The sequence below is a fragment of the Streptomyces sp. NPDC040610 genome (assembly GCF_055594065.1).
The window spans coordinates 58,761-171,353 of the sequence record NZ_JBVIXA010000003.1 but is presented as its reverse complement, the minus strand read 5'-3'; the positions used below and the strand labels follow the sequence as shown (position 1 = coordinate 171,353).

Sequence of the window (112,593 nt, the reverse complement as noted above, 5' to 3'; positions counted from 1 at the left end):
AGAAGACGGGGTCGTTGACGGAGCCGCCGCCGAGCATGTGCCCACCGACCCAGCGGTGCACCCGGTTGTGGTTGCGCCAGCGCGCGCTGCCGCTGTCCTCCGTCCAGCCCTCCAGGCGGTTGCGGAAGCCCCGCCGTGACGTGGAGTCCCAGGGCTCGACGTCGTACACCGTCTCCGCCATCGCCCACGTCACGTCCCGGTGGGTCGGCAGTTCCATCGGGTCGGCGCGGCGCCCGAGGTCGCGGGTGAGGAAGTCCCCGTCGGTGACGGACTCCTTGACGACCCAGCCGTTGCGGCGGGCGAAGGGACCGGTCATGACCCGCCGGTCGCTGCGCCGCCCGTTGCCGCCCATCAGGTCCTCGCCCCACAGGGACGCGGCCGGGCTGCGGTCCTCCGTCCAGTCCCAGTACGGCACGGTGACGCCGTCGTCCATGCGGCGCAGGGCCCGCTCGAAGTCGAGCAGGAACCGGCGGTGCCAGGGCAGGAAGGTGGGCGTCATATGGGCGACGCGCAGCCGGTCGTCGCCGTCGGAGACGTAGAAGTCGATGTGCGTGCGGACGAACTCGTCGTACTCGCCGCGGCGTTTGAGGCGTAACACGGCGTCGACGAACCGGCGTCGCTCGGCCCGGCTGAGGCTGTTCTGGTTCCTGCGCGTATAGACCATGGCAGTCGGTATCCGTCCGTTCTCCGGTCCCGGTGCGAGCGGGACTCAGTGGAGTCGGCCGCTCAGGGTCTGGTGCACGCCGAGTTCGTCGACCGCGCCGCGGGCGGCCGCCAGCGGGGTCGCGTACGACTGGTAGTGGTCCAGCATGCTCAGATAGCTGCCGTCGGCGCGGCGCATCAGGCCGAGCGGCTGCCCGTCGACGGTGACCCGCCAGCCGCCGGGGCCGTGCTCGCGCTCGCCCGTCGTGGGCTCGCCCTGGATACGACGGCCGCGGTACGTCTCGTCGAACCCGGGCCCTCCCGGCGCCCCCGGCAGCCCCTCCTGCCCGTCCTCCTTCGCGCGCAACCCGCGAAAGGCGCCGACGGCTCCGAGGGCCGCCGCGGCCGCGACGGCGATGAGATGACGGCGCGTCAACCGGTGGACTCTGCGTACGGACGACACCGCGGCATTCTCCTCCCGCGCCGGGGACGGATTCGACGAAACGCGGTCAGCTCATCCAGAAATCCCACCAACGGGTGAGAATCAGCATTCCGATGACGCCCGCGTGCAACACCGGGAACACCCAGGTGAAGTCATTCATGAACGTACGCAGGAACGCGGGCGCGGGCAGAAGTCCCCGGCGCACATTGTGCGAGGTCACGTACCAGAACATGAGGATCGTGGCGGCCCACGCCAGACAGCACCACAGGCACAGCGCGTTGACGCGGTAGAGCGACTGGAATTGCAGCCAGGTGCAGAATCCGACGCCGAAGAGCGTGCCCGCGTCGAGCGTCAGCCAGTACCAGCGGGGAAAGCGGGCCCCGGCGAGGAGGCTCGCGCCGACGCAGAGGACGACGGCGTACGCGGCGAGGCCGAGCAGCGGGTTGGGGAACCCGAACACCGCGGCCTGCTCGCTCTTCATGACGCCGCCGCAGGACACCACCGGGTTCATGCTGCACCCGGGGACGTAGTCCGGGTCCTTCAGGAGCTCGATCTTGTCGAGGGTGATGACCCAGGAGGCGAGCAGCCCCGCCGCCGCCGTGAGCACGAGGAGCAGGGCGAGGCCGCGCCCGCCCCCGGCCGTCCGGGAGTTCTCCGGCCGGGGGGCGGCGGCGGGCCGGGCTCCGGGGGCCTGCGCCGGCACCCGTCCCGTGGTCGCGACGGCACGCATCAGCCGCGCAGCCTGCGCACGGGCAGCAGGCAGTGGGCCGCGTTCAGCATGGTGTCCTCGGACCCGGCGAAGTCGCGCAGCGCCTCCTCGGAGACGGGGCTGCCGGGCTTGCCCTCGGGCCAGGCCACGGTGGTGATCATGAAGTAGGCGTGGCCGCGCTGTTCGACGGCGGCGAGCCACTCGGGCGGGACGACGCACTGCGCCTTGACGTGGGGCATGTTCACGACGGCCTGCTCGGCCTCGACGAGGAGGCTCACCGGCAGGGAGGGGGTGCGGGCGCCGTCGAGGACGGGGCCGCCGATGGGCAGTTGCTCGTTGCGCAGGAGGGTGCGCATGGCCTCGGCCGTGGCTTCGGGGCCGCCTTCGGCGTCGCCCAGGGAGTAGGCCAGGAGGAAGGCCATGTCCTGCTCGTCCTCCGGGTGTTCGCCGCTCCAGGCGAGGACGGCGAGGGTGCCGAGGTCGGTCACCCGGAAGGTGCGCTGTTCGTTGGAGGTTGAGGTCATGGGCTGCACGCTATAGACGCGTGGGGGCCGCCCGAATGCCTTTGTCACCTGTCTGGCGGAGCACGGGAACGGCATCACACGATGGGGTCAGCGGGCCCTCGGGCTTGACGCGGTCGGGTCCACCGGCGCGGAAGGGCGGTCCATCGACGTCGAAGGGCCGGTCCCGGCGGTGTTTCGCCGGACCGGCCCTTTCGCCTCCGGACGCGGAGGCGTCCCCGAGGGGTGCTCAGTCGTTGACGCCCGAGTTGCCGAACGTCGGGTTGAGCGCGCCGATCAGGTTGGCGGTGTTGCCGACCACGTTGACCGGGACGCTGACCGGGACCTGGCCGAGGTTGCCGGAGACGACGCCCGGGGAGCCGACCGCCGCACCCTCGGCGCTGGCGCCGTCGTCGCTGGCGAAGGCGCTGCCGGACGCGGCGCCCGCGGCGAGGCCGGCAGCGGCGATGACGAGGGCGGCCTTCTTGACATTCTTCATGATCAAAACCTTTCCGTGGATTTGCTTCAGCCTATGGACACGAATGCGGAAAGCTCCGCAATAACACGCCCATACGTTCCCGCCCCTCATTCCCCCATTGGCTTGGTCACTTCCCGAGCGGAAGGCCACCGAGAATCTGCGTCGGGCCGCCGGGCGTGTTCAAGCCCTCCGCGGCGCCCGACACGGTGTTGACGACGGAGTCCTTGTTCTCGGTGTCCAGCATGTTCGTGCTGAGCGGCTTGGCGTCCAGCATCGACTGGCCGAGAACCGTCTCCAGGCCACCGTTCAGGCTGGTGGGCGTCAGGTCGCTGGCGAACGCGGGCGCGGCGACACCGGCGACGGCCATCGACCCGGCCAGGACAGCGGCAGCCTTGAGGGACTTCATCGTGTTCCTTTCTGCGGCGACTTCGATCGCCTATGGGGGCACCGTTCAGGCAGCGAATGCCTGCCTCTTGATTTCACTACGCCTAACGAGCGCAGGACGGTACGGAAACCCCTGAGAGGAAACTTCCCCCCGGCCCGCACGGATGAAAAGGGCCGCTATTTCTCATATCAACAGGCGTATTTTCGGACGGGGTTGACGACGCCACCCGCCGCCCCGGACAGGGGAGCGGCGGGTGGCGAGGGTGCGGGGAGCGGCCTCAGACCGGCAGCTTGGGCAGCGGCAGGGCGTCGGTCGGCAGCTTCGGGAGCGCGGGCAGGCCCGGCAGGTTCGGCACCGGCAGGCCGCCGCCGAGGACGGTGGCGACGACGACGTTGACCAGACCCGTGACGACCGCCGTCGCCGCCGGGACGACGCCCGCGGGGTCACCCGAGGTGACGGCCTTGAGGAGGGTGTCGACCGCCTTCTGCAGCGCGGTCAGGGCGTCGCCCTTGATGTCCATCGGCGCCTGGGCGGCCGGCGCGCCGCCCAGCGGGAGCTGCGGCGTCGCCGGGAGCTGCGGGGTCGCGGGGAGCTCGGCGCCCTTGGGGACAGGGGCAGCCGCCGTGACCTTCGCGATCGCTTCCTTGACGGCGTCCCCGAGCTTCGTGGCGTCCGCCGCCGGAAGCTGGCCGTTGTCCGCCTTCAGGGCGGCGTCGAGCAGGTCGGTGACCGGCTTGAGGACGCCGCCGATGTCGCCCAGCGTCTTCACCTGCGCCTGGAGCGCATCGACGCCGGGAAGAGGCGCCTGCGGCGCGGTGGCCGCCGCCTCGCGCGCCGTGTCGTCGTGGGTCGCGGCGTAGACAGGGCCCGCGGTGCCGAGCAGGAGGGCGGTGCACAGGAAGGAGGTCGCGATGCGCCGTACAGGCAGAGCTCGCATAGGTCTTTTCCCTTTCGGTGATACGTCGGATCCTGTGATCACCGTCTAAACGGCCGCCACGGTCCGCAACCGAGCGACCACGCACTGTGGCGGTCTGCATCCGGTGGAAACGGCATCGGCGCAGGTGAGAAGGAAGTGCGGCGAGCCCCCGACGAGCCGGCGGGCGACGTCCATCCGGGGTACCGGCGTACTCCACCCGGAAGCGCGCGACACGCGAAGCGGCGGCCGCCCCCGAACCGGGGACGACCGCCGCTGTGCCGACTCTGCGTCAGGCGCTGTACGCCGAACGGCTGTACGTCAGTCGTTGGCGCAGGTGTTGCCGAACGCCGGGTTCAGCAGGCCGATGACGTTGATGCTGTTGCCGCACACGTTGACGGGAACGTGCACCGGCACCTGGATGGCGTTGCCCGAGACGACGCCGGGGGACTGGGTGGCCGCACCCTGCGCGCTGCTGTCGGCGGCGGCGACACCGGCGCCACCGGCCACGGCGGCGGCGGCGACGGCGGACAGGGCAAGAGCCTTGGTGGTACGCGACATGGAGTACTGCTCCTCGTTCTGATGATGCGGAAGCCGTGCGTGATGCCCGGTGTGGGGATCAACTGAGTTCCCCTGCGCTGGGTTGTGCGCCCAGATGAGTGATGTGTTCCACGCACTTCGGCCACACGCTTCACCAATCCGACACACGGCAACAAGTCGTCAGAAACTCTCGGAATAAACGCTACAGTTGCGCTTCCTTCTGAGTCTATTTCCGTCATACACACTCAGATCCACACATTTATGCGATTAACCGCACTGTGGAAGGCCAGCGCCGTCATGCGTCATCTTCTGGGCCCGCGTCGTGTGTTCGCCGTCCTGCTCGCCCTCACCGGATGCCTCTCACTGACCGGTACCGGCACCGGCGCCGCCGCCCCGGGCAAGGACGCCGCCGCCCCCGACGCCGAGAAGCCCCGCATCGCCTTCGCGCAGCGCTACCACGCGGTCCAGCACGGCGGAATCGTCCGGGCCGCCAACTCGGCGATCACCTGCCGCCGTCCGGTGTCCCGCGCGGCGGCCCCGTGCGCGGACGTGCGGCGCGGCGGGCCGGGCGCGAACCACGACTTCGAGATGTTCTACACGGACATCGACCGCGACCCGAACACGTACAACTCCAGCGCGGGCGAGCTCCGGCTGCCCGCCGGGTCCCGGGTCTCGTACGCCCGGCTCTACTGGGGCGGCAACCTCCGCGTCGGGGAGCAGAAGCCGCCCAAGGACAACGGCCGGGTGTTGATCGCCGAGCCCGGCGGCAGCTACCGGGCCGTCCTCGCCGACACCCTGACGGGCCACCGGGTCGCGGGCGGCGCGGACGCGTTCCAGGCGTCCGCCGACGTCACGTCGCTGGTCCGCGGCTCCGGCTCGGGGCTCTACACGGTCGCGCAGGTCAACGTCGCGATGGGGCACTCCAAGGCCGGGGCGTGGGGCGGCTGGACGCTGGTGGTGGCGTACGAGAACGCGGCGCTGCCGAAGCGGTCAATCGCGCTGTGGGACGGGTTTGACTCATTCGGAGTAACGGGGCGGCGGCACACGGTGCGGATGAAGGGTGTCCCCGTGGCGCCCGGTGTGCCAGGTGTGCCAGGTGGCGGCGGAGTCGTCGGGCTCGTCGCGTACGACGGCGACCGTGGGGTGCGCGGTGACGCGGTGCACGTGTCCGCCGGGCGCGGCGGGGCCGTGCCACTCTCGGACCGCGCCAACCCCGCCGACGACGTACTGAACTCGACCGTCAGCGAGCCCGGCCGACCGGCCCTCAGGAACCCCGCGTACGCCAACACCCTGGGATACGACTCCGATGTGCTGCGCCTGCCCGACCGGCTGCGCGGACAGCGCGGCGACCTGACGGTGCGGATGTCCGCGCGGCGCGACGCGGCCTGGACGGGTGTGCTGTTCGCCGCGGTCGACGTGAAGCGGTAGCGCGTATTCCGTCGTCCTGACCCAAGGAACCCAAGGAGTCGTGCATGCAACTGCCGTCGAACTCCTCTCCCGCGCCGCGCGTCCTGCACGTCAGCCAGCCCGTCGACGGCGGCGTCGCCCGCGTCGTCACCGACCTGGTCAGGGCGCAGCGCGCGGCGGGCATGGACGTGCACCTGGCCTGCCCGGACGGCGGCACCCTCGCCCGCTCCGCGGGGCCCGTCCCCGTGCACCCCTGGGCGGCGGCCCGCTCCCCCGGCCCCGGCCTGCGCGCCGAGGTGCGCGACCTCGCCCGGATCGTGGACGCCGTCCGGCCCACCCTGGTGCACGCGCACAGCGCCAAGGCGGGGCTCGCCGCCCGGGTCGCCGTGCGCGGGCGCGTGCCCACCGTCTTCCAGCCGCACGCCTGGTCGTTCGAGGCCGTCGACGGCGGCGTCGCGCTGCTCGCCCGCACCTGGGAGCGGCACGCGGCACGCTGGACGGCCCGCACCCTGTGCGTCAGCGCGGCGGAACGGGACACCGGCCGTCGCGCGGGCATCACGGGCCCCTGCTCCCTCGTGCCGAACGGCATCGACCCACAGCGGTTCGCCCCGGCCGACCGCCGCGCGGCACGCGACGAGCTGCTCGCGGCGGGCGAGGGCGGGTGGGGCGTGGACGCTTCCCGGGTGGTGGGTGCCCCCCGGTTGGACTCCCCCTGGTTGGACGCCCCCTGGGTGGTGTGCGTCGGACGGCTGTGCCGCCAGAAGGGGCAGGACGTGCTGCTGCGCGCCTGGCCGACGGTGGCGGCGCGCGTGCCGGGGGCCCGGCTCGTGCTGGTCGGCGACGGGCCGGACGCGGAGGAGCTGCGGGCGGGGCTGGGTGAGGCTGCGGGGCTGAGTGAGGGGGCGGGGGCGGGGGCGGCTGCGGGGCTGCGGGGTGCGGAGGCGCTGCGGACGGGGTTGCCCGACGCGGGCGTGCTGCGGACGGACTCGCCGGACCCGGGCGTGCTGCGGCCGGGCTCGCCGGACCCGGCGGGGCTGCGGGCAGGGTCGGTCGGCGCGGCTGTGCTGTCCGGTGCCGTCGACTCCTCCGTGACGGCCGTCGGCTCCTCCGTGACGGCCATCGGCTCCTCCGTGACAGCCGTCGGCTCCTCCGTGACCTTCGTGGGCGCTGCCGAGGACACCGCCCCCTGGTACCGGGCCGCCGACGTGGTCGTCCAGCCGTCGCGCTGGGAAGGCATGGCACTCGCTCCCCTGGAGGCCATGTCCTGCGCCCGGCCCGTCGTCCTCACCGATGTGGACGGGGCCCGCGAGAGCCTGCCGCCCGCGCACCACGCCCACGCACTGGTCCCGCCCGAGGACCCGGACGCGCTGGCCGACGCCCTGACGGCCCTGCTGCGCGACCCGGCCCTGCGCGAGTCCCTGGGCGCACAGGGGCGCGCGCACGTCCTCAGCCACCACGACGTGCGCCGTACGGCGGCCGCGGTCGAAGCGGTGTACCGCGAACTTCTGGGCCCGGCGCCCACCGAGCACAGGGAGTGCAGCACCACGTGAGCGCGGAACGCACCGTCACCTCGTCGTCCGGACACCCACGGCAGGACGAGCGGCACCGGACCGGGCCCCTCGTCGTCGCTCCCCGGGGAGCACCGGCCGGGCGCGCCGGTGGCCGCGGCGGGCAGCCCGTCCACCGCGGCCACCGGGCCTTCGCCCTGCTCTCCGCCGACGCGCTCGCCGCCGTGACCGCGGCCCTGCTGCTCCCGGACCCGTACCGCTCCCCGGCCCTGCTCGCCCTGCTCCTCACCGGCGTCCTCGCCCTCAACACCCAGGGCAGGCTGTACGAGGACACGCTCGCGCCGGCCCTCCTCGACGAACTGCCCGCGCTGGCCTGGCGGATCGCCCTCGCCTGGTGCGCCGCCGCGGTCCTCGCCCCGGCCCTGACCTCGGCGCTCGCGCCCGTCGTGTCCCCGTCCGCCCCGCTGCCCCCGGCCACCCTGCTCACCGCGGCCGCGCTGCACGGCGTGCTCGGCGCGGGCGGCCGTGCCCTCGCCCACTGGCACCGCAGGGCGGCGGCCGCGCGCAGGCCCCGCCCGGTCCTGGTGCTCGGCCACGGCGGCCAGGCCCGGAGCGTGGCGGCGGCACTGCTGCGGCGCCCGCGGTGCGGAGTGCGGCCGGTGGGGGTCGTGGGGGAGGCGGGGGCGTCTGGGGTGTCTGGGGTGTCTGGGGAAGCAGCAGGGGTGTCAGGGGCTTCGGGGGACGCCGAGTACGCGTACGGGGCCGACGGTGGGCCGGGGGCCGGGCTCGGCGGCGGATCAAGTGCGGGGCAGGACAGCGGAGTCGGCGGCGGTCCCGAGCAGCACCTGGGCGCCGCGCCCGAACTCCCCCTGCTGTCCTCCGAGGACGAACTGCACCGCGCCGTCATCCAGAACGACGTCCGCGCCGTCCTGCTCCTGTCCGGCCGCGCCCCCGCCGACGACGCCCGCGCCGCCGCCCTGCGCGGACTCGGCTGCGAGCTGTGGGAGGTCGACCCGCGCGGTCCGGCCGTCCCCGCGCCGCGCGACCGCGCCCGCCCCCTGTTCGTGGCCGGATTCCGCTGCCGCCCGCTGGTGGCCGCGTACCGGCCGCGGCCGAGCGCGGGCAAACGGGCGCTCGACATCGTCGTGTCCGGCACCCTGCTCCTGCTCACCGGGCCGCTGCTGCTCGCCTGCGCGCTGGTCCTCCGTGCCACGGAGGGCCCGGGTGTGGTGTTCCGCCAGGAGCGCGTCGGCAAGGACGGACGGCTGTTCACGCTCCTGAAGTTCCGCACCCACCGCCCCGCCGACCCTCAGGAGTCGGCCACCCGGTGGAGCGTCGCGGACGAGCACCGCATGAGCCCCTTCTGCCGGTTCCTGCGCGCCACCTCCCTGGACGAGCTGCCGCAGCTGTGGAACGTGCTGCGCGGCGACATGAGCCTGGTCGGCCCGCGCCCCGAACGGCCCTTCTTCGTCGACCGGTTCAGCCTGCGCCACCCGCAGTACGCCTACCGCCACCGGATGCAGACCGGCATCACCGGCCTCGCCCAGATCCACGGCCTGCGCGGGGACACCTCCATCGAGGACCGGTGCCGCTACGACAACGCGTACATCGACAGCTGGTCGCTCTGGCAGGACCTGTGCATCCTGCTGCGCACGGTCGGGTGCCTGCTGCGCCGCACGGGGAGCTGATCGCGTGGACCACGCCCTGCCGCACCCGCCCCCGCACGCCCCGCCGCCCCCCTCGGACTCCCCGGCGGCGTCGGCCCTCCGCCACGCGGCCACCGTCCTGCCCGTCCTGCCCGTCGTCGTACTCCTGGCCCTGCTCGCGCTGCCCGTCCCGGCGGGCGACGGCTCCGGGGGCACCCCCGCCGACGCGTTCTCCGCGGTGGTCGTCGGCTGCGCCCTCGTCCACGTCGTCCGCTCCGCGCGCCGCCCCCTGAGCCGGAGCGCCGCCGTGGTCCTCGGCCTGCCCGTGGTCGGCATCGCCGCGGCCGCGTGCGCGTCCTCGTCGGCGGCGACCGGCGTCACCGGGGCCGCGCGCTACCTCCAGGTCTTCGTCCTCGTACCCGCTGCCGTCCTCGTCCTGATCCGGGACGCCCGCCAATTCCGGGTGCTGGCCTGGGCGTTCGTCGGGCTCGCGCTCTTCCAGGGCGCGCTCGGGGTGCACCAGAACCTCACCGGGACCGGGGCGTCGTACATGGGCGCGGACATCCGGGCGGTGGGCACGTTCGGACCGACGGACGTCATGGGGATGGCGACGGTGGTGTCGTACGGGCTCATCGCCGCGCTCGCGCTCGCCTTCCGCCCGCGCGCGCCCCGGCAGCGGGCCGCCGCGCTGACCTGCGCGGGGCTCCTGACCGTGCCGCTCGCGCTGTCGTTCAGCCGGGGCGCGTGGATCGCGACGGTGGCGGCCTGCGGGGTGGTCCTGCTGCTCGCCGGGGTGCGGCACGCGGTGCGCGCCGCGCTCGTGGGGGCGGCGGCGGGCGTCGTCCTGGTGGCAGGGCTCGGCCTCGGGTCGCAGCTGCTCCAGGACCGGCTCAGCAGCATCACCGACGTCACGGACGCCCCCGACCAGTCCGTCACCGACCGGTACGCGATGTGGGCGGCTTCCGTCGACATGTGGCGGGACCACCCGGTGACCGGCGTCGGCCTCAAGGGCTTCCCCGAACACCGCGACAGCCACGCCTCCCTCGCCCTGTCCTCGGGCAGCGACACGGCGGGCGCGGGCGCCGAGTTCCGCCGCCAGCCGCTGCTGTCCCCGCACAACATGTACCTCCTCGTCCTCGGCGAACAGGGCCTCCTCGGCCTGCTCACCCTGGCGGGCAGCTGGCTCGCGCTGCTGGTGTGCGCGGTCCTGGGGTGGGCGCGGGTACGGCCCAGGCGCGGCCGGGCGGGGGCCGGGGGAGAGCGTCTCGACTGCGCCCTCGCGGCCTGCGGCCTGCTGGTCTGGCAGCTCGTCGACTTCATGTACGCCGACATCGGCGGCCCGTCCACGGTGCTCACGGCGGTGGCGCTCGGGGGGTGCGCCTGGTGGGCGCTGCGGGGGCGCGGGGAGCGCGAGGGGGGCGCGGAGGGCTCTGCGTACCTCTCCGGCGTGGGGCATGAGGTGGGGGCAGGGAGCGGGGCTTCGGCGTGCGGGGCCGAATCGGCGTACGGGAGCGGGAGTTCGTACGAGACGGGCGTGCCGCAGGCCGTGGCGGGGGTGCGATGACGACGCTGCCCGGCACGGAGGCGGGGGCGGGGGAGGCCGCAGCGGCGAAGGGGGCTCCGGGGCAGCCCGGGGCCACCGAAGCTGCCGGGGCCGCCGAAGCCGTCGAGCCGGACCCCGTCCCCCGTACGGACACACCCCCCGCCTCCGACCCGCCCCCCGGCGCCGACCCCGGCAACTCCTTCCTCGCCAAGGCCGCCGCCGTCACCGCCGTCCTGACCGTCGCCGGGTCCCTTCTCGGGCTCGTGCGCGATCAGGTGCTCGCGCACTTCTTCGGGGCCGGGAGCGACACCGACGCGTTCCTGGTGGCCTGGACCGTGCCGGAGATGGCGGCGACGCTGCTCATCGAGGACGGGCTCGCCTTCTTCCTGGTGCCCGCGTTCAGCCTGGCGCTCACGCGGCGCGCGGCGGCCGACGGGGGCGGGCCCGATCCGGTACGCGCCCTGGTCGCCGCCTCCCTGCCGAGGATGACCCTGTGGTTCGTGGGCGCCTGCCTCGCCCTCATCGCCGCGGCCCCGCTCCTGGTGGCCGCGCTCGCGCCGGGCCTGCCGGACCCCGGGCTCGCCGTGGACTGCACCCGGCTGACCGCGACCTGTGCCCTGAGCTTCGGGCTCGCCGGTTACTGCAGCGCGGCCCTCCGCGCCCACCAGCGCTTCGCCGCGCCCGCCGCCGTGTACGTCGTCTACAACACCGCCATCATCGCCGCCCTGTTCCTGCTCGCCGTGCCGCTCGGCGTGCGCGCGGCCGCGGTGGGAGTGGCGCTGGGCGGGGTGCTGATGGTCGTCGTACAGGCGCCTTTCCTGTGGCGGCAGTTGCGGGTGAGGAGCGCGGCCGGGGCGGCGGCGCGGGGGGAGCAGGCCGTACGCCTGGAGACGGCCGTCATCTGGACCGTGCTGCTCTTCGCGCTGTGCCGCCAGTCGCAGGTGCTCATCGAGCGGTTCCTCGCGTCCTCGCTGCCCGCCGGGGCGATCTCGCATCTGAACTACGCGCAGAAGGTCGCGCAGATGCCGATGGTCCTGTCGCTGATGCTGTGCACGGTCACCTTCCCCGTGGTCGCGCGGGCCCTGGCCGCGGGCGAGACCGAGCGGGCGCGGGACCGGGTCGAGCGGGACCTGGTGCTCGCCGGGTGCGTGGTGCTCTACGGCGCCGCGGCGATCGTCGCCGTCGCGCCCGACCTGGTCCATCTGCTCTTCCAGCGCGGCGCGTTCACGTCGGCGGACACCTCCGCGACGGCCGCCGTCATGCGGGTGTACGCCCTCGGGCTGCTCGGCCACACGCTGGTGGGCGCCCTCGCCCGCGCCCACTTCTCCGTCGGCCGGGCCACCTGGGCGCCGCTGGCCGCGATGGGCGTCGGCATCCTCACGACGGCGGGGACCGGCTTCCTGACCGTGGGCACCTGGGGCGTGTACGGCATCGCGGGCGCCAACGCGGCCGGGATCTGCGTCACGGCGGTGCTCCTGCTGCACGCCCTCGGGCCGCGCGCCGTCCCCCTGCGCACGCGTGCCGTCGCCGGGCAGCTGGGCCGCCTCGTCCTCGCGGCCGCGTGCGCGGCGGGCCTGGGCGCCTGGTGCGCCCACCACGTCGGCCCGCCGGTCGCCGCGGTGGTGACGGGCGGCCTGGTGGTGGGGGTGTCGTTCCTGGCGGCCGGGTGGGGGCTCGGCGTACCGGCCCTGCGCGCCGCGACCGCACGCCTGAGCGCCGCGGCACGCCTCCGCGCCCCTGACACCGCCAGACGAAAGGGACGCCATGACAGCTGACTTCACGCGGTCCGAGGGGCAGACGGGACCGGGCGACCGGATGCTGCCCGAGGGGACGCCGGACGACTCCACCGCCCCGCAAGCCCCCGGCCCGCACCCCACGGCCGACAGCGACGGGTGGACGGGTGGGAGCGACCGCCGCGCGCAGCGCGGCGCACCCCCCACAAACCCGCACCCGGACAACGACCCCACCCCACGCCCGGAGCCCCCCGCACGCCGCCCAACGCGCCCCGCGAGCGAAAGGCGCACCGCGAGCTGGATCGCCATGTACCACTCCATCGCCGACCCCACAGACGACCCGTACAACATCACCGTCTCCCCCGACCGCCTCGACGCCCAGCTGGCCTGGCTGGGCCGCCGCGGCCTGCGCGGGGTGTCCATGGAGCGGCTCCTGGAGGCGTGCCGCCGGGGACGGGGGCGCGGCCTCGTGGGGCTCACCTTCGACGACGGGTACGCCGACTTCCTCGACCACGCCGTGCCCCTGCTGCGCCGCCACGACTGCACTGCCACCGTCTTCGTACTGCCGGGGCGCCTCGGCGGTGACAACGCCTGGGACCCGCTGGGCCCGCGCAAGCCCCTCCTCGACGCCGACGGCGTCCGGGGCGCGGCCGAGCAGGGCATGGAGGTCGCCTCGCACGGCCTGACGCACGTCGACCTCACACAGGCCGACGACGACACCCTGCGCCGCGAGGTCGCGGACAGCCGGTCCGCCGTGGCCGACCTGACGGGCCGTGACGTACACGGATTCTGCTATCCGTACGGCCACGCGGACCCCCGCGTCCTGGCCGCCGTGCGCGCCGCCGGGTACGCGTACGCCTGCGCCATCGCCCCCGGCGACCTCACAGGACCGCTCGCCCTGCCCCGTATCCACATCGGGCAGCGCGACACCTCCCTGCGGCTGCGCCTGAAGCGGGCCACCGGCGGGCCGCGCGGCCGCACCCTGCGCCCGGACCACACCCCGCTCCCGGCGGCGGTGACCGCGTGAGGGTCCTGCACATCATCACCGGGCTCGGCATGGGCGGCGCCGAGCAGCAACTGCGCCTGCTGCTCCGCCATCTGCCGGCCACCTGCGACGTCCTCACCCTCACCAACGCGGGCAGCGTCGCCCGCGGCATCACCGCCGACGGCACCCGCGTCACCGACCTCGGCATGGCGGGCAACCGGGACGTCGCCGCCCTGCCCCGCCTGGTCCGGCTGATCCGCGCGGGCCGCTACGACGTCGTCCACACCCACCTCTACCGCGCCTGCCTGTACGGGCGGATCGCGGCCCGCGTCGCCGGGGTGCGGGCGGTCGTGGCCACCGAACACTCCCTGGGCGACTCGCAGATGGAGGGGCGCCCGCTGACGTCCGGCGTGCGCGCGCTGTACCTCGCCGGGGAGCGGCTCGGCCGGATGACGGTCGCCGTGTCCCCGGCCGTCGGCACCCGCCTGCACCGGTGGGGCGTGCCCTGGGGGCGCATCCGGGTGGTGCCCAACGGCATCGACGCCGAGCGCTTCCGCTTCGACCCGGCCGCCCGCGCGGCCGTGCGGGAGCGCCTCGGCCTGCCCGCGGACGCGTTCGTCGTCGGCGGCGTCGGCCGTCTCACCGAGGGCAAGCGCTTCGACGTCCTGCTGCGCGCCGCCGCCCAACTCCCCGCCGACGTACGGGTCCTCCTGGTCGGCTCGGGCCCGCAGGAGCCGGAGCTGCGCCGTCTGGCCGGGCGGCTCGGGCTCGCCGACCGGGTGCGGTTCGCGGGCGAGACCGCGCACGAGGACGGCGGCGCGGAGCGCGCCGTCACGCATCTGCCGTCGCTGCTCTCGGCCATGGACACGCTGGCCTCCCCGTCCCCGGAGGAGGCGTTCGGGCTCGCCCTCGTGGAGGGCCTGGCCGGCGGCCTTCCCGTGCTCTACGCGTCCTGCCCCGCCGTCGAGGGGCTGCCCGCGCACGAGCGCACCAACTCCGCGTACTGCGCGAGCGACCCGGACTCCTTCGCGCAGGTCCTGTACGGCCTGCGCAGGTCAGGACCACCGCCGCAGCGCACGGCACCCGCCGCGGTGCGGCACTACGACATCACCCGCAGCGCCGGTCGGCTGATGGACGTCTACGCGTCCGTGCTCACCGGCCCGAACCAGGAGGTGAACGCTCCATGAGCGCCCCTTCGAGCGCCCCCTCGGGGACGACCACGTCCAGCGCCACGTCCAGCGCCAAGTCCAGCACCACGTCCGGCGGTACGACAGGCGGCACCGGCGGCACGCAGGCCACCCAGGCCACCCAGACCCCATCCACCCCGCCTCGCACCCGCCTCGCCCCTCTCACCCGCCTCACGCGCCTCCCCCGCTGGACCGTCCTGCCGGTCTGCGCGGCCCTCGGCGCCCTCGCTGGCGGCACGTACGGGCTGCTCCAGACCCCGGAGTACACCGCCACCAGCTATGTCGTCGCCGTGCCCGGCGCCAAGGCCGACCCGGCCACCGCCCTGGGCTTCGCGCAGGCCTACGGCAGGGTCGCCACCCAGCTCGCCGTCCTCGGGGACGCCCAGATCGCCGCGGGCATCTCGCCCACCGAGCTGCAGGACCGGGTCAAGGTGGCGACCTCCCCCGACGCCCCCATGATCTCGGTGTCCGCGTCGGCCGACCGGCCCGACGCCGCCGCCACCCTCGCGAACGCGGTGTCCCGCGCGCTCACCACCAGCGCCGGCCACACCAAGGACAGCACCCGCGTCAAGCTCCTGCCGTTCTCCCGCGCCGTCGCGCCCACCGCCCCCTCCTCGCTCTCCGCCCCGGTGACCGCCCTGGTCGGCCTGTGCGCGGGCGGCCTGCTCGGCGGCCTCGGGCTCCTGGTGCGCCCCCGCGCCACCGCCAGGACGCTGCCCGGCGGTGCCGTGCCGGGGCCCGCGTCCGCCGAGGTCCGGGGCGGCGCGTGACGACGGCGACCCGGTCCGGGCTCAGCACCGGACTCTGCGTGGACGAGGCCGAGTTCGCGTCCCTCGCCGGTCCCTGGCGTCGGCTGTACGAGGACTGCGAGGAGGCGACGCCGTTCCAGAGCCACGCGTGGCTGACGTCGTGGTGGCGGTCGTACGGCCGTCGCGGGCGGCTGCGGGTGCTGCTGGTCCGCGACGGCGGCGACCTGGTGGCGGCGGCGCCGCTGATGCGGACGTACCGGCCGGTCCCGGCGCTGCGGCCGCTCGGCGGCGCCATCTCGGACTTCGCGGACGTGCTGCTCGCCGCCGACCGCCGCGAGCGCGCGGCGGACGCCCTCACCGAGGGCTTGCGCGATCTCGCCCGGGGCGCGCTGATCGACTTCCGCGAGGCCCGCCCGGGTGCCTGCGTCGAGAGCGTGTACGAGCGGTGGCGCGGCCCGCGCCGCGCGCTCACCGACTCCCCGTGCCTCGAACTGCCCCCGCTGCCCGTCGACGAGCTCCTGAAGCGGCTGCCCACGACGACGGCCCAGCGCGCCCGCGCCAAACTGCGCAAGCTGACGGCGGTCGGCGTGCGGCCCCGCGTCGTACCCGCCGACGAGGTGGAGACGTCCCTGGCCACCCTCCTGCGGCTGCACCAACTCCAGTGGCAGGGGCGCAGGGTGACGACCGAACACCTCCGCCCGCGCTTCCGCGAGCACCTGCTGCGCTCCGTGCGCCCCATGGTGGCGGCGGGCGACGCGGTGGTCACGGAGTTCCACGTGGACGGGGAGGTCCTGGCCGCCGACGTCACCCTGCTGTCCGCGCGGCTCGCGGGCGGCTACCTCTACGGCGCCCATCCGCGCCTGCGCGAACGCAAGGTCGACGTGGCCACGATGCTGCTCGACGCCTGCACCCAGTACACCGCGGGCGCCCACCCGCGCACCCTGTCCCTGCTGCGCGGCGACGAACCGTACAAACACCACTGGCGCCCCGACCCCGCCCCCAACCGCCGCTATCTGCTGGCCCGCACCGGCACGGCCCCGCTGCTCGCGGCGGCCGCGGGGGAGGCGGCGGCGCGGGAGTGGGCGCGGGGAGTGCGCCGGGAACGGCAACTGCGGCAGCAGGGGCGGGAACGTGCTGCGGGGCGCGGGGGTGAAAGCCGTGCGGGTGAGGCCCGTACAGGTGAGGTCCGTGCAGGTCAGGGGCGTGCAGGTGAGGGGCGGCCCGGTGGCGGAACTTCCCCGTGAAGGTTCCGCCACCGCGCCGGGCCCAACCGCCCCCGCGCCCCGCGCGCCCCCTCAGGCGCGCGGCCGCTCCTTGCGCTCCCACCAGTCGAACCGCAGGCACAGCTTCCCGCCCAGCCAGTACTCGACCCAGTCGCCCAGGTCCAGCGGCGCGCAGTGCGGCGGCCGTACCGGAGCGGTCGGTTCGGTCGGCTTCGGCGTCGGGTTCACCGGCAGGCCGGAGAGCGCCTCGCGGTACACCTTCGTGGCCTTGGGGTTGTCCTTGCACTGCCACACGCCGTGCGGGCAGTAGTCCGTGACCGTGTTGTACAGCGGCTTGTGCTCGGCCATCCACTTCAGCATCCGGCGCATGTACTCGTCGTTGTCGCCGTTGCGGAAGAGCCCCCATTCGGGATACGAGATGGGCTTCTTGTGGGCCTTCGCGAAATCCACGTGGTGCTGGAGCCCGTACTCCTCCGTCACCTGCTGGTCGAACGTCACGCCGCTGGGCTGGTCGTACGAATCGAGACCGATGATGTCGACCAGATCGTCACCGGGATAGCAATCGGTCCACGGAATGGCGTCCCGACCGCGATTCGGGGTGAAATCGAACTTGAATTTCTGCCCCGGCACCGAACGCATCGTGGTGACGATTCGTTTCCAGTACGTCTTCCAGGATTCCGGATCCGGACCGCAACGATGGGTGTACGTGGTGCCGTTCATCTCCCAGCCGAGCACGATCACCGTGTCCGGCACCCCGAGGTCGACAAGCCGCTTCGCGAGGACGCGGAAGTGCTCGTCGAAGAGCCCGGACGCGCCCTGCCGCAGCATCGCGCGCACCTGCCAGTCGCCGACGCGGTCCTCGTTGCGCTCCAGCATCGGCACGTTCAGGACGAACATCCGGTCGTCCTTGGCCTTGCGCCAGGCCGCCCAGCTCTCCAGGAAGCGCGGCGCGCCCTCGATATTGCTCCACCGGTCACCCGGGAGGTATGTGTGCCCGACCCGCAGCTCGGTCCCGTCCAGCCACTTGCTCAGCTCGGTCATGCGGTCGACGCCGAGGGGGCCGTAGTCGAGGTAGGCGCCGATGGCGGGGAGATCGGGGTCGGCGGGCGCGGGGCTCTGCGCGGGCGACGGGCTTCCGGCGGGCGCGGGGCTCTCGGCCGGAGCGGGGACCGGGCTCTGCGCGGGCGTCGGCTCCGCCCCGGGCGCCTTCCCCGCGGTGTGTCCGGGCACGGCGACCACAGCCGTCGACGCGATGATCCCGGCAGCGATGACGGCCAGCCGTTTTCCGCGCCGGCCCGTTCTTTTACTGCGTCGGCTACGCCGTGGGTTCATGACTGCTCCTCGTGGACCGGTCACACACATATCTGACGCCATGGATTTCTGTCGCTACTGACGTTCCGTCATATGTATTTCTTTTACGCCAATCGAGTCCTTAATCCTCCGTGACCGCACATCGCCCCATTGGGCGAGCGATCAGTAAGGCCGACCTTGCACTCTCTGGACACTCGCGTTCCCGCGGTCCTGCTGCGGATCGACCGGAACCCCTTCCACCACGGCACGCTCGGCGCGGTGCGTTCCCTGGGCCGGGAGGGGGTGGAGGTGCACCTGGTGGCCGACGACGAGCACAGCCCGGTCGCCCGCTCCCGCCACCTCCACCGCATGCACCCACCGCCCGCCCCCGCGGCCACACCCCAGGACGTCCGCGCGGTCCTGCTGCGCGTCGCCGCCCGCGTCGGCCGCCCCGCCGTCCTGATCCCCCTGGACGACGCGGGCGCCCTCGCCGTCGACGCCGTCCGCGAGGCCCTCGCCGACCGCTATCTGCTGCCCCGGCCCGCGCCCGGCCTGCCCGGCCGCCTCGCCGACAAGGGCGCCCTGGCGGCGCTGTGCGCACGCGTCGGCGTGGCGCACCCGCCGACGCTCGCGCCCACGACCCCCGCCGACGCGGCCGACGCGGTGACGGCCCTGGGCTCCCCGGTGGTGGCGAAGTGGAGCCGCCCCTGGCTGCTGCCCCGCGGCAGCGGCCTGCGCAGCGCCGTCCTGGTCCGCTCCCCGCGCGAGGCGGCGGCGCTGCACGAGCGCACGGCGGCCGCGGGCAGCCGCCTGCTGCTCCAGGCGTACGTCCCCGGCGGCCCCGACGCCGACTGGTTCGTGCACGGGTACGTCGGCCGCGACGGCGAGGTGTTCGGCGGCGGCACGGGCCGCAAGCGCCGGGCCCGGCCCCGCGCGGCCGGGCTCACCGCGGTCGGCGAGTGGGCGGACGACGCGGGCCTGTGGGCGCTGACCCGGCGGCTGCTCGCGGGCCTCGGCTACCGGGGCGTGTTCGACCTGGACTTCCGCAGGGACGCCCGCACCGGCACGTACCACCTGCTCGACTTCAACCCGCGCCCCGGCGCCCAGTTCCGCCTCTTCGCGGACGGCACCGGGACCGACGTGGTGCGCGCCGCCCACCTCGACCTCACGCACCGCCCGGTCCCGGCACCGGCCCCGCTGCCGGGCCGCGCCTTCGTCGTGGAGAACTACGCGCCGCTGACGGCGCTGCGCACCAGGCTCGCTCCGCGCCGCACCCGCCGGTCCCCTCAGCGAAGGCCGCCCGCCGCGGAGTTCGCCTGGTCCGGCGCCGACGCCGCCGACGACCCGGCCCCGGCGGCCGACCTGTGGCGCCGCTGGCGCCGCCATGTCCTGCGCCACGCGCGCGGACGGCTCGCGGGCGGCACCCAGAACATCCTGCTGACGCTGTCCACCAGGGCGCGGGAGTCCTCCCCCGCCGTCCTGTCCGGCACGACGAACCGAGAGCGAGCCGTCACCGATGCATGACCTGCTGATCGTGGGAGCGGGCCCCTACGGCCTGTCGATCGCCGCGCACGCCGCGGCGGCGGGCCTGGACGTACGCGTCTTCGGCAGGCCCATGGCCTCCTGGCGCGACCACATGCCGCGCGGCATGTTCCTGAAGTCGGAGCCCTGGGCGTCCGACCTCTCCGCCCCCGGCGCCCGCTACGGCCTGGCCGCGTACTGCGCCCGCGAGGGCCTGCGCGCGGAGCACGGAGTGCCGCTGCCGGTCGAGCACTTCGCCGCGTACGGCCTCTGGTTCGCCGAGCAGGCCGCGCCACCGGTCGACGAGCGCCTGATCCGGTCCGTCCGCCCGCTGACCGACGGCTTCGCCGTCACGACCGCCGACGGCGAGACCTGCCACGGCCGCACGGTGGCACTCGCCGTCGGCGTGCTGCCGTTCGTCGAAATCCCCTCCCTGGTACGGGACCTGGGCCCCGCCCACGTCTCGCACAGCAGCCACCACGCGGACCTGAGCCCCCTGCGCGACAAGGACGTCACGGTGCTCGGCGCGGGCCAGGCCGCCCTGGAGACGGCCGCGCTCCTCGCCGAACAGGGCACCCGCGTACGCGTCCTGGCCCGCGCCCCCCACGTGCGCTGGAACACCCTGCCGCCCGCCCTGCACCGCCCCTGGTGGCAGTCGGCACGCGCCCCGCACAGCGGCCTCGGCTGCGGCTGGCGCAACTGGTTCTACGCCGAACGCCCCGGCCTCTTCCGGCTGCTCCCCGAACCCACCCGCGCCCGCGTCTGCGCCACCGCCCTCGGCCCGGCGGGCGCCTGGTGGGTGCGGGACCGCGTGGAGGCGGGCCCCGGCGCCGCGACGACGGCCGGGGCGGCGCGCTCCGGCGCCGCGATCGAGATCGTCACCGGACACCGGCTCACCGGGGCCCGCCACCACGACGGGCAGGTGCTCCTGTCCACCCACGGCCCGGACGGCCCCGCGGTCTTCGAGACCGACCACGTCCTCGCGGCCACCGGCTTCCGCGCCCTGACCCACCGCATCGACGTGCTCGACCTCGGCGTCCGGGACACCCTGCGCCAACTCGCCGACGGCTCCCCGTACGTGGACAGCGGGTTCGAGACCTCCCTGCCCGGCCTGTTCGTCGCCGGTCTGCCGACCGCGTCGAGCTTCGGCCCCGCGATGCGCTTCGTCCAGGGCGCGGGCTTCACGGCGGCGCGCCTGGTGGCGGGGGTACGACGGCGGGTGCGGCGGCCGGGCGCCGTGCCGGTGGCCCGGAGTGCCGAGGGCACGGCGGTGACGCCGTACGAGAGCGGGGCGCACCGGCGCTGAGGGGGCGCCCGGTCAGTGTCGGGGCGCCCGGGCGCTGACGGGCGCCCCACGCAGGAAGCGGACGGGCCGCCGTCGACCCGTCCGCTCCACCGTCACCGCTCTTCTTGCTACTGCTTCTTCCTGCTTGCTTCCTACTGCTGTTGCTCCCGCTTCGCTCCCGGCGCGCTTCAGGACGTGCTGCGTCCGCGCCGGTAGAGGAGGGCCCCGCCGACCAGCAGTCCGGCGCTGGCCGCGGCGGCCGCGAGGGCGTTCTGGTCCATGCCGGTCGCGGCGAGCTGGGCGACGTGCTCCGGTGCCTCGGCGGGTCGCGGCTGCCGGGCGGTCGCGGAGGCCTTGATGAACTCCGGTGCCCGGGGCACGGTCCGCGGCGCCCGGGGCGGCTCGGGCGGCGTGACCCGCTCGACGGGACGCTCGGGCTTGACCGGCGGCACGTGCGGCTTCGGCTCCGGGGGCGTCTGCTCGGGGGCCTCGCCGCACTTGTTGCCGGTGGTCCCGGAGAGTGCCGCGACGACCTCGACGGCGTTGCCGCACGCGTTGATCGGCACGTCGAGCGGGGCCTGGAGAAGGTTGCCCGACAGCAGACCGGGCGAGTGGGACGCCTCGCCGTGGGCGCTCGCGCCGCCGTCGTCGTGCGCGGGTTCGTCGTGCGCGGGTTCCGGGGTCCGAGGCTCGGTCGCGGGCTTCGGGGCGGGAGCGTGGGCGGGAGCCGGGGCGGGTGCGGGGGCCGCGCGCTCCGGGACGGGCGCGGGGTTGGGTGCGGGCCTGGGCGCGGGCGCGGGCTTCGGCGCGGCCTCGCGCTGCGGCGGCGCCGCACGTTCCGGTGCCCGCTCGGCGCTCGGGGACGAGGTGTGCGCGCAGGAGTTGCCCATGGCCGGGTTTCCCGCGCCCACGCCGTTCACCGAGTTGCCGCAGACGTTCAGCGGCACCTCCAGCGGGGCCTGCACATTGTTGCCCGACAAGAAGCCGGGCGATCCCGTGGCCTGTCCGTGCGCATCGGCTGCGGCGAACGCGGCCTGGCCGGGCAGGGACAGGATGCTCGTGGCGGCCGCCGCCGAGAGCACCCCTTTGGTGAGGGCCTGTCGCAATCTAGTGGTCTTCCTCTGAGCGAAAAGGAGCCGGCCTTGGGGCCGTTGAGCGAAGGGGAGCCGGCCTTGGGGCCCTGAGGCCTGCCAAGGCCGGCGGTGACACGGCCTGGACGGCCGGGTCGTTACGTCAATACGTCAGTCGTTGACGCAGGTGTTGCCGAACGCCGGGTTCAGCAGCGCGAGGAGGTCGACGCTGTTGCCGCACACGTTGACGGGAACGTGGACGGGAACCTGCACGACGTTGCCGGAGAGGAAACCCGGGGAGTGGGCGGCCACGCCGTCGGCGCCCGCGTCGGCGAATGCCGGGGCACCGAAGCTCAGTGCCAGGACAGCACCAGCGATGACGGTTGCGCTCTTCTTCAGCTTCACAGATCTTCCCTTCTGACCGGTCGCGCCTTAACGGCGGTGAGAGCCGGGCGGGCAGTATCTTCACCCGCACCGCGACCTGAGTCCTGACCAACGAGCACCAAGAGCAGAGGAAACCGGCAACACCCCGGAATTCCCAGGTTCACTCGACTGCTCTCGGCCAGCTATTGCACATCGGATACGGAAAGCCGTACGCGAAGAAGTCGACGACGGAATTTCCGCCGCAGCCGCCCGAATTACCGGCATTACAGGGCCGGGCATGCAAAAGCCGCCCGGGCCGCCCCGCTCGAAGGAGTCGGGGCGGCCCGGGCGGTCGCTGCGGCGTGAGGGTCAGCCGTTGTGCTCGCCGTTGCCCGAGAGCACCGGGATGTCGCTGAGGATGTGCGACAGCGGCTCGTCGCCCTTGGCCTGCGTGGAGTTCTCCGTGCACTGCTGGTTCTGCGGCGCCGACAGGATCGGGATGTCCTGGACCGCGACCGGCACGAGACCGACGAGGGCGCCGACGTTGCCCTTGACCGGCAGGCCGACACAGGGCTTGTTCAGAGATCCCTGGACGAGGGACAGCTGCGGGCTCATGTCGCCCTTGGTGGCGGAGTTGCCGAACGCCTGCTTGGCGCCGTTGCCGCTCGCCGACTGGGTGCCGCCGTCGTCACCGATGGCCATCGCGGCAGGGGCTGCGGTGGCTGAGATACCGACGACGGAGACTGCGACCGCAGCCGCTGCCATTGCCTTCTTGAGCATTTGCTGTTCCTTTTCTGGGCAGAAGCACAGGTTACTGCGGGCTGCTCAACTCACCGTCGGACGTTTGGTTCCGCTCATTCACTCCATCGGATCTTTTCCGCGCATCGGCGGCGCCCGGCGCATTCACATAAACGCGCACCACCATGCGCGGCGCCGTACCGAACCATCGGATTATCCGCACAACGCCACCCGCACCCATGCCCGAAAAGGGCGCGCATTTGGGCCATTGGTGGGCCATAAGAGTGAACAGCAGCAACCCCGCACCGCCGCGGCAGTTGCTCAGGGTGCTCCACGGACGGGGTTCATATCCAGAAGGGAAATGCTGTGCTCAAGAAGGTTATGACTGCGGCCGCGGTCACGGCTTCCGTCGTCGGTGCGTCGGCTGCCACTGCTTCCACGGCGTCCGCCATCGGTGACGACAGCGGCACCCAGACGATGAGCGGCAACCACGCCTCCCAGACGTTCGGCAACTCCGCCACGTACGGGAACATGAGCCCGCAGATGGCGCTCATTCAGGGCTCCTTCAACAAGCCCTGTATCGCGCTGCCCGCCAAGGCCAATGTCGGCTCCCTCGTCGGCCTGGTGCCGGTCGCGGTCCAGGACATCCCGATCCTGTCGGCGCCGCAGAACCAGCAGTGCACGGAGAACTCCACGCAGGCCAAGGGCGACGAGCCGCTGTCGCACCTGCTCAACGACATCCCGGTGCTCTCGGGCAACGGCGTCAACAACCACTGACACCGGCACCAAGTCCAGCGGGCCGCCACCTCTCCTCGGCGGCCCGCTGTTTGGGCTTCCCGACCGGTCGACGGCTGTCGCCGCATCCGCCCTCTTCTCCGCTCAGCACACTATTCGGCCGACCGGGCTAATCGCCGAAACCACGGTTCCATCGGCCAGTTGACCACCATGCGGCTCCGCAACGGAGCCTGTCTCCGAAGGGAATTCCTCACCATGAAGAAGATCTTGGCAACCGCCGCGATCGCCGCATCCGCCGCCGGCATGACGGCCGTCACCGCCCCCTCCGCCATGGCCATCGGCAACGACACGGGCACCACGTCGATCAGCGGCAACGGCGCCGAGCAGACCTTCGGCAACTCCGCCACGCACGGCAACATGAGCCCGCAGATGTCCCTGGTCCAGGGCTCCCTCAACAAGCCCTGCATCGGCCTGCCCGCCAAGCTCAACGTCGGATCCATCGTCGGCGTCGTGCCGGTCGCGGTCCAGGACATCAACGTCCTGTCGGCCCCGCAGAACCAGCAGTGCACGGAGAACTCCACGCAGGCCAAGGGCGACGAGCCGCTGTCGCACATCCTCAGCGACATCCCGATCCTCTCGGGCAACGGCGCCGGCAACCACTGACGCACCGGGGCCGAGCGTGGCCCCGACGTCCGCAGCGCCGCACCGGGTGGCCGCCACGATCTCCGTGGCGGCCATCGCGCGTTGAGGCGACCGCCCAGGGGTGACCGAAGGCCTCAGTAGCTGCCGCCCTGTGGCTACGGCTTCAGTAGCCGATGGTGAAGCGGCGCTGGACGAAGCGCGGCAGTTCCACCTCGTCGACCAGGGCGACGGCGGCGTCCTCGGCGGAGATGCGGCTGCGGCCCTCGGCGTCCAGGACGGGCTGGTCGCCGCCGACCCGGAAGCGGCCGGTGCGCTCGCCGGGGGCGATGTCCTCGGCCGGGCTGAAGTAGGTCCACAGCCGGTTCGAGGTCCGCAGGACGTTCAGGGCGTCCCGGTGGCCGCGCACCGCCGCCGCGTAGTCGCGGGGCAGTCCGACCTCGTCGAGGGTGGCGTGCAGCAGCTCGTCGGAGTCGGCGCGGACCACACCCGGCGCGATCTCCAGGCTGCCCGCGCCGCCGATCACGATGAGCCGGGTGCGGGGGTGGCTCTCCAGGGCCTTCAGGAGGGCCCGCGCCACGGTGGCGTACACCGTGGGATCGGCGATCGAGCGCCGCAGCGTGTCCGCCATGTCCTTGGCGGCGTTGCCGGGCTGGAAGGCGCTGATCAGGACGTCGAGTCCAGGCAGCACGGCCGCTATGGACGCCGGGTCCAGGGCGTCGACCCCGGCCCAGGTGACGTTCTCCCGCCGCTCCTCGCGCGCCGCCCGCTCCGGGTTCCGGCTGTACGCCTCGACGTGGTGGCCCCGGCCGAGGGCCTCGGTGACGACTCGGCTGCCGATGGTCCCCGAGGCTCCGATGACTCCGATGCGCATGGCTCTCCCCTGTTGGTGTGTTCCTGCTCCGCACGTGGACATCCCCGCGCGGAGATCCGGACGTGGACATCCGCACGTGGGCATGGGGCACCACCCGGAAGGTGACGCCGCGCAGAAACTATACGCCGTGAAGTTATCGCACCCCGTCAACTAAACAAACGCTGTAGAGTTGCCGCGTGACAGCGACAGGTGAGGGGAACGGCCGGGAGCCGAAGGGCAGGCACGGCGGTCGGGGCGGGCAGAGCGGCCAGGGCAGGCGTGCACGGCTGCGGGCCGAGACGACGGCCGAGATCAAGAGCGTGGCGCTGGCCCTGATGGCCTCGGGCGGGCCCGACGCCATCACCCTGCGTGCCATCGCCCGCGAGATGGGCATGACCGCCAACGCCATCTACGGCTACTTCGCCACCCGCGACGACCTGGTCACCACGCTGATCAACGACGTGTACACCGCCCTGGCCGACGCCGTGGACACCGCTTGGGAAACCGGCGCGCCGCTGGATCCGGCCGCCCGGATCCAGTCCTGGGCGACCGCCTTCCGCGACTGGTCCCTCGCCCACCCCGAGGGCTTCCGGCTGATCTACGGCGACCCCGTCCCCGGCTACCAGGCCCCCGAAGGCGGCGCCGCCCCCGACGCCGCCCGCCGCGTCTGCACCGGCCTCGCCGGACTCGCCGCCGCCGCCTGGCCGCACGCCCGACACCTCTACGCGACCAGCGAGTTCGAGTGGTCCGACTTCGACCCCGGACTGCTCGACAAGGTCCGCCCGGCCTTCCCGGAACTGCCGCCCGCGGCCGTCGCGCTCGCCCTGCGCATCTGGGGCCGCCTGCACGGCCTGGTGTCCCTGGAGGTCTACGGCCACCTGCGCACCCAGACGGTCAGCCCGCGGAAACTCTTCCAGGAGGAGCTGACCCAGCTCGTCCGCACCCTGGACATCCCGCAGGACCGCTGACCACCCCGGCACGCATTGCCGTCGGCGGCGACGTCACCAGGTCATGGCCGTGGGGTCGTTGGCGAGGGCGGCGGCGAGGAGGGCGCGGAGGTGGTCGGCCTCCGGCAGGAGCGTGGCCTCGATCTCGTCGTCGGTACGGCCGGCCAGGGTGAGTTCCTGGATGCGCCGGAACAGCAGCCGGTCCGCCGCGGCGATCAGGGCGGCGCCGGACACGGGCGCGATGGCCGGGGCGGAGTCGGGGGCGGCGGCGGTCAGCGCCGCGGCGAGCGCCGCCTCCCGCTGGTCGTGCAGTTCGCGCAGCCGGGCGGTGAGGGTGGGGCTGTCGGCGATCATGCGGGCGAACGCGATGCCGGTGAAGCCGACGACGGGGCTGTGGTCGAGGAGCGCGGCGCGGAAGGTCCGGCCCACGGCGGCGAGCGGCTCCACGCCGGGCTCGCGCTCTGTGACGGCCTTGGCCAGGCCCCCTGTGAACGCCTCGTGGTGGTCGAGGGCCAGGTCCTCCTTGCGCGGGAAGTAGTTGGTGACCGTCTTCTTGGCCACGCGGGCCGCGGCGGCGATCTCGGTGATGGTGGTCTGCTCGAAGCCCTGCTTGATGAAGAGCCTGGTGGCGCAGTCGGAGATCAGCTGCCTGGTCTCCTGCTTCTTGGACTCACGGAGCCCCATCTCGGTAGTCATGAGGGAATCTTACATCCAACCTAAAAATATGCTTGACGAACCGAGGGGCCCGACCTAAAGTTACGTCCGTTGCAAAAATCCCCTCAGTGAACGGACCTGCATTTGCGCAAGTTCTCGTACTTCGTCGGCGCCACCATCACCACCGAGTTCGCGGACGCCCTTCCCGCGCCGGACCGCACGGCCCTCGGCCTCGCGGACACGCTCACCACAACGCTTCGGCACGGTCAGGACGGGGCGGGGCACGGACGCCCCGGGCCGCAGCAGCCCGTACGTCCCGCTGCGGCGAATCGCTCCGTCCCGCTCGCTCACCACATGCGCGGACCCGGCCGTCGAGGCAACCGGTGAGGACCCACTCACCCGCCTGAGACGTCCGGCAGGGGCTGCACCGCCAGCACCTGCCGCACCAGCACCTGCCACACCCCGCACTTGCCGCACCCCGCACTTGCCTCGCCCGCACCTGTCACACCCACAGCTGCCACACCCCCTTCTGCCAGGAGTTGCCCTGAACGTCACCGCCTCCACCGTGTCCCTGACCGTCGCCGACGTCGCCGCCTCACGTGAGTTCTTCCACGCCCACCTCGGCTACCAGGTCGCCATGGCCGCCGACGGCTTCGCGTCCCTGACGCGCGGGGATGCCGCCGCCGACATCGTGCTGCTCCAGCGCGGCAGCGAGGTGCTCCCGCCCGAGCAGCGCGACCAGCAGGCCACGGGCCTGATCTTCGCGCTCACCGTCACCGGCATCGAGGCCGAGGAGCGGCGCCTGCGCGAGGCCGGCGCCCCGATCACGATGCCGCTGCGCGAGGAGCCCTGGGGCGAGCGGCTGTTCCAGCTGACCGACCCGAACGGCGTGGTGGTCCAGTTCGTCGAGTGGGCCGCGCAGGAAGAGCCCGCGCAGGCCGACTAGCCCGCCCGTCACCGAGCCCCCGAACGCCCGCATGGCAGGCCTGCCAGCCCACAGCCCTACGCTGCCCCTCCCTCTCCTTCTCCCCTTCTTCTCCCCCTTCTTCTCTGACGGAGACGACTTGCCCCTGCGCATCACCGCCCTGACCGACCCCGAAGCAACCTCCGCGGCCCGCCGCCTGGCGTGGCTGGCCACGGGCCCCGACGGCAGCCCCGCCGGTCACGCCTTCCTGCGCCTGTTCACGAAGGAGGGCCAGCGCCACCTCGCCGAACTGGACGTCCATGTCCACGCCGCCGAACGGCGCGCGGGGGCGGGCACCCTGCTGCTCGAAGCGGCCGTCGAAGCCGCCCGCGAGGACGACCGGAGGACGGTCGTGGCCCAGGCCCCGGCCGAATCCCCGGGTGCCGCCTTCCTCACCGCCCGAGGCTTCCGCGTGGCGCTGACCCTCACGTACGCCCGGCTCCCGCTGGCCGACGCGGACCTGCCCGCACTCACCGCCGTCGCCGAGAAGCCGCACCCCGGCTACCGGCTGACGGCGTGGGAGGGCATGGTGCCCGACGAACTCGCCGATACGTACGCGGCGTCACGCCGGGCCATGGACGACATGCCCATGGGGGCGGTCGACTACGGCACGGTGGCCTGGGACGTCGACCGGATACGGGCCGCGGCGGACGCCGTCTCCGCGCGCGGGGACATCCTCCACACCGTGGCGGCCGTCGACGCCTCGGACGGCACCATCACCGGCTTCACCGAACTGGTCGTCCCCGGCGACGGCACGGGCGACGCCCAGCACTACGGCACGGCCGTCCTGCCCGAACACCGCGGCCACGGCCTCGCCCGCTGGATGAAGGCCGCCTCGATCATCGGGGCCCGCGAACGCCACCCCCACCTCGGCGGCCTCCTGACCGACACTGCCGACAACAACCCGCACATGCGCCGCGTCAACGACGAACTCGGCTACCTGCCGACCCACACGGCCCACGAGTACCAGCTCGGCTTGTAGACGGTCCTTCCTGACAGGGGCGCGCCACTTGCGGTGAGGGATCCCGGTGTAAAGGAGGGCCATGAAGGGCACTCGCACATCATGAAGATCCTTTTTCTCCTGGCGCTCGTAGGCATCGCGGTGACGCTCTGGTCCATGCGATCCCGCAGGCGCAAGTAGCACGGCAGTCGGACCCCGGTGCGTACACGGTGCGTGCCCCAGGGTCCAAAAAAGCCCCTCTGACCTGTGTTTCCACAGGCCAGAGGGGCTTTTGGGATGTGGAGCCTAGGGGAGTCGAACCCCTGACATCTGCCATGCAAAGACAGCGCTCTACCAACTGAGCTAAGGCCCCGCGTGCGCCGATGCCGTGGCGAAAAAATCGCGCCTCGGCGGGCGTCGGGGACCAGAGTACCGGGTCACCCCCCAGATCTCGCAAAAGGATTGGGGCTCCCCGTGCGCGACCACTCTCCGTAAGATGCTCGACGTGGTTCGCGGCAGCGAACCACGTCTTAGGGGAAGCGATGGGGAGACGCAAGATGGACGCTGCACAACAAGAATCAACCGCGAGAGCACGGGAGCTCCAGCGGAATTGGTACGGGGAGCCGCTGGGGGCACTGTTCCGTCGCCTCATCGACGATCTGGGCCTGAACCAGGCACGGCTCGCCGGGGTGCTCGGCCTCTCCGCACCCATGCTGTCGCAGCTGATGAGCGGCCAGCGCGCCAAGATCGGCAATCCGGCCGTGGTCCAGCGGGTGCAGCTCCTCCAGGAGCTGTCGGGGCAGGTCGCGGACGGCAGTGTGAGTGCCGCCGAGGCGACGGACCGCATGGACGAGATCAAGAAGTCCCAGGGGGGTTCCGTACTGACCAACACCACCCAGTCGACCACGAGTTCAGGCGCACCCACGGTGAAGCGCGTGGTGCGTGAGATCCAGTCGCTGCTGCGCTCCGTCGCGGCGGCGGGCGACATCATCGATGCCGCGGACACGCTCGCCCCGACCCACCCGGAACTGGCAGAGTTCCTTCGGGTATACGGAGCGGGCCGCACCGCGGACGCCGTCGCCCACTACGAGGCGCACCAGAGCTGAGCCGCCGGCCGGGCCGCTGCCGGGCGGCCCGGAAGGGGAGCGGGCACGACCATGGGTGAGGTCTTCGCCGGGCGGTACGAACTCGTCGACCCGGTCGGACGCGGGGGAGTGGGCGCCGTATGGCGTGCCTGGGACCATCGCCGCCGCAGATATGTGGCGGCCAAGGTGCTTCAGCAGCGCAACGCTCACACTCTGTTGCGTTTCGTGCGGGAGCAGGCACTGCGGATCGACCATCCGCATGTGCTCGCTCCCGCCAGCTGGGCCGCCGACGACGACCAGGTCCTGTTCACCATGGAGCTGGTCACCGGCGGCTCGCTCGCCCACGTCATCGGTGACTACGGACCGCTCCCCGCCCACTTCACCTGCACCCTCCTCGACCAGCTCCTCTCCGGCCTCGCCGCCGTGCACGCGGAGGGCGTCGTGCACCGCGACATCAAGCCCGCCAACATCCTCCTGGAGGCCACCGGCACGGGGCGGCCGCATCTGCGCCTGTCGGACTTCGGCATCTCCATGCGCAAGGGCGAGCCACGGCTGACCGAAACCGACTATGTGGTGGGCACCCCCGGATACTTCGCACCCGAGCAAATGATGGGCGCCGAACCGGACTTCACCGCCGACCTCTTCGCCGTCGGCCTCGTCGCCCTGTACCTCCTGCAGGGCGCCAAGCCCGACGCCAAGGCCCTGATCGAGCACTTCGCGGCCCACGGCACCCCCGGAGCGCCGCAGGGCGTGCCCGAACCGCTGTGGCAGGTCATCGCCACCCTCCTGCAACCCGACCCGCAGGCGCGGTTCCGCACCGCCACCGGTGCCCGCAAGGCGCTCACCTCCGCCGCCGAGATGCTGCCCGAGCCCGGGCCCGACGACGAGCTCGTCGAGATCTTCGACCAACTCGCCCCGCTGCCCACGGGTTTCGGCCCCGACGGCCCCCTCACCCGCGCCCCTCAACCACCCCCGTCCCAGCCACCACCCCCCACGCTGTCTCCCACCTCGTCCTCAGCCTCCGCCACGCCACTCCCACCCGCGACCCAGCCCTCCGTGGGCCAGCCGTCGACGGGCCAACCCTCCTCCACTGGCCAACCACCCCTGGCCCAGCCCTCCTTGGGGCAGTCCTCCTTGGGCCAGCCCTCGTCGGGGCAACCCTCGTCCGTCGGCTCGGCGCCCCACCATCCCGTACAACCGCCATCACCCCCCGCGCACCCCCCGATGTCGGAGACCGGCAGCTTCCACCTCCCCCCACCGATTCCGCCCCACCAGGCGCCACCCCCACAACCCGCGCAACCACCCACTCCCCCCACACCGACCCCGCTTCCGCTCCCGACCGAGCTCCCAACCACACCCCCCACACCCACTCCGACCCCGATCCCCACTCCGCCCCCGACCCCGGCTCCACCCCCAATCCCGGCACCGCCCCAGACCCAGACCCCAGCCCCGACCCCCTTACCCGCAGCCACCCCAGAGCCCGTTCACGCCTCGGCCGCATCCCCCGCCCCACAGCGCGCTTACGCTCCTACTTCTCCATACACCGCTCAGCCCCATCAGGTTCCATCCCTCGGCACACCAATTCCGGCCCCGCTCCCGGAACTTCAGCCAAGGGGCCGAGCGCAGCGCCGCCACGCTGCGGCCGCCGTGCGCGCGGCGCGCCCCGGGCCGCCCGTGAAGGTGGCCCTGCCGATGCTGCTGGCCGCGCTGGCCTGCTTCGCGGTGGGTTTCTGGGCCCTCACCCGCATCTGACGGACCGTACGAAACCCCCTGCGGCCGGACCGAGCGAACCGGCCAAGCCGACGGGACCGACCGAGCCGGACACTGCAGGCCGGATACAGATCAGGTCGGACACAGATCAGGTGGGACGCCGATCAAGCCCGCCCTGCACGGATCAAGCCGAGACCCGGCCGAGCCGCCGCCGAGCCACAGCGCGCCACACCCCAAGAACGGCGAGCAGTACCGTCCCCGTGCCGAACCCCGCTGCCGCGAGCACCTTCATGGCCGTATCGCCCTCGGAAGCGGCCGCCGAGCCGCCAGGGCCGGGCTCGCGCCGGGCGGAGCCACCCCCTCCGGCACCGTTCCGCGCCGCGTCCTCGTCGCGCTCCGTGACGCCGAAGCCGTCCGCGGGACGCGGCACCCCGGCGTACGCGGGCGCCGGCCGCCGCTCACCGGCGACACCCACCCGCAGGGTCAGCCCCGTCTCGGCCGCGCCGAACCGCCGGGCGACGTCCGGGTCGAGGTGCACCACGAGGTAGTACCACCCCGCGATCCGCACCCCGGAGGTCCGGTCGAAGGGCGCGTAGCGGTTCTCGTACGCGACGGGCGGCAACGGGGACAGGGCCATCGACTTCTGTCGGCCGTCGTACGGGACGTCGGAGTCCGCGACGGGCCCGCGCACCGGGTTGAACAGCTCCATGATCAGCGCGGGCGCCACGAAGTCGCCGCTCCGGGTGCCGCTGCCGAGTTCCAGGGTGACCGAGAGGCGCTGTCCCCAGTCGACGGGCACCCGGTAGAACCGCGTCTGCCCGGCCCGGACACGGTCACCCCACACGCCCCTGCCCAGCGCCCTGGCCGTACCGAAGCTGCTGCCGCCCGCGCGGGGCAGCGGGGCCCCGGCGGGGGGCTGCTGCTGCGGGGCGGAGTCCGTGTCCTGCGGCGGGGTGGTCGACCCCGCCTTGGCCAGAGCGGGCTCGGAGGCGACGTACAGCTCCAGATCCCAGTCCTCCGGAGAGGACGGTTTCTCCGGGGTGGACGACACCGGCGACCTGGAGTTGGTGGTCCGCTCGACCACTACGTAGTACGTCCCTGCCGTCTGGCACTTCTTCTGGTCCGCGCCGAGCTGCCGCTTCGCCGATGCGGTGAGCGGCCGCGGGCTCTGCGAGGAGCCGATCCGCGCGGACCCCAGGTCACAGGTGAAGCCGTCGGCGTCCTGCACGGACAGCTTGATGCCGTCGGCGAACACGACCCGGCCGCGCGGGCCCGGCAGCGCGGTCACGGAGACGTAGGCGCTGTCCTTGGCGTTGAGCTCGAGCCGGTAGTAGAGCTCGCTGCCGGTGGAGCCGGTACCGGCGGAAGACCCCGATGAGCCGCTCCTGGGGGACGCGGACGCCCCGGACGACTCCGACGCCCCAGACCCCCCTGAGGCTCCGCCCTCCGAAGCCCCGGGATGCCCGATGGCGCTCCTGTAGGTCGCCCCCGGCACCAGCATCCGGCTCCCTGCCGTACTCGTAGCACCGTCGACGTCCTTCACGTCACTGTCGAAGGCGTACGGATCGGGGCTCTCGTCGACGGCCGTGTGCGCGGGCCGAGCGAAGGCCACGCCGCTCCCGGCCCAGCCGCCCGGCAGCGTCACCGCACACAGCACGGCGCCCAGGACCGCACCGACCGCAGACCGACCGCCCCGGCCTCGCCACATCACGCCGCTCTGCACCTCACCCTCCACCGATTTGCTCAAGCAAGGAATGAAATTGCGCAAGTGAACCAAAGAGGTGACGCCGTCGAGGTCACGCCGGGGGCAACCGGCCCGCCCGGGACCGCACGGTCCTCGTACACGCGTGGGAGAACCCTCGCCACCCGGCAGAACAAGCGGGACAAAAGACTCCCGGGACAGCACAGGGCCCCGACCGCTCAAGCGACCGGGGCCCTGTGGCGAGACTGCTGTCGATACTCACGAACCCGTGGGCACGGAGTCAGTCGCCTCCGTCCACAGATCCTGCTCGGCGCGATCCGCCTGGATCTGGCGGTACACGAGGAGCCCGCCGATGGCGGCCAGTGCGACCAGGAGAAGCTTCTTCACCGCGCGACCTCGTCTTTCCTTGACGTAGGGGACTTCTGGCGCCCGACTATACACACCGCCCGATACCGATCGGTGACCTGGATCCCGCCCCGTTCACGGCCCCAACTCCCGGCCCGATCACCGCAGTAGAAGCGGATCGCCGAGCTCCGCCCGCGCTCCGGCCACTGTGATTTTCGCCGCCCTTGCCCCATTTCCCGGCCTCTCCCTGGCCTCCTCGGGCCGCTTGCACCCATCCGAGTGGTGTTCATCAGAACATCGACGCGGCGCGGGCGTCGGTCCCGCACTTCCGGCCCGGCATACACATCATGAGGAAAGTACGCAAATCGCCCAACCTGAATGTGAGGGGCCATGACCGCCACCAAGGCCATGAAGCTGTGGACCGCACTCGTCACCGCGGTGCTCGCACTGTTCGCCACGCTGGGACTCACTTCGACCGCCACGGCGGCCGCCCCGGCACACCGGGCCACGACCACGTGCGAAAGCACCACGAGCCCGACGGCTCCCTTCGCGGCCCTCTGGCAGGCGGCATACGAACGCTCCTTGCCCCCCACCATGAAGCAACGCATCCGCGCCGAGGCCCACGGCTCCACACCGAGCTGCCGCCACCTGCCGACGACGGACGCGGAAGACCAGAACGACCCCCAGACCCCACCGGCAGACCACCTCGCCGCGGAGCCGTAACCACCACGGCGCCCTAGCCGCAGGCACCCCGTACAGACGAGCAGACCCCCAGCCCACGCCGGCTGGGGGTCTTCTCGTGCGGGCTGCGAAGCACCCGTGCTGTGGACATGCGAAGAGGGCGCCTCCCGCTCGGGGGAGACGCCCTCTCAGTGGTCGTGGCTCTCGTCAGGAGGACGCCGAGGGGATCCCTACGTCCTCTACGGCAGGTACGACAGCCTTGCCGTCTGCAAGGAAGAAGGACTCCGGGGAGAACTCCACGGCCGGTGGCGGGCCTGGCAGTGCTACGACAACAGGCCCTTCGACGTACAGCTCTGGGTGAAGTACCGGTGACCATCCGAGCGATGCCTGGGGCTCGCCGGCGCTGAAGGGTTACGGGACAGTAGCGGGACAACAGGATCATCAAATGCAGAAAGCCGGTAGATCGTGGAGATCTACCGGCCTTCTCACTTGGCCTTAGGCCGCTGTGGGGCTAACAGGATTTGAACCTGTGGCCTCATCCTTATCAGGGATGCGCTCTAACCAACTGAGCTATAGCCCCGCCGCGCTCTTCGGGTTCGCCCCGCGCGCTGACCACTGAAGATTAGCGCACGTCCGGGCCAGTCCCAAAATCGATAGATGCCGAGGGGCCGAGCGCACCGCCGGCGCGCCCCGGGCACGGACCAGGAAGGCCCGGGAACGGCCCCCCTGCCGCCCCCCGAACGTCCCCCAAGGCCCAGGGGCCCGCCTACTCGTCCTCGGCCAGCGTCAGCTCGATCCCGCCCACGAAGCCCGCCGACAGGTTGTAGATGAACGCGCCGAGGGTCGCGAGGGCCGTCGCGAGGACGACGTCGATGACCGCGATGATCGACGTGAAGATCAGTACGCGCGGGAGCGAGAGGAAGGCCTGGAGGTCGAAGCCGTTGGACTCGTTCGAGCCGGTGGCCTCGGAGATCGTGCCGCCGACCGTGGAGAAGACGCCCATCGCGTCCATGACCATCCACAGGACGGCCGCCGCGACGATCGTGCAGATGCCGAGGGCGATGGAGAGCAGGAAGCTGACCTTCATCACCGACCACGGGTCGGCCTTGGCCACCCGCAGCCTTGCCTTGCGCGTGCGCGGGGTGGTGCGCGCCCCGGTGCGGGGACGCCGCACGGCGCCCGCGGGTGCGGCCTGGTAGGCCTGCGGCGGGTGGTACGGCTGGTTGTTCTGCTGCGGCTGCCGCTCGCCGGGAAGCGCCCCGGAGGCGCCGTCCCCGGCGCGCTTGCCGGCGGCCCGGCTTCCGGACGCACCGTCCCCGGCCTGCCCCCCAGCAGCCCGCGTACCGGCGCCCCCACCCTCGGTGTCCGTGCCCGTCCGGCCTCGGGTGTCCGTCACAGTCCCCCCCTGGGATCCATGAGACTCATGCGAGTCGGGTGCGTCAGTGGCGGAGCCACGGGCACCTTCCGTGCCGGTTCCACTCGTCCCGGCGGATCCGGCGCCCGTGGCTCCACTCACGATGACTTCACTCCTCGCGCTACTCGGCCGGGGACTCGGTGCCCTCGTCCGTGCCGACCACCGGCTCGCCGTCGGACGACTCGTCGACGTCGCCGTCGACTTCCTCGGCCTCGCGCCCGGCCTCGGCATTACGTGCGATGCCGACCACGGCATCGCGCTTGCCCAGGTTGATCAGTTGGACGCCCATGGTGTCACGGCCCGTCTCCCTGACCTCGTTGACTCGCGTACGAATCACACCGCCGGACAGGGTGATGGCGAGGATCTCATCGGTCTCCTCCGTCACCAGCGCGCCGACGAGCTCACCGCGGTCCTCCACGATCTTGGCGGCCTTGATGCCGAGGCCACCGCGGCCCTGGACGCGGTATTCGTCGACGGCGGTCCGCTTCGCGTACCCACCATCGGTGGCGGTGAAGACGAACGTACCGGGCCGGACCACATTCATCGAGAGCAGTTGATCGCCGTCGCGGAAGCTCATGCCCTTGACGCCGGAGGTCGCGCGGCCCATCGGGCGCAGCGCGTCGTCGGTCGCCGTGAAGCGGATCGACTGTGCCTTCTTGCTGATCAGAAGCAGATCGTCCTCGGCCGAAACCAGTTCGGCACCGATCAGTTCGTCGTCCGAACCGTCGTCCGTCTCGCGCAGATTGATGGCGATGACGCCGCCGGAGCGGGGCGAATCGTAATCCTTCAGAGGCGTCTTCTTGACCAGACCTGCCTTCGTGGCGAGGACCAGGTAGGGCACCGCCTCGTAGTCGCGGATCGCGAGGATCTCGGCGATCTGCTCGTCCGGCTGGAAGGCGAGCAGGTTCGCCACGTGCTGGCCGCGGGCGTCGCGTCCGGCGTCGGGCAGCTCGTAGGCCTTCGCGCGGTAGACGCGGCCCTTGTTGGTGAAGAACAGCAGCCAGTGGTGCGTCGTCGACACGAAGAAGTGGTCGACGATGTCGTCTTCCTTGAGCTTCGTGCCGCGCACGCCCTTGCCGCCGCGCTTCTGCGAGCGGTAGTCGTGCGTCTTGGTGCGCTTGACGTAGCCACCACGGGTGATCGTGACGACGATGTCCTCTTCGGCGATCAGGTCCTCGATGGACATGTCACCGTCGAACGGCACGAGCGCGGAGCGGCGGTCCTCGCCGTACTTGTCGACGATCGCGGCGAGTTCCTCGCTGACGATCGAGCGCTGCTTCTCGGGCGAGGCCAGGATCGCGTTGTACTGGTTGATCTTCTGCTGGAGCTCGTCGTGCTCCTGGACGATCTTCTGGCGCTCCAGGGCGGCGAGCCGGCGCAGCTGCATCTCGAGGATGGCGTTCGCCTGGATCTCGTCGATCTGCAGCAGGCCCATCAGGCCCTCGCGCGCGACGTCGACGGTGTCGCTGCGCCGGATCAGCGCGATGACCTCGTCGATGGCGTCGAGCGCCTTCAGCAGACCGCGCAGGATGTGCGCGCGCTCCTCGGCCTTGCGCAGCCGGAACTTCGTGCGCCGGACGATGACTTCGATCTGGTGCGAGACCCAGTGGCGGATGAACGCGTCGAGCGAGAGCGTGCGCGGCACCCCGTCGACGAGCGCCAGCATGTTGGCGCCGAAGTTCGTCTGCAGGTCCGTGTGCTTGTAGAGGTTGTTCAGTACGACCTTGGCGACGGCGTCGCGCTTGAGCACGATGACGAGTCGCTGGCCGGTACGGGACGACGTCTCGTCGCGGACGTCGGCGATGCCGCCGACGCGGCCGTCCTTGACCAGGTCGGCGATCTTCTGCGCGAGGTTGTCCGGGTTCGTCTGGTACGGGAGTTCGGTGACCACCAGGCACTGGCGGTTCTGGATCTCCTCGACCTCGACGACCGCGCGCATCGTGATGGAGCCACGGCCCGTGCGGTACGCCTCCTCGATGCCCTTGCGGCCGACGACGAGGGCGCCGGTCGGGAAGTCGGGGCCCTTGATGCGCTCGACGAGGGCGTCGAGCAGCTCCTCGTGCGAGGCCTCGGGGTGCTCGAGCGCCCACTGCGCGCCCGCGGCGACCTCGCGCAGGTTGTGCGGCGGGATGTTGGTCGCCATGCCGACCGCGATGCCCGCCGAGCCGTTGATCAGCAGGTTCGGGAAGCGGGACGGCAGGACGGTGGGCTCCTGGGAGCGGCCGTCGTAGTTGTCCGTGAAGTCGACGGTCTCCTCGTCGATGTCCCGGACCATCTCCATGGACAGCGGCGCCATCTTGCACTCGGTGTAGCGCATGGCGGCGGCGGGGTCGTTGCCCGGGGAGCCGAAGTTGCCGTTGGAGTCCACCAGCGGCATCCGCATCGACCACGGCTGCGCGAGGCGGACCAGCGCGTCGTAGATCGAGGAGTCGCCGTGCGGGTGGTAGTTGCCCATGACGTCGCCGACGACGCGGGCGCACTTGTAGAAGCCCTTCTCGGGCCGGTAGCCGCCGTCGTACATCGCGTACAGGACGCGGCGGTGGACGGGCTTGAGGCCGTCGCGGACGTCGGGCAGCGCGCGGGACACGATGACGGACATCGCGTAGTCGAGGTACGAGCGCTGCATCTCGGTCTCGAGCCCGACGGGCTCGATCCGCAGCGTCTGGCCTTCGTCGTCCTCGGGCGTGGTGGGGTTGTTCTCGTCGGCCATGGCCGGTCAAGATCCTTTCGGTGCGGTCAGCAGTCAGTAGTCGGCAGTCGGCGACTTCGAGTGCCTGACCGGCTCAGATGTCGAGGAAGCGGACGTCCTTGGCGTTGCGCTGGATGAACGAGCGGCGCGCCTCGACGTCCTCGCCCATGAGGACCGAGAACAGGTCGTCGGCCTGCGCGGCGTCGTCGAGCGTGACCAGGCCGAGCACCCGGTGCTCCTGGTCCATGGTCGTGATGCGCAGCTCCTCGGCGTTCATCTCACCGAGACCCTTGAAGCGCTGGACCGAGTCCTCGCGGATGCGCTTGCCGTTCTGGCGGCCGAGCTCGATGAGCGCGTCGCGCTCGCGGTCCGAGTACGCGTACTGGAAGTCGTCCCGGGACCACTTGATCTTGTACAGGGGCGGGCGGGACAGGTAGACGTGCCCGGCCTCGACGAGCGGCCGCATGAAGCGGAACAGGAACGTCAGGAGCAGGGTGTTGATGTGCTGGCCGTCGACGTCGGCGTCCGCCATCAGGATGATCTTGTGATAGCGGAGCTTCTCGATGTCGAAGTCCTCGTGGACTCCGGTGCCGAAGGCCGAGATCAGCGCCTGGATCTCCTGGTTCTGCAGGATCTTGTCGACGCGGGCCTTCTCGACGTTCAGGATCTTGCCGCGGATGGGCAGGATGGCCTGGTACTGCGGGTTACGGCCGGACTTGGCGGAGCCACCGGCGGAGTCACCCTCGACGATGAAGATCTCGCACTTCGTCGGGTCGTTCGACTGGCAGTCGGAGAGCTTGCCCGGCAGGGACGCGGTCTCCAGGAGGCCCTTGCGGCGCGTGAGGTCGCGCGCCTTGCGGGCGGCCACGCGCGCGGTGGCGGCCTGGATGCCCTTGCGGATGATGTCCGCGGCCTCGTTCGGGTTGCGGTCGAACCAGTCCGTCAGGTGCTCGTGCACGACCTTCTGGACGAAGGTCTTCGCCTCGGTGTTGCCGAGCTTCGTCTTGGTCTGGCCCTCGAACTGCGGCTCGCCGAGCTTCACCGAGATGATCGCGGTCAGACCCTCGCGGATGTCCTCACCCGTGAGGTTGTCGTCCTTCTCGCGGAGCAGCTTCTTGTCGCGCGCGTACCGGTTGACGAGGCCGGTCAGCGCGGCGCGGAAGCCCTCTTCGTGGGTGCCGCCCTCGTGCGTGTGGATGGTGTTGGCAAAGGAGTAAACGCCTTCGCTGTACTGAGAGTTCCACTGCATCGCGATCTCGACCGAGAGCATGCGCTCCTTGTCCTCGGCCTCGACGTCGATGACGGTCGGGTGGACGACCTCGCCCTTGCGGGAGTTGAGGTACGTCACGAAGTCGACGATGCCGCCCTCGTAGTGGTACGTGACCGTGCGGACCTCTTCGACGGTGTCGTCGCTGGCCTCGGCGGAGTCGGCGCCCGCCGTGGCCTTCGCGGACTCCCGCTCGTCGGTCAGCTTGATCGTCAGGCCCTTGTTGAGGAAGGCCATCTCCTGGAAGCGCCGCGCGAGCGTCTCGAAGGAGTACTCGGTGGTCTCGAAGATGTCGCCGTCGGCCCAGAAGGTGACGGTCGTGCCCGTCTCCTCGGTGGCCTCGTGCCGCTCCAGGGGGGCCGTGGGGGCACCGCCCTTGTAGTCCTGCGTCCAGCGATAGCCGTCGGTCCTGATCTCGACGGACAGCTTCGTGGAGAGGGCGTTCACCACGGAGACACCCACGCCGTGCAGACCACCGGAGACGGCGTACCCGCCGCCGCCGAACTTGCCGCCCGCGTGCAGCACGGTGAGCACGACCTCGACGGCCGGCTTCTTCTCCACGGGGTGGATGCCCACCGGGATGCCGCGGCCGTTGTCGATCACGCGTACGCCGCCGTCGGCGAGGATCGTGACGTCGATGGTGTCGGCGTGGCCGGCCAGGGCCTCGTCCACGGAGTTGTCGACGACTTCCTGGACCAAGTGATGCAGACCACGCTCACCGGTCGAGCCGATGTACATGCCGGGCCGCTTGCGGACCGCGTCCAGACCCTCGAGGACGGTGATGGCGCTGGCGTCGTACGACGAGGCGCCCTCTCCGGAGGTCGCGGCGGCTGCCTGCGTCTCCGGGGGGACCTCGCCGGCGGCGCCGGCGGCAGTGGACGGGATGTTCTCGTTGGGGTTGCCGGAATCGGCCACGAAGCGCCCTTTCTGGCACAGCACAAGCCAAGCTCCCGGCGCTCGCCGGAGCGGCTGCGGCGTGTTGCGTTGGTAAGCCTGGTTCAGCTCTTGCTCAGCTTCTCCCGTCGCTCCCCACGCTTGGGGCGGGATTAGCTTCCAGTCTACCGGTAGCGCTGACAGTGATGGGGGTTTGCCGGTGCCTGAGTCCGCATGTGCCGCCCTGAACCGGCATCAGCCGACTCCCCATATGCGGCCCCGGGGTCCCAGAGGCTCACAGCGGCACTCAGCGCTTCGGGAGGTCAACCACCAGCTACGGTCCGGATCACGTCATCCGTAGGTGTCGCCGGGACCCGTGCTGCCGGGGGCGCGCAGGGGTCCGAAGCGGTGCGCGGGGCCCCCGGGACCGAGCACCTTGATGATGCGTACGGTGCCGTGGCCCAGGTCCTCGTTGAGGCGCGCGACCAGCTGCGGAGCCAGCAGGCGCAGGTTCGTCGCCCAGGCCGTGGAGTCGCACTGCACGGTCAGGACCCGCTCGTTCTCGTCGTACCGCTGCGGTACGCAGTGCTTGGCCAGGTCGTCGCCGACGATCTGCGGCCAGCGGCCCATCACACCGCCCACGGCGGCCGGGGTCTCCCAGCCGCGCTCGGTGATGAGGCGGTTGATGGCGGAGCCGAGGGGCAGCGGGTCGCGCCCGTCCGCCCGCGCGCCGGAGCGCAGTCCGCCGCGGCGGGCCTGCTTCTTCTGCTGCGTCGCGTCCCCTCGCGCGCGTGCCTGCTCCTTGGCGGCGCGCAGGGCGACGCGGGCGAGGTCCACGCCGGAGGGCTCGGGGGTCTTGGGGGCGTCCGGGGCGGCGGGCGCGTGCGCGGTCTCGCCCGTCTTCGGGGCGTCGCGTTCCGGCTCCTTGCCGGTCATACGCGCTCCACCGCGCCCTCGGCCACGGAGTACCGCACGCCCGTCAGGACGCCCGGCACGTCGTCGTCCACGGCCGCCGTCACAAGGACCTGCTCGCCGGGCGCCACCAGCTCCGCGAGCCGTTCCCTGCGGCGCGCGTCCAGCTCGGCGAAGACGTCGTCGAGGACGAGCACCGGCTCGTTGCCCTCGGCCCGGAGCAGGTCGTACGAGGCGAGGCGCAGCGCGAGGGCGTACGACCAGGACTCGCCGTGGCTCGCGTAACCCTTCGCGGGAAGCTGGCCAAGTTTGAGCAGTAGTTCGTCGCGGTGCGGCCCGACCAGCGTCACGCCCCGCTCGATCTCCTGCTTGCGGGCCTCCACGAGGGCGGCGGTCAGCTGCTCGTACAGCTCCTCGCGCGCGTGGCCGACGATTTCAGGCGAGGAGGGTTTGTAGTCGAGCGCCACGGGGCCGCCGCCGGGCGCCAGCTGCTCGTACGCCTTGTCGGCCAGCGGCTGGAGCGCGGAGATCAGGTCGAGGCGCTGGGCGAGCAGCTCGGCGCCCGCGCGGGCGAGGTGCTGGTCCCACACGTCGAGTGTGGACAGGTCCATGGAGCGGCCGCCGTGGCGGCGGGCGAGGGCGGCCGACTTCAGGAGGGTGTTGCGCTGCTTGAGCACGCGGTCGTAGTCGGAGCGGACGCCCGCCATGCGCGGGGAGCGCGCGGTGATCAGCTCGTCGAGGAACCGCCGCCGCTCCCCGGGATCGCCCTTGATCAGCGCCAGGTCCTCGGGCGCGAACAGGACGGTGCGCACGATGCCGAGCACGTCACGGGGCCTGACCTGCGAGGACCTGTTGATGCGGGCGCGGTTGGCCTTGCCGGGGTTCAGTTCGAGCTCGATGAGCTGCTGGCGCTCGCCCTGCCGGACGGCGGCCCGGATGACGGCGCGGTCGGCGCCCATGCGGACCAGGGGGGCGTCCGAGGAGACCCGGTGGCTGCCGAGGGTGGCGAGGTAGCCGACGGCCTCGACGAGGTTGGTCTTGCCCTGGCCGTTCGGGCCCACGAACGCGGTGACGCCCGGGTCGAGCGGGACCTCGACCCGGGCGTACGAGCGGAAGTCGGCCAGCGACAGATGCGTGACGTGCATGGTGTGCGCCGACCTCCCCCGGCCTACTTCACTTGCTGTCGGTCCCTCGCCGCTCCACACAGGCTGTGGACAAGGAACCGTACGGGCTGTGGATCAGTGCTCGCTCTTGGACTCGACCGCGTGGCCGCCGAACTGGTTGCGCAGCGCGGCGATCATCTTCATCTGCGGGGAGTCCTCCTGGCGCGAGGCGAACCGGGCGAACAGGGACGCGGTGATCGCGGGCAGCGGCACGGCGTTGTCGATCGCCGCCTCCACCGTCCAGCGGCCCTCTCCGGAGTCCTGCGCGAAGCCGCGCAGCTTGTCCAGGTGCTCGTCGTCGTCGAGGGCGTTGACCGCGAGGTCGAGCAGCCAGGACCGGATGACCGTGCCCTCCTGCCAGGAGCGGAAGACCTCACGGACGTCGGTGACCGAGTCCACGGCCTCCAGGAGCTCCCAGCCCTCGGCGTAGGCCTGCATCATCGCGTACTCGATGCCGTTGTGGACCATCTTCGCGAAGTGGCCCGCGCCGACCTTGCCCGCGTGCACGGAGCCGAAGTCGCCCTCCGGCTTGAGCGCGTCGAAGACCGGCTGCACCTTGGCGACGTTCTCCTTGTCGCCGCCGTACATCAGCGCGTAGCCGTTCTGCAGGCCCCAGACGCCGCCGGAGACGCCGCAGTCGACGAAGCCGATGCCCTTGGCCGCCAGCTCCTCGGCGTGCTTCTCGTCGTCCGTCCAGCGCGAGTTGCCGCCGTCCACGACGACGTCGCCGGGCTGCAGGAGCTCGCCGAGCTCGTCGATGGTGGACTGCGTCGCGGCTCCGGCCGGGACCATCACCCACACGACGCGCGGGCCCTTGAGCCTGCCCACAAGCTCTTCGAGGCTGTGGACATCCGCGAGGTCCGGGTTGCGGTCGAATCCGATGACGGTGTGGCCTGCGCGGCGGATGCGCTCGCGCATGTTGCCGCCCATCTTGCCGAGACCGACGAGACCGAGCTCCATCAGTGCGTTCCTAACTAGCGATGTGGCGTGAAGGCACGTCGCCGCCGCTCGTCGTCGAGCGGCATACGTACCCGCGGCACTTTCGTACCCGCGTCCGAGCCTACGCCCGGACGCGGCCACACACCTGTGGGCTCAGCCGCTCAGACGTACGGGCATGATCAGGTACTTGTACGCGTCGTCGGACTCGGCGTCGAGGGCGGGCTTGCCGCTCAGGAGCGCGGGCTTCGTGGACGTCGTGAACGAGAGCTGGGCGACCGGGGAGTCGATCGCGCTCAGGCCGTCGAGCAGGAACGTCGGGTTGAAGGCGATCGAGACGTCGTCACCCTCCAACTGGGCGTCGACCCTCTCCACAGCCTGTGCGTCGTCGCTGGAACCGGCCTCCAGGATGAGCACGCCCTGCTCGAAGCTGAGCCGCACCGGCGTGTTCCGCTCGGCGACGAGGGCCACACGCTTGACGGCCTCCACGAAGGGGGCCGTTTCGATGACGGCGACCGAGTTGAACTCGGTCGGGAACAGCGAGCGGTACTTCGGCAGGTCGCCTTCCAGCAGACGCGTGGTCGTGCGACGGCCCGCGCCCTCGAAGCCGATCAGGCCCTCGCCCGCGCCGGAGCCGGAGAGCGCCAGGGTGACCGTGTCGCCGCTCGTGAGGGCCTTGGCGGTGTCCTGGAGCGTCTTGGCGGGCACAAGGGCGACCGCGGAGGCCTCCGGGTCCTCCGGCTTCCACAGGAACTCGCGGACCGCGAAGCGGTAGCGGTCAGTGGACGCCAGGGTGACCTTGTCGCCCTCGATCTCGATGCGCACACCCGTGAGCACCGGGAGGGTGTCGTCGCGGCCCGCGGCGATCGCCACCTGGTTCGCGGCGGCGGCGAAGACCTCACCGGGGACCGTGCCGGTCGCCGTGGGCATCTGCGGCAGCGCCGGGTACTCCTCCACAGGGAGGGTGTGGAGTGTGAATCGCGAGGAGCCGCAGACCACCGTCGCCCGTACACCGTCTGTGGAGATCTCCACCGGGCGGTTGGGCAGGGCGCGGCAGATGTCGGCGAGCAGACGGCCGGAGACGAGGACCGTGCCCTCCTCGTCGACCTCGGCGTCCACGGAGACACGGGCCGAGACCTCGTAGTCGAAGCTGGACAGGGAGAGGGCGCCCTCCTCGGCCTTCAGCAGCAGGCCCGCGAGGACGGGCGCTGGCGGCCGAGCCGGGAGGCTGCGTGCCGCCCACGCCACCGCCTCCGCGAGTACGTCGCGTTCCACCCGGATCTTCACTTAGCCGCCCTCCTGCTGTTGCTGGCACTGGGGACCAGTCTGACGCACCGCACTGACAGCTGGTGCCCGTCGGGGTCAAGTCGTGCCGAGAGGTCGCCGAGGGCCGGGCCGCGAGTTGTGCACAGCCCCAACTTCGAAACGGATTCCCAGGTGACTCTAGGGGGCAGTAGTAGTAGGGCCTGTGGAAACCGTGGATAACCGCGAATCCGCAGGTCAAAGCCCGTTTTTTGTCCACCGGTCCTGTGGGCGGCGGCGGTGGACAACCCGGTGAATCTGTGGACGGGCGAAAGTTCTGCACACCCGATGCACAGGAGGCGGGTACTTCTCCCCAGCCCTGTCCCCAGCTTTACCCAGCTTCCCCACAGGCCAACCCGGCACCTTTGTGTGACGCCTTTCACTCGTCCCGGTGAGAGGGCGCGTCGCGTTGCCGAACAGTGGACAGCCCTGTGGGGAAGCTGGGAAAAGCTGGGGACAACAGGGCCGATCCTGTGGGCCGCCGGTGGACAACTTCCGACCGGCCCTGTGGACACGATCTTCATCCACAGTCTGTGGAGAATGTTCGTCCACGAATCCACAACCATCTGACCTGGCCTGATGGTCATTCAGCAGGGTCCCCTGTGGACACGATCTGGACAACTCTCCAGTCCCCAGGGTGTGGAAGGCGCAAAGGCCACAGATCTGTGGAGAACGTGCTCGCGCCGAGCCGTATTCGAACGGCAGGTGTCGGGGAGGTCGCGGTCGCAACGAGCTTTTCGTCGTGCACAGCTGTGGGTACGCGCGCGTGGGCGCTGTTTCTGCGCGTCTGAGCAGCCCCGGACCTGCGCGTCTGGGCAGCCCTGGACGCGCGCGTGTGGATCGCACATGGACCGCGCGTGGACAACGAAAAGGGCGCTCCGGGACATGCTCCGGAGCGCCCTGAGGCCGCGTAAGAGGTCGCCTAAGGCCTTGGCTGTCAGCCGTTCTTGATGCGGTTGGTCAGCTCGGTGACCTGGTTGTAGATCGAGCGGCGCTCGGCCATCAGCGCGCGGATCTTGCGGTCGGCGTGCATCACGGTCGTGTGGTCGCGGCCGCCGAACTGGGCGCCGATCTTGGGCAGCGACAGATCGGTCAGCTCCCGGCAGAGATACATGGCGATCTGGCGTGCCGTCACCAGGACCCGGCTGCGCGAGGATCCGCACAGGTCGTCCACCGTGAGGCCGAAGTAGTCCGCGGTCGCCGCCATGATGGCCGTCGCCGTGATCTCCGGGGCCGCGTCCTCGCCGCCAGGGATCAGGTCCTTGAGGACGATCTCCGTCAGGCCGAGGTCCACCGGCTGCCGGTTGAGCGACGCGAACGCCGTGACCCGGATCAGCGCGCCCTCCAGCTCGCGGATGTTGCGCGAGATGCGGGACGCGATGAACTCCAGGACCTCCGGCGGGGCGTTGAGCTGCTCCTGCACCGCCTTCTTACGAAGGATGGCGATACGGGTCTCCAGCTCCGGCGGCTGGACGTCGGTGATCAGACCCCACTCGAAGCGGTTGCGCAGCCGGTCCTCCAGAGTCACCAGCTGCTTGGGCGGCCGGTCGCTGGACAGCACGATCTGCTTGTTCGCGTTGTGGAGCGTGTTGAACGTGTGGAAGAACTCCTCCTGCGTCGACTCCTTGTCCGCGAGGAACTGGATGTCGTCGACCAGCAGGATGTCCATCTCGCGGTACCGCTTGCGAAAGCTGTCGCCCTTGCCGTCGCGGATGGAGTTGATGAACTCGTTGGTGAACTCCTCGGAGCTCACATAGCGCACGCGCGTGCCGGGGTACAGGCTGCGGGCATAGTGCCCGATGGCGTGCAGCAGATGCGTTTTGCCGAGTCCCGACTCCCCGTAGATGAACAGCGGGTTGTACGCCTTGGCGGGCGCCTCGGCCACCGCGACCGCGGCCGCGTGCGCGAACCGGTTCGAGGCACCGATGACGAAGGTGTCGAAGAGGTACTTCGGGTTCAGGCGCGCCGTGGGCTCACCGGGACCCGTCGCCGGCGCGGGCTGCGCGGCCAGCGGACCGGGGGCGCCGCTCGACGCGGGCAGCGGGGTGCCGCCCCGGCCCACGGGGCCGCCGTGCCCGCCCTGTCCCCCGTGCCGCCCGGTGCCGCCGTGCTCGCCGGAGCCCGCGCCGCCGGACGGGTCGGGCATGCCGTGCCGGTCCCGGCGGTCGTGCCGGTCCTGCTGCTGGCGCTCGGGGAGCTGCTGGTCGTAGGGCCCGCGGTCCTGCGGGGGCTGCGGGCGGTAGTCGTGCTGGGGCTGCTGCGGCGGGTTCGCGTACGGGTCGCGCTCGGGGTAGCCGAGGCGGGGCTGCTGCCAGCCGTAGTCGTCCTGGGGCTGCTGCGGCCAGGCGCCGGGGCGCTGGTAGTCCGGGTAGGCGGGGCGGGCCGTCGGGAGCTGGTCGGGGCGGCCGCCGTGCTCGTCGGCGGGGCGGCGGCCGTAGCCGTCGTAGGTGTCATGCCCCTGACCGGAGGGGGTCTGCTCCTGGTCCTCGTACCGCGGCGGGCGCTCCTCGTACCGGGAGGACTGGTCCTCGTACCGGGACGGCTGCTCCTCGTACCGCGGCTGCTGCCGGGGCTGCTGCTGGACGGGGGGTGCCGGTGGGGTCGGCTCGCCCACGGAGTCGTCGACCGTGATGGCGATGCGGATCGGGCGGCCGCACTCGCGGCTCAGCGTCTCGCTGACGACGGGGGCGAGACGGCCCTCCAGGACGCCCTTGGCGAACTCGTTCGGCACCGCGAGGAGGGCGGTGTCGGCGACGAGGGCCAGCGGCTGGCACCGTTTGATCCAGTGCTCGTCCTTCGCCTCGACCCCCTGCCCCCGCCCTTCTCCGAGAAGTTGTTCCAGAACCCGTGGCCACACTGCGGCAAGATCGGCAGGTACGTCAGCCACAGGGCACGCTCTCTCACAGGTCCCACGAAGGTGTGGTTCTTGGGACGGGTAGGGACGGAAGTCGACAGGGGCGGGGGGAAGGGAACGAAACGGAGTTCAGCCACGGTAGTCAGGGCGACGGGTGCGGTTCAAGTTGTTGTCCACAGGCTGTGCACAGTGTCTCTCCATGACGGCTGGTTTGACCGGATGGCGTAGCCCCGCGTACCGTAACCAGGTCGAGTTGTCGATGGCTGCTGCCGCCTGCCTCCGATGGGCAAAGATCACGATCTGTGATTGTGAAGCGGTGCACTCGGTGCGTATGCGAGCTTCTCGTGGGCGCACGGTGACAGCCAGGCGATGTCCCGCCACCACACACATCATTTCTGGAGCCCCCGAGTGAGCAAGCGCACCTTCCAGCCGAACAACCGTCGTCGCGCGAAGACCCACGGCTTCCGGCTGCGGATGCGCACCCGTGCCGGCCGCGCCGTCCTGGCGTCCCGCCGCAGCAAGGGTCGCGCCCGCCTGTCCGCCTAAGCGCATTAGGTCATGACGTCGTGCTGCCTACCGAGCATCGGCTGAGGCGGCGCGAAGACTTCGCGACCGCGGTACGACGGGGTCGTCGGGCCGGACGCCCGCTTCTCGTCGTCCATCTACGTAGCGGTGCAACGGACCCGCACGTGTCGGGGGAGAGCCTTCCCCCGACACGTGCGGGTTTCGTCGTCAGCAAGGCCGTGGGTGGAGCCGTGGTCCGCACCGCGGTCAAGCGCAGACTCCGCCACCTCATGCGCGACCGACTGGCCTCGTTGCCCCCCGGTAGCCTGGTAGTCGTACGAGCGTTGCCCGGCGCGGGCGACGCCGACCATGCACAGCTGGCCCGAGACCTGGATGCCGCCCTTGAGCGGCTGCTGGGAGGGGGCGCGCGATGAAGTACCCGCTGCTGGCGCTGATCAAGCTGTACCAGTGGACGATCAGTCCACTCCTCGGCCCAGTCTGCAAGTACTACCCGTCGTGCTCCCACTACGGCTATCTGTCCATCGATCGGCACGGCGCGGTCAAGGGCACAGCGCTCACTGCCTGGCGCATTCTGCGGTGCAATCCGTGGTCGCTCGGCGGTGTCGATCATGTACCGCCGCGCAAGCGCCCGCGGTGGCACGAGATGCTGCGCGCCGCCTGGCGCGAACGCAAGGGCGGGCCCTCCGCCGCTGGCGTGCCGTCCGGAGACCTTCCCCCGGCTCCCACGAGCCCGGCCGCCGAGACCCCGTCCCATGCTCAAGGAGCTTGATTAGTGGACACGATTGCCGGTTTCTTCAGCTTCATCACGACACCCGTCTCCTGGGTCATCGTGCAGTTCCACAAGCTGTACGGTGCGATCTTCGGCCCGGACACGGGCTGGGCCTGGGGCCTGTCGATCGTGTCTCTGGTGATCCTGATCCGCATCTGCCTGATCCCGCTCTTCGTGAAGCAGATCAAGGCGACCCGGGCCATGCAGACGCTGCAGCCCGAGATGAAGAAGATCCAGGAACGCTACAAGAGCGACAAGCAGCGTCAGTCCGAAGAGATGATGAAGCTGTACAAGGAGTCGGGTACCAACCCGCTCTCCTCGTGCCTTCCCATCCTGGCGCAGTCCCCGTTCTTCTTCGCGCTGTACCACGTGCTCAACGGCATCGCGTCGAACAAGAAGGTCGGCGTCATCGACCAGCAGCTGCTCGACAGCGCTCGTGACGCCCACATCTTCGGTGCCCCGCTCGCGGTGAAGTTCACGGACAGCGCCGACAAGGTCGCCTCCCTCGGTGCCTCGCTGACCGATGTGCGCGTCGTGACCGCGCTCATGATCATCCTGATGTCGGCGTCGCAGTTCTTCACCCAGCGCCAGCTGATGACGAAGAACGTGGACACGACGGTGAAGACGCCGTTCATGCAGCAGCAGAAGATGCTGATGTACGTCTTCCCCATCATGTTCGCCGTCTTCGGCATCAACTTCCCCGTCGGTGTCCTCGTCTACTGGCTGACCACCAACGTGTGGACCATGGGCCAGCAGATGTACGTGATCCGGCAGAACCCGACCCCGGGCTCCAAGGCCCAGGCGGCATACCTGGAGCGCCTGCAGAAGCACGTCGCGGAGGCCAAGAAGACCCGCAGCCGCGGCCAGGCCCGCGCCATCAAGGCCATCGTCGCCAAGGGCCGCGACCGCAACGAGTACGAGCGCAAGTTCATCAACGGCCTGAACAAGGCGGGTCTCGCAGCCCAGGCGGACGGCACCGTGGTGGTCAGCGACACCGTCACCACCACCGAGGACGGCGCCCCCGCCACCGGTGGCGCGCCCAAGCGGCAGCAGCCCAAGCGCCAGAGCAAGGCCAAGCGCCAGGCCGCCCCGACCGCCGGAGCCGCGAAGACGGACGCGGAGCCCGGGGACAAGACCTCGTTGACCAAGTCCGATGACGGTTCCGCCACCTCGGCCACCAAGGACTCGTCCGGGGAGCCCAAGGACGCCGCGGCCAAGGACGCGGGGAACAAGGGCAAGCCCGGCGCCTCCGGTGGTCAGCAGCCCGGCCAGGGCACCCGCAGCAAAGCCAAGTCCGGGCAGCGCAAGGGCCAGCAGCGGCCCAAGCACCCGTCCAAGAAGTAGAAGGAGTCCATCCCGTGACGGAAGGCACCACCACCTCCGCCGCTGCTGAGGCAGGCGACACCATGACCCGCCTTGAGCAGGAGGGGGAGATCGCGGCGGACTACCTCGAGGGTCTGCTGGACATCGCCGACCTCGACGGCGACATCGACATGGACGTCGAGGCCGACCGAGCCGCCGTGTCGATCATCAGCGACGCCGGCAGCCGCGATCTGCAGAAGCTGGTCGGCCGCGACGGCGAGGTCCTGGAGGCGCTCCAGGAGCTGACCCGCCTCGCGGTGCACCGCGAGACCGGCGACCGCAGCCGCCTCATGCTGGACATCGCGGGCTACCGCGCGAAGAAGCGTGAGGAGCTGTCCGAGCTCGGGGCCAACGCCGCGGCCGACGCGAAGAGCTCCGGCGAGCCGGTGAAGCTCAAGCCGATGACGCCCTTCGAGCGCAAGGTCGTGCATGATGCGGTCAAGGCCGCCGGCCTGCGCAGCGAGTCCGAGGGCGAGGAGCCCCAGCGCTTCGTCGTGGTCCTCCCCGCCTGATCACACGCGTTTCCCCCGGCCCCGTCTGTCCGCAGACGGGGCCGGTCTTTGTCAGCCTGATAGTCAGCGAACCCAGTGCGGTACGGAAGGACGGTCCCCGTGACGGAGGCAGCGGAGCTCCCCCCGGCGCCGGAGCAGGCGCGGACAGTTTTCGGCGAGCGGTTCCCGGACGCGGTCCGTTATGCGGAGCTGCTGGCCGAGACGGGAGTGCAGCGTGGCCTGATCGGCCCCCGCGAGGTTCCCCGGCTGTGGGAGCGGCACCTGCTGAACTGCGCGGTGCTGTCCGAGGTGGTCCCCGAGGGCGTGACGGTGTGCGATGTGGGTTCCGGCGCCGGGCTGCCCGGTATCCCGCTCGCCCTGGTCCGGGAGGACCTGAAGATCACGCTGCTTGAGCCGCTGCTGCGTCGCACGAACTTCCTGACCGAGGTCGTCGAGCTTCTCGGGCTCGACCATGTGACGGTCGTCCGGGGCCGCGCCGAGGAAGTCCTCGGCAAGCTGCCGCCCGTCCATGTGGTGACGGCACGGGCCGTGGCCCCGCTGGACCGGCTCGCGGGCTGGGGTGTGCCGCTGCTGCGTCCGTACGGCGAGATGCTGGCCCTCAAGGGCGACACCGCCGAGGAAGAGGTCAAAGCGGCGGGCGCTGCCCTGAGCAAGCTCGGTGCGGAGTCCGTCTCCGTCGTACAGGTGGGCGAGGGCGTGGTGGATCCGCTGTCCACCGTGGTGCGGGTCGAGGTCGGGGAGAGCCCGGGTGGTGTGCGCTTCGCGGCCAAGCGGGCCAAGGCCGCACGCGTGGGGCGGACGCGGCGCCGTCGCTGATCCGTCCTGACGACGAGCCGTACTCCACAAAAGCTGTCAAACGTACGCATACCGGGGTGTCGCACCAGCGGCACCCCGGTCGCCGTGCATCGTGTTTCACGTGAAACGTCGCTCACTGCTGCATGGCATCATCAGCCGCGGCCGCGCTGCGGAACCCCGGGAACGCCGACCGCTTGGTTCCCTCGATAAGGGCACGGAGTTGTCCACAGAGGGGGACTCGTCCACAGAAGACCGGGCCTCGCTGGTTCACGACCCCGAAAGCATGGGAGGCTCTGTTCATTGCGAGCCTGAAGTCGAGGAGAGTGAATCCTTGCGGTCCGACGCCAACATCGCGGGACCGATGACCGATCCGGTCCCCGGTCCCCGTACCGAGTCGGCGGGGGAGGATGTTTCACGTGAAACACCGAGCCCGATGGACGACACCCCCATTGGTCGTGCCGCCCAGCTGGCGGTGGAAGCCCTGGGCCGTGCAGGCGAGGGCCTGCCGCGACCGGATCAGACCCGAGTCATGGTGGTCGCCAACCAGAAGGGTGGGGTGGGCAAGACGACGACAACCGTCAACCTTGCCGCTTCGCTCGCTCTGCACGGCGCGCGCGTTCTGGTGATCGACCTCGATCCGCAGGGCAACGCGTCCACGGCCCTCGGTGTCGACCATCACGCCGAAGTCCCCTCCATCTACGACGTGTTGGTCGAGAGCAAGCCTCTCTCCGAAATCGTCCAGCCCGTCCCCGACGTCGAGGGCCTCTTCTGCGCCCCTGCGACCATCGATCTCGCGGGTGCGGAGATCGAGCTGGTGTCCCTGGTGGCACGGGAGAGCCGGTTGCAGCGGGCGATCCAGGCCTACGACCAGCCGTTGGACTACATCCTCATCGACTGCCCGCCGTCGCTGGGGCTGTTGACGGTCAACGCTCTGGTCGCCGGCGCGGAGGTACTGATCCCGATCCAGTGCGAGTACTACGCACTGGAGGGCCTGGGGCAGCTCCTGCGCAACGTCGACCTGGTGCGCGGGCACCTCAACCCGCTGCTGCATGTGTCGACCATCCTGCTCACCATGTACGACGGCCGGACCCGGCTGGCGTCCCAGGTGGCGGACGAGGTGCGCAACCACTTCGGCGACGAGGTGCTGCGCACGAGCATCCCGCGCTCCGTGCGTATCTCCGAGGCGCCCAGCTACGGCCAGACCGTGCTGACCTATGATCCGGGCTCCAGCGGTGCCCTGTCGTACTTCGAGGCGGCACGCGAGATCGCCCTGCGCGGAGTCGGCGTGCGCTACGACGTGCAGCATGCCCACGCGGGCAACCAGAACGAACAGCAGAACATGACGGAGGGGATGCAGTGAGCGAGCGACGGAGAGGGCTGGGCCGTGGCCTCGGCGCTCTGATCCCTGCGGCTCCTACGGAGAAGTCGGCGGCCCCCGCCGCGGGTGGAGGTTCCACCTCGCCCTCGGCCGTGCCGGTGCTCACGGCTGAGCGAGGTGTGGCGGCCGCGAAGGTGGCCTCCCTTCCCCAGCACCCCGTTTCCCAGGAAACGGACGAGCCCGCCAACGGCACCGTGGCCGAGGAGCCGCTGCGCCCGGCCGGAGCGCACTTCGCGGAGCTTCCCCTCGACTCCATCAAGCCCAACCCGCGACAGCCGCGCGAGGTGTTCGACGAGGACGCCCTCGCCGAGCTGGTGACCTCCATCAAGGAGGTCGGTCTCCTCCAGCCCGTCGTCGTACGGCAGTTGGGACCCGCGCGCTACGAGCTCATCATGGGCGAGCGGCGCTGGCGGGCCTGTCGTGAGGCGGGTCTGGAGCGCATCCCGGCGATCGTGCGGGCGACGGAGGACGACAAGCTCCTCCTGGACGCGCTTCTGGAGAACCTGCACCGCGCCCAGCTGAACCCGCTGGAAGAGGCCGCGGCCTACGACCAGCTGCTCAAGGACTTCAACTGCACGCACGACCAGTTGGCTGACCGCATCGGGCGTTCGCGTCCGCAGGTCTCCAACACGCTGCGGCTCCTCAAGCTCTCGGCGACAGTGCAGCGCCGGGTCGCCGCCGGTGTTCTCTCCGCGGGCCATGCCCGGGCACTGCTGGCCGTGGAGGACCCGGAGGAGCAGGACAGGCTCGCCCACCGCATCGTGGCCGAGGGGCTCTCGGTGCGTGCCGTGGAGGAGATCGTGACCCTGATGGGGTCGCGGCCGCAGAGCAAGCCCAAGGCGAAGGGCCCCCGAGCCGGCACGATCCTCTCCCCCGCTCTGACCGGTCTGGCCACGCGCCTCTCCGACCGGTTCGACACCCGGGTGCGTGTCGATCTGGGCCAGAAGAAGGGCAAGATCGTCGTCGACTTCGCCTCCCTGGAGGACCTGGAGCGCATCCTCGCCACGCTCGCCCCGGAGGAGGGTCCGGTGCTCAGGAACGGGCTCGCCGAGGCCGAGGCTGAGGCCGAGAACGCCTCGGAGGACGAGCAGGACTGAGGCTCATGAGGCCGTAGGACGAAGTGTCCTGAAGTCTGTGAGAGCAGGTCGTGTCCGGTGTGTGCCGGAACACGGCCTGCTCTTTCCTTTCTTACGGTTTCGGCGCAATCGCATCGTGGATACGATGCGATCGGGTACGGCGCATCCACCTGACGGCACCTCTTAGGGGAGGCAGGGGCCATGCGATCGGTGAGCCGCACAGGACTGGTGACCGCCGGGCTCGGGCTCGGAGCGGTTGGTGGTTTCGTCGGCAGCCTGCTCCGGGAACGGAGCGCACTGACAGCCGCTCGTGGCGCCGCGAGCGAAGGAAGTGAGGAACCGCCTTCATGGGGCGACGGCTCGTACCGCTCACGCTGGACAACCTTCCGGACCTTCCCAAGCGTTGTCGCACGTGTGTCTTCTGGGAGCTGGACCCGGTCAGCGGCCAGGCCGCGGTAAAGGCCGGTACGCCGGAGCTGGAGAAGGAGGCGTGGATCTCCGCCGTCCTGCTGGAGTGGGGGTCCTGCGGCCGAGTGGTCTACGTCGACGACGTGCCCGTGGGGTTCGTGCTCTACGCACCGCCCGCGTATGTGCCGCGCTCGACCGCCTTCCCCACGAGCCCCGTCTCACCGGACGCCGTGCAGCTGATGACCGCGTGGATCATGCCGGGTTATCAGGGGCAGGGCCTCGGTCGCGTCATCGTGCAGACCGTCGCGAAGGATCTACTGCGCCGGGGGTTCAAGGCCATCGAGGCGTTCGGCGACGCGCGCTGGGAGAAGCCGGCCTGTGTGCTGCCCGCGGACCATCTGCTGGCCGTGGGCTTCAAGACGGTACGCCCGCACCCCTCCTATCCGCGGCTGCGGCTGGAGCTGCGGACGACGTTGTCGTGGAAGGAAGACGTCGAGCTGGCCATCGACCGGCTCCTCGGTGCGGTCCAGAAGGAACCGGCGCTGCGGCCGCTGTAGCCAAACGAATGGGCCAACCCCGTGGGGTTGGCCCATTCGTGTTTCACGTGAAACATCGCCTGCCGCCATCGCGGCACACTCCGACTACTCGGCGATGAAGTCTTCCAGGTCGCGCACGAGGGCGGCCTTCGGCTTGGCGCCGACGATGGTCTTGGCGACCTCGCCACCCTGGTAGACGTTCAGGGTCGGGATCGACATGACGCCGTACTTGGCGGCCGTCGCGGGGTTCTGGTCGATGTTGAGCTTGACGATCTCGATCTTGTCGCCGTGCTCGGCGGCGATGGCCTCGAGGGACGGCGCGATCTGGCGGCAGGGGCCGCACCACTCGGCCCAGAAGTCGACCAGTACGGGCTTGCTGCTCTTGAGCACGTCCTCCTCGAAGGAGGCGTCAGTGACGTGCTTCAGGGTTCCGGCCACAGGGGGCTCCTAACTTGGTACTGCGGTGGGGCTGGCGGGGTCAGTTGGTCAGACAGTCGCGGTGGCAGCGTTCTCGCTGTCCACGGCGGCGGCGAGGAAGCGCTCGGCGTCGAGAGCGGCGGAGCAGCCGGTGCCCGCCGCCGTGATCGCCTGGCGGTACGTGTGGTCGACGACGTCACCGGCACCGAAGACACCGGAGAGGTTCGTCCGGGTCGACGGCGCGTCGACCTTCAGGTAGCCCTCGTCGTCCAGGTCCAGCTGGCCCTTGAAGAGCTCGGTGCGCGGGTCGTGGCCGATCGCGATGAACAGACCGGTCACCGGCAGCTCGGAGGTCTCGCCCGTCTTGAGGTTGCGCAGGGTGAGGCCGGAGAGCTTCTGGTCGCCGTGGATCTCGGCGATCTCGCTGTCCCAGATGAACTTGATCTTCGGGTCGGCGAAGGCGCGCTCCTGCATGGCCTTGGAGGCACGGAGGCTGTCGCGGCGGTGCACCACGGTCACGGACTTGGCGAACCGGGAGAGGAAGGTGGCCTCCTCCATCGCCGTGTCACCGCCACCGATCACCGCGATGTCCTGGTCCTTGAAGAAGAACCCGTCGCAGGTCGCGCACCAGGAGACACCGCGTCCGGAGAGGGCGTCCTCCCGGGGCAGGCCCAGCTTGCGGTGCTGCGAGCCCGTCGTGACGATGACGCTCTTCGCGCGGTGGACCGTGCCCGCCGTGTCCGTGACCGTCTTGATCTCACCCGACAGGTCGACGGAGACCACGTCGTCGGGGACGAGCTCGGCACCGAAGCGCTCCGCCTGGGCCCGCATGTTGTCCATGAGGTCGGGGCCCATGATGCCGTCCCGGAAGCCCGGGAAGTTCTCCACATCGGTGGTGTTCATCAGCGCACCGCCCGCGGTGACGGCACCTTCGAACACCAGGGGCTTCAGCGAGGCGCGCGCGGTGTAGAGCGCCGCCGTGTAGCCGGCGGGCCCGGAGCCGATGATGATCACGTTACGGACGTCGGTCACGGCTTGATTCCTCGTCTCTGGGGACTACTGCGTACTGCCGGGGGCCTGTCTCAGGACTCTCACCCCACCCAACGGATCCTACGGGGCGAGCATTCCCCACGTGTCCGAGCACACGGAAGGAGCGTGTGCTCGGGGAGCGAGAAGGGGGCCCGGCACCGAGACCGGGGAGTGGGTCAGGAAGGGAGCCTCAGGGCCTCAGGGGCGGGCGTAGGACTCCGTGAGCAGGACCTTGCCCTTGGCGTCGGCCGACGCGGACGCGCTCACGCAGGCGGCGTCCACGACATACGCGGAGACCTTCGCTCCATCGGTGTCGTGCGGCACGACGACGAGGTAGACGTTCGTTCCCTCGTACGTGCCCTTGTCGACCGCCAGGGGCGTCCGGCCGCCGAGGCCCTTCTCGATGCAGGCGGGCACCTCGACGTAGTCCTCGCGCATCGTGGAGCCCTTCTGCGGGGTCCCCTCGGGGCTGGACCGGGTGTCGAAGGAGGGCTTCTTTCCCCCCGTCTCCGTGCCCGAGATCTTCTGTTCCTCGGAGAGGAGGTCGGAGACCTGAGCTTCGAGCTTGCCCTTCGCGAAGGTGTCCTTGCCCGTCGAGGAGGCAGTGGGCGACTCCGTCGAGTCATCGCTCCACGGCTGGATCAGCAGGGCCCCCAGGCCGAGTGCGGCGGCAGTGAAGACGGCGCCGAGCATCGTCGTACGGCGTCGGCGGCCTCGCGGGCGTCCGCCGCGACCCGGGCCGGTGGCCGCACGCGGGTGTCCGGCGGGGCCGTGTGCCGAGGGGCTACTCACGGTGGACGTCGGCGTGGCGCCGGATCCGGCGGTCGGCTTGGGCGCGTCCGCGGGCGATGTTTCACGTGAAACATGCGCGACGGGTTCGGCGGCGGTTTCACGGCCGGAGTCGGAGGTGGTATCGCTTGCGTGGTCGGAGCCGTCGAGGCTCGCCCCTTCGACTTCGGCGACGGCTGCCGTGGCCGTCGCGTCGAGCAGCGCCTCCGCCGCCAGGGCCGCGTCGATGCGCTCCGTGACATCGGTGGGCATGCGGGGCGGCCCGGGCAGCGAACCGAGCATGCCGCGGATCTCTTCCAGGGATGCGTAGACATCGGCGCAGAGCGGGCAGTCATCCAGATGCCGACGCACGTCCAAGGTGCGCGACGGGGAGAGCAGGCCTTCGGTGAGGTCGGAGATCTCGGCGACGTCCGGGTGCCCGGCTGAGTCTGTCGTCGTGGTCACGCTCGTCCACCTCCGCCCTTCACTGCCGCTGAGTCGCTGGGTCCCGCATCCGAAGGAGGCCCCGCGTCCTGAGGTTCCGCTGCCGGTGGGACGGTTGTCCCCTCGGTCCGGTTCCGTCCCGGGGCGTTCTTTCTGGGGGCGTCCTTGCCGCCGCTGCCCGTGTCGTCCTCGCGTCGGGACGGTGCTTCCGTCCGCAGATGCGTGAGGAGCGGCAGGAGCCGGGCTCTGCCGCGCGCGCAGCGGCTCTTCACCGTGCCGGTCGGGACGTCGAGCACCCGGGCCGCCTCGGCCACGGGATAGCCCTGCATGTCCACCAGCACGAGGCAGGCGCGCTGATCGGGTGGCAGGGTGCCGAGGGCCTCCAGGAGCTCCCGGTGCAGATCGCCGCGTTCGACGGGCGCCGCGGCCGACTCGTGCGGTTCCAGGAGCTGGTCCAGGCGTTCGGCGTCGTCGACGGGAGAGGTCTTCCGGGATGCCGCCTTGCGCGCCCGGTCGAGGCAGGCGTTCACGGTGATGCGGTGCAGCCAGGTCGTCACGGCGGACTGGCCGCGGAAGGTGTGCGCGGCGCGGTAGGCGGAGACGAGGGCGTCCTGGACGGCGTCCGCCGCCTCCTCGCGGTCTCCCAGGGTGCGCAGGGCCACGGCCCACAGCCGGTCGCGGTGGCGGCGGACGATCTCACCGAAGGCGTCCTTGTCGCCGTCGACATGGCGCGCAAGGAGCTCCTGGTCGGTGAGCTCACCGAGCTCGGTGCTGTCCAACGTGGAACCCCTCCCCTCGCCCCTCAGCGTCCGCCGGACCCGTCAGCCCTTGAACTTCACTTCCGTGATGCCCTGCTTGTAGCCCGCGCTGTAGTAGCCGTCCGCGCCGGACTTCGGTACGTCCGTCATCCAGATAAGCACGTACTGCGTCTTGACCGGCTTGTCAGCCTTGATCTTGAGGCTCATGCCTGTGGTCGTGCCGTCACCGATCTTCTTCATCGAGTCGACAGGACCGGACGGCGACATGGAGTCGGCCGCGTAGAGCGTCGCCTTCGTTTCGGAGCCCGGGTACTTGAGGCCGAGCGACGCAGCCGTGACGTTCTTGGCGGAACCGAGGTCGTAGACGATGCCGACGCCGGGGCGGTACGGGGCCAGCCGAGGACCGTCGACGTACGACTTGGTGCGCCAGAGCGTGGACGTGTCGCCGTCGTGCGTCTTCGAGGCGTTCTCGGGGTCCTGCAGCTTGCCGCCGAGCGGTGACTCCTGTGCGTTCTGGATCGCGATCGGCTTGGGAGGCTTCGGCTGCTTCTTGTCGTCGCCGTCCGTCGTCTTCGTCGTACTGGAGTCGCCGTTCTTGTTCTGGTCCATCAGCGCGTCCGCGAGCTGCCAACTGCCCAGGCCAAGGGCGGCGATGAGCAGCGCGGAGACGGCCCACTTGAGGGCCTTGCCGGTGCGGCTCTGCAGCGGGGGCGGCGGGGCGGGGACGGGCTGGGTGGTGCCGGGCGGCTGGGCGCCGCGGCCGTAGTTGCCCTGCTGGTACGTCGTGCGCTGGTACTCCGGAGGAGCCGTGAAGACGGGCTCCGGGGGCCGGATGCGGGGCAGCTCGGCGATGGCCTTCACCAGGTCGTCCGGCGTGGGGCACGCGGGCTCCTGGCGGGACGCGGTCGCGCCGTCGTTGGCGAGCGCGCGCATGGCGAGCTCCGACAGGCCGCGGTGCACCCCGGCACGGACCTGGTCCGGCGGGAGCAGGCCGACGCCCTTGGGCAGGCCGGACAGGCCGTAGGCGTCGCTGTCGTAGGGCCAGCGCTGCGTCAGCGCGGCGTACAGCAGGGCACCGATCGCCTCGGTGTCCGTGCGCTGCGGGGTCTCGGAGTTGATGCCGCGCAGCGCGGCGTTCACGGCGAGGCCGCGGATGCGGTACTGGCCCGAGGAGGTACGCAGCACGGCGCTCGGGGTCAGCCGCAGATGCGCGAGGCCTTCGCGGTGGGCGGCGGCCATCGCCTGGGTGACCTGGCTGACGAGTTGGTAGGCGTCGTGGGCCTCGAGGGGGCCTGCCGCGAGCAGCGCGGTCAGTTCCGTGGCGTCGGGCAGCCACTCGTGCACGACGTAGACGAGGTCGTTCTCCTCGACCGCGTCCAGGACCTGCACGAAGCGGGGGTCACCGAGCAGCGCCGCGGAGCGGGCCGCGGCGAGCACCGAGCGGGCCCGGGGATGGTCGGCGGGCAGCAGGTGCACACCCACGGCCCGGCGCAGTTTCTCGTCGACCGCACGCCAACTGCTGAAACCGTCCAGACGGGTGACGCACTCTTCGAGGCGATAGCGTCTGGCGAGTTTGTGACCGCTGTGCAGTTCCGGGGGAGTTGTCACCCCGGGCGGGCTGGTGGGCTCGTTCTTGTTGGCTGTTCCGTCGTCCGCCGTGTCCCGCTCCCGGGTCTGGGCCACCCCGTCGGCCGTGGACTGCTCCGCCTGCGCGGTCAGCGGCTTGTCGCCGCTGTTGTCTGCCACGTCGACGGCAGCCGTGCTCCGTTCCGCCACCGTCGTTCCTGCCTCCCCATCCGTTGCGCTTCGTCAGACGCCAAAGCCAATTGTGCCCACAGTCCGGCGCTATGCACGACACGCGGTGGCCGACGATGGTTGTGCGGACTCCTTCACATCAGCGTCCCAGTCGCCCGCGCACCATACCGACCAGCGAGTTGAGCTCCTGGATCCGCATGCGCCGCGCGGCCAGGAAGAAGACCCCGAAGAGCACCGCCAGACCGACGATCAGCGCGGCCAGCGAGCCGATGACCCCCTGCCCGAGCGCCTTGGTGATCGCGTACCCGGCCCCGGCGCCGAGAATCGCTCCCGGCACGGAGGCCAGCGCGAGCCGGGCGTACGTACGGATCACGTTCGCCCCGTCCAGATCGCCGCCCAGGCGCTTGCGCAGCCGCTGCCAGGCGACGCCCACACCGATCGCGTACGCGGCGCCGTAGGAGAGCGCCATGCCCGCCACGGCCCAGCGGGCGGGCAGCACCAGGTAGCAGATCCCGGAGGCGGCGGCGTTGAAGGCGGCCACGATGACCGTGTTGTAGAAGGGGGTGCGGGTGTCCTCGTACGCATAGAAGGCGCGCAGGACGACGTACTGCACGGAGTACGGGATCAGGCCGAGGCCGAAGGCCATCAGCATGTAGCCCATGCGAGTGGCGCCGTTGACGCCGGACGAGCCGAAGATGAGCGTGCACATCGGGATGCCGAGTGCGAGGAAGCTGAAGGCGATCGGCACGATCGCGACGGCCGAGGTGCGCAGGCCCTGCGAGATGTCGTCGCGCACGGCCCCGGTGTCGCCCTCGTGCGCCGAGCGCGACAGCCTCGGCAGCAGGGCGGCCATCAGGGAGACCGTGATGATGGCCTGCGGGAGTCCCCAGATGAGCTGGGCGTTGGCGTAGGCGGAGAAGCCGGTGCCGTCCATGCCGGAGTGCTTGACCGCCGCGGTGCCCAGCTGGGTGACGACGATCGCGCCCGCCTGGTTGGCGAGGACGAACAGCATCGTCCACTTGGCGAGCATGGCGGCCTTGCCGAGCCCCTGGCCCTTCCAGTCGAAGCGCAGCCGCAGCTTGAAGCCGGTCTCGCGCAGGTAGGGGAACATCGCGAGCGACTGCACGACGAGCCCGAGCAGGACGCCGACCCCGAGCAGCTGCACGCCGTCGTCGGGGATCGACGTGACGCGCATGCCCGACTTCTCGGACGTGCCGTACACCCAGAGGAACATGCCGAGCGTCGCGATGATGACGATGTTGTTGAGGACCGGGGTCCACATCATCGCGCCGAACTTCCCGCGGGCGTTGAGGATCTGCCCCATCACGACGTGGATGCCCATGAAGAAGATCGACGGCAGGAAGTAGCGGACGAAGGTGATGGCGACCTCGTTGGCCGCCGGGTCGCTGGCGACCGGCGTGGAGAGCAGGTGGACCAGCAGCGGCGCGGCGATCCAGCCGAGCACCGTGAGGATGCCGAGCGCCACCATGACGAGCGTCAGGAGCCGGTTGGCGTACGCCTGGCCGCCGTCCGCGTCGTTCTTCTGGGCGCGCACGAGCTGCGGTACGAAGACCGAGTTGAGGCCGCCGCCGACGGTGAGGATGTAGATCATCGTCGGCAACTGGTAGGCGACCTGGAAGGTGTCGCCGAGCAGGCCGATGCCGAGCGCCGAGACGATCATTGCCGAGCGGACGAAGCCGGTGAGGCGGGACACCATCGTGCCCGCGGCCATCACGGCGCTGGACTTCAGCAGGCTGGACGCGCGGCCACCGGACTTCCCCGCGGGCGCCGAGGGAGCCGCCGAGGGGGCCTTGGCGGGCGCGGGGACGGCCGGGGACGCCGGTGCCTCCTGCCCCGCGGCCGGGCGCGTGCCGCCGTGCTGCGGCTCCTGGTAGTAGCCGCCCTGGTTCTGGTCCGGGTACTGGCCGGGATCCGGGTACTGGTTTGGGTCCTGGTAGTAGCCACCGGCCTGCTGGTTGGCGTACGGAGCGCCCTGTTGCGCGTACTGGGCACCCTGCTGCTGCTCGCCGTACGCGGGGTCGCTCTGCGGGTACGCGTACGGCGAGCCGTGCTGCTGGTCCGCGTAGGCGGCGCCCTGCTGGTGGGCGTACCCGGCACCGGGCTGCTGCTGATCCGGGTAGCCGGCCTGGCCGGGCTGCTGGTAGGGGTAGGCGGTGCCCTGCTGGTCCTGGTATCCGGCGGGCTGCCCTTGGTACCCGGGCTGTCCCTGGTAACCGCCCGCCTGCTGGTCCTGGTACCCGGCCCCCTGGGCGGGGTGCTGGCCCTGGTATCCCCCGCCCTGCTGTCCTTGGTACGGGGCGTTCTGCTGGCCCTCGTAGCCCTGCTGGGCGCGCGGGTCGGCGGCCTGGGGGTCGCCGTAGCCCGCCCGCGGGTCGCGGTGGCCGCTGCCCTGCTGGTCCCGGAAGAGGTGAGCGAAGGCGTCCGGCTGGTGCCGCTCCTCGCCGGCCTGGGTGACGAGGTCGTCCACGCCCACGTACTGCGTGGTGCGCGGGTCGTCGCCGTAGGGGAGGTGACGGGTGGTGCCGTCCGGCTCCGGCGGCGGGGTCTGGGCCCAGACGCGGGGGTCCGGCTGGTACTGCGCCGACGGCGGCTGGGCGTAGAGCTGCTGCGGGTCGGGGTAGCTGCCGGGCGGGGGCGGGGGGTGGGCCGCGCGGTCGTAGAGCGCCTCGGCCACCGGGTCCTGGGCCGAGAGGTCCTGGGCCCGGTAGGGGTCCTGGGCGTACGCGTCCTGGAGGTAGGCGTCCGGCTCGTGCTGCGGCGGCACCTGACCGTCCTCCTGGGGGCCGGGAGGCGGGTTCCCGGCAGCACCGGAGCTGCCCGCGCCCTGGCCGCGCTCACCGTCGTACGGCGCGTTCATGGTTTACCCCACCTCATGGTCCGCGGGCCCACCGGCCACGACATCGCTCAACGGTCCACTCTCTCACCCGTGTGCGACGGCTCGGTGCTTTCCACAGCGGTGTCCGGTGTCGGGTCACTCGGCTGCTCGGGATCGGCCGAACCGGGGTCGGTGTCGGGAGAGGTGTCGGGGGTGGCGTCGGAATCACCGTCGGAGCCGCCGTCCGGGCCCGCCTCCGCCTGACGCCGCGCCGCGCGCTTGCGCTGCGTGTACATGCGGAATCCGGCGAGGACGAGCAGCAGCACGCCGCCGCCGATGACCAGCATCACCGTCGCGGTGAACTCGGTGACGTTGACGTCGAAGCGGACGGGCTCGCCGTAGGGCTCGTTGTCCTCGGTGTAGAGCTGGGCGTAGACCGTGACCGGGCCGTTGGCGTTGGCCGTGGTGGTGAACTTCACGGACTGGGTGTGGCCGCCGCCCGTGATCCTGACGGGCTGCTCCTCGTAGAGTCCGTCGCCGACCTTCAGACGGGTGGGGTTGGTCGACGTCAGGCGCAGGACGAGGTGGTCGACGCCCTGCACCAGGTTGTTCTGCACCGTGACCGGGATGGTCGCGCTGCGGCCCGACAGCTTCACGTCGGACTTGTTGATCAGCTTCACCTGCTGGATGAGGCTCGTCAGATACCCCTGCACGCCCTTGCGGAAGTTCTGGGCGTCCGTCGGACGGCCGCGCCACGACGTGGACATCTCACGGTCCATCGCCCGCCCGAAGGGCGTGATCACGCGGTCCGGCTCGGAGAGGATCTGCTTGAAGCGGTCGAGCTTGCCCTGGGTGTTCTGGACCTCCTCGAACGCCGAGCGGGGCAGTTCCTGCTTACGCAGCGACGACGGGTAGGACCCGGTCGAGGGGACCTGGGTGGTGGCGTCCGGGTCCGGCTCGGCCTTCGCCGCCGCCGTCAGGGACTGCGGCTGCGACCAGCGCTTGTCGTCGAGGGCGGCCAGCGCCCGCGCCATGGTCTGGGCCTGGCTGGCCGAGGGCATGCGCTGGGGGGCGACCACGACGCTGCGCTGCTTGTCCGGATCCTGCAGCGTGATCATGAGACTTTGGGCCAGGAACTCCTGGGTGGCCAGGGTGGAGTCCTCGGCCCCCGTCATATCGCCGCGGAAAGCGGTCGAGAGGCGCGCGTCGGCGACCACGGCGGTCGTCCCGCCGCCGATGGGCCGCGCGGCGCTGGGCGTGTACGGCAGCCCGTTCGTCTCGCGCAGGCTGTCGCTGCGGGCGATCACCGAGTGGGCGCCCGCCGACGTGGCGACGTCCACGACCGACGGGTCGATCGCGCCCTCGGCGGGCCAGGCGAAGTCCGAGCTTGGCTTGACGTTGAGGATGTCCTCCACGGCCTGGGCGCCGACCTCGGTGGCTTCCTTGAGGTGGCCGAGCGAGCCCTTGACGGCCCTGCCGTTGTGGGCGAGCGAGGCGAGGTCGGGGTCGGCGAAGGGCAGTGCGACGACCTTCTTGCCCTTGACGGCCTTGTGGAGCTGGTTGAGCCACTGCTTCGCGACGGCCTGGTTCTTGCCCGCGACGGTCGTGCCGTCCGGCCCCTCGACGTCATAGCTCGTCGTCATCGCGTCGACGGAGACCAGCAGGTCCGGGTCGATCACCCAGGCGACGTCGAGCTGACTGCCGAGCGTCAGGAGCTGCTGCAGCCGCCCGCCCGTCTGGAGCTCCTTGGCCAGGCTCTCGTCCTTGAAGAGCGGCGTCTGCTCCTCGTCGGAGCGGGTCCTCGACGTGAGGTGCGTGGTGGAGATGAGCGGCCACAGGTACGTCGTCTTGGTCTTCGTGTCGGCCGCCCCGTCCTGCCACGGCAGGAAGGTCCGCTCGATGCCGAGCACCTGGGGGTAGGGCTGTGCGGCGGTCTGACCGGTCAGTGTGACGCCGAGCTGGTAGACGCCGTCCATGCCGAGGCGCAGGGCGCTCACGGGCACGGAGATGCTGAAGTCGTACGGGACGCCCGGGGCGAGCCGGGAGAACTTCTCGACGTACTTCCCGCCGACCTCGGAGCCGTCGAGCCCCGGCTGGTACGCGGTCCGCTTCGCGGCGCTGTCGATGTCCGTGCGGCCGCCCAGGGCGCTGCCCACGCGGAGGCCCACATGGGCGTCGGTGATCGCCTGACGGCCCTCGTTGGTGATCTTGCCCGAGACGACGACGGTGTCGCCGTCTCGCGGCGCGCTGGGCGTGAGCGAGTCCAGGGACACATCGACGGTGCGGGATCCGGTGGGGGCGGCCTTCGCGCCCGTGGAGGCCTTGTGGGCGTTCGCGGCAGTGCCGCTGTGCGCGCCCGTGGCGCTCGACGTGCTCGCCGACCCGGTCGCGGTCGCCGTGCCCGTCGTCGCTCCGGCACTGGCGGCGTGCGCGGAGGGACTCACGGGCACCTGGAGCAGTCCGGCCAGCAGTGGTGCCCCGGCCAGCAGTGTCGCTGTCCGCCGGAACCACCGGCGGGCAGGTGAGGGGCTGGTCCCCGGGAAATCTGCCGCCTCGGCCACGCGTTGCCCGTCCCTCGTCGTCGTCAGCTGTGTCGGTGCTAGTCGTTCGCTGCGTCCACGCATGGTAACGAGGTGCGCCGGGGCTAAGTGCCGCGGACTGCTCCACAAGATCGGAAGACCTGGCGGCGATGTCCAGAAGGCTGGTGGTGAGCGCCGTGCGCGGCGCTGACGAGGCCCGGGGAAATCCGGGCGGCCCCGGGCGCCCGGGGCACGTACCCTTTTCTGTTGTGCCGAACGCCAACGAAGACAATCCCCGTGCCCTGAGCCAGGCGCAGGACCGCGCCGTGAGCGAGCTGCTGCGCGTCTCCCCCGTCGCGGACGACCTCGCCCGCCGTTTCCAGGAGGCCGGGTTCTCGCTCGCCCTGGTGGGCGGCTCGGTCCGGGACGCACTCCTGGGCCGGCTCGGCAACGACCTGGACTTCACGACGGACGCCCGCCCCGAGGACGTACTGAAGATCGTCCGTCCGTGGGCCGACGCGGTCTGGGAGGTCGGGATCGCCTTCGGGACGGTGGGCTGCCAGAAGGACGCCCGCGTGGACGGCGCCGAGCAGCGCTTCCAGGTCGAAGTGACGACATATCGATCGGAGGCGTACGACCGGACCTCGCGCAAGCCCGAGGTGTCGTACGGCGACTCCATCGAGGAGGACCTCGTCCGCCGTGACTTCACCGTGAACGCGATGGCCGTGGCGCTCCCGGAGAAGACGTTCATCGACCCGCACGGTGGCCTCGGCGACCTGGCCGAGCGCGTCCTGCGTACCCCCGGCACCCCTGAGGAGTCCTTCTCGGACGACCCGCTGCGGATGATGCGGGCCGCGCGCTTCGCCGCGCAGCTGGACTTCGAGGTGGCCCCTGAGGTCGTCGCCGCGATGAAGGCGATGGCCGGGCGCATCGAGATCGTCTCCGCCGAGCGGGTCCGGGACGAGCTGAACAAGCTCGTCCTGTCCGCGCACCCGGCCAAGGGCCTCGCGCTCCTCGTGGACACCGGCCTCGCCGACCACGTCCTGCCGGAGCTGCCCGCCCTGCGCCTCGAGCGCGACGAGCACCACCGGCACAAGGACGTCTACGACCACACGCTGATCGTCCTCGAACAGGCGATGGCGCTGGAGACCGAAGGCCCGGACCTGACGCTGCGGCTCGCCGCGCTGCTGCACGACATCGGCAAGCCGAGGACGCGCCGCTTCGAGTCGGACGGGCGGGTCTCCTTCCACCACCACGAGGTGGTCGGCGCAAAGATGACCAAGAAGCGCATGACGGCCCTGAAGTACTCGAATGAGCTCATCAAGGACGTCTCACGGCTCGTGGAGCTGCACCTGCGCTTCCACGGCTACGGCGAGGGCGAGTGGACGGACTCCGCGGTCCGCCGGTACGTCCGCGACGCGGGCCCGCTCCTCACCCGCTTGCACAAGCTGACCCGCTCCGACTGCACCACCCGCAACAAGCGCAAGGCCAACAACCTGTCCCGCGCGTACGACGGCCTGGAGGAGCGCATCGCCCGCCTCCAGGAGCAGGAGGAGCTGGACTCCATCCGCCCCGACCTCGACGGCAACGAGATCATGGAGATCCTGGCCGTCCGCCCCGGCCCGGCCGTCGGCCAGGCCTACAAGTTCCTGCTTGAGCTGCGCCTGGAGAACGGGCCGATGGAGCGGGACGCGGCGGTGGCGGCGCTCAAGGAGTGGTGGGCCACGCAGGAGCAGTAGGGCTGGGCATGCGTGAGGGGTGCTGTGTTTCACGTGAAACACAGCACCCCTCACGCATGAAGAGGGGCGATGTTTCACGTGAAACATCGCCCCTCAGTGGTGACGAGCTGCCTACTTCTTGAGCTTCTCCAGGCAGAGCGTGAAGTCGTCACCGCGACCCGTCTCCCGGTACTGGGCGTACTTCCTGATGTCGCAGGTGCCGCTTTCCTTCTTCTCGGCGACCTTGTACTCCGCCTTGGAGTCGCCGCAGTCCACGATCTTCAGGTCCGGGTCGGTGGAGCTCGTCGGGTTGCCGACGCTCATGCAGTCACCGACCTCGGCGGCCGCTGCCTCGTCCTGGCCCGCCAGGTACGCGCCACCGGCGATCAGGGCGACGACGGCGACACCCACGATGGTGAATATGCGCTTCTTCTTGCTCTTGCGCGGCGCCTGCGGGTCCGGACCGCCCTGGTAGAACGGCACGCCCGGCTGCTGCGGAGCGCCCGGCTGCGGGGGGTACGGCTGGCCGGGGGCCTGGCCGTAAGGGGCGCCCTCGCCCTGGGGCTGGCCGTACGGCGCACCGCCCTGCGGCTGCTGGCCGTAGGGCTGCTGGCCCTGGGCGAACGGATTCTGGCCCTGGGGCGGCGGAGTGGACACGGGGATCCCCCTAGAAGAGAACACAAGGCGTGTGGCTGGATACGCGATGGCGCGAAACGACCCTCGTAAGTTACCGAGATCCCGAGCGCGGATTGAAGCTCAGCGGACCTCTGTGGCATTGATGTGACACTTACTGGTCGTCAAACCTGGCCATAGCCACAGCAATCGCCGCGTAAATCACGGCCACGGTGACAACCAACGGGGCCGATTTTCCGTCCGGGGGCAGCATCAGGGCGGCCACGCCCGCCGCGCCGACGAAGGAGATGTTGAAGAGGACGTCGTAAAGGGAGAAGACCCGGCCTCGGAAGCCGTCGTCCACGGCGGCCTGGACGACCGTGTCCGTGGCGATCTTCGCGCCCTGGGTGGTCAGCCCCAGGACGAAGGCGGCGATGAACATCGGCACCGGGGCGAAGGCCAGGCCGAGCGCGGGCTCCAGGACGGCCGCCGCAGCCGCGCAGAGCACGAGCCAGCCGCGCGGCCCGAACCTCCCCGCGGCCCACGGCGTCACCACGGCCGCCGCGAAGAACCCCGCACCGGAGATCCCCACGGCGACCCCGAGCAGCGCGAGGCCGTCGTCCTCCGTCGACCCCCACGCGTACCGGCACAGCATCAGCACCATGACCGTCAGCGCGCCGAAGCAGAACCGCATCAGCGTCATCGACACCAGAGCGTGCGCGGCCGGGCGGCGCTCGGCGAGATGGCGTACGCCTGCAAGGAGACCGCGTGCGGTCCCGGCGAGCGCCGTGCGCAGGTGTGGCTGCACCAACTCGGGATCGGGGCCGAGGAGTTCGCGGGAGATGCGCAGGGAGGCGAGCGCGGCGCACAGATAGAGCGCGGCACCCAGGAGGACCACGGCCGCGTCCGAGCCCGAGGCCACGATGCGTACCGCGAAGGCGAGACCGCCGCCCGCGGTGGCGGCGAGCGTGCCGGCGGTCGGGGAGAGCGAGTTGGCCAGGACCAGGCGGTCGGCGTCGACGACGCGCGGCAGCGCCGCCGAGAGTCCGGCCAGGACGAAGCGGTTGACGGCCGTGACACAGAGCGCGGAGGCGTAGAAGAGCCAGTCCGGGGTGTCGCTGAGGATCAGCACGGCGGTCACGCAGGCGAGGGCGGCCCGCAGCACATTGCCGTACAGCAGGACCTGGCGGCGCCGCCAGCGGTCGAGCAGGACGCCCGCGAACGGGCCGACGAGGGAGTACGGAAGCAGGAGCACCGCCATCGCGGAGGCGATCGCCGCGGCGGACGTCTCCTTCTCCGGCGAGAAGACCACGTACGCGGCGAGCGCGACCTGGAAGACACCGTCCGCGCCCTGGGAGACGAGCCGCACGGTCAGCAGCCGCCGGAAATCCCGCAGCCGCAGAAGAACGCGCAGGTCACCGACGACAGCCATGGGGCACAGCCTCACATACGAGCGGGGTCCCCGGGCACATACGACCCGGGGACCCCAACTGGCTACCGAAGCAGCCGACTCAGCGGTCGGCTCAGCGGTTGACCTGGCGCTCGACTCAGCGCTCGACCTCGCCCTTGATGAACTTCTCGACGTTCTCGAAGGCCTCGTCGTCGAAGTACTGCACCGGCGGGGACTTCATGAAGTACGAGGACGCCGACAGGATCGGGCCGCCGATGCCGCGGTCCTTGGCGATCTTCGCGGCACGCAGGGCGTCGATGATGACACCCGCGGAGTTCGGGGAGTCCCAGACCTCGAGCTTGTACTCCAGGTTCAGCGGGACGTCGCCGAAGGCGCGGCCCTCGAGGCGGACGTACGCCCACTTGCGGTCGTCGAGCCACGCCACGTAGTCCGACGGGCCGATGTGGACGTTCTTCTCGCCCAGCTCGCGGTCCGGGATCTGCGAGGTGACGGCCTGCGTCTTCGAGATCTTCTTGGACTCGAGGCGGTCGCGCTCCAGCATGTTCTTGAAGTCCATGTTGCCGCCGACGTTGAGCTGCATGGTGCGCTCAAGACGGACACCGCGGTCCTCGAACAGCTTCGCCATCACGCGGTGCGTGATGGTCGCGCCGACCTGCGACTTGATGTCGTCGCCGACGATCGGGACGCCCGCCTCGGTGAACTTGTCCGCCCACTCCTTGGTGCCGGCGATGAAGACCGGGAGGGCGTTGACGAAGGCGACCTTGGCGTCGATGGCGCACTGGGCGTAGAACTTCGCCGCGTCCTCGGAGCCGACCGGCAGGTAGCAGACCAGGACGTCGACCTTGCGGTCCTTGAGGATCTGGACGATGTCGACCGGGGCCTCGGCGGACTCCTCGATGGTCTGGCGGTAGTACTTGCCCAGGCCGTCGTAGGTGTGGCCGCGCTGGACCTGCACGCCGGAGTTCGGCACGTCGCAGATCTTGATGGTGTTGTTCTCGCTGGCGCCGATCGCGTCCGCGAGGTCGAGGCCGACCTTCTTCGCGTCGACGTCGAAGGCGGCGACGAACTCGACGTCACCGACGTGGTAGTCGCCGAACTGGACGTGCATCAGGCCCGGGACCTTGGTGTCCGGGTCTGCGTCCTTGTAGTACTCGACGCCCTGGACCAGCGAGGCGGCGCAGTTGCCCACGCCGACGATGGCTACGCGAACCGAACCCATTCCGGTTGCTCCCTGTGTGATCTCGGTATTCCGGATGAGCCTCTGCCGAATGCGGAGGCTCACTTGGTGGTGTCGTCGGACGCATCCGGCGGCGGGGTGCTGCCCCGCCGCCGGGGCAGGACGCCCGACTCCCCAGATGTGCTGTTCTGCTGAGCGGAGCCGTCGGGTGCGGACCGTTGCTGGTCGCGTCCCGCGCGCTCGCTCTCGATGAGCTCGTTCAGCCAGCGCACTTCGCGCTCCACGGACTCCATCCCGTGCCGCTGCAGCTCAAGCGTGTAGTCGTCGAGGCGCTCCCGGGTGCGGGCCAAGGAGGCGCGCATCTTCTCCAGGCGCTCCTCCAGGCGGCTGCGGCGGCCCTCGAGCACCCGCATCCGCACGTCCCGCGAGGTCTGGCCGAAGAAGGCGAAGCGGGCAGCGAAGTGCTCGTCCTCGTACGCATCGGGGCCGGTCTGCGAGAGCAGTTCCTCGAAGTGTTCCTTACCTTCAGCCGTCAACCGGTAGACGATTTTGGCGCGGCGCCCCGCGAGGGGAGCCAGGGCCTCTCCGGCAGCACCCGATTCCTCGATCAACCAGCCGTTCGCGACCAGAGTCTTGAGGCATGGGTAGAGCGACCCGTAGCTGAAGGCGCGGAACACACCCAGTGAGGTGTTGAGCCGCTTGCGCAGCTCGTAGCCGTGCATCGGGGACTCGCGGAGCAGGCCGAGCACGGCGAACTCGAGGATGCCGGAGCGTCTGCTCATCGTCGCCTCCCGTCTGTCCCGGTCTGCCGTGCACGGCCCTTTATGCCGACCTGATGTATCGGCTCGATACATCACGACGATAGAACGACGTGCCGCCTGCGACAAGAGGGGGCACGGTGAACGGCATCACATCACCGATTCGTAGGAAGTAACTTGCCTGTTTTGGGGTGAACTTCGGTCCTAAGAGGGTTTTGACGGTGCGTAGTCTGTGCGCCATGCATACCGCCGGGAACCAAGTGACGCGAGGTGGCGTCGCTGTCCCCGGTGCAGTGCGGATGAGTGCCGGAACGGACGCATCCGTACATCGGGGGGACCGGAAACCAGCCGCCGTTTCCAGGCGCGGAGACCCGCGCCTGCCCGAGGAGTAGTCGTTCGATGAGCGAGCACCGTCGCAAACCGCCGCAGCCGCAGGGCGGCGGACGCGCCGCGGCCAGGCGTGGCGCATCTGGCGCGTCCGGAGCGCCGTCGGGCCGTCGTGCAGCACCGCGTGGCGCCACTGGATCGCCGTCATCGCCGTCAGCCCCGCCGTCGTACGGGCCGGGGGCCCCCGGAGGCGAGGAGCGGCCCTACGGCGGTCGCGCCGAGGCCCGGCGCGCGGCCCGCAACGGTTCTGTCGGGGGTGGTGGCGGCCGTCGCAGGGCCGCCGAGAACGCCGGCCGGGGGCGGGGCAGAGGGCGTGGCCACGAGCCTGCCAAGAAGCGCTTCATCGACTACCCGCGCGCGGGCAAGTCCGGGGCGGGGCGCTGGCTGCCGTCGTGGCGGCTCGTCACCGGCCTGTTCATCGGGTTCCTCGGCAGCATGCTCGCGGTCATCGGCATTGCGTACGCCCTCGTCGAGGTCCCGGAGGTCGCCAAGGCGGCCAAGGCCCAGAACAACGTCTACTACTGGGCCGACGGCTCGCAGATGGTCGCGACCGGCGGTGAGACCAACCGGCAGATCATCAAGTACGCGGACATCCCGAGGGCCATGCGCAACGCCGTCATCTCGGCGGAGAACAAGACCTTCAACAAGGACAAGGGCGTCGACCCCATGGGCATCGCCCGGGCCGTCGTCAACATGGCCAAGGGCGGTCAGACCCAGGGCGGCTCGACCATCACGCAGCAGTACGTGAAGAACGCCCGCCTCGACGACCAGTCACAGACGTTCACGCGTAAGTTCAAGGAACTGTTCATCTCCATAAAGGTCGGCCGGGAGGTGAGCAAGGAAGACATCATGGCGGGCTATCTGAACACCGCCTACTACGGCCGCAACGCCTACGGCATCCAGGCCGCCGCCCGCGCCTACTTCGGCGAGGACGCGGAGGACCTGAACCCGAGCCAGTGCGCCCTCCTCGCGACCGTGCTCAAGGGCGCCACGTACTACGACCCGGCCGGTTACCCCGAGATCGACCCCGCGGCCAGCCGTGACGCGAACACGGAGCGTGCCAAGAAGCGCTGGAAGTGGATCCTCGACGAGGAGGTCAAGGACGGCCGCCTCAGCGCCGAGGTCCGCAACAAGTACACGAAGTTCCCGAAGTTGGAGAGCCCGCGCTCGAACGTCAAGCTGAGCGGCCAGATCGGCTACCTGGTCTCGCTCGCCAAGGCGTACGTCATCAACAACAGCGACGGCAAGATCACCGCCGGGCAGCTCGAACAGGGCGGCTACGAGATCCACACGACCTTCGACAAGAAGAAGGTCGATCAGCTCGAGGACGCGGTCGAGAAGGTCCGCAAGGCCAAGATCAAGCCGAAGCTGCGCCCGGACAAGGACACGCACGTCCAGTTCGGTGGCGCGTCGGTCAACCCCAACAACGGGGCGATCGAGGCCATCTACGGCGGTGAGGACGCGACGAAGCACTTCACCAACAACGCGGACACGACCGGTGCTCAGGTCGGCTCGACGTACAAGCCCTTCGTGCTGGCGGCGGCCTTCAAGAACGGCGTCCGCTCCAAGAGCGGTGGGGAGATCCAGAGCGACGGCACGCGCACCATCGTCAACCCGAAGAGCAAGTTCAGCGGCAAGAACAAGCTCAAGATCAAGAACTATGACGGCACGGTCTGGCAGGACAAGGACGGCAAGGAGTGGCTGCAGACCAATGACGGTCAGCAGTCGTACAACCCGCCGAGCTACAGGATCGACCTCCGCGAGGCCATGCGGGAGTCGGTCAACTCCGCCTATGTCCAGCTCGGCATGGACGTCGGACTCGACAAGGTGAAGGCGGCGGCCATGGACGCCGGCCTCAAGGACGACAAGTCCATGGCGGGCGCCACCTACCCGTCCTTCTCCCTCGGCACCTCCTCACCGAGCGCGATCCGCATGGCCGGGGCGTACGCCACGTTCGCCGACCAGGGCAAGCAGCGGGATCCGTTCTCGGTGAAGGAGGTCAAGAAGGAGGGCGATACGGTCTACCAGCACGAAACCGAGGTCAAGAGCCCCTTCAGCCCTGAGGTGGCGAACAACGTCACCGACGTGCTGCGGACCGTTGTCGAGAAGGGCACCGGCACCTCGGCCAAGCTGCCCGGCCGTCAGGTGGCGGGCAAGACCGGTACGACCGACGGCAACAAGTCCGCCTGGTTCGTCGGCTACACCCCGCAGTTGTCGACGGCGATCAGCATGTACCGCCTCGACGACGACGAGAACAACAGCAAGCGCGAGTTCCTGGAGATGTTCGGCACGGGCGGCGAGAAGAAGATCCACGGTGCCTCCTTCCCCGCGCAGATCTGGCAGGACTACATGGAGGAGGCCCTCAAGGGGAAGCGCGCTGAACTCTTCCCGGCGCCGGGCCCGATCGGCGAGATCGTCGGAGACGTCCCGCCGCCCTCCCCGACGCCGACCGAGGAGCCCGAGCCGAGCGACTCCCCGTCGCCGACCCCGTCCGAGACCAAGTCGTCCAAGCCCCCCAAGCCGTCCGAGTCCCCCGACCCGACCGAGTCCTGCAAGCCCTGGGACCCCAGGTGTGAGGACGACGGTGGTGTGACGGACGGCGGTTCTGAGGACGGCGGCGTCAACGGTGGTCCCGGCGGTGAGTCACCACCACCGACCGGCGAGCCGAACGGTGGCAATGAAAACGGCGGCAACAACGGCAACGACAACGAAGGAGGGCTCTGGGCCGGCCCGACCGGCTGAGCCGAGTCTCGCGTACGTTTCACGTGAAACGGCGTGATCCACGGAAACGGTATGTTTCACGTGAAACAAGGCCGCCGCATCCCGTCAGGGTGCGGCGGCCTTGTCGTGTCGTCGCAGGGCCCACCAGTAGGGCTTCGAGCCGGGCATTCAGCCGTCCGCCGGCGGTACGGGGGGTTCTCGGGCACGTACAGCCGGAGTTCTCAGAGCTGTACGGCAGGATGTGCGCCATGCCCAGCGCAGAGAAGACGCCCCCCACACGCGCGCATCAGTCCGTACCAGAGCAGGCGCCGCAGCCTGTGCTCCCCACGAAACAGGATGAGGTCGCCACCGCCGGCAGCGAGCTGATCGGCGGACCGATCGGCCGCAGAGCCGTCCTGGCGGTGGCCTGGCTGACCCCCGTACGCGTCATCGCGCTGGTCGCGATCGGCATGTTCGCACTCGGCATGGTGCAGAAGATGCCCTGCTACAACGGCGCCTGGTTCGTCGGCGCGAGCTCGCAGTACACGCATGCCTGCTACTCCGACATCCCCCACCTCTACCAGGGGCGCGGCTTCGCCGACGGACTGGTGCCGTACTTCGACAAGCTGCCTGCCGACGTCGGCATGGAGTACCTCGAGTACCCGGTGCTGACCGGTCTGTTCATGCAGGTGGCCGCCTGGCTGACGCCGGGCAGCGGATCCATCCAGCACCAGGAGAAGGTCTACTGGATGGTCAATGCCGGGATGCTGATGATCTGCACGGTCATCATCGCGGTCTGTGTGACCCGCATCCACCGGCGTCGGCCCTGGGACGCCCTGCTCGTCGCCCTGGCCCCCGCTTTCGCCCTGACGGCCACCATCAACTGGGATCTATTCGCGGTCGCTCTGACGGCCCTGGCGATGCTGATGTGGTCGCGTGGGAGGGCCGTGCCCGCGGGCATCCTCATCGGCCTCGCGGCGGCCGCCAAGCTCTATCCGGCGCTGCTCCTCGGGCCGCTGCTCGTGCTGTGCTGGCGGGCCGGGCGCTGGCGGGCCTTCTGGCTCACCGCCGGGAGTGCGGTGGGCGCCTGGCTCGCGGTGAACCTGCCGGTGATGATCAGCCATGATTCGGCGGGCTTCCACATCCGCGAAGGCTGGGCGAAGTTCTACACCTTCAGCCAGGAGCGCGGGGTCGACTTCGGGTCGTTCTGGCTGATCCTCTCCCAGCGCATGGACGACCCGCTGACCACGGACACGGTGAACAAGCTCGCGGCCGCCCTGATGATCCTCTGCTGCCTGGGAGTGGCCGCCCTCGCCCTGACCGCGCCGCGCCGCCCACGCCTTGCACAGCTGGTCTTCCTGGTGGTCGCCGCCTTCATCCTCACCAACAAGGTCTACTCACCGCAGTACGTCCTGTGGCTGATTCCGCTCGCCGCGCTGGCCCGCCCCCGCTGGCGTGACTTCCTCATCTGGCAGGCGTGCGAGGTCGCGTACTTCCTGGGGATCTGGGGATATCTCGCGTTCACGACGAGTGGGGACGCCCACAAGGGGCTGCCCACCGAGGGCTACCAACTGGCCATCGCGGTCCATCTGTTGGGGACGCTGTACCTGTGCGCCGTGGTCGTGCGCGACATCCTCATGCCGGAGCGGGACGTGGTGCGGCGGACCGGGGAGGACGACCCCTCCGGAGGGGTCCTGGACGGTGCTCCGGACGTCTTCGTGCTCGGTCCGGCCGCGCGTCCGCCGCGGCAGGCCGCGCCGGACGGAGCGGGATCGTGCGTGCAGTGGGGGACCGGAAGCGACCGTTCGCCCTGAGCGAACAAGGCGGGGAGGGTGGGTGCGGGGAGGTCGCGGGCCCAGCCTGCTGAGAACGGGCCCACTCTGTTGAGCAAGCCGAAGGGCCGGTACGCAGGATGCGTACCGGCCCTTCGGCATCTCTGTGGAGCGACGGCTCAGCGGTCGACGATCCGGTCGAACTGCGTGGTCGTATGCCGCAGATGGGCCACCAGTTCCTCGCCCACCTTCGGCTCCGGCGCGTCCGAGGGCACGAAGAGCAGCGACACCTGCATGTGCGGCGGCTCGGCGAACCAGCGCTGCTTGTCGCCCCAGACGAACGGCGACAGGTTGCGGTTGACGGTCGCTAGGCCCGCGCGGGCCACGCCCTTCGCCCGCGGCATCATGCCGTGCAGTGCCTTGGGGGCCTCCAGGCCGACGCCGTGCGACGTACCGCCCGCGACGACGACCAGCCAGCCGTCGGAGGCGACCTTCTGCTGGCGGTAGCCGAAACGGTCACCCTTCATGACGCGCGTGACGTCCAGGATGGCGCCCCGGTACTCGGTCGCGTGGTGGTCGCCCAGCCACAGCTGCGTACCGATGCGCGCGCGGAAGCGGGTCTGCGGGAACTGCTGCTGGAGGCGGGCCAGTTCACCGGCCTTCAGGTGGCTGACGAACATCGTGTGCAGGGGCAGGCGGGCGGCGCGCAGCCGGTCCATCCAGGCGATGACCTCCTCGACGGCGTCCGAGCCGTCGGTGCGGTCGAGCGGCAGATGGATCGCGAAGCCCTCGAGGCGCACGTCCTCGATGGCCGCGTGCAGCAGCGGCAGGTCCTGCTCGCTGACGCCGTGCCGCTTCATCGAGGACATGACCTCGATGACGACGCGGGCGCCCACGAGGCCGTGCACGCCGTCGATCGACGACACGGAGCGGATGACGCGGTCGGGCAGCGGCACAGGCTCTTCGCCCCGGCGGAACGGCGTCAGGACCAGCAGGTCGCCGCCGAACCAGTCCTTGATCCGGGCGGCCTCGTAGGTCGTGCCGACGGCGAGCACGTCCGAGCCGAATCGCGTGGCCTCTTCCGCGAGCCGCTCGTGACCGAAGCCGTAGCCGTTGCCCTTGCAGACCGGGACGATGCCCGGGAACTGCTCCAGCATGTGCTTCTGGTGTGCCCGCCAGCGCGCGGTGTCGACATAGAGCGTGAGCGCCATGGCTGGTCCCGGAACCTTTCTGGTGTCTGCGGTGTAACAGAGGTATGGAAGGAAATGCGGAAGGAAGCGGTGCGGGATCAGCGACGCGACATGTAGATGTCGAGAGCCTTGTGCAGCAGCTTGTTCAGCGGGAAGTCCCACTCACCGACGTACTCCACGGCCTCGCCGCCGGTGCCGACCTTGAACTGGATCAGACCGAAGAGGTGGTCCGTCTCGTCCAGCGAGTCGGAGATGCCCCGCAGGTCGTAGACGGAGGCGCCGAGCGCGTAGGCGTCGCGCAGCATCCGCCACTGCATCGCGTTCGAGGGCCTGACCTCACGCCCGATGTTGTCGGACGCGCCGTAGGAGTACCAGACGTGACCGCCCACGACGAGCATCGTCGCCGCCGACAGGTTCACGCCGTTGTGCCGCGCGAAGTACAGCCGCATGCGGTTGGGATCCTCGGTGTTGAGGGTCTGCCACATCTGCTGGAAGTAGCCCAGCGGCCGCGGGCGGAACTTGTCGCGGATCGCGGTGATCTCGTACAGGCGCTGCCATTCGGCGAGGTCCTGATAGCCGCCCTGGACGACCTCGACACCGGCCTTCTCGGCCTTCTTGATGTTGCGGCGCCAGAGCTGGTTGAAGTTCTTGAGGACGTCCTCGAGGGCGCGGTTGGCCAGCGGCACCTGGAACACATAGCGGGGCTGCACGTCACCGAAGCCGGCGCCGCCGTCCTCGCCCTGCTGCCAGCCCATGCGGCGGAGCTTGTCCGAGACCTCGAAGGCGCGCGGCTCGATGGTCGTCGGCTCGACGTCGCGCAGCCGCTTCACGTCCGGGTTCTGGATGCCGGACTTGATCGCGGGGGCGTCCCAGCGGCGGATGACGACCGGCGGGCCCATCTTCACGGAGAAGGCGCCCTGCTTCTTCAGGTGCGCCAGCATCGGCTGGAGCCACTCGTCCAGGTTCGGGGCGTACCAGTTGATGACCGGGCCCTCGGGCAGATACGCGAGATAGCGCTTGACCTTGGGCAACTGGCGGTAGAGGACAAGGCCCACGCCGACCAGCTGGCCGGTCCTGTCGTCGAACCAGCCCAGGTTCTCCGAGCGCCATTCGCTCTTCACGTCTGCCCATGCGGGGACCTGGCAATGACTTGCCGACGGCAGGCTCTGGATGTACGCCAGATGCTGCTCTCGGCTGATGGTCCTCAGGGTCAGGCTCATTCGCGGCGCTCCTCGGGCTGGTGTGTCCCCATGGGTACAGGGGCTCCGGCTCTCGCGCCGAAGCCTACTGCGCCCTGCGAGCGCCCCGTCTGGGCGTATGGAACCTTCGTCCCCGGTCGTGCTCCGACCAGGGGCGGCGGGGGTCCCTCAGCGGCAGGTCCGCTGTCTGTTCACCGGAGTTCGCCGGCTACCAGAGTCCCCCGAAGAGGCCGCCGTGCGCCATGCCCAGGAAGAAGCCGACCGCCGAGGCGCCGAGCCCGACGATCAGGAAGAACCGCTCGCGGGTCGTCACCGAGATGAACTGGCCGTAGGCCCCCGTGAAGATCCCGACCAGACCGGTCCAGGAACTGAGCAGGTGCAGGTTGTGGAACATCGCGGTCACGAAGGCGATGGCCCCGAGCACCAGCGTCACGCCGAGCAGCGTGTCCTGGAGCGGATGGGGCTTGCCGTCGGTGGCGAAGAGAGAGCCTGCGGTGTCACGTCGCATTGCCTGTGCCATGGAGGCACCTCCTGCGGAAGGCGGCGCATCGTAGCGCCATACACACCCGATGTGTACAGATTCTGCCCGCCCACCGTCGGATTTCAACCGGAAGGCAAGGTGCAGGTAGTCTGTACCGTCTGCACCGGTGTCTGCCCAGGCCACAGCACGAGCCCCCGTCCGCGGGGGCCGATTGTCAGTGGCGGCCGATACCGTTGCGTACGCATCACGACCCTCCTGCCACGGAACGACCGTGGCCGCTGAGTCCAAAGGAGGTGGGTTCCACATGCGTCACTACGAGGTGATGGTCATCCTCGACCCCGATCTCGAGGAGCGCGCTGTCTCCCCGCTGATCGAGAACTTCCTCTCCGTCGTCCGTGAGGGCAACGGAAAGGTCGAGAAGGTCGACACCTGGGGCCGTCGTCGTCTCTCGTACGAGATCAAGAAGAAGCCCGAGGGCATCTACTCGGTCATCGACCTGCAGGCCGAGCCTGCGGTCGTCAAGGAGCTCGACCGCCAGATGAACCTGAACGAGTCGGTCCTCCGGACCAAGGTCCTCCGCCCCGAGATGCACTGAGCCCTCTGGCTCAGGACCGTTGAGCCCCTGGGCTCGACGGCACTCGGGATCCGAGTAGCAGCAGTAAAAGCAGCCAGCAGCAAACCCGCCGAGAGGTTCCCCCAATGGCAGGCGAGACCGTCATCACGGTTGTCGGCAATCTTGTCGACGACCCCGAGCTGCGCTTCACCCCGTCCGGTGCGGCGGTCGCGAAGTTCCGTGTCGCGTCCACCCCCCGCACCTTCGACCGGCAGACCAATGAGTGGAAGGACGGCGAGAGCCTGTTCCTGACCTGCTCGGTCTGGCGTCAGGCGGCGGAGAACGTCGCCGAGTCGCTCCAGCGAGGCATGCGCGTCATCGTGCAGGGCCGGCTGAAGCAGCGGTCCTACGAGGACCGTGAGGGCATCAAGCGCACGGTCTACGAGCTGGACGTCGAGGAAGTCGGCGCCAGCCTGAAGAACGCCACGGCCAAGGTCACCAAGACCACCGGTCGCGGCGGCCAGGGTGGATACGGCGGCGGTGGCGGCGGCGGCCAGCAGGGCGGCGGCTGGGGCGGTGGCTCCGGCGGCGGCCAGCAGCAGGGTGGCGGCGGTGCTCCCGCCGACGACCCCTGGGCGACCGGTGCGCCGGCCGCTGGCGGCCAGCAGCAGGGCGGCGGCGGTGGCGGCTGGGGCGGAAGCTCCGGCGGCTCCGGTGGCGGCTACTCGGACGAGCCCCCCTTCTAAGCCTCGGGCCGTAGGCCTCAGGGCGAGAAGGCGGGTCGTACCCACACTTCTTGATCACACAGGAGAAACACCATGGCGAAGCCGCCTGTGCGCAAGCCTAAGAAGAAGGTCTGCGCTTTCTGCAAGGACAAGGTCCAGTACGTGGACTACAAGGACACGAACATGCTGCGGAAGTTCATTTCCGACCGCGGCAAGATCCGTGCCCGCCGCGTGACCGGCAACTGCACGCAGCACCAGCGTGACGTCGCCACGGCCGTGAAGAACAGCCGTGAGATGGCGCTGCTGCCCTACACGTCCACCGCGCGATAAGGGAAGGGTGACCGAAACATGAAGATCATCCTCACCCACGAGGTCTCCGGCCTCGGCGCCGCCGGCGAGGTCGTAGACGTCAAGGACGGCTACGCCCGCAACTACCTGATCCCGCGGAAGTTCGCTATCCGCTGGACCAAGGGTGGCGAGAAGGACGTCGAGCAGATCCGTCGTGCTCGCAAGATCCACGAGATCGCGACCATCGAGCAGGCCAACGAGATCAAGGCCCAGCTCGAGGCCGTCAAGGTCCGCCTGGCCGTCCGCTCCGGCGACGCCGGTCGTCTCTTCGGCTCCGTCACCCCGGCCGACGTCGCTTCGGCGATCGAGGCTGCCGGTGGCCCGAAGATCGACAAGCGTCGTGTCGAGCTCGGCGCGCCGATCAAGACCCTGGGCGCCCACGCGACGTCCGTGCGTCTGCACCCCGAGGTGGCCGCGAAGGTCAGCGTCGAGGTCGTCTCTGCCTGAGTCGCAGCAATGCGCTCGCAGGACTGAGTGAAGGGGCCGCACCTACGGGTGCGGCCCCTTTGCCGTGCTTGACCACGCGCCACCTGTGTCGTGTTTCACGTGAAACACGACACGCGAGGAGACTCAGTACGCCGCTCGCTGCGGCTCAGCGGGTGGCGCCCGGAACCTCAGTGCGTGGCGCCCGTGACGACCCAGCGGCCGGAGCGCGACCGCAGCCACAGGGTCAGCGCTCGCACACCCATCATGAGCGTCATCGCGGCCCACAGGGCGGTCAGGCCGCCGCCGAGGGTGGGGACGAGGAGCGCCACGGGGGCGAAGACCGCGAGGGTGGCCAGCATGGCCCAGGCCAGGTACGGCCCGTCCCCCGCGCCCATCAGGACGCCGTCGAGGACGTAGACGATGCCGCAGATGGGCTGGGCGAGGGCTATCACCATCAGCGCGGGCAGCGCTGCGTCCTGGACGGCGGCGTCACCGGAGAACAGCGGGACGAACACGGGGCGGGCCGCGACGACCAGCAGGCCGAGAGCGGCGCCCGAGACGACGCCCCACTGGACCATGCGGCGGCAGACATCGCGTGCGCCTTGGGGATCGTCGGCGCCCAGGTAGCGGGCGATGATGGCCTGCCCGGCTATCGCGATGGCGTCGAGGGCGAAGGACAGCAGGCTCCACAGGGACAGGACGATCTGGTGGGCCGCCACGTCGGCGTCGCCGAGGCGTGCCGCCACGGCTGTCGCGATCAGCGCGATGGCGCGCAAGGCGAGCGTGCGGGCAAGCAGGGGGACCCCGGCCTGGGCGCAGGCCCTTATGCCGGTCGCGTCGGGGCGCAGGGAAGCACCGTGCCGCTTGGCGCCGCGGACGACGACGTAGAGGTAGATGGCCGCCATGCCGCACTGGGCCAGGACGGTGCCCCAGGCGGAACCGGCGATGCCGAAGCCGAAGCCGTAGACCAGGAGCACGTTCAGGGCGCCGTTGGCGACGAAGCCGCCGACGGCGACGTACAGCGGCGTCCTGGTGTCTTGAAGGCCGCGCAGCACGCCAGTGGCGGCGAGCACGACGAGCATCGCAGGTATGCCGAGGATGGAGATGCGCAGGTAGGTGACCGCGTACGGGGCGGCCGATTCGGAGGCGCCGAAGAGGTCGACGAGCGTGGGGGCGGTCGGCAGGGCGACGGCGATGACGGCGGCGCCGAGGAGCAGGGCGAGCCAGATGCCGTCCATGCCCTGGCGGATCGCGGCCTGCAGATCCCCGGCACCGACGCGGCGGGCGACGGCGGCCGTGGTGGCGTACGCGAGGAAGACGAAGACGCTGACGGCCGTTGTCAGGAGCGCGGAGGCGATGCCGAGGCCGGCGAGTTGTGCGGTGCCGAGATGGCCGACGATGGCGCTGTCGGCCATCAGGAAGAGGGGCTCGGCCACGAGTGCGCCGAAGGCGGGGACGGCGAGGGCGACGATCTCTCGGTCGTGCCGTCGCCGGGCGGCCTTGGGCGCCGCGGGAGCCTGTGTCATGAGCACCAATCTAATCTTCCACAGGTAAGAGATGCAACTGCCTTAGGACCCTTACTTGGCTCGGGTGTGCGCATCGAGCGGCGCCTGGTTCGTCAAGATCTTGGGCCGACTGGGGAAGTTTTTCTTCTGCACAGCCGGTGGACGGTAAAGGTGCAGGTCAGAGCGAGTGTGGAAAAGGTCCTGAGGGCTTGTTCACAGGGCTGTCCACCGGACCGTGCACAGGTTTTGCGGGGTTCTCCACAGCATCACGCCCGTCATCCACACCGCCTGTGGATAACCAGATTGGCTGACGGTGCCCGCGGGCCTACCGTGGTCCGGCGCCCGCCTCGTCCTGCCATCGCGGAAACCCGGCAAATCCGACGCGTCAGAACCGGAGTTGGGCCCCCTTATTTGTCAGTGTCGTGCCGTAGGAAAGAGAGGCACGGCGAGGTCCGCGTGGCGGACGGGAGGAGGTGGCCCGGTGAGTATTTCCGAGCCCTTGGACGACCCGTGGGCCGACAGCGGTCCGGGGGACCGTCTGCCCGTCTCCCGCCCGCGCCGCGACGGCGGACGCGGCCAGGAGCAGCACGAGCGGGGCAGGGAGGGCGGCTGGGACAGCGGTGGCACGTCCTTCGAGCGCGTCCCGCCGCAGGACCTCGACGCGGAGCAGTCCGTGCTCGGCGGCATGCTCCTCTCGAAGGACGCCATCGCGGACGTCGTCGAGGTGCTCAAGGGCCACGACTTCTACCGCCCGGCGCACGAGACGATCTTCATCGCGATCCTCGACCTGTATGCCAAGGGCGAGCCCGCCGACCCCATCACCGTCGCCGCCGAGCTCACCAAGCGCGGTGAGATCACCAAGGTCGGCGGCGCCTCGTACCTCCACTCGCTCGTCCAGACGGTCCCGACCGCGGCGAACGCCGAGTACTACGCGGAGATCGTCCACGAGCGCGCGGTGCTGCGCCGCCTGGTCGAGGCCGGTACGCGCATCACACAGATGGGATACGCGGCCGACGGCGACGTGGACGAGATCGTCAACAGCGCCCAGGCCGAGATCTACGCCGTCACCGAGCAGCGCACCAGCGAGGACTATCTGCCGCTCGGCGACATCATGGAGGGCGCGCTCGACGAGATCGAGGCGATCGGCTCGCGCAGCGGCGAGATGACGGGTGTGCCGACGGGCTTCACCGACTTCGACTCGCTCACCAACGGCCTGCACCCCGGCCAGATGGTCGTCATCGCGGCCCGTCCCGCCATGGGTAAGTCGACGCTGGCGCTCGACTTCGCGCGGGCCGCGTCCATCAAGCACAACCTGCCCAGCGTCATCTTCTCCCTCGAAATGGGGCGCAACGAGATCGCGATGCGTCTGCTGTCCGCGGAGGCACGGGTGGCGCTGCACCACATGCGCTCCGGCACGATGACGGACGAGGACTGGACCCGGCTCGCCCGCCGGATGCCCGAGGTGTCGGCCGCTCCGCTCTACATCGACGACTCCCCGAACCTGTCGATGATGGAGATCCGTGCCAAGTGCCGCCGCCTCAAGCAGCGCGCCGATATCAAGCTCGTGATCATCGACTATCTGCAGCTGATGCAGTCCGGCGGCTCGAAGCGCGCCGAGAGCCGGCAGCAGGAAGTCTCGGACATGTCGCGAAACCTGAAGCTCCTCGCCAAGGAGCTCGAAGTGCCGGTCATCGCCCTCTCGCAGCTGAACCGTGGCCCCGAGCAGCGCACCGACAAGAAGCCCCAGGTCTCCGACCTGCGTGAATCCGGCTCCATCGAGCAGGACGCGGACATGGTGATCCTGCTGCACCGCGAGGACGCGTACGAGAAGGAGTCACCGCGCGCGGGCGAGGCCGACATCATCGTGGGCAAGCACCGTAACGGTCCGACCGCGACGATCACGGTCGCCTTCCAGGGCCACTACTCGCGCTTCGTGGACATGGCACAGACGTAGGGCTCGGCTCCCGCTCGGGGAGCTTTCACCCCATCGCCTGATGCCACGTGGCTCAAACCAGTTCCGGTTGGGATTCCGGTTCGCGTTGCCGGACCAGTGTGGCCTTCGGTTCCCACAGTTTCGTGGTGCGTACGTAGCCGTAGATCACCGAGGCCATTGCCAGCAGCAGAAGAGGGCCGAACAGCCACGGGGTTCTGGCCATTTCCACCGGCAGAAAGCGATACGACAGCAGGAGCGCGGTGAATACCGTCGCGCCATAAGCGGTGAACCGAATTCCTGAGCGGTCCCAGCCGCGGTCGAGTGTGCGCAGCCCTGCCTCGATGGTGAGTGTGAACACCACGCCGGCCACGATATCCACGCCGTAGTGGTATCCGAATCCCAGCGTCGCGCCGAGTGTGGCGACAAGCCAGAAAGTGCCCGCGTACCGCAGAATTCGCGGGGCCTTTCGGGAATGAATGAAGATCGCCGTGGCCCAGGCCGTGTGCAGGCTGGGCATGCAGTTGCGCGGGGTGACCTCGTCGAACGGGATCGGGTGCGGGGTGCTGATCGACGGTGGTGTGTCCGGCCACAGATGGGCCACCGCCCACTGCGCGGTGGGGGGCGTGCTGGGCCACAGGTCGGGATTGGTCCAGTGCTCGCTGCCGGTGCCGTAGGCGAAGATCGGCCCGACCACCGGGAAGATCATGTAGATGCCCGGCCCGAGCAGGCCGATGACCAGAAACGTACGCACCAGATGGTGACGCGGGAAGCGGCGCTCCACGGACACGCGGCGCAGCTGGTACAGCGCGACCACGACCGCGGCCACCGCGAGCTGAACGTAGACGAAGTCGAGCAGACGGATGCCCGTCGGGCCGGTGGCCGCGACCAATCGGCCCACCACCCACGACGGGTTGCCCAGCGCGTGGTCGGCCGTCGCCACGTACTGGTCGAGCACCGTGGGGCGGGTCTTCGCCGTGATCAGCAGCCAGGCGTCACCGGTCTTGCGGCCGGCCACGAGCAGCAGGCCGAGGCCGACGCCCTTCAGCAGGAGGGTGCGTTCCCGGCCGGTGCGGCGCGTGAGGGCGATGACCGCGCAGCCGAGCATCACCCACAACGCGCCGTTGCCGAAGGTCAGCTTGGAGTCGACCGCCAAGCGGCCCAGGAAGAAGGGGATGTCGATGCAGACCGCGACGCCGAGCGCGATGAAGCGCTCCCGCCAGGTGAGGACCACCATCATCAACGCCATGCCGGCGTACAGCAGCGGCCCCGAACTGGGCGCGAAAATGACCTCTTGCGCCTGGTTGGTGATCGGCCCCGGAAGGCCGTAATGGCGCGCGGCGATCTCCAGCGCGATGAGGAACCCGAGGGCCACCACAGTTGCGGCGGCCCATAGCATCGGCCGTGGTTGACGCCACGCGGTGAAATTAATTCTGCTTTTTATTCGCGAGAGCGCCCGCGACAAGTGAGGTATCAATTGTTTGGCCGATTTGGTAGATGCTAGCTATTGGGTAACTCTTCGTGCTGGCTGACGTGCATTTCGGTGAACGCGGGCGATCTGGGCGATCGTCGTGAGTCGGATCATGTTAGCGGAGCGGCGCGGGTGGGTTTCGCTCGTCGCGTGCAGTACGAAGGTCATGCGAAGGCCGGTCGATCCTGTGCTCGATGATCTGATGTCCCAGGGCGATCATGAAACTCTCGCCGCCCGGTGGGTATGGAGAGCGTCGAGTTACACGGCGGCTGCAAAGCGTGCGCACAACGGCGTGAAGTGATGCCTCGACTTCGGAGGAGAGGGGCAGCCGCTCCTCGCGCTGCACGGCCACTTCGGGGAAGGGCGGACGTTCACCGCGCTGGCGCGTGAGCTCGGGCCGCGCTGGCGGGTCATCGCGCCGGATCAGTGGGCTGTCTGCCGTGGCCGCACCGCCCCCCCGCGAGCGGCACTGGGCGCAGCGCTCGGCGATTCGGCCCGGTACGTCGCGGACGCCTTCCGGGAGTACCCGGACAGTTGGGGGACGGCCTTCGAGGCGGTCCGGGGCTTTCTCGGTGGGTTGTGAGCCCTTGAGAGGTTGTGGAGCCGCGGGGGCGTCAGGGGGGCAGGCGGCGGGGTTTTCCGCGGGAGGGGCGGGTTACGCGGACTCGCTGCCTCGGGGGGTGAGCTTCACCAAGGACGGGTGGCGCTGGGCCGCCAGTGCGCCGCGGACGATGAACTCCTTGTACAGGGCGGCGAAGCGGCCCGTGAGGACCAGCTCGCGGGGGCTGTCGTCGTCGCGTACGTACTGGACGAGGGCGTCCCGTCGGCCCAGGCTGATGCACTGGTTGACGTAGCGGAAGCGCAGGGTGCGCGGGGTGCGGCCGGCGAGGCGGTCGGTCACCGTGCGGGCCACGTGGGCCGCCGCGGGGAGGCCGGTCGCGCAGGCCATGCGCAGCTCCTGGCCGTCCTGCCGCTGCGCCGCGGCGGCGTCGCCGATCGCGTACACGTCCGGGTGCGAGACCGAGCGCAGGGTCCGGTCGACCACCATGCGCCCGTGCTCGTCCACAGCGAACCCCGCCGCGCGTGCCACATCCGGGACCCGGAAACCCGTCGTCCACACCACCGTGTCCGCGGGAAGGTGCCGACCGTCGCTGAGCAGAACCCCGTCCGCGCGCACCTCGGCGACGCGCGCGTGCTCCTGCACCTCCACGCCGAGCCGGGCGAACACCCGGCGCAGATGCCGCCGCCCGCGTTCCGACAGGGCCGCGCCCAACGCTCCACCGGTCACCAGGCGGACCTTCAACTCCGGCCGTGACTCGGCCAGTTCCGATGCCGCCTCGATCCCGGTCAGCCCGCCGCCGACGACGGTGACGCACCCGCCCTCGGCCAGCTTCGCCCGCAGCCGCGCGGCGTCGTTCCTGACCGCGAGGGGGTACGCGTGCTCCGCGGCTCCCGGCACGGCGCTCTCGTCCGCGCTGCTGCCCAGGGCGTAGACCAAGGTGTCGTAGGGGATGGGTGCGCCGTCGGCGAGCCCGACCTCGCGGCGGTCGGGGTCGATCGACACGACCCGGTCGACGACGAACTCCACGGGCGCTCCCGCGAGCAACTCGGCGATGGCCCGCTCCCGCACCTGCTGGCCGACGGCGATCTGATGCATCCGCACGCGCTCGGCGAACCGGTCGGCGGCGTTCACCAGGGTCACCCGCGTCGACGGATCCTTGGCGATCATCTTGGCCGCGACCACTCCCGCATAGCCCGCACCCAGTACCACGATGTGCGCTGCCATCACGTTCTCCTTTCAACGGTGGGTGGCGTCAAAGGATTGACCGGATGAGCAGGGCGGTTTGTGACATCGCGGGCTGAGATGGCGCTCACAGGGCCGGGCGGCAGGGAATGGGGCAGGGAACGGGGCGAGGGACGGGGGTCCAACGGGGGGGCGAGGGCAGAGATGCGCGTGTACAGGGGTGTTTCACGTGAAACATGTCCCGCCAGGTCAGGCGGCGGCACCGGAATTGACTCGACGCACGCCGCCCACCCGTATGGACTGGCCCCATGACTCATGAAGAGCTGCTTCCGAGCACCCGCCGGTCCCTGCTGCATCGCATCGCCACCGCCCAGACGGAGGGGCGGGCCCCTTCGCTGGTCGCCGCGATCGCCCGTGACGGTGAGCTGGTGTGGACCGGGGCCCGCACCTCGGTGGCCGGCCACGCGCCGGACGAGAACGTCCAGTACCGCATTGGATCGATCACCAAGACGTTCACCGCGGTCCTCGTGATGCGCCTGCGCGACGAGGGCGTGCTCGACCTCTCGGACCCGTTGGAGAAGCATCTGCCGGGCACCGGCGCGGGCGAGGTGACGATCGCGGAACTCCTCGGGCACACGGGCGGGTTGGGGGCGGAGACGCCGGGTGTCTGGTGGGAGCGCAGCTCGGCCTCGCTGCGCCCCGAGTTGAGCGACGTGCTCGGCGAGCAGCCCTTCAAGCACCCCGTCGGACGTCGGCACCACTACTCCAACCCCGGCTACACGCTGCTCGGTTCGCTGGTGGAGGCGCTGCGGGGCGAGCCGTGGGAGGACGTGCTGCGCCGGGAGGTCCTGGAGCCGCTCGGCCTGACCCGCACCAGTGGCCAGCCGCAGGCCCCGGCCGCGGGTGGCTGGGCGGTGCACCCCTGGGCGGACGTCATGCTGCCCGAACCCACCGAGGACCTGGGGCTGATGGCACCGGCCGGACAGCTGTGGTCCACCACCGCCGACCTGGCGAGCTTCGGCGTCTTCCTGATGCAGGGCGACGACCGGGTGCTCGGCGTGGATTCGGTCCGCGAGATGAGGACACCGGCGGCGCCCGCGGAGGCCGGGAACTGGGAGCGGACGTACGGCCTCGGGATGGATCTGGTCGGCGGGAAGGGATACACGCTGGCCGGTCACTCGGGCTCGCTTCCCGGGTTCGTCGCGTCGCTGTGGACGAGCGAGAAGGACGGGCTGGCGGCGGTGGTCCTCGCCAACTGCACGTCCGGGCCGCCGGTGGCCCTCGTGGCCGCGGAACTCCTGCAGATCGTGGCGGAGGCCGAGCCGCGCGTTCCCGAGCCGTGGCGGCCGCTGCCGGAGGTCGACCCGGCGGTCCTTGAGCTGGCCGGGCCCTGGTACTGGGGGACCAACGTGTCCGTGTTGCGGCTCGCACGTGACGGCGCGGTCGAGGTGGGGCCGCTGTCGGGTGCGGGGCGCGGTTCCCGGTTCCGGCCCAACGGGGACGGGACGTGGACGGGGCTCGACGGGTACTTCGCGGGCGAGCGGCTGGAGGCCGTACGGCGGGCGGACGGCTCGGTGAGCCATCTGGACCTCGCGTCGTTCGTCTTCACGCGTGAGCCGTACGAGGCGGGGGCGCCGGTGCCGGGTGGGGTGGACCCGGAGGGGTGGCGCGGGCTCGCGTAAGCCGGCCGGGGTGTCCTGTTTCACGTGAAACAGGACACCCCGGCGCACGTCGTCACGGGCGGAGCCCCGCATGCGCTCAGAGCCCGCGTGGTCCGTGCCCCCACGGTCGAAGCTGATGCCCGCGCCCCCGCACCATCAGAGCTGAAGGCCGCGCCCGCACGTTCAGAGCTGAAGCTTGAAGCCCACGTGCGAGGCAGTGAAGCCCAGGCGCTCGTAGAAGCGGTGTGCGTCGGTGCGCTTGACGTCCGAGGTCAGCTGCACCAACTGGCAGCCCTGCCGCCGGGACTCGTCGACGGCCCACTCGATGAAGCGGGTGCCGAGCCCGCTGCCCCGCTCATCGGCGTGCACGCGGACGGCCTCGATGATCGACCGGACCGCGCCCTTGCGGGAGAGGCCCGGCACGATGGTGAGCTGCAACGTGCCCACCACGCGGCCCTCGCGCACGGCGACGACCACGTTCTGGTTCGGGTCCTCGGCGAGTCGCTCGAACGCCGCCAGATAGGGCGTGAGGTCGTCCGGGGACTCGCGCTGGGCGCCCAGGGGGTCGTCGGCGAGCATCGCCACGATCGCGGGGATGTCATCGGGAACGGCGGGTCGTATCTCAAGATCTCCCATGGCCGCAGCCTATGCGGACGCCGATCGGGCGGACGGGCCCAGGCGGGCGGGCCTCGGCGGACGGGCCCGGGGCCGGCGGGCAGACCTAGACGGGCGTGCGGACCGCCTCGACCGCCTGGACCAGCGGCGCCAGCTCGGGGTTCTTGGCGGCCTCGTCCAGGGCTTCCCGCAGCGCCGCGTCATTGGTGGGCCGGGCCTCGCCGAGGAGCGCGGCCCCGCTCTCGCTGACCTCCGTGTAGATGCCGCGCCGGTCGGTGGGGCACAGGTAGCGCGAGAGGAGTCCGCGCTCCTCGAGGCGGGTGACCAGGCGGGTGGTGGCGCTCTGACTGAGGACGACGGCGTCGGCGACCTGCTTCATCTGCAGATGGCCGCCCTCGCCGTCGTGCTGGCGGTTCAGGACGTCGAGCAGGCTGTACTCCCGCACGCTCAGGCCGTGCTTGGCCTGCAGGGCCCGCTCGACATGGGCCTCGATCTTCCCGTGGAGCAGGGAGAGAGCGCACCAGCCCTGGGCGAGGGCGGTGAGTGCGGGGTCTGTCGCTGTCATGACTTTTCCTCCGTCTTCCTGCGTCCCGGACGCCTTCTCGCGGCTCGGACGGGTCCCGTGGCCCGGGTGACTTCCCGCGTCCGTGACCGGCCGCTGCCCGCGTCCTTGAGCGGCTGCGTCCAGGATAGTCCACTGCTGCAATATCCGGCGCTTGCAATTAACCCGCGCATGCAACTATTGTGGACGCACGTTAAGCGCCCTTGCAACCGTTTGGAAGGTAGTTCCATGCCTCTCGCGCTTCTGGCCCTCGCGATCGGGGCCTTCGGAATCGGCACCACAGAATTCGTGATCATGGGATTGCTGCCCGAGGTCGCGGGTGACTTCGACGTCTCCATCCCGACCGCCGGTCTGCTCGTCACCGGCTACGCCCTCGGTGTCGTCGCCGGAGCCCCGCTCATGACCGTCCTCGGCCAGCGGATCTCCCGCAAGCGGATGCTGATGCTCTTGATGGGTCTCTTCATCGCGGGCAATCTGCTCTCCGCTGTCGCCCCCAGCTTCGGAGTGATGCTCGCGGGCCGTGTCGTCGCCTCGCTCGCCCACGGCGCCTTCTTCGGGATCGGTTCGGTCGTCGCGGCCGAGCTCGTCGCCCCGGAGAAGAAGGCGGGTGCGATCGCCATGATGTTCACGGGTCTGACGGTGGCCAACGTGGTCGGTGTCCCGCTCGGCACGTTCGTCGGCCAGGCCATCGGCTGGCGCGTCACCTTCGTCATCGTCGCCGCCCTCGGCGTGCTCGGCCTCGCCGGTATCGCCAAGCTCGTGCCGGACCTGCCCAAGCCCGAAGGCGTACGGCTCCGCGACGAGGTGGGTGCCTTCCGGAACGTACAGGTGCTGCTCGCCATGGCGATGACCGTCCTCGGCTTCGGCGGCGTCTTCGCGGCCATCACCTACATCACGCCGATGATGACGGACGTCGCCGGCTACGCGGACTCCTCCGTGACCTGGCTCCTCGTCCTCTTCGGCCTCGGCATGGTCGGCGGCAACCTGATCGGCGGCAAGTTCGCCGACCGCGCGCTGATGCCGATGCTGTACGTCTCGCTCGGCGCCCTCGCCGTCGTGCTCGCCCTGTTCACGGTCACCGCGCACAACAAGGTCGCGGCAGCCGTCTCCGTCGCGCTGATCGGCGCCCTCGGCTTCGCCACCGTGCCGCCGCTGCAGAAGCGGGTCCTCGACCAGGCCGCCGCGGCTCCGACGCTCGCCTCCGCCGCCAACATCGGCGCCTTCAACCTCGGCAACGCACTCGCGGCCTGGCTCGGCGGCTTCGTGATCTCGGCAGGCTTCGGCTACACGGCCCCGAACTGGGTGGGCGCCGCACTCGCCGCCTCCGCCCTCGGCCTGGCTGTCCTCTCGGCCGCCCTGGAGCGCCGGTCCACCTCCCCCGGCAAGGTCGTCGCCGGCGCCGTGCCCCTGGCCGAGGCCCCGACGCCCGTCCACCACTGACCACATCCCACACGACCCCGGATCCGGGCCCACCCCGGCGACCGCGCACGACCCCACCCCAGCCCCACCCCGGGATCCCGCACCCCACGCCGGATCCCTCACCATCCCGGCAGAACCCCCAAGGAGAAACCCCTCATGAGCACCACCCCCACCGCCGCCGTCGCCCCGCTGACCACCGGTGACGCCGAGGTCCTCGTGACCGCCGCCCGCCGTGCCGCCGAGGCCGCGGACGTCACGGTCAGCATCACCGTCCTCGACGCCGGTGGCCACCTCCTGGCCTTCCGGCGCGACGACCGGGCCGTGCTGATCTCCGGTGAGACCAGCACCCGCAAGGCGTTCACCGCGCTTCAGCTGAACGCCCCGACCGCCGACCTCGTCGACGCGGTGCAGCCCGGCGCGCCGTTCCACACCCTGCCGACCGCCCTCGACCGGCCGTTGCTGTTCATCGCGGGCGGCGTGCCCGTGCACCGCGACGGCCGCCTGATCGGCGCGATCGGCGTCGGTGGCGGCGCCCCCGAGCAGGACCACGAGTTCGCGACGACGGCCGTGCGGAACCTCGCGTAGCTCCGAGCGGTCACGTACAGGTCGCGACGAAGCCCGCCCTCAAGTGCCGGAAACACCATGGCACTTGAGGGCGGGCTTCGACGTGCTCGCTCGCGGCGGGCCCGTGGGCGTCAGCCCGCGGCGACCGTCAACGGGGCGAATCGGCGGGTCCAGTCACCGGGCAGCTCCGGGATGCCGTACGTCATCACGGCGTTGAACGCGACGGGCTCCAGGCCGCGCGCCTTGACCCAGGTGAGCAGTTCCTCGTGGCGTACGTCGATGTCGGTGCGCAACGGCCGGTCGGTGTGGGCTGCGAGGGACGTGATGAGTGCCTTCGCCGTCTCCGTGTCCCGGGCGATCAGCGGGCCTACGACGTGGGTTTCCATGTTCGGCCACGCGCCCGCGTAGCCGATGATCTCGCCGTCGGCCTCCGCGACCCTCAGCTGGTCGGTGAACGCAGGGAGGCGGGTCAGTACAGGGGTGCGGTCGAGGCCGAAGACCTCTGTGTCGAGCCTGACGAGGGTGGGCAGGTCCTCGGCGGTCGCCGCCCGGGTGGAGATGCCCGGAGCCTGATGGTCCGAGGTGGCGGGCGTGAAGCGGCCGGAGACCATCTCGGCGCGGCCGGTCGTCTTGAAGCCGAGCTGTTCGTAGAGGGGACGGCCGTTCGGGGTCGCGTGCAGGGTGAGCGGGGTGGTGCTGGCGGCCTCGATGACGTTGCGCATCAGATGGCGGCCGATGCCCTTGCGGGCATGACGCTCGGCGACCAGCACCATGCCGATCGCCGAGAGCCCGGGGTTCTCATGGGGTCCGTACTGGGTGACGACGCACACGGCGATCAGGCCGGGGCCGTCGGGGTCGTCGATGCCGTAGCCCGTTCCGGCCGAGAGCAGCAGGCCCCATTTGTGTTCCTCGCGGGGCCAGCCGCGGTCCTCGGACAGATCGGCGCAGGCCGTGAGATCACGGGGAGTCAGCCTGCGGATGGGCAGAGCGGAGAGGGTAGGTGTCGACACGCGGGTCAGGCTGTCTGACGCATGACCTCGGCGTCCACCTTTTTGTGGGTAGAAGCACGCTGCTTTTGGCCAAGTTGTTTCTGGTCAGTGCGGTGCGTGGCGCGCAGGCGCCGACCGCGTCGGGTCAGGCCCCAGGGCTTGAGGACCGAGATGACCGTCATGAACAGATATGCGCTCATCGAGACGATGGGCCCGGTGATGAGGTCGGTCGAGCCGGCCAGCTGTTCTCCGGCGGACACTGTCGCGGCCGCGTCGTTGACGCCCGGCCGCAGCGCGAAGGTCGACGCGGTCACGGTGGCCAGGGTCAGCCAGAACTTCGTATAGACCCAACGGTGCTGTGCCAGGCCCCAGGGTGTGCCCAGCGAGAGCAGGACCCCGCTCAGCAGCGTGAGGAAGGCCAGCGGGAGCACGAGCCAGTCGGTGAAGACCTTCATCGAGCGGACGGAGGCCTCGATGGTCGGGGCGGAATCGGTGGTGATCGCGGCCGCGGCGAGCGCGACGAGGCCGAGCGTGAGCCCGAGCCAGCCGGCGGAGGCGGCGACGTGGACGACGAGGGTGGCCCGGCGTGCGGGGCGGCGTAGTTTCACGTGAAACACGGTGCCGGGAGGAGCGCGCCGGGGCGTCTGACAGCGGGAGTAACCGCGGGTACTAGCCTCGGCGTACATGGCACGCCTACACCTCTTCGACCTGGACGGCACGCTGCTGTACGGCACCGCCGCGCCCGTGGAGATCTCCCGTCAGCTCGGCCTGGAGCGGGAGATCGCGGAGCTTGAGCGGGACTTCATCGCCGGGCGTATCGACTCCCCGCAGTACGCGGTGCGGGTGCACGCGCTGTGGGCAGACCTCACCGACGCCCATGTGACGGCGGCCTTCGAGGGGGCGCCGTGGCTGGGCGGCATCCGGGACACCTGGGCGCAGATCCGTGCGAACGGCGACTACTGCGCCGTGGTCTCGCTCTCCCCGTCGTTCTTCGTGGAGCGCCTTCTGGGGTGGGGCGCCCATGCCGCGTACGGCTCGCGCTTCCCGGCCGTGCCGTTCACCGAGCCCGTGAGCCCCGCGGGCATCCTCGACCCGGCGGCCAAGGTGAAGGTCGCGAACCGTCTCTGTGAAGAGTTCGGGGTGAGCCCGGCCGATTGCGTCGCGTACGGAGACTCACTGTCCGACCTGGACCTGTTCACCGCGATGCCCGTTTCGGTGGCGGTCAACGCGGATCCGCGGCTGATCGACCTGGCCACACATGCGTATGTCGGGCGCGATTTGCGGAAGGCGTACGAATTGGTGCGCACGCCGGTAATCGAGGCAATTGATGGGGGTGGAGCTTTGAATTCCGAGTGAAGGAAGGGTACTTGTGCGCCGAGCGGCGGCCGGTATGGTCGACTCCGGTTCAAGCCAGGGGTGGAGAACGGTTCGAGCCAGGGGCGTGGGAGGCGCAACTGAGGGGCGCGGACGCAGATCAACAAAGCTTAACGGGGTAGGGAGATCGAGAACCCGTACTTCCGGCTTTGCGCTCCGCACAATGGACGCGGCTGCGATGCTGCGGATGAGGTGACTGCGGCCAATGTCACATTCTCTCCCTACTTGTCCGTAGGTCTTGGGGCGCCGGGGTTCAATGTGATCGAGATGGGCCGGCGAGACAGAGCGAGGGAAGCACGCACCTTTCGCTGAGGAAGTGCACGACCGACCGAGAGATGTTCGAGGCGAGGCACAGCATGGACGCTCCGACCACCACGTCGGCGGGCAACGGCTCTTCCGGGGACAGCGGCGGTTCTGGCGGCTGGTTCACGCCACGCAGGTCGCCGACGCCTCAGGAGGGTGCGCAGGCGCCTCCGGCGGCGGAGCAGGACGGGTCGGCGCCCGAACCCGAGGACGAGCCCAGGGAGGCGCCCTCCGGGCGGCGGGTGTCGGCGATACGGCCCCTCGGCAGACCGGCGGCCACGGACGCGGCGGAGCCGGGCGCGGGGCGAATATCCGCGACGGTGCCCCAGTCGCAGGTGATGTACGCGGATGCGGATGAGGACGTCGCGCACGCGGTGGCCGAGGAGGACGCGGTCGTGGACGCCGCGGATGCCGAGACCGCGCCGACGCCGGACGCACCAGTCGCCGACACACACGCCGAAGCGGCCGCCGACACGCACGGGCACACGCACGCGGACACCCGCATCGACACCCCCGTCCCGGCCCCCGACGACCCCACCCCCAGCCAGTCGACCGCCTCCCCCGACGCCCTCCTCGTCCAGCGCACGATGGCCGAGATCGCACCTGTCTCCGACAAGGTCACCTCGTACTTCTACGCGCTCCTGTTCACCCGCCACCCCGACCTGCGCGTCCTGTTCCCGGCCGCGATGGACACCCAGCGCGATCGGCTCCTCAAGGCGCTGCTCACCGCCGCGGAGAACATCGACCACACCGACGTACTCGTCTCGTATCTGCGCAATCTCGGCCGCGGACACCGCAAGTACGGCACCCAGCCCGAGCACTACCCGGCCGTCGGGGAGTGCCTGATCGGCGCGTTGAGCCGGTACGCGAGCGGCAGTTGGGACGAGGAGACCGAGGCCGCCTGGGTCCGGGCGTACACGACGATCTCCCAGGTCATGATCGACGCGGCCGCCGAGGACGAACTGCGGGCGCCCGCCTGGTGGTACGCGGAGGTCGTCTCGCACGACCTCCGCACACCTGACATCGCTGTCATCACCGTCCGCCCCGACCAGCCCTACCCGTTCCTCGCGGGGCAGTACACGAGCCTGGAAACGCCCTGGTGGCCGCGGATATGGCGGCACTACTCCTTCGCTTCGGCGCCCCGCTCCGACGGACTGCTCTCCTTCCATGTGAAGGCCGTCCCGGCGGGCTGGGTCTCCAACGCCCTGGTGCACCGCGCCCGCCCCGGTGATGTGGTCCGGCTCGGTCCGCCGGCCGGTTCGATGACCGTGGACCACTCGACCGACAGCGGACTGCTGTGTCTGGGCGGGGGGACCGGCATAGCGCCCATCAAGGCGCTGGTGGAGGACGTCGCCGAGCACGGCAGGCGGCGCCCGGTCGAGGTCTTCTACGGAGCGCGCACCGACCACGACCTGTACGACATCGACACGATGCTGCGCCTCCAGCAGACCCACCCGTGGCTGGCCGTCCGCCCGGTCGTCGACAACCGGGCCCAACTCCCCGACGCCGTGCGCGAGTACGGACCGTGGAACGAGTACGACGCGTATCTCTCGGGCCCGCCCGGGATGATCCGCAGTGGCGTGGACGCGCTGCGGGACGTGGGTATCCCGGTCGGCCGCATCCGGCACGACTCGGTGGAGGAACTGGTCGCGGCGAGCGACTGATCCGCGCGCACACGGGCACGCGGTCCGGGCACGCGGTCCAGGTCAGGGCGGTCAGACCACGTCAGGGCGGTCAGCCCAGGTCTGGCCTTCAGCTCAGGTCGGGGGCGTGCATCGCCCGTACGCCCTCGATGTTCCCGTCCAGATAGTGCCGCAGCGACAGCGGCACCAGATGCACCGAGGCGATCCCGACCCGGGTGAACGGCACCCGCACGATCTCGTACTCACCGGCGGGTTCGTCGATCTCGGGGCCGTGCCGCAGGGCGAGGTCCATGGACTCCAGGCGACAGACGAAGAAGTGCTGCACCTTCACGCCGGTCGCGCCGCCGTCCTCGCCGATGTGCTCGACGGTGTCCACGAAGCACGGCACCACGTCGACGATCTTGGCGCCCAGCTCCTCGTGCACTTCCCGGTGGAGCGCGTCGACGACGGTCGCGTCCTCTTCCTCGACACCGCCGCCCGGGGTGAGCCAGTACGGATCCACGCCGGGCTTGGTCCGCTTGATGAGGATCAGGTCGTCCCCGTCGAGGAGGACGGCACGTGCGGTGCGCTTGACCACGGGTCGGACGGTCATGGGAGAAATGTGGCCCGGACTGTTCCACGTGAAACATCGCGACCCTGCCGGACCGTCCTCACGTCCACTCGGCGGCAGCACGCAGCAGCCATTCGTGCGCCCGCGCGATGTGCGGCATGGCGAGCGTGCCGGTACGTACGACGAGGAAGTAGGTCCGCAGGGGCGGCACCGCCGGTTCGAGCAGCGCCACGACCTCGCCGTTCTTGAGGGCGGTGGCGCACAGATAGCGCGGCAGGACGGCGAGCCCCGCGCCCGTGGTCGCACAGGCGAGCACGGCCCGCAGGTCCGGCACGATCACGGTGCCCGACGCGGCGGGCCGGGAGTCGAAGACGGCGGCCCAGTAGCGCGAGACGAGCGGCAGCGACTCGTGCACCTCGACCACCGGCAGGTTCTCCACCGTGCCCGCGCCCTTGCGGCGCAGCTTGCCGGGGCCGATCCGGGCAGCCCAGTGCGGCGCGGCGACCAGGACGTGCTCCTCGTCGCACAGGGGGGTCGCGGTGAGCAGGGCGCCGCGCGGGCGGGCCGTGGTGATCGCCAGGTCGTGATGCCCGGCAGCGAGCCCTTCCAGGACCTCCTCCGCGTTGCCGAACGAGGCGCGCAGTGCGAGGCCATGGCCGTCGTCGCCGGTCAGCGCGGTGAGGGCGGGCAGGGCGCGTTCGGCGGTGAACTCCGGTGGCCCGGCCAGGTGGAGCGTACGGACCGACGAGTCCTTGTCGATCCCGGTCTCGGCGATCTCGACGAGCGCGTCGAGGTGCGGTGCTGCCTTGTGGGCGAGTTCGTCGCCCGTGGTCGTGGGGGTCACGCCGCGGGCCTGGCGCAGGAAGAGCGGGCGGCCCACCTGCCGCTCCAGCGTGCGGATCTGCGAGGTCACCGCGGGCTGGGACAGGCCGAGGAGCGCCGCGGCCCGGGTGAAGGACCCCGCCCGGTGCACGGTCACAAAGGTCCGCAGCAGGGCCAGATCCATGTCGCCACCTACTCCTTCAGCTCCCCCTGTCGGCCCCCGGCGCCCGCCCAACTATAAATTTGTCGATAGGTTGCTGTCGCTACCGTGATTGGACACTGACACAGAGTCAACTAGCCTTGTTCGCGCGGTTCTTCGCGCGCGGAACCGGGACAGTCCGAGCCACGAGGGGGGAGGCTCGGACTGTCCGTTGTACGTAGCCGAAACGGTTCGTCTGGGCGCGACGGAGAGGCTGCGGGGGAGAGACCGCGGCGGAGGTTCCGTCGACCGCGGAAGAGGCCCGTGTTCAGGCCCGCGTCAGGCGCTCGCCTCGTCCAGCGCCCGCAGTACGTCCGCCACCAGGTCGTCCGCGTCCTCCGCACCCGCAGAGAAGCGGATGAAGCCTTCCGGAACGGCGTCCCCGCCCCAGCGGCCTCGCCGCTCGGCGGTGGACCGCACGCCCCCGAAGCTCGTCGCGTCGTCCACGAGCCGCAGCGCGTCGAGAAAACGCTCGGCACGCGCGCGTGAGGGCAGTTCGAAGGACACCACGCACCCGAAGCGCCGCATCTGCCGCGCCGCGAGCTTGTACGAGGGGTCGTCGGGCAGGCCGGGATAGCGCAGGCCGGTCACGTCGGCGCGGTCGCGCAGGGCCTCGGCCAGGGCCAGGGCGTTCGCGTTCTGCCGGTCGACCCGCAGCTGGAGCGTCGCGAGCGAGCGGTGGGCGAGCCAGGCCTCCATGGGGCCCGGGATGGCGCCGACGATCTTGCGCCAGCGCCGGACGGCGGCCGTCAGCTCGGCGTCGCGGCAGGCCACGTACCCGAGCAGGAGATCCCCGTGCCCGGAGAGCTGCTTGGTGCCGCTGGCCACGGAGAAGTCCGCACCGAGGTCCAGGGGGCGCTGGCCGAGCGGGGTGGCGAGGGTGTTGTCGACGGCGACCAGGGCGCCGCGCGCGTGGGCGGCATCGGCGAGGCGGCGTACGTCGCACACGTCGAGGCCGGGGTTGGAGGGCGTCTCGAGCCACAGGAGCCGGGCGCCGTCGAGGACGTCGAGCTGCGCGTCGCCGCCGGTGGGCGCGGTGCGGACCTCGATGCCGTACGCCGTGAGCTGCTCACGCACCAGCGGCAGCGCCTGATAGCCGTCGTCCGGCAGCACCACGGCGTCGCCCGCGCGGAGCTGGGAGAAGAGCACCGCCGAGATCGCGGCCATGCCGGACGCGAAGACCAGGGTCTCCACGGAGTCGTCCGCGGGGGATTCGAGTTCCCCGATGGCGCGCTCCAGGTGGGTCCAGGTCGGGTTCTCGTCGCGGCCGTAGGTGTACGGGCCGGTCGGCTCGCCGGGGAGGTGGAAGTGCGCGGCGAACACGGGGCCCGGGAGGGTCGGCTCGTACTTCGCCGGGTCGGGGAGACCGGCCCGCACCGCCCGGGTGCCGTCGCCGGGCGGAGGCGTGGGGTGGTCCTCGCCGGTCAGGGGCGCACCGGCGCTTTCGTCGGCGTGCGCGGGGGCGCGCCCCGGTATCCGCTGCTCGTCCGTCATGCCGCTCGTCCCTCCATCGCGTCCCGTACCGCGTCGAGCAGGCCCTCGCTCGCCGCCTCCACCATGGTCAGGCACTCCGCGAAGCCCTCGGCGTCGCCGTAGTACGGGTCGGGCACGTCCAGGTCGCCGTCGGCCTCCGGGTCGTACGAGCGCAGCAGGCGCACCTTGTCCGCGTCCGCCGGGGTGGGGGCGAGGCGGCGCAGGGTGCGCTGGTGGCCGCGGTCCAGGGCGATCACCAGGTCGCGCCCGGCGAACCAGTCCGCCTGGAACTGGCGGGCCGCGTGGCCGGTCTCGTAGCCCGCGGACTTCAGCACGGCGTCGGTGCGGGGGTCGGCGGGGTCGCCCTCGTGCCAGCCGTCGGTGCCCGCGCTGTCCACCACGACGAGTCCGTCCAGGCCCGCGTCACGGACGAGCGCGCGGAAGACCGACGCGGCCATGGGCGAGCGGCAGATGTTGCCGGTGCAGACGAAGCACACGGCGTACGGCGCGGGGACGGAGCCGGTGGACGGCGCGGGCGCGGAGGCGTGGGGCATGGGGTGGGGTCAGTCCTTGTGGTCGGGGAGGGCGACGTTCATCGCCCAGGACACGATCGAAATGATCAGGCCACCCAATACGGCGGTCCAGAACCCCTCGACGTGGAAGCTGACGTCGAGCTTGTCGGCCAGCCACGAGGTGAGGAGCAGCATCAGGGCGTTGACCACCAGTGTGATCAGGCCGAGGGTCAGGACGAACAGGGGGAAGGTCAGGACCTGCACCACGGGCTTGACCACGAAGTTCACCAGGCCGAACAGCAGGGCGACGACGAGCAGCGTGAGGGTCTTCTCACCGGTGCTGTCGCCGGTGAGCGTGATCTTGTCGAGCAGCCACACGGCCACGGCCAGGGCCGCGGCGTTGGCGATCGTCTTGACTACGAAATTCTTCATGTGTCTGATCGTGGCAGACGTGAGGAAACAGTGGTCGGTCCACGACCTGGGGCAAGGGGCGCAGAAGAGCGATGAAGGCATTCCGACTGGACGAGCTGGAGGCGGAGCGAGCCGCGAACGACGGCGCGTATCTGCAGTTTCTGCGGGAGCGGAACATGTCGGTCGGGCTCTACGCGCTGGACGCGGGCGACAGCGACCCGCAGCAGCCGCACCGGCAGGACGAGGTGTACATGGTCGTCAGCGGCCGCGCTTCGATCACGGTCGGGATGGAGACGACGGAGGTCGCCCGCGGCAGCGTGGTGTACGTGCCGGCCGGTGTGCCCCACAAGTTCCACCACATCAGCGAGGACCTGCGGGTTCTTGTGGTGTTCTCGCCGCCGGAGCGGTGACCTTCGCCTGCTCGCGGGGTTCCGCTCCCGCGGCTCTCCGGGGCCCCTCTCCCGGCTCTCAGGGCCTTGGCCTCAGGGTTCCCTAGGGGGCGAGTCAGGGGAGGACAAGGGATCGCACGGCCCCGAACTGGCTTTTTCCGACCTAGCATCGAATGCGTGAAGTGGGAAATCTGCACAGGAGCGGAGTTTCCCTGCGGTCGCGGAGATCCCGTGGCACCGCGACAGCTGTCGTAGCGCGGTCGAAGCGCGGGCGGTCACAGAATCTGCGGAGAAAGGTAAGGACGAGGGCAATGCGAGAGATCTTCGCGGGTATGCCGTGGTGGGTGAAGTGGATCGCGGTGCCGGTCATCGCGCTGGTGGTCTTCGGCGGGCTGATAGCGAGCGTCGTCGGCTTCGTCTTCACCCTGCTCTTCAAGCTACTGCTGTTCGTGGCCCTGGTGGGCGGACTCGTCTACGTCGTACGGAAGTTCATATCCAGCTCGTCCTCGTCCCGAAGCGACTGGTGAAGTTCTGTAGCGACTGGTGAAAGGGAAAGCAAGGGTTCCCTCCCCAGGGGGAAGTTTTCTGTCACAGCGCCCCTCACCGGTGGCCAAGGGTTAGAGTCCGAAAACCGACGCGGGGGCGATCCCCGTAGGCGGGCCCACTACCCCCCACTCGTTGCCCCCGGGCACGGGTGGTCCCCCCTGTGCTTCGGGAGTGACCCATGGCCTCGGTTGACGACGCACCCCCGGACGTCCAGTCCACCGACACCGAAGGCGAAGCCATTTCGGGCGATGGCCGGTCAACTCCCCTGAACAGAGGTCTCCTTACGGGCAGCCGCCCCGGAGCATCCACTGCGGCCCCGGCGGGCGTCGGCCCCACCCTCATCGGCTCCGTGCAGCGGGCCATGCGCCTCCTGGAGGCGGCCGCCACGCACCCCGGCGGAGCCCCCGCGAAGCAGCTCGCCCGCGAGGCGGGCCTGGCCCTGCCGACCGCGTACCACCTGTTGCGGACCCTGAGCCACGAGGGCTATCTGCGCCGGGAGAAGGGCGTGTTCGTGCTCGGCGACGCGGCGGAGCGGCTGAGCGCGGGAGCGGTGGAGCAGAACCGCCGAGCCATGATCGGTGAAACCCTGGAGCACTGGCGCGACGCCATCGGCGTGCCCGTGTACTTCGCCATCTACCGCGACGGCGAGATCGAGATCGTGTCCGTCGCCGACACCGCGGGCAACCCGGCCGTCGAGGAGTGGGCCGACTTCCGCGAGACCGGCCACGCCCACGCGATCGGACAGTGCCTCCTCGCCCAACTCGACGACGCGGCACGGCGGGACCACCTCGCCCGCCATCCGGTCCGCTCCCTCACCCCGAACACGGTGCGTGACGACCGGACGTTCCTGAGGCGGCTGGAAGCGGTGGGGCGGATGACACCGGTGGCGGAGTATCAGGAGTACGCGCTCGGGACGGTCTGTGCCGCGATCCCGGTCACGGTGGGCACCACCGCGGCCACGGTGGCGATCTCCGTTCCGTCGTCGCAGGCGAGCCGTCTGGTGCCGGCGACACGGCTGTTGCAGGAGGAGCTCGGAAAGCTACTAAGGACACTCGCCTTCTCTATCAGCATCTGAAAACTCACTCCTTGTGATCTGGTGTGTACGTTAAGCAAGATGCCATGAGTGTCAGGGAGTTGGTTCCTGCCACCACCAGGCTAATGACGGGGTAGGCGGCGATGCGCGAGTCGGTCCAGGCAGAGGTCATGATGAGCTTCCTTGTGTCGGAGGAGCTGTCGTTCCGCATCCCGGTGGAGCTGGGTTACGAGACGCGCGATCCCTATGCCGTGCGGCTGACCTTCCACCTCCCCGGCGATGTCCCGGTGACCTGGGCCTTCGGGCGGGAGCTCCTGGCCGACGGGGTGGGCGGGGCGTGCGGGGACGGGGATGTGCGGATCGCGCCGATCGACCCCGAGCACTCGGACGAGGTGCTGATCCGGCTTCAAGTGGGTCAGGATCACGCGCTGTTCAGGGTGGGCATCCCGCCGCTGCTCGCCTTCCTCGACCGGACGGACAAGCTGGTTCCGCTGGGGCAGGAGCGGACGCTCGTCGACTTCGAGACGCATCTCGACGAGGCCCTGGACCGGATCCTCGCGGAGGAGCAGAGCGCGGGCTGAGGGGGCCGGACGGTTCCTCAAAGGGCTCTGGTCGCTGGCAGATCAGGGCATTTCATGGCATCGCTGCTGCGCAGCGTCACAGCGCCACAGTTGTATGGCGTCACGGCTGCATGGCGTCACGGCTTCGTGGCGTCACCGGCTCGTGGTTCGGCGGCGTCACGGCGTCCCGACGCCCCGGCGTCACGTCTTGCGGCGGCGGCCCTTTCCGGCGAGGGAGGGGCGGCGGGGCGTCGGCCGGGCGGAGGGGGCTGGGGGCGTAGAGGGCATGGAGGGCACGGTGCCGGACGGCGGGGCCGTGGGGGTCTCTGCCGGGGCGGGGCCGGGGCCTGAGCGGTCGGCGGAGACGACCAGGGCGGCGAGGGCGGTGGTGACGGGGACGGAGGCGACGAGACCGATGGAGCCGATGAGGGTGCGGACGATCTCCTCGGCGACCAGTTCGCTGTTGGCGACGGTGCCCACGCTGCTCTGGGCGATGGAGAAGAGCAGCAGGAGGGGGAGGGCGGCGCCCGCGTAGGCGAGGACGAGGGTGTTGACGACCGAGGCGATGTGGTCGCGGCCGATGCGGATGCCCGCGCGGTACAGGCCGCGCCAGCCCATCGACGGGTTGGCCTGGTGCAGCTCCCAGACCGCGGAGGTCTGGGTGACGGTGACGTCGTCGAGGACGCCGAGCGAGCCGATGATGACGCCCGCGAGCAGCAGGCCGCTCATGTCGATGTCGGGGTAGAGGCCGTGGATCAGACCGGTGTTGTCGTCCGTGTTGCCGGTCAGGGAGGCCCAGCCGATGAACAGGGAGCCGAGCAGCCCGATGAGCAGGAGGGAGATCAGGGTGCCGAGCACCGCGACCGAGGTGCGCGCCGTCAGGCCGTGGCACATGTAGAGCGCGCACAGCATGATGGCGCTCGCGCCGATCACGGCGACGACCAGGGGGTTCGAGCCCTGCAGGATCGCGGGGAGGATGAAGAAGGTCAGGACCAGGAAGCTCACCGCGAGGGCGACCAGGGCCATGACGCCGCGCAGCCGTCCCACCACGACGACGGCCAGGGCGAAGATGCCGGCGAGCAGGGCCATCGGGAGCTTGCGGTTCACGTCGGTGACCGAGTACTGCAGGTCCTTGGGGGCCTTGGGCTCATAGGCGACCACCACGTCCTGGCCCGCGCGCAGTTGCCGGGGCGAGTCCGGCTGGACGACCTCGGTGAAGGTGCGGCCCTTGTCCGGGCCGCTGGTGACCTTGACCGTGGCCCGGCCGCAGGTGCCCTCCGCGCGGGACTGCGCGGACTGGCCCTCGGCGGTGGAGGTGTCGCCGTTGGGCGGGGTCTGCGAGGCGTTGAGGTCCTTGCAGGGGAGCTTGTCCACCTTGGTCACGGTGGCCGACTGGGTCTGCCGGTCGAAGCCGACTCCGGTGCGCTCGTGGGTCGGGGCCCCGCCGGGCCACAGCACCACGAGGCCGACGAGGACCGCGGTGGCGAAGGGGATCAGGACGGCGGCGATGACCTTGCGCAGATGCTGGGACACGGGGGCTGCGGGGCCGTGGCTGTGGGAGTGGCCGTGCGGCTCCGGGGCGGGGGGTCCGGTGGGCGGCTGTGTGGTGGTCACGGCCCGATCATCGCAAGAACGGTGGGGGCCCTCTGTTCACCGCGCCCGACAGGACGCTAGCGTGGAGGCACCTTTGCAATCGCGGGAGCTCGGAGCACCGGGCTGAGAGGGCGCTGACCTCCGTACGAACGGCCACAAACCGGTTCGTACCGTACGGAAGCCGCTGCGTCGACCGCCGAACCTGTTACCGGGTAATGCCGGCGTAGGGAGTAGGTCTCATGACCATCAAGGACGCACGCACGCCTGCCTCCAGCAGCGACGGAAGCGCCGACGGGAGCGCCGAGGGCGCGAACGCGGGCGCGAGCACCGACGGTGCGGAGGCCGGGAAGTCCATCGGCTGGCACAAGGGTTATGTGACGGGCCCCGAGGGCTCGCGCTCCGACCTGCGGGTGCCGGTCCGCCAGGTGCACCTCACCAACGGCAAGGCCGTGACGCTGTACGACACCTCGGGGCCGTACACCGACCCGAACATCGACACCGACGTCCGCAGGGGCCTCGCGCCGCTCCGGGAGAACTGGATCATCGCCCGAGGCGACACCGAGGAGTACGCGGGCCGCCCGGTCCGCCCCGAGGACGACGGCATCAAGCACACCTCGCCCCGTGGCGGCCTGCGCAACCTCGACGCGGTCTTCCCCGGCCGCCCGCGGCAGCCGCGCCGGGGCCGCGGGGGCCAGGCGGTGACGCAGCTCGCGTACGCGCGGCGCGGGGAGATCACGCCGGAGATGGAGTACGTGGCCATCCGGGAGAGCATGGCGCCCGAGGTCGTACGGGACGAGATCGCCGCGGGCCGGGCCGTGTTGCCCGCGAACGTGAACCACCCGGAGATCGAGCCGATGATCATCGGCAAGAAGTTCCTGGTGAAGGTCAACGCCAACATCGGCAACTCCGCGGTCACCTCCTCCATCGAGGAGGAGGTGGACAAGATGACCTGGGCCACCCAGTGGGGCGCCGACACGGTCATGGACCTGTCCACCGGCCGCAACATCCACACGACCCGCGAGTGGGTCCTGCGCAACTCCCCCGTGCCCATCGGCACCGTGCCGCTCTACCAGGCCCTGGAGAAGGTCGACGGCCGGGCCGAGGAGCTGAGCTGGGAGATCTACAAGGACACGGTCATCGAGCAGGCCGAGCAGGGCGTGGACTACATGACGGTGCACGCGGGCGTGCGCCTTCCGTATGTCCCGCTGACCGCCAACCGCAAGACGGGCATCGTCTCGCGCGGCGGCTCGATCATGGCGGCGTGGTGTCTCGCGCACCACAAGGAGAGCTTCCTGTACGAGCACTTCGAGGAGCTGTGCGAGATCCTCGCGGCGTACGACGTGACGTACTCGCTCGGCGACGGCCTCAGGCCCGGGTCGATCGCGGACGCCAACGACGAGGCGCAGTTCGCGGAGTTGCGCACGCTCGGGGAACTCAATCAGATCGCCAAGCGTCACAACGTACAGACGATGATCGAGGGCCCCGGTCACGTCCCGATGCACAAGATCAAGGAGAACATCGACCTTCAGCAGGAGATCTGCGAGGAGGCCCCGTTCTACACGCTCGGCCCGCTCACCACGGACATCGCGCCCGCCTACGACCACATCACCTCCGGCATCGGCGCCGCGATGATCGGCTGGTGGGGCACGGCGATGCTCTGCTACGTCACGCCCAAGGAGCACCTCGGCCTGCCCAACCGCGACGACGTGAAGACCGGCGTCATCACGTACAAGATCGCGGCGCACGCGGCGGACCTCGCCAAGGGGCACCCGGGCGCGCAGGACTGGGACGACGCCCTGTCCGACGCGCGCTTCGAGTTCCGCTGGGAGGACCAGTTCAACCTGGCCCTCGACCCGGTCACGGCACGGGAGTTCCACGACGAGACGCTGCCCGCCGAGCCCGCGAAGACGGCGCACTTCTGCTCGATGTGCGGGCCGAAGTTCTGCTCGATGAAGATCTCGCAGGACATCCGGCGCGAGCACGGCACGACGAAGACGGAGATCGAGGAGGGCATGGAGCAGAAGTCGAAGGAGTTCGCGGCGGCCGGGAACCGGGTGTATCTGCCGCTGGCCGACTGAGGGCGGGGGATTGGCGGGAGGTGGTACCCACGCCTCGGGGAGATCGGCAGACTGGTCGTATGACTGTCAGTTCCTTGAGCAAGGGTGCCAATCTTCCCGTCGGTTCGCCGGCGGTGCGCGCGGAGCTCGCCTGGGGGGAGGGGCCCGGCGGGCCCACCGCCGATGCCTCGGCGCTGCTGCTCACCGCGGCCGGACGCGTGCGTGACGACGCTGACTTCGTGTTCTACAACCAGCCTCGGCACGCGTCCGGTGCCGTGCGGCACCTGGGGAAGCAGAGCGCCGGCGGCGTCACCACGGACACGGTCGAGGTGGATCTGCGGTCCCTGGAGGCCGCCGTCGAGCGGGTGTTGCTGTGCGCCTCGGCCGACGGGGGGACGTTCGGGCAGTTGGCCGGGCTGACCTTGCGGTTGCTCGATGCCTCGACGGGGGGTGAGTTGGCCCGCTTCGAGATGACCGCCACGTCGGAGACGGCGTTCATAGGTGGGGAGTTGTATCTGCGGAACGGGCAGTGGAAGTTCCGGGCGGTGGGGCAGGGGTACGACTCCGGGCTTGCCGGGCTGGCCACCGATTTCGGCATCACGGTGGATGATGAGGAGCCGGTCGCGCCAGTTGCTCCGGCGGTACCGGTTGTGCCCGTCGCGCCTGCTGCTCAGGCGGCACCGGTTGTGCCCGTCGCCCCCTCGGCTCCTGCGGCCCCCGTCGTCCCCATTCCGCCGAGCGCGCCCCCGGCGCAACCCCCCACCCCATCCCCCACCCCCCGCCTCACCAAGGGCGAGGAGAAGCTCCCCGTCGACATGCGCAAGCGGCTCTCGCTGCGCAAGGAGCAGGTCGCCGTCAGCCTTCGCAAGCACGGTGCCGAAGGGGTCACGGCGCGCGTCATTCTCGTACTCGATGCCTCCGGGTCCATGTCGTTCCTGTACTCCAAGGGCATCGTGGCCGACGTGGTGGAGCGGATGGCCGCCGTGGCCGCGCAGTTGGACGACGACGGGGAGATGCAGGCCTGGACGTTCGCCTCGCATCCGGCGCGGCTGCCCGACCTGCGCCTCGGGGAGCTGCCTGACTGGCTGAAGTTCCACGTCCGCGTCGGGGAGGTCGGCATCTTCCGCCGGGGCAAGCGCAAGAAGGGCCTGCGGGACGATCAGGTCGACATGCGGGACGTGGGCATCCAGAACGAGGAGCAGCGGGTGATCGCCCAAGTCCGGGCGTACGTACGGGAGAACCCGGCCGCCGCGCCCACGCTGGTGCTCTTCTTCTCCGACGGGGGCGTCTACCGCGACAACGAGATCGAGCGGGAGCTCAGGGACGCCGTGGAGGAGCCGATCTTCTGGCAGTTCGTGGGGCTGGGGAAGTCCAACTACGGGGTGCTCGAACGGTTCGACACGCTGCCGGGCCGCCGTGTGGACAACGTCGGGTTCTTCGCGGTGGACGACATCAGCACGGTGCCGGATCCGGAGCTGTACGACCGGCTGCTGTCCGAGTTCCCGGACTGGATGAGGGCGGCGAAGCAGGCGGGGATTCTCTGAGAGGCAGCAAGGGCAGCAAGGGCAGCAAGGGCACAGGGGTCCCCCGAGGAGGCCCGGCACAGGTCGCCCCGCTACGGGGCCGCGTCCGCGGCGAAGGCGGGCCTTCGCGCCGCCGTCCGCCGACAGCGGCGCACTGAAAGCCCCACGCCGGGGGCTTCCGGCCCGTGTTCGACCGGCCGGCCGCCGTTGCCGGCCGTCCTCTCCGGTGCCGGTCCCTGACTGACCGACGTCCGGTTCATGTCCCCCGGCGACCGGCCTGATCCAGTCGCCGGGCGGCCTCGCGGAAGGTCCGCGGGGGCCGGGCTACTCCGGTGGATGCTCCGGGCCGCCGTAGTCCGGACTGGAGAAGTCCGGGCTGCTGTAGCTCGGGCGGGTCCCGGTCGTCGAGCCGCCGTCCGGGCTGCTGAATCCCGGCCTGTGATAGCCGAGTTGGGGCATGCGCCCGGCCGGTCCTGCCGAGGACGCGCGGGCCGCGGACGCCGTCTTGGCGTCCGGGGCCGTGAGCGCCTCGCGCAGGAAGGGCAGGATGCCACGCTCCAGGAGCGCCTGGCACCAGGCTTCCCTGGCCCGGTCCACCTCCTCGTTCCGCTCGTCGTGCGAGCCTGCCTGGAGGGAGGTGGAGCCGTTGCGCAGGGCGGTCAGCAGGAGGCCGACCGCGGCGACCAGGATCGCGCCCGCCGTGAGCGCGCCGAACAGCCACCCGGCGGTGAGCAGGGTGTCCGCGAAGGCGGGCTCCGGGTCGAGCATCTTCAGGATGTAGCCGACGAGCAGGAAGATCGCGGCGGCCGTCCCGGCGAGGACGGGCGCGAGCACCGCGAGCACGGCGACCAGTCCGGCGCCCGCGGTTTCGGTGACCTCGCCCATGGTGGTGGCGAGGCCGATTCCGCCGGAGCCGGACTCGGTCGTGCTTGAACTGGATCCGTTCCCTTCCCGGATCGATGGGGAGGATGAGGGTCCGGGGTCGCGCAGTTCCTCTCGGACCTTCACATAGTGGTGATACTCGGCCGCGGCGGCGGCCGTGATCAGTGCGGTGGCGTTGAGAGCCATCGTGCGCAGTTGCTCAGGATTGAGTCGCTGGCCCACCGCGGCCAGCTCCGGGCGGTTCGGTGCGGTGCGCAGCGCCTCATCGAGGACCCGCTCGTACTGGGGGCGGTCCTCATTGAGCAGGTGTGGAGCGCTGTTCATGTGCATCCCCCGATGCTCCGTAGGGCTTGGGGCTCGCATGGCTACGAGCCGTCGGGCAGAAACGGAGGGGAGCCTGCTACGGATAAGGCGATGGTAGAGCGGTGACGGCACGCGGTGACAGGGGTTATCCAGAATTGGCCCGCTGGCCAGCGAGATCCTGCTAACGCGGCACGTGCCGCGTGAACGTTCAGATGTGCGGGCCCGGACGTGCCCGCCGAGGCGTGAACGTTCAGTTCTCCAGCGGGAGTCGGCAGACCAGCAGCTTTCCGGCCATGGTCACGCCGCCGTCCATGGCGATGGCCAGGCCGTCGGCGTAGATGTGCGGGCCCTCGATGACGGGGCGGCCGTCGTCGTCGCCGTCGTACTCGGAGCCGACCTCGCCGAGGAGGTACGGGATGGGGCTGTGGCCGTGGACGATGCGGGTGCCGCCGTACATGTCGAGGAGTTCGCGTACGGCCGCGGGGCCGGAGTCGTCGCGGAAGGCGAAGCGCTTGGTGAACTTGCGGAACAGGTCCCAGTATTCGTCCGCGTCGTTGCGTGTGAGCGCCTCGTGGATGGTGTCGTTGACCTCTTCGATGGAGTCGCCGTAGTCGAGGTAGGCGGTGGTGTCGGAGTGCACGAGCAGATGCCCGTCCTCCTCCTCGATGGCGTCGAGGCGGGCCATCCACTGCAGGTGGTGGTCCTCCAGGCGCTCCATGTCGGTCTTCTGGCCGCCGTTGAGGAGCCAGGCGGCCTGGAACGTGGCGGTGCCCGCGCCGGAGTTGACGGGGGTGTCGCCGAACTTCTTGGCGCCGATGAGCAGCAGTTCGTGGTTGCCCATGAGCGCCTTGCAGTAGCCGCCCGCCGCGGCGGCCTCGGCGGACAGGCGCATGACCAGGTCGATGACGCCGATGCCGTCGGGCCCGCGGTCGGTGAAGTCGCCGAGGAACCACAGCCGGGTGTTGCCCGCGGCCCAGCGCCCGTCCGCGTCGATGAGGCCTTCGTCGGCGAGGGCGGCGACGAGCTCGTCCAAGTAGCCGTGCACATCGCCGACGACGTACAGCGGGCCCATGCCCTCCGCGTCGGGCGCGGGCGGCGGCTCGGGCATCTCGCGCACCTCGACCTGCACGGTGTCGCCGCGGTTGATGATGGGCAGGTCGCGCTCGGTGGGCGTGTAGCCGTCCGGGGTCTCACCGGCGGAGCCGGGGTGCGCGGGCGCGCTCTGTGCCGTGGGGCGCGTGGGGGCGGCGTGCGCCACGGTGTGCGCCGGGCCCCGCTGTTCCACGGGACGGGGGGCCGACGGCTGCGTCTGTACGGGGGCGGGGGCGGCGGCGCCGAGACGTTCCACCGGACCGGCCTGGGCGGGCACGTGCGCGGTGAGGCGGGTGGGCTCCTGGGGGGCGGTGTGACCGGGGGTGGCATGACCAGGGGCGGTGTGCCCGGGGGCGGGTGCCTGCCCGGCGACGGGAGTCTGCCCGGCGACGGAAGCCTGACCTACGGCGGGGCCGTGCCCGACATGGGGCGCCTGCCCCTGTCCGGCGACGGGGGTCTGGTGACCGACGGGAGCCTGCCCGGCGCCCGAAGGCCCCTGCCCGGCGACCGAAGCCGAAGCCTGCCCCTGCGCGGCAACCGAAGCCTGCCCCCGCGCAGCGAACTGCCCCTGCCCGGCGACCTGCTCACCCGCGGACTCCTGCGCCGCCCCGGCCCCCGGCACCACCCCGGACTCCTGAGCCGCCCCGGACTCCTGGCCCTCGACGTCCCCCCCAACACCCTGGCCGGTCTCACGGACGCCTTCATAGACGTATGCGGGCACGCGGAAGTCGCGCAGCGTCGCCGTCCGCACCTCGGGTCCCTGACCGGCCCCCTGAGTCATCGACCCCTCCACCACCATCGCGCCGCATCTGCACCGGGATCGGACTGCCTGGTCGCAGTGGCCCGCGGTGTCGTCCGCCCATCATAGGAATGCGGCTGTCCCTGTGTGGTGCACCAGGGGTGGTGAATCGGTGCCGAGCCCCAGTTCACCGCGGTTTTCTCCCGAATTGGCCCGAGGTTTCCCCCTCTTTTCCCGCAGGTCGCGGGCCTCGGGCCGGTCGTCGGGGAGGTCAGCCCTGGCCGGGCGACCGCGGCGGGCTGACCGTCGTACGTGGCGGACGTCGCTCGGACGAGGTGCGCACGATCAGTTCGGTCGGTATCACCTGCTCGATGGGCCGGCCCGCGTCGAGGCCCTCGATGGCGTCGATGAGGAGCTGGACGACGGCGGTGCCGATCCGCCGGGGCTTCAGGGAGAGCGTGGTGATGGGCGGCTCGGTGGTGGCGTACACGGTCGACTCGCTGCAGCACACGAGCAGCAGGTCGTCCGGTACCCGAAGCCCGTAGCGGCGGGCCGCGGCGAGCAGGTCGGTGCCGTTCGGGTCGAACAGGCCGTACACGGCGTCGGGCCGGTCGGGCCTTGCGAGCAGTCGGTCGGCGGCGACGGCGCCCGCGCACGGGTCGTGCGCCGGGTAGGACTCGTAGACCGGGTCCTGGCCCACGCGCTCGCACCAGCGCAGATAGGCGGTGGTGGAGAGGTGGGTGTAGGTGTCCGTGGTGGTGCCGGTGAGGAGGCCGATGCGGCGCGCCCCGGCGGCCGCCAGGTGTTCGAGGATCTCGAGGACCGCGGCCTCGTGGTCGTTGTCGACCCAGGCCGTGACCGGCAGCGACCCGGCGGGCCGCCCGTCGGAGACCACCGGAAGTCCCTGCCGCACCAGCTCGCTGACCACCGGGTCGTGGTCGGAGGGGTCGACGACGACGGTGCCGTCGAGGGCGACGTTCGACCACACGTCGACCGGACTGCGGCGCGAGGTGGCGGGGAGGATGACCAGGGCGTAGCCCCGGGCGAGGGCGGCCGAGGTCGCGGCTCTCGCCATCTCCGCGAAGTACGCGAATTCCGTGAAGGTGAAAGGTTCATCCCCGTACGTCGTCACGGTGAGGCCGATGAGGCCCGACTTCCCGGTACGGAGTGTTCGGGCCGCGGCCGACGGGCGGTAGCCCAGGCGGTCGGCGACCTCGCGGACATGGCGTCGCGTGGCGTCGGGCAGCCGCCCCTTGCCGTTGA

101 protein-coding genes and 2 tRNA genes (2 of these 103 running past the window's edge) are annotated in these 112,593 nt (G+C 70.7%); 47 read left to right on the top strand and 56 right to left on the bottom strand.

All coding sequences use genetic code 11. The annotated features are described in order from the left end of the window. The 8 genes from ACZ6AA_RS13395 to ACZ6AA_RS13360 all read right to left on the bottom strand — a co-directional run. Positions 1-664, bottom strand: the 5' portion of a protein-coding gene (locus ACZ6AA_RS13395; RefSeq protein WP_471458010.1) for a tyrosinase family protein. 206 nt of this gene lie to the left of the window's left edge; 664 of the gene's 870 nt are visible here — the first part of the coding sequence; its start codon is at positions 662-664; its stop codon lies off the left edge, out of view. Positions 665-709: 45 nt separating this feature from the next. Beyond that, complete coding sequence (locus ACZ6AA_RS13390; RefSeq protein WP_468453970.1) at positions 710-1,078, bottom strand: tyrosinase cofactor; 369 nt, start codon at positions 1,076-1,078, stop codon at positions 710-712. A gap of 73 nt (positions 1,079-1,151) precedes the next feature. Then, positions 1,152-1,814: a vitamin K epoxide reductase family protein gene (locus ACZ6AA_RS13385; RefSeq protein ID WP_471458008.1), complete on the bottom strand. Its 663-nt coding sequence runs from the start codon at positions 1,812-1,814 to the stop codon at positions 1,152-1,154. Then, the gene (locus ACZ6AA_RS13380; RefSeq protein ID WP_468453966.1) at positions 1,814-2,317 is read right to left on the bottom strand and encodes a DUF5949 family protein; all 504 of its coding nucleotides are present in this window, start codon (positions 2,315-2,317) and stop codon (positions 1,814-1,816) included. Before ACZ6AA_RS13380 ends, ACZ6AA_RS13385 begins: the two co-directional genes overlap by 1 nt. Before the next feature lie 226 nt (positions 2,318-2,543). Next, positions 2,544-2,792 (bottom strand): chaplin, encoded by a 249-nt coding sequence (locus tag ACZ6AA_RS13375; RefSeq protein ID WP_468481547.1) that lies wholly within the window; start codon positions 2,790-2,792, stop codon positions 2,544-2,546. A gap of 106 nt (positions 2,793-2,898) precedes the next feature. Further along, entirely contained in the window at positions 2,899-3,177 is a 279-nt protein-coding gene (locus ACZ6AA_RS13370; RefSeq protein WP_468453962.1) for a hypothetical protein, read from the bottom strand. Between the two features lie 256 nt (positions 3,178-3,433). Next, complete coding sequence (locus ACZ6AA_RS13365) at positions 3,434-4,093, bottom strand: hypothetical protein (protein WP_468453960.1); 660 nt, start codon at positions 4,091-4,093, stop codon at positions 3,434-3,436. Positions 4,094-4,390: 297 nt separating this feature from the next. Next, complete coding sequence (locus ACZ6AA_RS13360; RefSeq protein ID WP_468453958.1) at positions 4,391-4,630, bottom strand: chaplin; 240 nt, start codon at positions 4,628-4,630, stop codon at positions 4,391-4,393. Between the two features lie 276 nt (positions 4,631-4,906). On the opposite strand from ACZ6AA_RS13360, the gene ACZ6AA_RS13355 reads away from it, so the two are divergent. The 9 genes from ACZ6AA_RS13355 to ACZ6AA_RS13315 all read left to right on the top strand — a co-directional run bounded on the left by ACZ6AA_RS13355 (position 4,907) and on the right by ACZ6AA_RS13315 (position 16,611). Next, the gene (locus tag ACZ6AA_RS13355) at positions 4,907-6,037 is read left to right on the top strand and encodes a DUF3344 domain-containing protein (protein ID WP_468453956.1); all 1,131 of its coding nucleotides are present in this window, start codon (positions 4,907-4,909) and stop codon (positions 6,035-6,037) included. A 44-nt stretch (positions 6,038-6,081) separates the two neighbouring features. After that, entirely contained in the window at positions 6,082-7,566 is a 1,485-nt protein-coding gene (locus ACZ6AA_RS13350; protein WP_471458005.1) for a glycosyltransferase, read from the top strand. After that, positions 7,563-9,212, top strand: a complete 1,650-nt coding sequence (locus ACZ6AA_RS13345) for a sugar transferase (RefSeq protein ID WP_468453952.1) — start codon at positions 7,563-7,565, stop codon at positions 9,210-9,212. Before ACZ6AA_RS13350 ends, ACZ6AA_RS13345 begins: the two co-directional genes overlap by 4 nt. A gap of 4 nt (positions 9,213-9,216) precedes the next feature. Further along, on the top strand, positions 9,217-10,734 hold the full coding sequence (locus ACZ6AA_RS13340) for an O-antigen ligase family protein (protein WP_471458003.1): 1,518 nt from the start codon (positions 9,217-9,219) through the stop codon (positions 10,732-10,734). Beyond that, on the top strand, positions 10,731-12,488 hold the full coding sequence (murJ, locus tag ACZ6AA_RS13335) for a murein biosynthesis integral membrane protein MurJ (RefSeq protein ID WP_471458001.1): 1,758 nt from the start codon (positions 10,731-10,733) through the stop codon (positions 12,486-12,488). Before ACZ6AA_RS13340 ends, murJ (ACZ6AA_RS13335) begins: the two co-directional genes overlap by 4 nt. Positions 12,489-12,753: 265 nt before the next feature. Next, positions 12,754-13,473, top strand: a complete 720-nt coding sequence (locus ACZ6AA_RS13330) for a polysaccharide deacetylase family protein (protein WP_471458467.1) — start codon at positions 12,754-12,756, stop codon at positions 13,471-13,473. Next, positions 13,470-14,618, top strand: a complete 1,149-nt coding sequence (locus ACZ6AA_RS13325; RefSeq protein ID WP_471457999.1) for a glycosyltransferase — start codon at positions 13,470-13,472, stop codon at positions 14,616-14,618. The genes ACZ6AA_RS13330 and ACZ6AA_RS13325 overlap by 4 nt, the downstream gene beginning before the upstream one ends. Continuing rightward, a complete protein-coding gene (locus ACZ6AA_RS13320; protein WP_471457997.1) occupies positions 14,615-15,388 on the top strand; it encodes a YveK family protein in 774 nt (257 codons plus the stop codon). The genes ACZ6AA_RS13325 and ACZ6AA_RS13320 overlap by 4 nt, the downstream gene beginning before the upstream one ends. Then, the gene (locus tag ACZ6AA_RS13315; protein WP_468453942.1) at positions 15,385-16,611 is read left to right on the top strand and encodes a GNAT family N-acetyltransferase; all 1,227 of its coding nucleotides are present in this window, start codon (positions 15,385-15,387) and stop codon (positions 16,609-16,611) included. Before ACZ6AA_RS13320 ends, ACZ6AA_RS13315 begins: the two co-directional genes overlap by 4 nt. A 51-nt stretch (positions 16,612-16,662) precedes the next feature. On the opposite strand, the gene ACZ6AA_RS13310 is transcribed toward ACZ6AA_RS13315, so the two are convergent. Further along, positions 16,663-17,922 carry a glycoside hydrolase family 26 protein gene (locus ACZ6AA_RS13310; protein ID WP_471457995.1) on the bottom strand — a complete coding sequence of 420 codons (1,260 nt, stop codon included), beginning with the start codon at positions 17,920-17,922 and terminating at the stop codon, positions 16,663-16,665. A 156-nt stretch (positions 17,923-18,078) separates the two neighbouring features. Between ACZ6AA_RS13310 and ACZ6AA_RS13305 the strand changes: the two genes are divergently transcribed. Both ACZ6AA_RS13305 and ACZ6AA_RS13300 read left to right on the top strand, forming a co-directional pair. Next, the gene (locus tag ACZ6AA_RS13305) at positions 18,079-19,404 is read left to right on the top strand and encodes a carboxylate--amine ligase (protein WP_471457993.1); all 1,326 of its coding nucleotides are present in this window, start codon (positions 18,079-18,081) and stop codon (positions 19,402-19,404) included. Then, the gene (locus tag ACZ6AA_RS13300) at positions 19,397-20,707 is read left to right on the top strand and encodes an NAD(P)-binding domain-containing protein (RefSeq protein ID WP_468453936.1); all 1,311 of its coding nucleotides are present in this window, start codon (positions 19,397-19,399) and stop codon (positions 20,705-20,707) included. Before ACZ6AA_RS13305 ends, ACZ6AA_RS13300 begins: the two co-directional genes overlap by 8 nt. A 167-nt stretch (positions 20,708-20,874) precedes the next feature. Here ACZ6AA_RS13300 and ACZ6AA_RS13295 read toward each other — a convergent pair whose 3' ends face one another. The 3 genes from ACZ6AA_RS13295 to ACZ6AA_RS13285 all read right to left on the bottom strand — a co-directional run bounded on the left by ACZ6AA_RS13295 (position 20,875) and on the right by ACZ6AA_RS13285 (position 22,899). After that, the gene (locus tag ACZ6AA_RS13295) at positions 20,875-21,792 is read right to left on the bottom strand and encodes a chaplin (protein ID WP_468453934.1); all 918 of its coding nucleotides are present in this window, start codon (positions 21,790-21,792) and stop codon (positions 20,875-20,877) included. A 135-nt stretch (positions 21,793-21,927) separates the two neighbouring features. Beyond that, positions 21,928-22,155, bottom strand: a complete 228-nt coding sequence (locus tag ACZ6AA_RS13290; RefSeq protein WP_468454305.1) for a chaplin family protein — start codon at positions 22,153-22,155, stop codon at positions 21,928-21,930. 333 nt (positions 22,156-22,488) lie between these two features. After that, entirely contained in the window at positions 22,489-22,899 is a 411-nt protein-coding gene (locus tag ACZ6AA_RS13285) for a rodlin (protein ID WP_468453932.1), read from the bottom strand. Between the two features lie 324 nt (positions 22,900-23,223). On the opposite strand from ACZ6AA_RS13285, the gene ACZ6AA_RS13280 reads away from it, so the two are divergent. Both ACZ6AA_RS13280 and ACZ6AA_RS13275 read left to right on the top strand, forming a co-directional pair. Beyond that, positions 23,224-23,634: a rodlin gene (locus ACZ6AA_RS13280; protein ID WP_468453930.1), complete on the top strand. Its 411-nt coding sequence runs from the start codon at positions 23,224-23,226 to the stop codon at positions 23,632-23,634. A gap of 213 nt (positions 23,635-23,847) precedes the next feature. Then, positions 23,848-24,255, top strand: coding sequence for a rodlin (locus ACZ6AA_RS13275; RefSeq protein WP_468453928.1), 408 nt, complete (start codon positions 23,848-23,850; stop codon positions 24,253-24,255). Between the two features lie 142 nt (positions 24,256-24,397). Here the strand turns inward: ACZ6AA_RS13275 and ACZ6AA_RS13270 are convergent, their stop codons facing one another. Continuing rightward, positions 24,398-25,105 (bottom strand): NAD(P)-dependent oxidoreductase, encoded by a 708-nt coding sequence (locus ACZ6AA_RS13270; RefSeq protein WP_468481537.1) that lies wholly within the window; start codon positions 25,103-25,105, stop codon positions 24,398-24,400. Between the two features lie 176 nt (positions 25,106-25,281). Between ACZ6AA_RS13270 and ACZ6AA_RS13265 the strand changes: the two genes are divergently transcribed. Continuing rightward, a complete protein-coding gene (locus tag ACZ6AA_RS13265; RefSeq protein WP_468453924.1) occupies positions 25,282-26,052 on the top strand; it encodes a TetR/AcrR family transcriptional regulator in 771 nt (256 codons plus the stop codon). 33 nt (positions 26,053-26,085) lie between these two features. On the opposite strand, the gene ACZ6AA_RS13260 is transcribed toward ACZ6AA_RS13265, so the two are convergent. Beyond that, positions 26,086-26,715 carry a TetR/AcrR family transcriptional regulator gene (locus ACZ6AA_RS13260; protein WP_468454303.1) on the bottom strand — a complete coding sequence of 210 codons (630 nt, stop codon included), beginning with the start codon at positions 26,713-26,715 and terminating at the stop codon, positions 26,086-26,088. A 535-nt stretch (positions 26,716-27,250) separates the two neighbouring features. Between ACZ6AA_RS13260 and ACZ6AA_RS13255 the strand changes: the two genes are divergently transcribed. Beyond that, the gene (locus ACZ6AA_RS13255; protein WP_468453920.1) at positions 27,251-27,631 is read left to right on the top strand and encodes a VOC family protein; all 381 of its coding nucleotides are present in this window, start codon (positions 27,251-27,253) and stop codon (positions 27,629-27,631) included. A gap of 118 nt (positions 27,632-27,749) precedes the next feature. After that, positions 27,750-28,631 carry a GNAT family N-acetyltransferase gene (locus ACZ6AA_RS13250; RefSeq protein WP_471457990.1) on the top strand — a complete coding sequence of 294 codons (882 nt, stop codon included), beginning with the start codon at positions 27,750-27,752 and terminating at the stop codon, positions 28,629-28,631. A gap of 258 nt (positions 28,632-28,889) precedes the next feature. Here ACZ6AA_RS13250 and ACZ6AA_RS13245 read toward each other — a convergent pair. Then, positions 28,890-28,962, bottom strand: a tRNA-Ala gene (locus ACZ6AA_RS13245). Between the two features lie 184 nt (positions 28,963-29,146). Here ACZ6AA_RS13245 and ACZ6AA_RS13240 point away from each other — a divergent pair. After that, entirely contained in the window at positions 29,147-29,695 is a 549-nt protein-coding gene (locus tag ACZ6AA_RS13240; protein WP_030357748.1) for a helix-turn-helix domain-containing protein, read from the top strand. A gap of 51 nt (positions 29,696-29,746) precedes the next feature. Then, entirely contained in the window at positions 29,747-31,426 is a 1,680-nt protein-coding gene (locus ACZ6AA_RS13235) for a protein kinase domain-containing protein (RefSeq protein WP_471457988.1), read from the top strand. A 142-nt stretch (positions 31,427-31,568) separates the two neighbouring features. Here ACZ6AA_RS13235 and ACZ6AA_RS13230 read toward each other — a convergent pair whose 3' ends face one another. Together ACZ6AA_RS13230 and ACZ6AA_RS13225 are read right to left on the bottom strand one after the other, a co-directional pair. Continuing rightward, positions 31,569-33,131, bottom strand: a complete 1,563-nt coding sequence (locus ACZ6AA_RS13230) for a hypothetical protein (protein WP_471457986.1) — start codon at positions 33,129-33,131, stop codon at positions 31,569-31,571. Positions 33,132-33,344: 213 nt separating this feature from the next. Then, positions 33,345-33,473, bottom strand: coding sequence for a DLW-39 family protein (locus tag ACZ6AA_RS13225; protein WP_003999697.1), 129 nt, complete (start codon positions 33,471-33,473; stop codon positions 33,345-33,347). Between the two features lie 348 nt (positions 33,474-33,821). Here ACZ6AA_RS13225 and ACZ6AA_RS13220 point away from each other — a divergent pair, with 348 nt between their 5' ends. Beyond that, entirely contained in the window at positions 33,822-34,154 is a 333-nt protein-coding gene (locus ACZ6AA_RS13220) for a DUF6344 domain-containing protein (RefSeq protein WP_468453912.1), read from the top strand. Between the two features lie 464 nt (positions 34,155-34,618). On the opposite strand, the gene ACZ6AA_RS13215 is transcribed toward ACZ6AA_RS13220, so the two are convergent. The 9 genes from ACZ6AA_RS13215 to dnaA form a co-directional block, all read right to left on the bottom strand. Further along, a tRNA-Ile gene (locus ACZ6AA_RS13215) sits at positions 34,619-34,692 on the bottom strand. A 186-nt stretch (positions 34,693-34,878) separates the two neighbouring features. Continuing rightward, positions 34,879-35,628 (bottom strand): DUF3566 domain-containing protein, encoded by a 750-nt coding sequence (locus tag ACZ6AA_RS13210; RefSeq protein WP_468453910.1) that lies wholly within the window; start codon positions 35,626-35,628, stop codon positions 34,879-34,881. Between the two features lie 19 nt (positions 35,629-35,647). After that, positions 35,648-38,236 (bottom strand): DNA gyrase subunit A, encoded by a 2,589-nt coding sequence (gyrA, locus tag ACZ6AA_RS13205; RefSeq protein WP_468453908.1) that lies wholly within the window; start codon positions 38,234-38,236, stop codon positions 35,648-35,650. A gap of 73 nt (positions 38,237-38,309) precedes the next feature. Continuing rightward, positions 38,310-40,421 (bottom strand): DNA topoisomerase (ATP-hydrolyzing) subunit B, encoded by a 2,112-nt coding sequence (gyrB, locus tag ACZ6AA_RS13200; RefSeq protein WP_468453906.1) that lies wholly within the window; start codon positions 40,419-40,421, stop codon positions 38,310-38,312. 285 nt (positions 40,422-40,706) lie between these two features. Then, positions 40,707-41,291, bottom strand: coding sequence for a DciA family protein (locus ACZ6AA_RS13195; RefSeq protein WP_468453904.1), 585 nt, complete (start codon positions 41,289-41,291; stop codon positions 40,707-40,709). Then, a complete protein-coding gene (recF, locus tag ACZ6AA_RS13190) occupies positions 41,288-42,412 on the bottom strand; it encodes a DNA replication/repair protein RecF (RefSeq protein ID WP_468481472.1) in 1,125 nt (374 codons plus the stop codon). The genes ACZ6AA_RS13195 and recF overlap by 4 nt, the downstream gene beginning before the upstream one ends. Before the next feature lie 93 nt (positions 42,413-42,505). After that, complete coding sequence (gnd, locus tag ACZ6AA_RS13185) at positions 42,506-43,390, bottom strand: phosphogluconate dehydrogenase (NAD(+)-dependent, decarboxylating) (RefSeq protein ID WP_468453900.1); 885 nt, start codon at positions 43,388-43,390, stop codon at positions 42,506-42,508. Between the two features lie 132 nt (positions 43,391-43,522). Then, positions 43,523-44,653: a DNA polymerase III subunit beta gene (dnaN, locus tag ACZ6AA_RS13180; protein WP_468453898.1), complete on the bottom strand. Its 1,131-nt coding sequence runs from the start codon at positions 44,651-44,653 to the stop codon at positions 43,523-43,525. Between the two features lie 952 nt (positions 44,654-45,605). After that, complete coding sequence (gene dnaA / locus ACZ6AA_RS13175; protein ID WP_468481471.1) at positions 45,606-47,555, bottom strand: chromosomal replication initiator protein DnaA; 1,950 nt, start codon at positions 47,553-47,555, stop codon at positions 45,606-45,608. Between the two features lie 375 nt (positions 47,556-47,930). On the opposite strand from dnaA, the gene rpmH reads away from it, so the two are divergent. The 9 genes from rpmH (at position 47,931) to ACZ6AA_RS13130 (ending at position 54,904) form a co-directional block, all read left to right on the top strand. After that, entirely contained in the window at positions 47,931-48,068 is a 138-nt protein-coding gene (gene rpmH / locus ACZ6AA_RS13170) for a 50S ribosomal protein L34 (RefSeq protein ID WP_016644655.1), read from the top strand. Positions 48,069-48,088: 20 nt separating this feature from the next. Continuing rightward, entirely contained in the window at positions 48,089-48,460 is a 372-nt protein-coding gene (gene rnpA / locus ACZ6AA_RS13165) for a ribonuclease P protein component (protein ID WP_078619017.1), read from the top strand. Further along, positions 48,457-48,816, top strand: a complete 360-nt coding sequence (yidD, locus tag ACZ6AA_RS13160) for a membrane protein insertion efficiency factor YidD (protein ID WP_468453893.1) — start codon at positions 48,457-48,459, stop codon at positions 48,814-48,816. The genes rnpA and yidD overlap by 4 nt, the downstream gene beginning before the upstream one ends. 3 nt (positions 48,817-48,819) lie before the next feature. After that, positions 48,820-50,160: a membrane protein insertase YidC gene (gene yidC / locus ACZ6AA_RS13155; RefSeq protein WP_468453891.1), complete on the top strand. Its 1,341-nt coding sequence runs from the start codon at positions 48,820-48,822 to the stop codon at positions 50,158-50,160. A 14-nt stretch (positions 50,161-50,174) separates the two neighbouring features. After that, on the top strand, positions 50,175-50,690 hold the full coding sequence (locus ACZ6AA_RS13150; protein WP_030357764.1) for a Jag family protein: 516 nt from the start codon (positions 50,175-50,177) through the stop codon (positions 50,688-50,690). A gap of 99 nt (positions 50,691-50,789) precedes the next feature. Beyond that, on the top strand, positions 50,790-51,506 hold the full coding sequence (gene rsmG, locus ACZ6AA_RS13145) for a 16S rRNA (guanine(527)-N(7))-methyltransferase RsmG (RefSeq protein ID WP_289948484.1): 717 nt from the start codon (positions 50,790-50,792) through the stop codon (positions 51,504-51,506). A gap of 262 nt (positions 51,507-51,768) precedes the next feature. Next, complete coding sequence (locus tag ACZ6AA_RS13140; RefSeq protein ID WP_468454301.1) at positions 51,769-52,845, top strand: ParA family protein; 1,077 nt, start codon at positions 51,769-51,771, stop codon at positions 52,843-52,845. Then, positions 52,842-53,960 carry a ParB/RepB/Spo0J family partition protein gene (locus ACZ6AA_RS13135; protein WP_468453889.1) on the top strand — a complete coding sequence of 373 codons (1,119 nt, stop codon included), beginning with the start codon at positions 52,842-52,844 and terminating at the stop codon, positions 53,958-53,960. The genes ACZ6AA_RS13140 and ACZ6AA_RS13135 overlap by 4 nt, the downstream gene beginning before the upstream one ends. A gap of 326 nt (positions 53,961-54,286) precedes the next feature. Further along, complete coding sequence (locus ACZ6AA_RS13130) at positions 54,287-54,904, top strand: GNAT family N-acetyltransferase (protein WP_468453887.1); 618 nt, start codon at positions 54,287-54,289, stop codon at positions 54,902-54,904. Between the two features lie 84 nt (positions 54,905-54,988). Here the strand turns inward: ACZ6AA_RS13130 and trxA are convergent, their stop codons facing one another. The 7 genes from trxA to ACZ6AA_RS13095 form a co-directional block, all read right to left on the bottom strand. After that, positions 54,989-55,321, bottom strand: a complete 333-nt coding sequence (trxA, locus tag ACZ6AA_RS13125; protein ID WP_030357769.1) for a thioredoxin — start codon at positions 55,319-55,321, stop codon at positions 54,989-54,991. Between the two features lie 48 nt (positions 55,322-55,369). Further along, positions 55,370-56,332 (bottom strand): thioredoxin-disulfide reductase, encoded by a 963-nt coding sequence (gene trxB, locus ACZ6AA_RS13120; protein WP_468453885.1) that lies wholly within the window; start codon positions 56,330-56,332, stop codon positions 55,370-55,372. A gap of 195 nt (positions 56,333-56,527) precedes the next feature. Next, positions 56,528-57,562: an anti-sigma factor family protein gene (locus tag ACZ6AA_RS13115; RefSeq protein WP_471457980.1), complete on the bottom strand. Its 1,035-nt coding sequence runs from the start codon at positions 57,560-57,562 to the stop codon at positions 56,528-56,530. Continuing rightward, entirely contained in the window at positions 57,559-58,320 is a 762-nt protein-coding gene (sigM, locus tag ACZ6AA_RS13110; protein ID WP_468453881.1) for an RNA polymerase sigma factor SigM, read from the bottom strand. Before sigM ends, ACZ6AA_RS13115 begins: the two co-directional genes overlap by 4 nt. Positions 58,321-58,362: 42 nt before the next feature. Further along, on the bottom strand, positions 58,363-60,075 hold the full coding sequence (locus ACZ6AA_RS13105) for a protein kinase family protein (protein ID WP_471457978.1): 1,713 nt from the start codon (positions 60,073-60,075) through the stop codon (positions 58,363-58,365). 118 nt (positions 60,076-60,193) lie between these two features. Beyond that, complete coding sequence (gene murJ / locus ACZ6AA_RS13100; protein ID WP_471457976.1) at positions 60,194-62,932, bottom strand: murein biosynthesis integral membrane protein MurJ; 2,739 nt, start codon at positions 62,930-62,932, stop codon at positions 60,194-60,196. Between the two features lie 47 nt (positions 62,933-62,979). Then, positions 62,980-65,451 (bottom strand): DUF6049 family protein, encoded by a 2,472-nt coding sequence (locus ACZ6AA_RS13095; protein ID WP_471457975.1) that lies wholly within the window; start codon positions 65,449-65,451, stop codon positions 62,980-62,982. Positions 65,452-65,678: 227 nt separating this feature from the next. On the opposite strand from ACZ6AA_RS13095, the gene ACZ6AA_RS13090 reads away from it, so the two are divergent. Next, the gene (locus ACZ6AA_RS13090) at positions 65,679-67,148 is read left to right on the top strand and encodes a CCA tRNA nucleotidyltransferase (protein WP_468481466.1); all 1,470 of its coding nucleotides are present in this window, start codon (positions 65,679-65,681) and stop codon (positions 67,146-67,148) included. Positions 67,149-67,259: 111 nt separating this feature from the next. Here the strand turns inward: ACZ6AA_RS13090 and ACZ6AA_RS13085 are convergent, their stop codons facing one another. The 4 genes from ACZ6AA_RS13085 to ACZ6AA_RS13070 all read right to left on the bottom strand — a co-directional run bounded on the left by ACZ6AA_RS13085 (position 67,260) and on the right by ACZ6AA_RS13070 (position 71,109). Beyond that, a complete protein-coding gene (locus ACZ6AA_RS13085; RefSeq protein ID WP_471457974.1) occupies positions 67,260-67,784 on the bottom strand; it encodes an LppU/SCO3897 family protein in 525 nt (174 codons plus the stop codon). A 130-nt stretch (positions 67,785-67,914) separates the two neighbouring features. After that, entirely contained in the window at positions 67,915-69,171 is a 1,257-nt protein-coding gene (locus ACZ6AA_RS13080; protein WP_471457973.1) for an MFS transporter, read from the bottom strand. Positions 69,172-69,286: 115 nt separating this feature from the next. Continuing rightward, positions 69,287-70,369 carry an inositol-3-phosphate synthase gene (locus ACZ6AA_RS13075; protein ID WP_468453866.1) on the bottom strand — a complete coding sequence of 361 codons (1,083 nt, stop codon included), beginning with the start codon at positions 70,367-70,369 and terminating at the stop codon, positions 69,287-69,289. A gap of 59 nt (positions 70,370-70,428) precedes the next feature. Further along, the gene (locus ACZ6AA_RS13070) at positions 70,429-71,109 is read right to left on the bottom strand and encodes a PadR family transcriptional regulator (protein ID WP_030357780.1); all 681 of its coding nucleotides are present in this window, start codon (positions 71,107-71,109) and stop codon (positions 70,429-70,431) included. 375 nt (positions 71,110-71,484) lie between these two features. On the opposite strand from ACZ6AA_RS13070, the gene ACZ6AA_RS13065 reads away from it, so the two are divergent. Together ACZ6AA_RS13065 and ACZ6AA_RS13060 are read left to right on the top strand one after the other, a co-directional pair. Continuing rightward, on the top strand, positions 71,485-74,214 hold the full coding sequence (locus ACZ6AA_RS13065) for a transglycosylase domain-containing protein (RefSeq protein WP_471457971.1): 2,730 nt from the start codon (positions 71,485-71,487) through the stop codon (positions 74,212-74,214). Between the two features lie 227 nt (positions 74,215-74,441). Beyond that, on the top strand, positions 74,442-75,986 hold the full coding sequence (locus tag ACZ6AA_RS13060) for a glycosyltransferase family 87 protein (RefSeq protein WP_468453862.1): 1,545 nt from the start codon (positions 74,442-74,444) through the stop codon (positions 75,984-75,986). Between the two features lie 137 nt (positions 75,987-76,123). Here ACZ6AA_RS13060 and ACZ6AA_RS13055 read toward each other — a convergent pair whose 3' ends face one another. The 3 genes from ACZ6AA_RS13055 to ACZ6AA_RS13045 all read right to left on the bottom strand — a co-directional run bounded on the left by ACZ6AA_RS13055 (position 76,124) and on the right by ACZ6AA_RS13045 (position 78,853). Continuing rightward, entirely contained in the window at positions 76,124-77,155 is a 1,032-nt protein-coding gene (locus tag ACZ6AA_RS13055; protein WP_030357783.1) for an alanine racemase, read from the bottom strand. Positions 77,156-77,232: 77 nt separating this feature from the next. Continuing rightward, the gene (locus ACZ6AA_RS13050; RefSeq protein ID WP_030357784.1) at positions 77,233-78,354 is read right to left on the bottom strand and encodes a lipid II:glycine glycyltransferase FemX; all 1,122 of its coding nucleotides are present in this window, start codon (positions 78,352-78,354) and stop codon (positions 77,233-77,235) included. Positions 78,355-78,541: 187 nt separating this feature from the next. Further along, the gene (locus tag ACZ6AA_RS13045; RefSeq protein WP_030357785.1) at positions 78,542-78,853 is read right to left on the bottom strand and encodes a hypothetical protein; all 312 of its coding nucleotides are present in this window, start codon (positions 78,851-78,853) and stop codon (positions 78,542-78,544) included. A gap of 265 nt (positions 78,854-79,118) precedes the next feature. Between ACZ6AA_RS13045 and rpsF the strand changes: the two genes are divergently transcribed. The 4 genes from rpsF to rplI all read left to right on the top strand — a co-directional run bounded on the left by rpsF (position 79,119) and on the right by rplI (position 80,887). Continuing rightward, the gene (gene rpsF / locus ACZ6AA_RS13040) at positions 79,119-79,409 is read left to right on the top strand and encodes a 30S ribosomal protein S6 (protein WP_016644628.1); all 291 of its coding nucleotides are present in this window, start codon (positions 79,119-79,121) and stop codon (positions 79,407-79,409) included. A gap of 104 nt (positions 79,410-79,513) precedes the next feature. Next, positions 79,514-80,113, top strand: a complete 600-nt coding sequence (locus ACZ6AA_RS13035) for a single-stranded DNA-binding protein (protein WP_471457968.1) — start codon at positions 79,514-79,516, stop codon at positions 80,111-80,113. Between the two features lie 72 nt (positions 80,114-80,185). After that, the gene (gene rpsR / locus ACZ6AA_RS13030; protein WP_006381652.1) at positions 80,186-80,422 is read left to right on the top strand and encodes a 30S ribosomal protein S18; all 237 of its coding nucleotides are present in this window, start codon (positions 80,186-80,188) and stop codon (positions 80,420-80,422) included. An 18-nt stretch (positions 80,423-80,440) separates the two neighbouring features. Next, the gene (gene rplI, locus ACZ6AA_RS13025) at positions 80,441-80,887 is read left to right on the top strand and encodes a 50S ribosomal protein L9 (RefSeq protein WP_468453857.1); all 447 of its coding nucleotides are present in this window, start codon (positions 80,441-80,443) and stop codon (positions 80,885-80,887) included. A gap of 167 nt (positions 80,888-81,054) precedes the next feature. Here rplI and ACZ6AA_RS13020 read toward each other — a convergent pair whose 3' ends face one another. Continuing rightward, complete coding sequence (locus tag ACZ6AA_RS13020) at positions 81,055-82,392, bottom strand: MATE family efflux transporter (RefSeq protein WP_471457966.1); 1,338 nt, start codon at positions 82,390-82,392, stop codon at positions 81,055-81,057. 460 nt (positions 82,393-82,852) lie between these two features. Here ACZ6AA_RS13020 and dnaB point away from each other — a divergent pair, with 460 nt between their 5' ends. Continuing rightward, positions 82,853-84,325, top strand: coding sequence for a replicative DNA helicase (gene dnaB / locus ACZ6AA_RS13015; protein ID WP_030357789.1), 1,473 nt, complete (start codon positions 82,853-82,855; stop codon positions 84,323-84,325). A gap of 52 nt (positions 84,326-84,377) precedes the next feature. Here dnaB and ACZ6AA_RS13010 read toward each other — a convergent pair whose 3' ends face one another. Together ACZ6AA_RS13010 and ACZ6AA_RS13005 are read right to left on the bottom strand one after the other, a co-directional pair. After that, the gene (locus tag ACZ6AA_RS13010; RefSeq protein ID WP_468481461.1) at positions 84,378-85,700 is read right to left on the bottom strand and encodes a phosphatase PAP2 family protein; all 1,323 of its coding nucleotides are present in this window, start codon (positions 85,698-85,700) and stop codon (positions 84,378-84,380) included. Positions 85,701-86,427: 727 nt separating this feature from the next. Next, entirely contained in the window at positions 86,428-87,558 is a 1,131-nt protein-coding gene (locus ACZ6AA_RS13005; RefSeq protein ID WP_471457964.1) for an NAD(P)/FAD-dependent oxidoreductase, read from the bottom strand. 266 nt (positions 87,559-87,824) lie between these two features. Here ACZ6AA_RS13005 and ACZ6AA_RS13000 point away from each other — a divergent pair, with 266 nt between their 5' ends. Beyond that, a complete protein-coding gene (locus ACZ6AA_RS13000; RefSeq protein WP_468453849.1) occupies positions 87,825-89,198 on the top strand; it encodes a serine hydrolase domain-containing protein in 1,374 nt (457 codons plus the stop codon). Positions 89,199-89,360: 162 nt separating this feature from the next. On the opposite strand, the gene ACZ6AA_RS12995 is transcribed toward ACZ6AA_RS13000, so the two are convergent. Together ACZ6AA_RS12995 and ACZ6AA_RS12990 are read right to left on the bottom strand one after the other, a co-directional pair. Further along, positions 89,361-89,813 (bottom strand): GNAT family N-acetyltransferase, encoded by a 453-nt coding sequence (locus tag ACZ6AA_RS12995; RefSeq protein ID WP_468453847.1) that lies wholly within the window; start codon positions 89,811-89,813, stop codon positions 89,361-89,363. 85 nt (positions 89,814-89,898) lie between these two features. After that, positions 89,899-90,357, bottom strand: coding sequence for a MarR family winged helix-turn-helix transcriptional regulator (locus ACZ6AA_RS12990; protein WP_471457962.1), 459 nt, complete (start codon positions 90,355-90,357; stop codon positions 89,899-89,901). A 225-nt stretch (positions 90,358-90,582) separates the two neighbouring features. On the opposite strand from ACZ6AA_RS12990, the gene ACZ6AA_RS12985 reads away from it, so the two are divergent. Beyond that, complete coding sequence (locus ACZ6AA_RS12985; RefSeq protein ID WP_471457960.1) at positions 90,583-91,794, top strand: MFS transporter; 1,212 nt, start codon at positions 90,583-90,585, stop codon at positions 91,792-91,794. 135 nt (positions 91,795-91,929) lie between these two features. Further along, a complete protein-coding gene (locus ACZ6AA_RS12980; RefSeq protein WP_471457958.1) occupies positions 91,930-92,358 on the top strand; it encodes a GlcG/HbpS family heme-binding protein in 429 nt (142 codons plus the stop codon). 110 nt (positions 92,359-92,468) lie between these two features. Here the strand turns inward: ACZ6AA_RS12980 and ACZ6AA_RS12975 are convergent, their stop codons facing one another. Continuing rightward, positions 92,469-93,347 carry a GNAT family N-acetyltransferase gene (locus tag ACZ6AA_RS12975; protein ID WP_468453839.1) on the bottom strand — a complete coding sequence of 293 codons (879 nt, stop codon included), beginning with the start codon at positions 93,345-93,347 and terminating at the stop codon, positions 92,469-92,471. A 5-nt stretch (positions 93,348-93,352) separates the two neighbouring features. Continuing rightward, positions 93,353-93,934: a DUF2269 domain-containing protein gene (locus tag ACZ6AA_RS12970; protein WP_468454299.1), complete on the bottom strand. Its 582-nt coding sequence runs from the start codon at positions 93,932-93,934 to the stop codon at positions 93,353-93,355. Positions 93,935-94,010: 76 nt separating this feature from the next. Here ACZ6AA_RS12970 and ACZ6AA_RS12965 point away from each other — a divergent pair, with 76 nt between their 5' ends. Together ACZ6AA_RS12965 and ACZ6AA_RS12960 are read left to right on the top strand one after the other, a co-directional pair. Beyond that, positions 94,011-94,682, top strand: coding sequence for an HAD family hydrolase (locus tag ACZ6AA_RS12965; protein WP_468453837.1), 672 nt, complete (start codon positions 94,011-94,013; stop codon positions 94,680-94,682). Between the two features lie 374 nt (positions 94,683-95,056). Further along, positions 95,057-96,667 (top strand): globin domain-containing protein, encoded by a 1,611-nt coding sequence (locus tag ACZ6AA_RS12960; protein ID WP_471457956.1) that lies wholly within the window; start codon positions 95,057-95,059, stop codon positions 96,665-96,667. A gap of 88 nt (positions 96,668-96,755) precedes the next feature. Here ACZ6AA_RS12960 and ACZ6AA_RS12955 read toward each other — a convergent pair whose 3' ends face one another. From ACZ6AA_RS12955 to ACZ6AA_RS12935, 5 genes are all read right to left on the bottom strand, one after another. Beyond that, complete coding sequence (locus tag ACZ6AA_RS12955; RefSeq protein ID WP_471457954.1) at positions 96,756-97,238, bottom strand: NUDIX domain-containing protein; 483 nt, start codon at positions 97,236-97,238, stop codon at positions 96,756-96,758. A gap of 58 nt (positions 97,239-97,296) precedes the next feature. Then, positions 97,297-98,202: a LysR family transcriptional regulator gene (locus ACZ6AA_RS12950; RefSeq protein WP_468453831.1), complete on the bottom strand. Its 906-nt coding sequence runs from the start codon at positions 98,200-98,202 to the stop codon at positions 97,297-97,299. A 294-nt stretch (positions 98,203-98,496) separates the two neighbouring features. Continuing rightward, positions 98,497-99,711, bottom strand: a complete 1,215-nt coding sequence (locus ACZ6AA_RS12945; protein WP_468453829.1) for a cystathionine gamma-lyase — start codon at positions 99,709-99,711, stop codon at positions 98,497-98,499. After that, positions 99,708-100,244, bottom strand: a complete 537-nt coding sequence (locus tag ACZ6AA_RS12940) for a low molecular weight protein-tyrosine-phosphatase (protein WP_468453827.1) — start codon at positions 100,242-100,244, stop codon at positions 99,708-99,710. Before ACZ6AA_RS12940 ends, ACZ6AA_RS12945 begins: the two co-directional genes overlap by 4 nt. Positions 100,245-100,253: 9 nt before the next feature. Next, positions 100,254-100,634, bottom strand: coding sequence for a phage holin family protein (locus ACZ6AA_RS12935; protein ID WP_468453825.1), 381 nt, complete (start codon positions 100,632-100,634; stop codon positions 100,254-100,256). Between the two features lie 71 nt (positions 100,635-100,705). On the opposite strand from ACZ6AA_RS12935, the gene ACZ6AA_RS12930 reads away from it, so the two are divergent. From ACZ6AA_RS12930 to ACZ6AA_RS12915, 4 genes are all read left to right on the top strand, one after another. After that, a complete protein-coding gene (locus ACZ6AA_RS12930; protein ID WP_030357805.1) occupies positions 100,706-101,023 on the top strand; it encodes a cupin domain-containing protein in 318 nt (105 codons plus the stop codon). 290 nt (positions 101,024-101,313) lie between these two features. After that, positions 101,314-101,529, top strand: a complete 216-nt coding sequence (locus ACZ6AA_RS12925; RefSeq protein WP_030357806.1) for a DUF5326 family protein — start codon at positions 101,314-101,316, stop codon at positions 101,527-101,529. A 368-nt stretch (positions 101,530-101,897) separates the two neighbouring features. After that, positions 101,898-102,623, top strand: coding sequence for an IclR family transcriptional regulator (locus ACZ6AA_RS12920; RefSeq protein ID WP_468454297.1), 726 nt, complete (start codon positions 101,898-101,900; stop codon positions 102,621-102,623). A 101-nt stretch (positions 102,624-102,724) separates the two neighbouring features. Further along, complete coding sequence (locus tag ACZ6AA_RS12915; RefSeq protein WP_468453823.1) at positions 102,725-103,162, top strand: SsgA family sporulation/cell division regulator; 438 nt, start codon at positions 102,725-102,727, stop codon at positions 103,160-103,162. 180 nt (positions 103,163-103,342) lie between these two features. On the opposite strand, the gene ACZ6AA_RS12910 is transcribed toward ACZ6AA_RS12915, so the two are convergent. Beyond that, positions 103,343-104,755 (bottom strand): YibE/F family protein, encoded by a 1,413-nt coding sequence (locus ACZ6AA_RS12910; protein WP_468453821.1) that lies wholly within the window; start codon positions 104,753-104,755, stop codon positions 103,343-103,345. A 218-nt stretch (positions 104,756-104,973) separates the two neighbouring features. Here ACZ6AA_RS12910 and thiC point away from each other — a divergent pair, with 218 nt between their 5' ends. Together thiC and ACZ6AA_RS12900 are read left to right on the top strand one after the other, a co-directional pair. Then, on the top strand, positions 104,974-106,812 hold the full coding sequence (thiC, locus tag ACZ6AA_RS12905; RefSeq protein ID WP_471457951.1) for a phosphomethylpyrimidine synthase ThiC: 1,839 nt from the start codon (positions 104,974-104,976) through the stop codon (positions 106,810-106,812). Positions 106,813-106,871: 59 nt separating this feature from the next. Further along, positions 106,872-108,335 (top strand): VWA domain-containing protein, encoded by a 1,464-nt coding sequence (locus ACZ6AA_RS12900; RefSeq protein ID WP_471457949.1) that lies wholly within the window; start codon positions 106,872-106,874, stop codon positions 108,333-108,335. A 303-nt stretch (positions 108,336-108,638) separates the two neighbouring features. Here ACZ6AA_RS12900 and ACZ6AA_RS12895 read toward each other — a convergent pair whose 3' ends face one another. The 3 genes from ACZ6AA_RS12895 to ACZ6AA_RS12885 form a co-directional block, all read right to left on the bottom strand. Then, a complete protein-coding gene (locus ACZ6AA_RS12895) occupies positions 108,639-109,526 on the bottom strand; it encodes a hypothetical protein (RefSeq protein WP_468453811.1) in 888 nt (295 codons plus the stop codon). 223 nt (positions 109,527-109,749) lie between these two features. Next, the gene (locus ACZ6AA_RS12890; protein WP_468454295.1) at positions 109,750-110,784 is read right to left on the bottom strand and encodes a metallophosphoesterase; all 1,035 of its coding nucleotides are present in this window, start codon (positions 110,782-110,784) and stop codon (positions 109,750-109,752) included. An 817-nt stretch (positions 110,785-111,601) separates the two neighbouring features. Next, positions 111,602-112,593: the 3' portion of a LacI family DNA-binding transcriptional regulator gene (locus ACZ6AA_RS12885; RefSeq protein ID WP_030357814.1), read on the bottom strand. Its footprint extends 130 nt past the window's final position; only the last 992 of its 1,122 coding nucleotides appear in the window; the start codon falls outside the window, past its right edge; the stop codon is at positions 111,602-111,604.

What these genes read in the sequence shown, in the direction of transcription:
- ACZ6AA_RS12955 (WP_471457954.1), bottom strand. Translation starts at nt 97,238, where the DNA reads ATGACCGTCCGACCCGTGGTCAAGCGCACCGCACGTGCCGTCCTCCTC.
- ACZ6AA_RS13220 (WP_468453912.1), top strand. Translation starts at nt 33,822, where the DNA reads ATGACCGCCACCAAGGCCATGAAGCTGTGGACCGCACTCGTCACCGCG.
- ACZ6AA_RS13195 (WP_468453904.1), bottom strand. Translation starts at nt 41,291, where the DNA reads ATGACCGGCAAGGAGCCGGAACGCGACGCCCCGAAGACGGGCGAGACC.
- ACZ6AA_RS12985 (WP_471457960.1), top strand. Translation starts at nt 90,583, where the DNA reads ATGCCTCTCGCGCTTCTGGCCCTCGCGATCGGGGCCTTCGGAATCGGC.
- ACZ6AA_RS13370 (WP_468453962.1), bottom strand. Translation starts at nt 3,177, where the DNA reads ATGAAGTCCCTCAAGGCTGCCGCTGTCCTGGCCGGGTCGATGGCCGTC.
- ACZ6AA_RS13270 (WP_468481537.1), bottom strand. Translation starts at nt 25,105, where the DNA reads ATGCGCATCGGAGTCATCGGAGCCTCGGGGACCATCGGCAGCCGAGTC.
- ACZ6AA_RS13300 (WP_468453936.1), top strand. Translation starts at nt 19,397, where the DNA reads ATGCATGACCTGCTGATCGTGGGAGCGGGCCCCTACGGCCTGTCGATC.
- ACZ6AA_RS12900 (WP_471457949.1), top strand. Translation starts at nt 106,872, where the DNA reads ATGACTGTCAGTTCCTTGAGCAAGGGTGCCAATCTTCCCGTCGGTTCG.
- ACZ6AA_RS13045 (WP_030357785.1), bottom strand. Translation starts at nt 78,853, where the DNA reads ATGGCACAGGCAATGCGACGTGACACCGCAGGCTCTCTCTTCGCCACC.
- ACZ6AA_RS13360 (WP_468453958.1), bottom strand. Translation starts at nt 4,630, where the DNA reads ATGTCGCGTACCACCAAGGCTCTTGCCCTGTCCGCCGTCGCCGCCGCC.
- rpsR (WP_006381652.1), top strand. Translation starts at nt 80,186, where the DNA reads ATGGCGAAGCCGCCTGTGCGCAAGCCTAAGAAGAAGGTCTGCGCTTTC.
- ACZ6AA_RS12960 (WP_471457956.1), top strand. Translation starts at nt 95,057, where the DNA reads ATGGACGCTCCGACCACCACGTCGGCGGGCAACGGCTCTTCCGGGGAC.
- ACZ6AA_RS13000 (WP_468453849.1), top strand. Translation starts at nt 87,825, where the DNA reads ATGACTCATGAAGAGCTGCTTCCGAGCACCCGCCGGTCCCTGCTGCAT.
- ACZ6AA_RS13355 (WP_468453956.1), top strand. Translation starts at nt 4,907, where the DNA reads ATGCGTCATCTTCTGGGCCCGCGTCGTGTGTTCGCCGTCCTGCTCGCC.
- ACZ6AA_RS13010 (WP_468481461.1), bottom strand. Translation starts at nt 85,700, where the DNA reads ATGCTATGGGCCGCCGCAACTGTGGTGGCCCTCGGGTTCCTCATCGCG.
- ACZ6AA_RS13380 (WP_468453966.1), bottom strand. Translation starts at nt 2,317, where the DNA reads ATGACCTCAACCTCCAACGAACAGCGCACCTTCCGGGTGACCGACCTC.
- ACZ6AA_RS13310 (WP_471457995.1), bottom strand. Translation starts at nt 17,922, where the DNA reads ATGAACCCACGGCGTAGCCGACGCAGTAAAAGAACGGGCCGGCGCGGA.
- ACZ6AA_RS12945 (WP_468453829.1), bottom strand. Translation starts at nt 99,711, where the DNA reads ATGACGGACGAGCAGCGGATACCGGGGCGCGCCCCCGCGCACGCCGAC.
- thiC (WP_471457951.1), top strand. Translation starts at nt 104,974, where the DNA reads ATGACCATCAAGGACGCACGCACGCCTGCCTCCAGCAGCGACGGAAGC.
- ACZ6AA_RS13050 (WP_030357784.1), bottom strand. Translation starts at nt 78,354, where the DNA reads ATGAGCCTGACCCTGAGGACCATCAGCCGAGAGCAGCATCTGGCGTAC.
- ACZ6AA_RS13240 (WP_030357748.1), top strand. Translation starts at nt 29,147, where the DNA reads ATGGACGCTGCACAACAAGAATCAACCGCGAGAGCACGGGAGCTCCAG.
- rplI (WP_468453857.1), top strand. Translation starts at nt 80,441, where the DNA reads ATGAAGATCATCCTCACCCACGAGGTCTCCGGCCTCGGCGCCGCCGGC.
- gnd (WP_468453900.1), bottom strand. Translation starts at nt 43,390, where the DNA reads ATGGAGCTCGGTCTCGTCGGTCTCGGCAAGATGGGCGGCAACATGCGC.
- ACZ6AA_RS12990 (WP_471457962.1), bottom strand. Translation starts at nt 90,357, where the DNA reads ATGACAGCGACAGACCCCGCACTCACCGCCCTCGCCCAGGGCTGGTGC.
- ACZ6AA_RS12950 (WP_468453831.1), bottom strand. Translation starts at nt 98,202, where the DNA reads ATGGATCTGGCCCTGCTGCGGACCTTTGTGACCGTGCACCGGGCGGGG.
- ACZ6AA_RS13005 (WP_471457964.1), bottom strand. Translation starts at nt 87,558, where the DNA reads ATGGCAGCGCACATCGTGGTACTGGGTGCGGGCTATGCGGGAGTGGTC.
- ACZ6AA_RS13235 (WP_471457988.1), top strand. Translation starts at nt 29,747, where the DNA reads ATGGGTGAGGTCTTCGCCGGGCGGTACGAACTCGTCGACCCGGTCGGA.
- ACZ6AA_RS13075 (WP_468453866.1), bottom strand. Translation starts at nt 70,369, where the DNA reads ATGGGTTCGGTTCGCGTAGCCATCGTCGGCGTGGGCAACTGCGCCGCC.
- yidD (WP_468453893.1), top strand. Translation starts at nt 48,457, where the DNA reads ATGAAGTACCCGCTGCTGGCGCTGATCAAGCTGTACCAGTGGACGATC.
- ACZ6AA_RS13060 (WP_468453862.1), top strand. Translation starts at nt 74,442, where the DNA reads ATGCCCAGCGCAGAGAAGACGCCCCCCACACGCGCGCATCAGTCCGTA.
- murJ (WP_471458001.1), top strand. Translation starts at nt 10,731, where the DNA reads ATGACGACGCTGCCCGGCACGGAGGCGGGGGCGGGGGAGGCCGCAGCG.
- ACZ6AA_RS12980 (WP_471457958.1), top strand. Translation starts at nt 91,930, where the DNA reads ATGAGCACCACCCCCACCGCCGCCGTCGCCCCGCTGACCACCGGTGAC.
- ACZ6AA_RS13065 (WP_471457971.1), top strand. Translation starts at nt 71,485, where the DNA reads ATGAGCGAGCACCGTCGCAAACCGCCGCAGCCGCAGGGCGGCGGACGC.
- ACZ6AA_RS12930 (WP_030357805.1), top strand. Translation starts at nt 100,706, where the DNA reads ATGAAGGCATTCCGACTGGACGAGCTGGAGGCGGAGCGAGCCGCGAAC.
- ACZ6AA_RS13140 (WP_468454301.1), top strand. Translation starts at nt 51,769, where the DNA reads ATGGGAGGCTCTGTTCATTGCGAGCCTGAAGTCGAGGAGAGTGAATCC.
- ACZ6AA_RS12935 (WP_468453825.1), bottom strand. Translation starts at nt 100,634, where the DNA reads ATGAAGAATTTCGTAGTCAAGACGATCGCCAACGCCGCGGCCCTGGCC.
- ACZ6AA_RS12965 (WP_468453837.1), top strand. Translation starts at nt 94,011, where the DNA reads ATGGCACGCCTACACCTCTTCGACCTGGACGGCACGCTGCTGTACGGC.
- ACZ6AA_RS13070 (WP_030357780.1), bottom strand. Translation starts at nt 71,109, where the DNA reads ATGAGCAGACGCTCCGGCATCCTCGAGTTCGCCGTGCTCGGCCTGCTC.
- ACZ6AA_RS13055 (WP_030357783.1), bottom strand. Translation starts at nt 77,155, where the DNA reads ATGGCGCTCACGCTCTATGTCGACACCGCGCGCTGGCGGGCACACCAG.
- ACZ6AA_RS13130 (WP_468453887.1), top strand. Translation starts at nt 54,287, where the DNA reads ATGGGGCGACGGCTCGTACCGCTCACGCTGGACAACCTTCCGGACCTT.
- ACZ6AA_RS13080 (WP_471457973.1), bottom strand. Translation starts at nt 69,171, where the DNA reads ATGGCTGTCGTCGGTGACCTGCGCGTTCTTCTGCGGCTGCGGGATTTC.
- ACZ6AA_RS13260 (WP_468454303.1), bottom strand. Translation starts at nt 26,715, where the DNA reads ATGGGGCTCCGTGAGTCCAAGAAGCAGGAGACCAGGCAGCTGATCTCC.
- ACZ6AA_RS12940 (WP_468453827.1), bottom strand. Translation starts at nt 100,244, where the DNA reads ATGCCCCACGCCTCCGCGCCCGCGCCGTCCACCGGCTCCGTCCCCGCG.
- ACZ6AA_RS13350 (WP_471458005.1), top strand. Translation starts at nt 6,082, where the DNA reads ATGCAACTGCCGTCGAACTCCTCTCCCGCGCCGCGCGTCCTGCACGTC.
- ACZ6AA_RS12915 (WP_468453823.1), top strand. Translation starts at nt 102,725, where the DNA reads ATGCGCGAGTCGGTCCAGGCAGAGGTCATGATGAGCTTCCTTGTGTCG.
- ACZ6AA_RS13275 (WP_468453928.1), top strand. Translation starts at nt 23,848, where the DNA reads ATGAAGAAGATCTTGGCAACCGCCGCGATCGCCGCATCCGCCGCCGGC.
- ACZ6AA_RS12925 (WP_030357806.1), top strand. Translation starts at nt 101,314, where the DNA reads ATGCGAGAGATCTTCGCGGGTATGCCGTGGTGGGTGAAGTGGATCGCG.
- ACZ6AA_RS12995 (WP_468453847.1), bottom strand. Translation starts at nt 89,813, where the DNA reads ATGGGAGATCTTGAGATACGACCCGCCGTTCCCGATGACATCCCCGCG.
- murJ (WP_471457976.1), bottom strand. Translation starts at nt 62,932, where the DNA reads ATGAACGCGCCGTACGACGGTGAGCGCGGCCAGGGCGCGGGCAGCTCC.
- rpsF (WP_016644628.1), top strand. Translation starts at nt 79,119, where the DNA reads ATGCGTCACTACGAGGTGATGGTCATCCTCGACCCCGATCTCGAGGAG.
- ACZ6AA_RS13285 (WP_468453932.1), bottom strand. Translation starts at nt 22,899, where the DNA reads ATGCTCAAGAAGGCAATGGCAGCGGCTGCGGTCGCAGTCTCCGTCGTC.
- ACZ6AA_RS13330 (WP_471458467.1), top strand. Translation starts at nt 12,754, where the DNA reads ATGTACCACTCCATCGCCGACCCCACAGACGACCCGTACAACATCACC.
- ACZ6AA_RS13020 (WP_471457966.1), bottom strand. Translation starts at nt 82,392, where the DNA reads ATGACACAGGCTCCCGCGGCGCCCAAGGCCGCCCGGCGACGGCACGAC.
- ACZ6AA_RS13365 (WP_468453960.1), bottom strand. Translation starts at nt 4,093, where the DNA reads ATGCGAGCTCTGCCTGTACGGCGCATCGCGACCTCCTTCCTGTGCACC.
- ACZ6AA_RS12895 (WP_468453811.1), bottom strand. Translation starts at nt 109,526, where the DNA reads ATGCACATGAACAGCGCTCCACACCTGCTCAATGAGGACCGCCCCCAG.
- ACZ6AA_RS13375 (WP_468481547.1), bottom strand. Translation starts at nt 2,792, where the DNA reads ATGAAGAATGTCAAGAAGGCCGCCCTCGTCATCGCCGCTGCCGGCCTC.
- ACZ6AA_RS13320 (WP_471457997.1), top strand. Translation starts at nt 14,615, where the DNA reads ATGAGCGCCCCTTCGAGCGCCCCCTCGGGGACGACCACGTCCAGCGCC.
- recF (WP_468481472.1), bottom strand. Translation starts at nt 42,412, where the DNA reads ATGCACGTCACGCATCTGTCGCTGGCCGACTTCCGCTCGTACGCCCGG.
- ACZ6AA_RS13385 (WP_471458008.1), bottom strand. Translation starts at nt 1,814, where the DNA reads ATGCGTGCCGTCGCGACCACGGGACGGGTGCCGGCGCAGGCCCCCGGA.
- ACZ6AA_RS13035 (WP_471457968.1), top strand. Translation starts at nt 79,514, where the DNA reads ATGGCAGGCGAGACCGTCATCACGGTTGTCGGCAATCTTGTCGACGAC.
- gyrA (WP_468453908.1), bottom strand. Translation starts at nt 38,236, where the DNA reads ATGGCCGACGAGAACAACCCCACCACGCCCGAGGACGACGAAGGCCAG.